The sequence below is a fragment of the Methylomonas subterranea genome (assembly GCF_024505185.1).
In the GTDB taxonomy this organism is placed as follows: domain Bacteria; phylum Pseudomonadota; class Gammaproteobacteria; order Methylococcales; family Methylomonadaceae; genus Methylomonas; species Methylomonas subterranea.
This window is the reverse complement of record NZ_JANIBJ010000017.1, coordinates 1-92918: the sequence shown is the minus strand read 5'-3', so window position 1 is coordinate 92918 and position 92918 is coordinate 1. Positions and strand designations below refer to the sequence as shown.

General features: G+C 55.1%; 79 protein-coding genes. 33 read left to right on the top strand and 46 right to left on the bottom strand.

What is annotated here, in order from left to right; translation table 11 throughout:
* Positions 1 to 45 precede the first annotated feature (45 nt).
* The 3 genes from NP590_RS10810 to NP590_RS10800 form a co-directional block, all read right to left on the bottom strand.
* Complete coding sequence (locus NP590_RS10810; protein WP_256602392.1) at positions 46 to 1227, bottom strand: pyridoxal phosphate-dependent aminotransferase; 1182 nt, start codon at positions 1225 to 1227, stop codon at positions 46 to 48.
* 124 nt (positions 1228 to 1351) lie between these two features.
* Positions 1352 to 2452 carry a M48 family metallopeptidase gene (locus NP590_RS10805; RefSeq protein WP_256602391.1) on the bottom strand — a complete coding sequence of 367 codons (1101 nt, stop codon included), beginning with the start codon at positions 2450 to 2452 and terminating at the stop codon, positions 1352 to 1354.
* A 36-nt stretch (positions 2453 to 2488) separates the two neighbouring features.
* Positions 2489 to 3169: a TIGR00266 family protein gene (locus tag NP590_RS10800; RefSeq protein ID WP_256602390.1), complete on the bottom strand. Its 681-nt coding sequence runs from the start codon at positions 3167 to 3169 to the stop codon at positions 2489 to 2491.
* 500 nt (positions 3170 to 3669) lie between these two features.
* Here NP590_RS10800 and NP590_RS10795 point away from each other — a divergent pair, with 500 nt between their 5' ends.
* From NP590_RS10795 to NP590_RS10785, 3 genes are all read left to right on the top strand, one after another.
* Positions 3670 to 4131, top strand: coding sequence for a response regulator transcription factor (locus NP590_RS10795; RefSeq protein ID WP_256602389.1), 462 nt, complete (start codon positions 3670 to 3672; stop codon positions 4129 to 4131).
* An 81-nt stretch (positions 4132 to 4212) separates the two neighbouring features.
* Complete coding sequence (locus NP590_RS10790) at positions 4213 to 5526, top strand: CBS domain-containing protein (RefSeq protein ID WP_256602388.1); 1314 nt, start codon at positions 4213 to 4215, stop codon at positions 5524 to 5526.
* Between the two features lie 28 nt (positions 5527 to 5554).
* Positions 5555 to 6769, top strand: coding sequence for a methyl-accepting chemotaxis protein (locus NP590_RS10785; protein WP_256602387.1), 1215 nt, complete (start codon positions 5555 to 5557; stop codon positions 6767 to 6769).
* Positions 6770 to 6937: 168 nt separating this feature from the next.
* Here NP590_RS10785 and NP590_RS10780 read toward each other — a convergent pair whose 3' ends face one another.
* Positions 6938 to 8185, bottom strand: a complete 1248-nt coding sequence (locus tag NP590_RS10780) for a hypothetical protein (RefSeq protein ID WP_256602386.1) — start codon at positions 8183 to 8185, stop codon at positions 6938 to 6940.
* 263 nt (positions 8186 to 8448) lie between these two features.
* Between NP590_RS10780 and NP590_RS10775 the strand changes: the two genes are divergently transcribed.
* Positions 8449 to 10656, top strand: a complete 2208-nt coding sequence (locus NP590_RS10775; RefSeq protein ID WP_256602385.1) for a sodium-translocating pyrophosphatase — start codon at positions 8449 to 8451, stop codon at positions 10654 to 10656.
* Between the two features lie 30 nt (positions 10657 to 10686).
* On the opposite strand, the gene NP590_RS10770 is transcribed toward NP590_RS10775, so the two are convergent.
* The 10 genes from NP590_RS10770 to purE all read right to left on the bottom strand — a co-directional run bounded on the left by NP590_RS10770 (position 10687) and on the right by purE (position 21802).
* Entirely contained in the window at positions 10687 to 12579 is a 1893-nt protein-coding gene (locus NP590_RS10770) for a GumC family protein (protein ID WP_256602384.1), read from the bottom strand.
* Between the two features lie 183 nt (positions 12580 to 12762).
* Entirely contained in the window at positions 12763 to 14571 is a 1809-nt protein-coding gene (locus NP590_RS10765) for a V-type ATP synthase subunit A (protein WP_256602383.1), read from the bottom strand.
* Complete coding sequence (locus NP590_RS10760; protein WP_256602382.1) at positions 14568 to 15260, bottom strand: DUF2764 family protein; 693 nt, start codon at positions 15258 to 15260, stop codon at positions 14568 to 14570. Before NP590_RS10760 ends, NP590_RS10765 begins: the two co-directional genes overlap by 4 nt.
* Positions 15257 to 15946, bottom strand: coding sequence for a hypothetical protein (locus tag NP590_RS10755; RefSeq protein ID WP_256602381.1), 690 nt, complete (start codon positions 15944 to 15946; stop codon positions 15257 to 15259). Before NP590_RS10755 ends, NP590_RS10760 begins: the two co-directional genes overlap by 4 nt.
* A gap of 10 nt (positions 15947 to 15956) precedes the next feature.
* Complete coding sequence (locus NP590_RS10750; protein WP_256602380.1) at positions 15957 to 16406, bottom strand: ATP synthase subunit C; 450 nt, start codon at positions 16404 to 16406, stop codon at positions 15957 to 15959.
* The gene (locus NP590_RS10745; RefSeq protein ID WP_256602379.1) at positions 16406 to 18205 is read right to left on the bottom strand and encodes a V-type ATP synthase subunit I; all 1800 of its coding nucleotides are present in this window, start codon (positions 18203 to 18205) and stop codon (positions 16406 to 16408) included. Before NP590_RS10745 ends, NP590_RS10750 begins: the two co-directional genes overlap by 1 nt.
* The gene (locus NP590_RS10740) at positions 18206 to 18808 is read right to left on the bottom strand and encodes a V-type ATP synthase subunit D (RefSeq protein ID WP_256602378.1); all 603 of its coding nucleotides are present in this window, start codon (positions 18806 to 18808) and stop codon (positions 18206 to 18208) included.
* Positions 18789 to 20150: a V-type ATP synthase subunit B gene (locus tag NP590_RS10735; protein ID WP_256602377.1), complete on the bottom strand. Its 1362-nt coding sequence runs from the start codon at positions 20148 to 20150 to the stop codon at positions 18789 to 18791. The genes NP590_RS10740 and NP590_RS10735 overlap by 20 nt, the downstream gene beginning before the upstream one ends.
* A 63-nt stretch (positions 20151 to 20213) precedes the next feature.
* Positions 20214 to 21308: a 5-(carboxyamino)imidazole ribonucleotide synthase gene (locus NP590_RS10730; RefSeq protein ID WP_256602376.1), complete on the bottom strand. Its 1095-nt coding sequence runs from the start codon at positions 21306 to 21308 to the stop codon at positions 20214 to 20216.
* Positions 21305 to 21802: a 5-(carboxyamino)imidazole ribonucleotide mutase gene (gene purE / locus NP590_RS10725; protein WP_256602375.1), complete on the bottom strand. Its 498-nt coding sequence runs from the start codon at positions 21800 to 21802 to the stop codon at positions 21305 to 21307. The genes NP590_RS10730 and purE overlap by 4 nt, the downstream gene beginning before the upstream one ends.
* A 159-nt stretch (positions 21803 to 21961) precedes the next feature.
* Between purE and NP590_RS10720 the strand changes: the two genes are divergently transcribed.
* The 5 genes from NP590_RS10720 (at position 21962) to NP590_RS10700 (ending at position 26332) form a co-directional block, all read left to right on the top strand.
* The gene (locus NP590_RS10720) at positions 21962 to 23218 is read left to right on the top strand and encodes a glutamate-5-semialdehyde dehydrogenase (protein WP_371927293.1); all 1257 of its coding nucleotides are present in this window, start codon (positions 21962 to 21964) and stop codon (positions 23216 to 23218) included.
* Entirely contained in the window at positions 23218 to 23874 is a 657-nt protein-coding gene (gene nadD / locus NP590_RS10715; RefSeq protein WP_256602373.1) for a nicotinate-nucleotide adenylyltransferase, read from the top strand. Before NP590_RS10720 ends, nadD begins: the two co-directional genes overlap by 1 nt.
* On the top strand, positions 23853 to 24194 hold the full coding sequence (gene rsfS, locus NP590_RS10710) for a ribosome silencing factor (RefSeq protein ID WP_256602372.1): 342 nt from the start codon (positions 23853 to 23855) through the stop codon (positions 24192 to 24194). Before nadD ends, rsfS begins: the two co-directional genes overlap by 22 nt.
* 292 nt (positions 24195 to 24486) lie before the next feature.
* A complete protein-coding gene (locus NP590_RS10705) occupies positions 24487 to 25167 on the top strand; it encodes a hypothetical protein (RefSeq protein WP_256602371.1) in 681 nt (226 codons plus the stop codon).
* On the top strand, positions 25145 to 26332 hold the full coding sequence (locus NP590_RS10700) for a flagella assembly protein FlgT middle domain-containing protein (RefSeq protein ID WP_256602370.1): 1188 nt from the start codon (positions 25145 to 25147) through the stop codon (positions 26330 to 26332). The genes NP590_RS10705 and NP590_RS10700 overlap by 23 nt, the downstream gene beginning before the upstream one ends.
* Positions 26333 to 26410: 78 nt before the next feature.
* On the opposite strand, the gene NP590_RS10695 is transcribed toward NP590_RS10700, so the two are convergent.
* Complete coding sequence (locus NP590_RS10695; RefSeq protein WP_256602369.1) at positions 26411 to 27184, bottom strand: ParA family protein; 774 nt, start codon at positions 27182 to 27184, stop codon at positions 26411 to 26413.
* Between the two features lie 58 nt (positions 27185 to 27242).
* Positions 27243 to 27731, bottom strand: a complete 489-nt coding sequence (locus tag NP590_RS10690) for a zinc ribbon-containing protein (RefSeq protein WP_256602368.1) — start codon at positions 27729 to 27731, stop codon at positions 27243 to 27245.
* A gap of 91 nt (positions 27732 to 27822) precedes the next feature.
* Here NP590_RS10690 and leuS point away from each other — a divergent pair, with 91 nt between their 5' ends.
* The 4 genes from leuS to grxD all read left to right on the top strand — a co-directional run bounded on the left by leuS (position 27823) and on the right by grxD (position 32346).
* Positions 27823 to 30411, top strand: a complete 2589-nt coding sequence (gene leuS / locus NP590_RS10685) for a leucine--tRNA ligase (RefSeq protein WP_256602367.1) — start codon at positions 27823 to 27825, stop codon at positions 30409 to 30411.
* A 25-nt stretch (positions 30412 to 30436) separates the two neighbouring features.
* Positions 30437 to 30937: an LPS-assembly lipoprotein LptE gene (locus tag NP590_RS10680; protein ID WP_256602366.1), complete on the top strand. Its 501-nt coding sequence runs from the start codon at positions 30437 to 30439 to the stop codon at positions 30935 to 30937.
* A gap of 8 nt (positions 30938 to 30945) precedes the next feature.
* Positions 30946 to 31965 carry a DNA polymerase III subunit delta gene (gene holA / locus NP590_RS10675; protein WP_256602365.1) on the top strand — a complete coding sequence of 340 codons (1020 nt, stop codon included), beginning with the start codon at positions 30946 to 30948 and terminating at the stop codon, positions 31963 to 31965.
* 72 nt (positions 31966 to 32037) lie between these two features.
* On the top strand, positions 32038 to 32346 hold the full coding sequence (gene grxD / locus NP590_RS10670; RefSeq protein WP_256602364.1) for a Grx4 family monothiol glutaredoxin: 309 nt from the start codon (positions 32038 to 32040) through the stop codon (positions 32344 to 32346).
* A 35-nt stretch (positions 32347 to 32381) separates the two neighbouring features.
* On the opposite strand, the gene rnt is transcribed toward grxD, so the two are convergent.
* Positions 32382 to 33008 (bottom strand): ribonuclease T, encoded by a 627-nt coding sequence (gene rnt / locus NP590_RS10665; RefSeq protein ID WP_256602363.1) that lies wholly within the window; start codon positions 33006 to 33008, stop codon positions 32382 to 32384.
* A gap of 92 nt (positions 33009 to 33100) precedes the next feature.
* Here rnt and NP590_RS10660 point away from each other — a divergent pair, with 92 nt between their 5' ends.
* Both NP590_RS10660 and NP590_RS10655 read left to right on the top strand, forming a co-directional pair.
* Entirely contained in the window at positions 33101 to 33886 is a 786-nt protein-coding gene (locus NP590_RS10660) for an MlaA family lipoprotein (RefSeq protein ID WP_256602362.1), read from the top strand.
* Between the two features lie 149 nt (positions 33887 to 34035).
* Positions 34036 to 34806, top strand: coding sequence for an MlaA family lipoprotein (locus NP590_RS10655; protein ID WP_256602361.1), 771 nt, complete (start codon positions 34036 to 34038; stop codon positions 34804 to 34806).
* Positions 34807 to 34832: 26 nt separating this feature from the next.
* Here NP590_RS10655 and mtaB read toward each other — a convergent pair whose 3' ends face one another.
* The 6 genes from mtaB to NP590_RS10625 all read right to left on the bottom strand — a co-directional run bounded on the left by mtaB (position 34833) and on the right by NP590_RS10625 (position 41041).
* Complete coding sequence (mtaB, locus tag NP590_RS10650; protein ID WP_256602360.1) at positions 34833 to 36119, bottom strand: tRNA (N(6)-L-threonylcarbamoyladenosine(37)-C(2))-methylthiotransferase MtaB; 1287 nt, start codon at positions 36117 to 36119, stop codon at positions 34833 to 34835.
* A 73-nt stretch (positions 36120 to 36192) separates the two neighbouring features.
* On the bottom strand, positions 36193 to 37422 hold the full coding sequence (locus tag NP590_RS10645; protein WP_256602359.1) for a spore maturation protein: 1230 nt from the start codon (positions 37420 to 37422) through the stop codon (positions 36193 to 36195).
* 16 nt (positions 37423 to 37438) lie between these two features.
* Positions 37439 to 38797, bottom strand: a complete 1359-nt coding sequence (gene purB, locus NP590_RS10640; RefSeq protein ID WP_256602358.1) for an adenylosuccinate lyase — start codon at positions 38795 to 38797, stop codon at positions 37439 to 37441.
* Between the two features lie 49 nt (positions 38798 to 38846).
* Positions 38847 to 39491 (bottom strand): GIY-YIG nuclease family protein, encoded by a 645-nt coding sequence (locus tag NP590_RS10635; protein ID WP_256602357.1) that lies wholly within the window; start codon positions 39489 to 39491, stop codon positions 38847 to 38849.
* 3 nt (positions 39492 to 39494) lie between these two features.
* Entirely contained in the window at positions 39495 to 40589 is a 1095-nt protein-coding gene (gene mnmA, locus NP590_RS10630) for a tRNA 2-thiouridine(34) synthase MnmA (protein WP_256602356.1), read from the bottom strand.
* Entirely contained in the window at positions 40586 to 41041 is a 456-nt protein-coding gene (locus NP590_RS10625) for an NUDIX hydrolase (RefSeq protein ID WP_256602355.1), read from the bottom strand. Before NP590_RS10625 ends, mnmA begins: the two co-directional genes overlap by 4 nt.
* A gap of 125 nt (positions 41042 to 41166) precedes the next feature.
* Between NP590_RS10625 and clpS the strand changes: the two genes are divergently transcribed.
* The gene (gene clpS, locus NP590_RS10620; protein ID WP_256602354.1) at positions 41167 to 41490 is read left to right on the top strand and encodes an ATP-dependent Clp protease adapter ClpS; all 324 of its coding nucleotides are present in this window, start codon (positions 41167 to 41169) and stop codon (positions 41488 to 41490) included.
* Between the two features lie 9 nt (positions 41491 to 41499).
* Positions 41500 to 43779, top strand: coding sequence for an ATP-dependent Clp protease ATP-binding subunit ClpA (gene clpA, locus NP590_RS10615; protein ID WP_256602353.1), 2280 nt, complete (start codon positions 41500 to 41502; stop codon positions 43777 to 43779).
* Positions 43780 to 43815: 36 nt separating this feature from the next.
* Here clpA and infA read toward each other — a convergent pair whose 3' ends face one another.
* Complete coding sequence (infA, locus tag NP590_RS10610) at positions 43816 to 44034, bottom strand: translation initiation factor IF-1 (protein ID WP_013819653.1); 219 nt, start codon at positions 44032 to 44034, stop codon at positions 43816 to 43818.
* Between the two features lie 320 nt (positions 44035 to 44354).
* Entirely contained in the window at positions 44355 to 45449 is a 1095-nt protein-coding gene (gene queG / locus NP590_RS10605) for a tRNA epoxyqueuosine(34) reductase QueG (RefSeq protein ID WP_256602393.1), read from the bottom strand.
* A 52-nt stretch (positions 45450 to 45501) separates the two neighbouring features.
* On the opposite strand from queG, the gene NP590_RS10600 reads away from it, so the two are divergent.
* The 7 genes from NP590_RS10600 (at position 45502) to NP590_RS10570 (ending at position 53587) form a co-directional block, all read left to right on the top strand.
* The gene (locus NP590_RS10600) at positions 45502 to 46965 is read left to right on the top strand and encodes an NAD(P)H-hydrate dehydratase (RefSeq protein ID WP_256602352.1); all 1464 of its coding nucleotides are present in this window, start codon (positions 45502 to 45504) and stop codon (positions 46963 to 46965) included.
* Positions 46962 to 47432, top strand: a complete 471-nt coding sequence (gene tsaE / locus NP590_RS10595) for a tRNA (adenosine(37)-N6)-threonylcarbamoyltransferase complex ATPase subunit type 1 TsaE (RefSeq protein ID WP_256602351.1) — start codon at positions 46962 to 46964, stop codon at positions 47430 to 47432. Before NP590_RS10600 ends, tsaE begins: the two co-directional genes overlap by 4 nt.
* 47 nt (positions 47433 to 47479) lie before the next feature.
* Complete coding sequence (locus tag NP590_RS10590) at positions 47480 to 48925, top strand: N-acetylmuramoyl-L-alanine amidase (protein ID WP_256602350.1); 1446 nt, start codon at positions 47480 to 47482, stop codon at positions 48923 to 48925.
* 84 nt (positions 48926 to 49009) lie between these two features.
* Positions 49010 to 50935 carry a DNA mismatch repair endonuclease MutL gene (mutL, locus tag NP590_RS10585; RefSeq protein ID WP_256602349.1) on the top strand — a complete coding sequence of 642 codons (1926 nt, stop codon included), beginning with the start codon at positions 49010 to 49012 and terminating at the stop codon, positions 50933 to 50935.
* The gene (gene miaA / locus NP590_RS10580) at positions 50936 to 51871 is read left to right on the top strand and encodes a tRNA (adenosine(37)-N6)-dimethylallyltransferase MiaA (RefSeq protein ID WP_256602348.1); all 936 of its coding nucleotides are present in this window, start codon (positions 50936 to 50938) and stop codon (positions 51869 to 51871) included.
* On the top strand, positions 51864 to 52460 hold the full coding sequence (locus tag NP590_RS10575; protein ID WP_256602347.1) for a 5-formyltetrahydrofolate cyclo-ligase: 597 nt from the start codon (positions 51864 to 51866) through the stop codon (positions 52458 to 52460). The genes miaA and NP590_RS10575 overlap by 8 nt, the downstream gene beginning before the upstream one ends.
* On the top strand, positions 52457 to 53587 hold the full coding sequence (locus tag NP590_RS10570; RefSeq protein WP_256602346.1) for a type III PLP-dependent enzyme domain-containing protein: 1131 nt from the start codon (positions 52457 to 52459) through the stop codon (positions 53585 to 53587). Before NP590_RS10575 ends, NP590_RS10570 begins: the two co-directional genes overlap by 4 nt.
* A gap of 14 nt (positions 53588 to 53601) precedes the next feature.
* On the opposite strand, the gene NP590_RS10565 is transcribed toward NP590_RS10570, so the two are convergent.
* Both NP590_RS10565 and NP590_RS10560 read right to left on the bottom strand, forming a co-directional pair.
* A complete protein-coding gene (locus NP590_RS10565) occupies positions 53602 to 56175 on the bottom strand; it encodes a sensor domain-containing protein (protein WP_256602345.1) in 2574 nt (857 codons plus the stop codon).
* Between the two features lie 67 nt (positions 56176 to 56242).
* Complete coding sequence (locus tag NP590_RS10560) at positions 56243 to 58114, bottom strand: PAS domain S-box protein (protein WP_256602344.1); 1872 nt, start codon at positions 58112 to 58114, stop codon at positions 56243 to 56245.
* On the opposite strand from NP590_RS10560, the gene NP590_RS10555 reads away from it, so the two are divergent.
* Positions 58108 to 58431: a hypothetical protein gene (locus tag NP590_RS10555; RefSeq protein WP_256602343.1), complete on the top strand. Its 324-nt coding sequence runs from the start codon at positions 58108 to 58110 to the stop codon at positions 58429 to 58431. The genes NP590_RS10560 and NP590_RS10555 overlap by 7 nt on opposite strands.
* A 517-nt stretch (positions 58432 to 58948) precedes the next feature.
* Here NP590_RS10555 and NP590_RS10550 read toward each other — a convergent pair.
* From NP590_RS10550 to rsxA, 18 genes are all read right to left on the bottom strand, one after another.
* A complete protein-coding gene (locus NP590_RS10550; RefSeq protein WP_256602342.1) occupies positions 58949 to 63190 on the bottom strand; it encodes an EAL domain-containing protein in 4242 nt (1413 codons plus the stop codon).
* Complete coding sequence (locus NP590_RS10545; RefSeq protein ID WP_256602341.1) at positions 63183 to 68324, bottom strand: PAS domain S-box protein; 5142 nt, start codon at positions 68322 to 68324, stop codon at positions 63183 to 63185. Before NP590_RS10545 ends, NP590_RS10550 begins: the two co-directional genes overlap by 8 nt.
* 562 nt (positions 68325 to 68886) lie before the next feature.
* Positions 68887 to 69756, bottom strand: a complete 870-nt coding sequence (locus NP590_RS10540) for a hypothetical protein (protein WP_256602340.1) — start codon at positions 69754 to 69756, stop codon at positions 68887 to 68889.
* Positions 69757 to 70376: 620 nt separating this feature from the next.
* A complete protein-coding gene (locus NP590_RS10535; protein WP_256602339.1) occupies positions 70377 to 72128 on the bottom strand; it encodes an ABC transporter ATP-binding protein in 1752 nt (583 codons plus the stop codon).
* Positions 72128 to 73297 carry a glycosyltransferase gene (locus tag NP590_RS10530; RefSeq protein WP_256602338.1) on the bottom strand — a complete coding sequence of 390 codons (1170 nt, stop codon included), beginning with the start codon at positions 73295 to 73297 and terminating at the stop codon, positions 72128 to 72130. Before NP590_RS10530 ends, NP590_RS10535 begins: the two co-directional genes overlap by 1 nt.
* Positions 73294 to 74430, bottom strand: a complete 1137-nt coding sequence (locus tag NP590_RS10525; RefSeq protein ID WP_256602337.1) for a glycosyltransferase family 4 protein — start codon at positions 74428 to 74430, stop codon at positions 73294 to 73296. The genes NP590_RS10530 and NP590_RS10525 overlap by 4 nt, the downstream gene beginning before the upstream one ends.
* Complete coding sequence (locus tag NP590_RS10520; protein ID WP_256602336.1) at positions 74421 to 75479, bottom strand: GDP-mannose 4,6-dehydratase; 1059 nt, start codon at positions 75477 to 75479, stop codon at positions 74421 to 74423. Before NP590_RS10520 ends, NP590_RS10525 begins: the two co-directional genes overlap by 10 nt.
* Before the next feature lie 132 nt (positions 75480 to 75611).
* Positions 75612 to 76592 carry a 5'-nucleotidase gene (locus NP590_RS10515; RefSeq protein ID WP_256602335.1) on the bottom strand — a complete coding sequence of 327 codons (981 nt, stop codon included), beginning with the start codon at positions 76590 to 76592 and terminating at the stop codon, positions 75612 to 75614.
* A 172-nt stretch (positions 76593 to 76764) separates the two neighbouring features.
* Complete coding sequence (locus NP590_RS10510) at positions 76765 to 77472, bottom strand: dinitrogenase iron-molybdenum cofactor biosynthesis protein (protein WP_256602334.1); 708 nt, start codon at positions 77470 to 77472, stop codon at positions 76765 to 76767.
* Positions 77469 to 77789 (bottom strand): rhodanese-like domain-containing protein, encoded by a 321-nt coding sequence (locus NP590_RS10505; RefSeq protein WP_256602333.1) that lies wholly within the window; start codon positions 77787 to 77789, stop codon positions 77469 to 77471. Before NP590_RS10505 ends, NP590_RS10510 begins: the two co-directional genes overlap by 4 nt.
* A 16-nt stretch (positions 77790 to 77805) precedes the next feature.
* Positions 77806 to 78375 (bottom strand): hypothetical protein, encoded by a 570-nt coding sequence (locus NP590_RS10500; protein WP_256602332.1) that lies wholly within the window; start codon positions 78373 to 78375, stop codon positions 77806 to 77808.
* A 27-nt stretch (positions 78376 to 78402) separates the two neighbouring features.
* Positions 78403 to 78684, bottom strand: a complete 282-nt coding sequence (locus tag NP590_RS10495) for an RnfH family protein (protein ID WP_256602331.1) — start codon at positions 78682 to 78684, stop codon at positions 78403 to 78405.
* Positions 78685 to 78696: 12 nt separating this feature from the next.
* A complete protein-coding gene (locus NP590_RS10490; protein WP_256602330.1) occupies positions 78697 to 79410 on the bottom strand; it encodes an electron transport complex subunit E in 714 nt (237 codons plus the stop codon).
* Positions 79411 to 79453: 43 nt separating this feature from the next.
* Positions 79454 to 80194: an electron transport complex subunit RsxG gene (gene rsxG / locus NP590_RS10485; RefSeq protein WP_256602329.1), complete on the bottom strand. Its 741-nt coding sequence runs from the start codon at positions 80192 to 80194 to the stop codon at positions 79454 to 79456.
* A 13-nt stretch (positions 80195 to 80207) separates the two neighbouring features.
* The gene (locus NP590_RS10480) at positions 80208 to 81263 is read right to left on the bottom strand and encodes an RnfABCDGE type electron transport complex subunit D (RefSeq protein ID WP_256602328.1); all 1056 of its coding nucleotides are present in this window, start codon (positions 81261 to 81263) and stop codon (positions 80208 to 80210) included.
* Positions 81260 to 82807 (bottom strand): electron transport complex subunit RsxC, encoded by a 1548-nt coding sequence (gene rsxC, locus NP590_RS10475; protein ID WP_256602327.1) that lies wholly within the window; start codon positions 82805 to 82807, stop codon positions 81260 to 81262. Before rsxC ends, NP590_RS10480 begins: the two co-directional genes overlap by 4 nt.
* A 13-nt stretch (positions 82808 to 82820) precedes the next feature.
* Positions 82821 to 83357 carry an electron transport complex subunit RsxB gene (gene rsxB, locus NP590_RS10470; protein ID WP_256602326.1) on the bottom strand — a complete coding sequence of 179 codons (537 nt, stop codon included), beginning with the start codon at positions 83355 to 83357 and terminating at the stop codon, positions 82821 to 82823.
* A 75-nt stretch (positions 83358 to 83432) separates the two neighbouring features.
* Positions 83433 to 84014 carry an electron transport complex subunit RsxA gene (gene rsxA, locus NP590_RS10465; protein ID WP_256602325.1) on the bottom strand — a complete coding sequence of 194 codons (582 nt, stop codon included), beginning with the start codon at positions 84012 to 84014 and terminating at the stop codon, positions 83433 to 83435.
* 291 nt (positions 84015 to 84305) lie between these two features.
* Here rsxA and nifL point away from each other — a divergent pair, with 291 nt between their 5' ends.
* The 8 genes from nifL to NP590_RS10425 all read left to right on the top strand — a co-directional run bounded on the left by nifL (position 84306) and on the right by NP590_RS10425 (position 90932).
* Positions 84306 to 85943 (top strand): nitrogen fixation negative regulator NifL, encoded by a 1638-nt coding sequence (nifL, locus tag NP590_RS10460; RefSeq protein WP_256602324.1) that lies wholly within the window; start codon positions 84306 to 84308, stop codon positions 85941 to 85943.
* Complete coding sequence (gene nifA, locus NP590_RS10455) at positions 85936 to 87468, top strand: nif-specific transcriptional activator NifA (RefSeq protein WP_256602323.1); 1533 nt, start codon at positions 85936 to 85938, stop codon at positions 87466 to 87468. The genes nifL and nifA overlap by 8 nt, the downstream gene beginning before the upstream one ends.
* Before the next feature lie 313 nt (positions 87469 to 87781).
* The gene (locus tag NP590_RS10450) at positions 87782 to 87922 is read left to right on the top strand and encodes a hypothetical protein (protein WP_256602322.1); all 141 of its coding nucleotides are present in this window, start codon (positions 87782 to 87784) and stop codon (positions 87920 to 87922) included.
* A 290-nt stretch (positions 87923 to 88212) separates the two neighbouring features.
* On the top strand, positions 88213 to 88461 hold the full coding sequence (locus NP590_RS10445; protein ID WP_256602321.1) for an AbrB/MazE/SpoVT family DNA-binding domain-containing protein: 249 nt from the start codon (positions 88213 to 88215) through the stop codon (positions 88459 to 88461).
* A 33-nt stretch (positions 88462 to 88494) separates the two neighbouring features.
* Positions 88495 to 88866 carry a type II toxin-antitoxin system VapC family toxin gene (locus NP590_RS10440; protein ID WP_256602320.1) on the top strand — a complete coding sequence of 124 codons (372 nt, stop codon included), beginning with the start codon at positions 88495 to 88497 and terminating at the stop codon, positions 88864 to 88866.
* Between the two features lie 4 nt (positions 88867 to 88870).
* On the top strand, positions 88871 to 89035 hold the full coding sequence (locus NP590_RS10435) for a hypothetical protein (protein WP_256602319.1): 165 nt from the start codon (positions 88871 to 88873) through the stop codon (positions 89033 to 89035).
* A 100-nt stretch (positions 89036 to 89135) separates the two neighbouring features.
* On the top strand, positions 89136 to 89417 hold the full coding sequence (locus NP590_RS10430; RefSeq protein ID WP_256602318.1) for a hypothetical protein: 282 nt from the start codon (positions 89136 to 89138) through the stop codon (positions 89415 to 89417).
* A 402-nt stretch (positions 89418 to 89819) separates the two neighbouring features.
* On the top strand, positions 89820 to 90932 hold the full coding sequence (locus tag NP590_RS10425) for a tyrosine-type recombinase/integrase (protein WP_256602317.1): 1113 nt from the start codon (positions 89820 to 89822) through the stop codon (positions 90930 to 90932).
* Here the strand turns inward: NP590_RS10425 and NP590_RS10420 are convergent.
* Complete coding sequence (locus NP590_RS10420; protein ID WP_256602316.1) at positions 90924 to 92039, bottom strand: Fic family protein; 1116 nt, start codon at positions 92037 to 92039, stop codon at positions 90924 to 90926. The two genes, NP590_RS10425 and NP590_RS10420, sit on opposite strands and share 9 nt — an antisense overlap.
* Positions 92040 to 92918: the final 879 nt, after the last annotated feature.

Sequence of the window (92918 nt, the reverse complement as noted above, 5' to 3'; positions counted from 1 at the left end):
AGCCCGCCCTTGCTGCCGCCGGGCGGGCTAATTCCGGCCTACGGGCTAAACGGCCTGTTTGATCCGGGCCAGGGCATTTTCCAGATTGGCCATGCTGGTGGCAATGGAAATACGGATGTGGCCCGGGCAGCCGAATGCCGAACCCGGCACCAGCGCCACGCCGGCTTTTTCGATCAAATACTCGGCAAATTGCAAATCGTCGTCTATGCCGTCCAGCCTGTTCAGCAGTTTTTCCACGTTGGGAAATACGTAAAACGTGCCGTCCGTCGGCAGGCAGTCGATGCCGTCTACGCTGTTCAATTCGGCCACCACGAAATCGTGGCGCTTTTTAAATTCCACCATCATGGTATCGATGCAGCTTTGGTCGCCTGTCAAGGCGGTTTCGGCGGCGACTTGCGAAATCGAGGTTGGGTTGGAGGTGCTTTGCGATTGAATGATGCACATGGCTTCGATCAAATCCGCCGGGCCGGCGCAATAGCCGATTCGCCAGCCGGTCATGGAATAAGCCTTGGATACGCCGTTCAGCACGATGGTGCGCGGGTAAAAATCCGGCCGTGCGTTCAGTATGTTGACGAACCCGCCCTTGTTCCACAGGATGTGTTCGTACATATCGTCGGTGGCGATCAGCACGTTTGGATAATCCTGCAACACTTCGCCCAGCGCTTTCAATTCATCCAGGCTATAGGCGGCACCGGTCGGGTTAGACGGGCTGTTGATGACGAACAAGCGGGTTTTGTCGCTAATCGCCGCGCGCAATTGCGCCGGGGTGATCTTGAAATTTTGCGACTGGCCGGCTTCCACGATGACCGGCACGCCGTCGGCCAACAGCACCATATCCGGGTAGGAAACCCAATAGGGCGCGGGAATGATCACCTCATCGCCGGGGTTCAACAGGGCCTGGGCCAGATTGTAAAAACTTTGCTTGCCGCCGCTGGAGACCAAAATCTGCTTCAGCTCATAGTCCAGGCCGTTATCGCTTTTAAACTTTTGCGCGATGGCTTTTTTCAGGCTGGGAATGCCGTCAACCGCGGTGTACTTGGTAAAGCCGTTGTCCAGGGCTTTGACGGCGGAAGCCTTGATGTGGTCGGGCGTGTCGAAATCGGGCTCGCCGGCGCCCAGGCCGATAATGTCCTTGCCGGCCGCGCGCATGGCGGCCGCCCGGGCGGTAATGGCTAAAGTCGGTGACGGTTTGACGGCTTTGACGCGATTGGACAGTGTGATGCTCATGGTTCCTCGGTTGGCTAGGCTGTAAAATTGGCGCGTATTATACGGTAAAAGCGCATAAAACAGCCTGTGCCGTATCAGGATGGGCCGGTATTTTCATGGCAAAACGCCCGCCCGTCACTCCCCTTTATATTGCCTGTTTGACTAGCTCCCAATCCAGATCGAATTGAAAGACTTGTTCCGGCTCGGCCGCGGCGGATACCCGTTTGCTGCGTTCGTCGGTCAACGGGTGGGTTTGGAATAGTTCCGGGATATTGCCGGTCAGCTCGTCGGCTTTTTGGATCTTTTCGAAAAATGCCGCCAGATGCCGTGGCGACAGGCCCGCCGCGGTCATGATTTCGATGGCGCCGTCGTCGGCGCTGCGCTCCTGGTCGCGGTCGAAGGACAGGCTGTCCAGTTGCGCGCTGAGTTCGATCAATTGCGACAATGCCGAAACATCGCCGAACACGATGCCGATCAAAACGCCCATGCCGGCCTGACGCACCAATTTGCGCATGCTGTGGCGCTGCAACACGTGCGTCAACTCGTGGGCCAGCACGCCGGCCACCTGTTCCGGGTTGTCGGCGTTTTCGATCAAACCGGTGGTGACCACCACATAACCGCCGGGGAAGGCGAAGGCGTTGATCATATCGGCATCGACCACCGCCACCTGGTATTCGATATCCGCACCGTCAAACTGGTCTATGCGTTTGATAATGGCGTCGACGGCGTCGGTGACGGTTTTATCGCTGACGGTTTTTTTGCCCACCTGATAGTTTTCGAAGGCCATGGCGCCGATTTTTTGTTCCCATTCATACGGAATCATATCGGCAATCAACGGCGCGGAATAATGCAGCGTGAAGTAAGCGCCGACAAAAAACGCCGCGATCAGTGCCAGATAGACCGGCACCCGGTGTCGTTCGCCCTTTAACCGCCCATGTTGCCTGGCTTGCAATTCGCTGATGTGCTCCCGGGCCGGCGGCGGTATGTTCAGCGACAGCAGTTTATCGAATATCTCCGGTTCCCCGCATAGCAGCGCGTGGCGGCCGTCATGACCCGACCAGCTGATTTGCAGCGTGACGCCGGGGTCACCGATCAACTCCAACACGGTGCCTTGCAAGGCGATGGCGACGCGCTCCCGCTCGCCGAGTTCGAATTCTATCAATCCGTGAGTGGAAACCGAAAACTGCACGGTAAATTTTTCCCTCCCGGCGTAATACAAGCCGTTGAAATGACTCACCAAACTCATAACTCGCCCGCCATGCCCGGTGATGCGTCCGCCGAATTAGCGGGTTGGAATGAATTGACGTACCCAGGAGCCGAAGCCGGGCGAATTGCGGGTTTGAATATACACGTCTCCCGGCCCATGGAAGCGGCACACCAAGCCTTCACCGCTGGTAAAGCTGGAAATCCAGCCCTTGGAGGCTTTTTCGATTTTATAGTTGGCGTTGGCGCTCCAGGCCACCATGTGGCTGTTGTCGATGATGCGGGTTTCGCCCGGTGCCAGGGTCAGTTTTTGAATGCCGCCGTAGGTGCTGATGGCCAGCTTGCCCTTGCCGCTGACCCGCATTACGAAAAAACCTTCGCCGGAAAACAGGCCCTTGGTCAAGTTCTGCGCCTTGGTGGAAACCTGCACCGATTGCTCGGCGGCCAGAAAGCCGTCTTTTTGCAATATGTATTCCTCCGAGCCATCCAGTTCCAGCACGGCGATTTCACCGGGATAAGCCGATGCCATCATCACTTGGCCGGGGCCGCGCGCCGCCGTAACAGTTTGGAAAAACAGCGATTCGCCGGTTAGCAGTTTGCGGGACAAACCGCCCAACAAGCCTCTTTCCATTTTGGAGTCTACATCCAGGGTCTCGCTCATGGTGATCATGGCGCCGGATTCGGCCTTGATGGCTTCGCCCGATTCGAGATTGACCAGCAAAGTCGAAAAAGCGCCCGGATTGGTGATGTCGAATTTCATAAATCGCTCCAGTTAATTGATGGCAAGCGGCAAGTCTAACGGAATTAATTGTTCTATCAACAGGCAAATGCAAATTAAGCGCTAAAAAAGCATGTTTTAAGCTTAACAACCACGTTTTTTAGGCCAAATGCCTGGAAAAACCCTGGAAAAAATTTCAAATTCCATGCGTTCATGGCATCGGGACTCATTCTTTTTCTAGGCCTTCGGCCCTATAGACAAAAAAGGGAAACCACCTAAACTTCCCCCCGGTTTTGTCATGTTAATGGTCACGGAAATTTCCTAAATTGATGCCCGTCGGTTTGCCTTATTTGAAAAGGGTGGTTCTGGTTGTGGACACCGAGTTGTCCACTTACAAGGGAATTCGCCGTATCTGTCTGGATTCGACTACGGAGGTGCATTCATTCAGTTGCCGCAAGGACCTGTTCAGGTGGCTGCGGACAAATCACGCGCAATTGATCCATGGCCACATTGCATGTTGCATGGTTCTGGATACAAAGTTCATGGATATTTGCGACGACGGCTTGCTTGCCGCCACTTGGCTTTGTTGTTCAAAAATTTATATCGGCAGATTGCTCAAGGGTGCAAATCTTTTGCGGCAAATGAATATCGGCTCAACCGAGTTTATCGAAAAGCCTTTTCGGCTGGATGTCATGCAGTCGGCTTTGGAACAGATTTTTTCCCGGCACATTTACCGGGTAGAAATAAGTCGGCAATTCATTAATTTGACGAAAAGAGAACTGGAAACCTGCGAGTGGTTGGTGAAAGGCTGTTCAACGCAGGAAATTTCCCACAGGATGGGAATTGCCATTAAAACCGTTAAAGTGCATAGGGCCAATCTGATGCGTAAAATCAAGGCCAAATCGGTTGCCGAATTGATCAGGGACTATGACGCCTTTACCTCGCTTGCCAATCAAACCCGGTTAATGCCAAGTCCCCAGGTATTCGATGATGTTCTCATTTGAGCCTATAGCCATGAAAATCAATTACCGCCGGTGGTTCGAGCCTAACGGTTTGCCTTGCAATGCAGGCAATGGAAAAAAATCATGACCTTGAGCAAATTTCCACCGGTTGCCTCGATCGCTCAAAAGCAGGTCGCGCTGTCGCATTCGACCATGACGGTTGCCCAGGCCGCCAAACTGATGGTTGAGAAAAATCTCAGCAGTGTAATCGTCGAGAAAGATTGCCAACGCTATATTTTTTCCATCGAAGCCTTATTGGCGCATCTGGCGCGGGACGGCGACAGAAATGCGCTTTTAAGCGATATTTCCCTACCCGTACTGCCGTGCATTCAGCAGAATCAACATGTGCTGGCGGCAATGGAATGTCTCGAAGCTTTCGGTAGAAGATATTTGGGCATTACCGACGGCGATGCCCTCAAGGGAATCCTGACCTATACCGATTTGCTCTCGGCGATTACTCCCACGGTTCTGGTGGAGAAAAAAAAGGTCGGGGAATTAATTTCCAGGTCCGAGCTCATTTCATTTTCGTCCGATTGGATACTTGAAGATATCTTGTGTCATTTCAATGATTTGGAGGATTGCGTCGTCGTTGTCGAAGGCGATGTCGCGGTCGGCATCATTACGACCAAGGACGTGTTCAGGATAATCGCCGGCGGCAAAAATATCTGTATGCCGTTGACTCATTACATGAGCAGTCCGGTGACCACCATTCGGACAACGGCGACTATTTTGGAAGCCCTGACGCAACTTAAAACGCAAAACATCAAACGCTCGGTTGTCGTCAACGAATCTGCCCGGTTGGTAGGGCTTATTACGCAAAGCGAATTGGTGAGGTATGTCTACGGTACCTGGATCAGTCTGACCAAATACCATGGCGGCGAACTGCGCGAGTTGATCGACATGCTCGACCTCGAGCGCGGGGATAAGCGCGGCATTTTCACAGCGGGCGAATTCGTCGGATTGGATGACAAGCAAGGCTTTCAACGGAAATTAAACAACGAGCTGGACAGGATTGGTCGATACCGGTCCGCGCCATTTTCTTGCGCATTGTTCAGTATCTCTATTTGCAAGCAAAACCAGTGCGTTACGCAATCTCAACCCTACTATGAAACCCTGAATAACATAGCGGCGCAATTGCCGAATTGGGTCAGAAAATCCGACGGTGTCGCCCATTGGAACGACGACTCGTTCGCGGCTTTGTTGCCGCATACCGACGTCGCCGGCGCCCGTGTGTTTGCAACGCGCGTTAAGGCCTGTATCGAGAGGTTGGTAAGCGATACCGGTATCGACCTGATGGTAAACATAGCCATCAGACAAATTTCAACCAAGGATCAACTGGACGAATATCTTGTTGATATCGATGACGGCATGAGTTCGGCGGTAGCGGCGCAATGCTGATTTTCGAAAGCGCCTGCTGAGGTAAAACATGAGACGTATCGATACCGCATTGAACTGGCTGCTTATTATTTTGGCCTTGGTTTGCTGGGTCTGGGCATTTGTGGTTGCCGGGATATCGCCGCATATCTATCTGTTATTTGCGTTGCTATCGGTCTCCATAGTGTTCTTTTCCCATCGAGGCCGCGTGAGCTGGAAAATGAATCAACACGCCCGGATGCGCGAGCTTGAGCGGATGATGTCGGAGTATAAGAGCCTATGCGATCGCGCGTTGGAGCATACACAAGACGAATTTTACACATTGCAACGGGATGTATCCAGCGCCCGCCGGATTATGCAGGACTCGGTTAGTAATCTGTCGCAAAGTTTGACAGGATTGGATAGACAGTCCGCCAATCAGCGCCTGGTGTTAAGTGCGCTGATCGATGAAGTCCTGCAAATGACCGGCTCCGAACTCGGCACCACTCAGCAGGCATCAGGCTTGCAACGTTTTTTCGGCGAAACCCGCGGTCTGATCGACGAATTTGTTTGCAAACTCGATGAACTCAAACATTCCAGTAGTTCCATAGCCGTCAGCTTCGAATCGATGCAAGGCAAGATACTGCGCATTGCCGGGTCGTTGGACAGTGTTGCCAAATTGACGCAGCAAACCGATTTACTGGCTTTGAATGCCGCGATTGAGGCGGCGAGGGCCGGCGAGGCCGGACGGGGTTTCGCCGTGGTGGCCGATGAAGTCCGCTCCTTGGCATCGAGAACCCGCATATTCAATGAAGAAATCGGCGCGATGCTGGACGATATTTTGGCGTCGCTGCAAGACGTCGGCAAGCAGATCAATCATGCCACTCAAACCGATCTTAGTTTGGCTGAGCGTTCACGGGAAAATCTATCGGGCCTGGAAAACGAACTGCTGCTGATTACCGACAAGGCGCGCGGCCATTCGTATCAAATTACCGAAATGACGCAACATATCCAGCATTTGACAGCGGAAGGTGTAATCGCCATGCAGTTCGAGGATATCGTGACCCAAATCATGAGCGGACTGACGCTGAAAACCACGCGCATCGGCGAATATTTGTATGAATTCCAGAAGTTACAACAAGATCACGAACAAAAAGACGGTTTGCAACGTTTCCAGCTGCGTATCGAACGCTTGAACTCTTTACTCTCCAATGTTGCTCCACGGCCCCAAACCCTTGGCTTGGCGGCAAGTCAAGTCAATGCGGCGGAGATCGAGTTATTTGACTGAATCGCCAAATACACGGTTGCGCTTTCAAACCATGAGGGGAGCGCTCGGCTGATTGATAGCCCCGATAAGCCGCGGCAGCCGATAAACCGGCCGGCTTGCTTATTGAGGCCAATGCCTTGAATAAATACCGGTTTTTTTCAGCGCTCCATCGGCGGGTGAAAGCCGAATTCAGTCTATGGTCCTGATCCAGCGGCAGCGCTCGTTGACGATGGGGGCCGTCTTGGGGTTGGCGATACCCTTGGCGATCAGGGCTATCACCCGGTCGTCGGTATCGTAGCCGATATGCGCTTCCATCGGATTGGCCAATTCGCCCAACCCGAAGGCATCGTAAATTTTCGCTACGTTGATGTTGACGTTGGTAACGTTGATGCACAGGCGCGAATCCAAATACTTGCTGACGAAATCGTGCGGCAGAGTGTAGCTGAGCAGGTCGTTGGGGTCGTTGAACGCTATGACGTTGGTTTTCAGCAGCATGCGCTCGGCAAACTTATCGCCGCCGGCTTGGCAATAGGCCGCTTCCTGGTTGACGATTTTGGGTATGGCGCGGCCCAGTTGCAACATCGGCAATTGGTTGGACATCATGTAAATGGGTACTTCCTTGTTTTTCAGCACGTTCGAAACCGCCGAGAAGTAAAGCGCGTTGTCGTCATCGGCGTAAATCGAGGCCAAGCGTTGCAAGCCGTCGATGGTGATGCGGCTACCCAGACTGTGCGAAACAAAGGCATAGCTGTCGTTATAAAACGGTGTGACATCCTTGGACGAACAGACTTGCTGCACATCGTCCGGAAGGCTGTTCCAGTCTCCGCTGATCATCCAGCAGAACGATTGGGCAAAAGCCACCAAGATATCCTCGCGTTTTTCGCCCAAATAAATGATGGGGTCTGGGCCGGTGTCGTTGGAAAACTTTTTCAACAAGTCGTTGATCGCCGCGCGGCGGAAGGATTGTTCGCCTGAGTTGTCGTAGGACAAGACTTCCTTATCCTTGGCGGTGATTTCCGACCAGGTCAATTCGTAAAACAGCAACTCCTGGGTTTGATTCTGATCCAGGTAACGGTGAATCCTCAGGTTGCCCAAATTTTCCTTGGGGTTCCTGGGATCGGCCAGCTTGATATTTTTATAAGCCCGGGTGGTGACCGGCAGTTCCAGTTCCTTGGTCAGTTTTTCCAGAAATTCGGTGGCATAGCCTGGCAGGTGGTTGCCGACCCCATGCACCATCAGCACTTTCATTTTGCGTCCCGGCGCTTCCAGTTGCGGCTTTAAGCCGGTGAAATTGTTGCCGGTGACTTCGCACAGACGGGTGTCCTCCGAGTCCTGTCGCTCCAAAATGGCTTCGGTAATGCCTTTGCCTATGCTGGCGCAACTGCTTAACAAAAAGCTGGCGGCGAAAATAACTAATAGTCTGATCATCTGTTGCATAACTTATCGTTTAATGTAAAAAACTTGTGGTTATTCCACTCGAAGTACAGAATCCGAACTTCACGCCCTTGGGTATGTTGCAGAGCGCGGGGCGGGAGGAATCGATATTTGCCGGTTTTCCCCAAATGACTTTGAAGGATGTCATTCTACATGAATAACTACCGGCAACTATCCACGCCTTGTGCCTTTTAATGCAAACATGGCCTAAACTTTCTCCGTACCGTTCGCCGTGAACAACATCAATATTAATTTAGTGAAAGCTTATGGAAAACCCAATATTCTTTTTAGTGCCTTTTGCCGCCCTGACCGCGCTGTTGTTTGCATTCTACTTTTTCAGGCAGATGATGCGGGAAAGCGAAGGGACGGAGACCATGAAAAAAATTGCCTTGTATGTGCGGGAAGGCGCAATGTCCTACCTTAAACAACAATACAAAATCGTCTCGTTGGTCTTTATCGTATTGGCTATGTTGTTTGCGGTCATGGCTTATTTCGGCTTGCAAAACAGCTGGGTGCCTTTTGCCTTTCTGACCGGCGGTTTTTTTTCCGGGCTGGCCGGATTCTTCGGCATGAAAACGGCCACTTATGCTTCCGCCCGCACGGCCCATGCGGCAGCGAATTCCTTGAACCAGGGCCTGCGGATTGCGTTTCGTTCCGGTGCCGTGATGGGCTTGGTGGTGGTTGGTCTGGCGCTGTTGGATATATCGGTCTGGTATTGGGTGCTGGATTATTTTGTCGAGGATATGGAGCCGGGGCATAAGTTGGTCGTTATCACCACCACCATGCTGACTTTCGGTATGGGCGCGTCCACCCAGGCCTTGTTCGCCAGGGTGGGCGGCGGTATTTATACCAAGGCGGCCGACGTGGGAGCGGATTTGGTCGGCAAGGTCGAAGCGGGCATTCCGGAGGACGATCCGCGCAATCCGGCCACCATTGCCGACAATGTGGGCGACAATGTTGGTGACGTGGCCGGCATGGGAGCCGATCTTTACGAATCTTATTGCGGCTCGATTTTGGCAACCGCGGCCTTGGGGGCCTCGGCTTTTCTGTTGCATCCCGCCTTGCAGGAAAAGGCCGTTCTGGCGCCGATGTTGGTTGCCGGGGTCGGGGTGTTTCTGTCCCTGATTGGGATTTTTCTGGTTAAAACCCGTGAAAACGCCGATATGAAGCAGCTGATGGCTGCCTTGAATCGAGGTGTGAATATCAGCTCCCTGCTGACCGCCGCGGCGACTTTCGTCATCCTGTACCTGAGCGGCTTGCCCAACTGGGTTGGCATTTCGTTTGCCGTGGTGACCGGCTTGTTGGCGGGCATCGTCATCGGACAAACCGCCGAGTACTACACCTCGCACTCCTACCGCCCGACGCAAAAAATTGCCGAAAGCGCGGTGACGGGGCCGGCTACCGTAATTATTTCCGGTCTCGGCTTGGGCATGATTTCAACCGCGATCCCGGTGATGACGATTGCCGTCGCCATTACTCTGGCGTATTTGTGCGCCATCCAATTCGATGTGGCGAATATGCTGCTGGCCGGAAATTTGAGCATGGGCCTTTATGGCATAGGGTTTGCCGCTGTCGGCATGTTATCGACCCTGGGCCTGACCCTGGCCACCGATGCTTACGGCCCGATTGCCGATAATGCCGGCGGCAACGCCGAAATGAGCGGTTTGGGCGAGGCAGTGCGCAAACGTACCGACGCGCTGGATGCCTTGGGCAATACCACCGCCGCCACCGGCAAGGGCTTTTCCATCGGCTCGGCGGCGCTGACCGCCCTGGCCTTGCTGGCTTCCTATATCGAGGAAATTAAAATCGGCCTGATACGCTTGGGACATACCACCCTGTCGTTGGCCAATGGCGCAACCATCGACACCCATAGAGCCGGTTTCGAGGATTTCATGAACTACTATCAAGTCAGCTTGATGAATCCCAAGGTATTGATCGGTATGTTCATCGGTTCCATGATGGCCTTCGTGTTTTGCGGCTTGACCATGAATGCGGTGGGGCGGGCCGCGCAAAAAATGGTGGAAGAAGTCAGGCGTCAGTTCCGCGAAATTTCCGGCATCATGGACGGCAGCGGTTTGCCGGATTATGCCCGTTGCGTGGAAATCTCCACCAAGGGCGCCCAGAAAGCCATGCTGTTTCCGTCCTTGCTGGCAATCATCGTTCCGGTGCTGACCGGGGTGGTTTTCGGCGTATCCGGCGTGATGGGTTTGTTGGTGGGTGGTCTGTCCTCGGGATTCGTGCTGGCGATATTCATGGCCAATGCCGGCGGGGCCTGGGACAATGCCAAAAAGTACGTCGAGGAGGGGCATTTGGGCGGCAAGGGCTCCGACGTGCATAAGGCATGCGTGGTCGGCGATACGGTGGGCGATCCGTTTAAAGACACCTCGGGGCCGTCCTTGAACATTCTGATCAAATTGATGAGCATGGTTTCTATCGTGATGGCCGGTTTAACGGTTGCATGGAGCGTGTTCTGAGCACCCGCGCGGCCGAGCCGGCTGTCGGTTTTAGATAAAATACTCCAGGTTGATCGATTCCAGCGGCAGGCCGGATTGCGCCGGCGAAAACCGTCCCAACTCCAATAATTGAGCGGGCGATAACGCTCCCACCACTTTGGTCAAATCCGCCAATTTGATGCCTTGACGGACCAAATACAGCATATACGTGTGGCGCAGGCTTTCTATCGTAACGCTTTCCGGATCTTGCAAGCCGCTGTCCAAGGCCGCGCAGCACAGCAAGGTTTTGATTTCCGCTTCGTTGGGCAAATTTTGTAAGGCGAAATCGCCGCTGAAACAGTCCGCCACCGATTCCGTCATCAATACATTGCGCTGTCCGGGGATCAATATCATCAAAGCCTCGGTATTCAGGCATTCGGGCGTCAAGCTCAGAATTTCCCCTAGCGTCAGACCGTTGAAAAGGAGATAAACCACGGCCTTGATCGAGGGTTCGGCCACCTGGTTCAAGGCCAGCACTTCCGGCCGCTCCAGTTCGCGGAGGCTGTTGTCGACCGGCAAGGCTTTCAAGGGAGCGTGGCCGACTTGGGGCGTGGGGAGTTCGCTTACATCCAGCATCGCCCGCGGTTGATGATGCAAATGGATGCCGCCCAGATTCATCGGCGCGGCGGGCGGAGGTTCCCGGTTCAAATAATCGATGATCAGCAGGGTCAGCAAGGCCAGCGCCAAGCTGCCCGCAAACGCCAATAACGATTCCTGAAGGTAATCCGGCCGGATGGGTTTGTCGGGCAATGACGCCCACTCCACCACATCCACTTGCGGGTATTTTTCCCGTTGTTTGACTTCGATATCGGCCAACCGTTGCTTGGTGTCCTGCTGCAAGGTTTCCAGTTTCAACAACTCCTGTTGTAGAGCCTGATGTTCGGAGAAGCGGGAAGTATAGTCGGCGGCCAGTTGTTTATGGGCCTGCAGTTGCTGCTTGATCTGCAAGACCGCCTCTCTGGCGGCGCTATAATTGTGTTCGGCTTCCTGGCGGGCAAAGTCCTTGCCGACACCGGCTTTCTCGGCAATTTTGGCTTCGATTTCGACTAATTGCTCCCTTACCCGACGCAGATTGGGGTTCAGGTCGATGTAATCCTTGGTGTATTGCGCTTCTATGGCCGCCAATTGTTCCCGCAGTTTTTCCGCTTGCTCCAGCAAGACCGCCATGGCCCGGGTGTCTTCTTCCGGCACCACGACTTCGTTGCGGGAAATCGCGGCCGTAACGGTATCCAGCTTGGCCTTGGCTTTTACTTCGTCATCCAGGGCGCTGTTCAGCGAACTGTTCAGGCCTTGCAAGCGAGCGTGGGCCTCGTTGTCGGCGCTTTCGGTGGATAAAATATTGTGTTGTAGGCGGAATCGCTCGACTTGGTTGCGTTTTTCCGCCACTTGTCTGTCGATGCGGCGTAACTGGTCGTTGATTTCGCCGGTGACTTTATCGGTGTTGTCGGCAATGAAGGCGGCTCGCAGCCGCAGATAGGTTTCTATCCAGGCGTTGACGGAGCGCTGCAGTACTTTCGGTTCGGGCCCTTCGGCCCGCAAGTGCACCAGATTGGTATCGGGCTCCGGCGTTACGGCAAACATCTCCCGCAATTGATCGCTATTCCATTCCCGGTTGTTGGTCAGCATATTTTGCAGGTGTTCCACGGTCTTGTCCAAAATCGCCGGGCTTAACAACAGCTGTTTCTGGATGCTGACATGCTGAATGTCGGCGGCGGGACTGTTTTGATCGATATCGGTGGCGGCCATGGTCAGCACGGTCGCCACGCTTTGATAGATGGCCGGTTGCAAAAATATATAAATTTGCGAAACCAGCATGCAGGGCAGAAAAACCAGCAAAAATACCAGCCAGCGCCTTAAGCGGACCGACCGAACGTATCTCGCGCCGCTCAGTCCTCCCGATGCCATATCATAGTCATGAGCTCGATAATTCATAATAGACCGCCATGGAAGCAAGAAATGGATGGCCGATGCCTGGGAGCATGCGGGCCATTCTAATTCAAAGCAGCCCGGCGCGGGGGGGATTTTACCGATGGCGTGGCGCCGGCGGGCAGCTTGCGGGTCCGGACACGGACCGGATAAACCCGCGCGTCAGATCGCCGATATCAAATGGTTGATTTTGTCCAGCAGTTGTTGGTATTCGTTGGATTGCCAGACCGCATAATTTAAGTTTTTAAATAAACCGGTCAAGCGGGTAAAGTATTCCCGGGCATGGTTTTGGTCGCTAAATTGCAAATCGGCATCAATCAGCCGCATGATCAACATAAAGGTTTCTTTTTGCCGTTGCATCGGCACCGATACGTCGACCTTATCGAAGGCGTCCTGTTGCAAATACACCATGTCCACAAACAAGGCCTCCTGATAGGTGACGAAGTCTTCCATGGTCACGCCTTCCTCGCCGGCCACCTGTATCATTTCGTGCACACTGTTGCCGTGCGCCAAAAGTTGCAGCACGGATTGCACTTGTTTGGTCCAATCCGGTGCCAGTTCCCGCTGATACCAGGGATTTAACTGCTCCAGATAGCGCGACCAGGATAATAATGGATCGACTGCCGGATAGAAGCGCTTGTAGGCGCGGTCGGCGCTCAAGCCCAAAAAGGTTTTCACGGTGCTCAGGGTGGATTGCGTCACCGGTTCCTCGAAATTACCGCCGGCCGGGGACACCGTGCCTATCATCGTCAAACTGCCGGTGTGGCCGTCGGCGTTGGAGACCACCCCAGCCCGTTCGTAAATGCCCTTGATGGATGAGTCCAGATAGGCCGGAAACGCTTCTTCGCCTGGAATTTCCTCCAGTCGGCCGGAGGTTTCCCGCATGGCTTGCGCCCAGCGCGAGGTGGAGTCCGCCAGCAGCAGCACGTTCAAACCCATTTGCCGATAGTATTCGCCCAGGGTAATGCCGGTGTAAATCGAGGCCTCCCTGGCGGCCACCGGCATGGAAGAGGTGTTGCAGATGATGATGGTGCGATCCATCAACGAGCCGCCGGTTGCCGGGTCTATCATTTGCGGAAATTCGCTGATGGTTTCCACTACCTCGCCGGCCCGCTCGCCGCAAGCCACCACGATGACGATATCGACTTCGGAATTTCGGGCAATCAGACTTTGCAGTACCGTTTTGCCGGCGCCGAACGGGCCCGGTATGCAGCCGGTGCCGCCCAAGGCTATCGGAAAGAAGGTATCGATCAAGCGCAAATGAGTTACCAGCGGAGCATTGGGGTATTGGCGCTGGTTGATGTTGTTGCGTAGCATGGCTTGCGACAGGGGATTGCGCACAGGCCAGCGCTGTTTCAGGGTGATGAGTTGTTCCTTACCGCCGGACAGGCGGATTTTCGCCACCGGCTCGTCAACCGTGACGTTACCTTGTTGTATCCAGGTGACTTCCGCTTCGCCGCGGATATCGAAGGGCACCATGATTTTATGTTTGAAGCGGCGTTCTTGCACGCTGCCCAGCGCGGCGCCGGCATACAGTCTGGTGCCGGTCTGCACGCATGGGGTAAAGGCCCATTTGGCGTTGCGGTCCAGCGCCGGTAAATCGACGCCGCGCGGCAAAAAATAACCGAATTGGCTGGCCAATAAATCCAGCGGATTTTGCAGACCGTCATAGACTTGCCCGAGCAGGCCGGGGCCCAATTCCACGGACAACAATTCGCCGCTTTGTTCGACCGGATCGCCCACTCCGACGCCGATGGTGCTTTCGTAAACCTGAGCGTCGGCCCGATTGCCGTATATGCGCAATATTTCGGCTTTCAGGCGTTCCTGGTGTTTGGCTTCGCCGCGACTGGGGACGATGTATACCACCTCATTTTTGGTCAGGGGCCTGTCGCCGCTGGATTCCAGCGAAACGATGTCATCCTGTACCGCGATAATGCGCGCCGTGGCAGTGGTCGTTGCGTATTCGTTCATGCTTTTCCTTCAAATTCCAGCCGTACGTCGGCCATTTCGGCGTTGATTAATTCGTTAAAGCGTAATAGCGCCCGGTCCTTGTCGTAACTGACCCAGCGATTGATCAAATACCAGCGCAGCACATACAACACCACCGCCGGAAAATCGAAATAATGCCCCCGGCTGAGGCGGGCATAGTGTTTCCAGTTCAATTCCAGCATCAACCTGTCCAGTGCCATGGGGTTGTTCTCGGCGATAAATTGTTGGGCCTGTTTGATCCAGGGCAGGCTGTTGCCCAGGCCGAAATCGGCTTTGTGCCAGTAACGGTGAATAAAACGCAAATGGCGGCCAAAGCCGTAAAAGGGATCGGCCGGCGTGATATGTTCGCCGGCATGCCGGCGGCGCAGGGCGGTTAACAAGGTTCTTAATTCCAAGCGCCAAGCGACGATGTCGCGCAGGAAGGCGCTGCGCACCAAGGCCAATTCCCGTTCGCCGGCGTTGATGATGGTGGCGTCATCCCGTTCGGACATTTTCGACCAATGCAACAAACCTTCAATCCGCGCCAAATCCGCCGCGTCTTCCGCGTCGAGCAGGGTCAGACGTTTATCCAGTTGGATTCGGGAAATGACGGGTAGCCGCGAACTGAACAATTCCGCCGGTTGTACCGGCAAACTGGTAAGCAGCAGCGTGTATTTGAATCCCGCCGTCACTTGACGATGCCCTGCAGCAAGGCGCGGAAGCGCGGTTGCAGGTGCGCCAGCAACAGGGCGGCCACGGCTTCGTCGGTAAAGTCTATGTACATGGCGTCATCTTCCAGCCGGATTACCAAGCCGGATTTTAACTCGTCGCCGACTTCGAAATTCACGCCCTTGCGCAGCAGGTCGCCGGCAAGGTCGGCGGCCACATGAGACAGTTCGCCTTGCCGTAACTCTTCCGGGTTTTTACGCAATTCTTCCACGCCGACCACATTTTCCGGCAGTAGAAAAGTCAGTCGATTTTGCCGGTCCAGTCCGGTTTTTTCCCTTACCTGACCGGCCAGCGCCAGTATGAGTTGTTCCATAAAGCTTCGGTCGGCCATTTTTTCGCCGACTACCCGCTGAACTTCCTGGCTAAAGCTGCCTAACAAAGTGTCCCGAAGGCGCAGCAAGGCATCCCGCGCCGCCAGATTCAAGGCGTCGGCGCCGGCGGCATGAATGGCATCCGCTTCGGCGCGGGCCTTTTTCACGATATCGGCGGCTTCCTGTTCGGCTTCGGCAATCAGCCAGGCGGCGCGTTTTTGCGCGTCGGCGACGATGCTTTCGGCTTTTTGCTGGCCGGCGTGTATGGCCTGTTCCCGCAACCGTTCAATGAGTTGTTCGACACCCGAGGAGGCGTATTCAGCTTTTTCCTCATTCATGATGCCATCCTTACACTTTGGGAATGCCGCCGCTAATGACCAGCGCGAAAATAAAGGTAAAGACGGCGAAGCCTTCCACGATGGCGGCGGGCACGATGGATAAACCGAAGATTTCCGGTTTGGCCTTGGCGGCGTGAATGGCGGCCGCGCAACACTGTCCCTGATAGACGGCGCTCAACATCAGGGCAAGGCCCGACAGCACCCCCACCGCAAACAAGCCGGCGGCATTGTCGATATTGACCGGCCGATTCAGGGTAAACATCACCACGATACCGAAAATGACCTGCGAAGACGGCATGGCCGACACGCCGATATAGCGGCCGTAACCGGTTTCGGTATCCAGCATGGCGCCGACCGCGGCCTGACCGCCGATGGAACAGCCGGCTATGCTGCCCATCGCACCCAGGGCCATCGGCGCGTAAATCCCGATCCAACCTAAAATACCCAGTAACTCAGCCATCAATCGACTCCTTTTTTGGAAAATGCTTTAAACGGATAACCTTCATCGGAAACGCTCCAATTATAAAATTCGATAAAATTCAATCGCAGTCCGTGCACCACCCCGCTCAGAATGCACAGCACCAAATTCAGTGAATGCCCGAGTAACAATATCAGAATGCTGAAAAGCAGACCCGGCCCGGGAAATTCGCGCAGCACTTGTTCGGCCAGTTGATTGAAGGTTACGGCCAGGGAAGCGCTGGCCAATCCCAGGGCGAATAAACGCATGTAACTGAGCACATCGCCGAACAACTGGGTGATGCCGATCAGGCTTTTCAAGCCGTCCAGCAGGCGCCAGAACCAGTCGCTCCAGCGGCGGACGCGGCGTTCGCTGCTGAACAGTATCAACAGCGCGGCACCGGTTACCGCCAAGCCCCGGCCCAAACTCGCAAGGAAGGTCACTGGCTGGTCTTGAGCCAGCCACAGACAAAAGCCGCCGCTAACCAAGCCTATCCAACCCAGCGGCGCCAACGCCAAGGTGGAACGGCGCCGTTGCCAGGCCTTGACCAGATTGGCCAGGGTGATATGCATTACGCCGATGGCGATAGTCAGCCGCATCATGCCGTCGAAGTCGTTCAGATCGAACCATTTGAGCCGGCCCAATACACTGTCGTCGCCCGGACCGTAGCCTAAGTAGCTGCCGCACAGCACTCCCCACAGCAAGGAAAGGCCGAGGGTGCATAGTGCCAACATGCGGAAACGGCGGCCCTTGGCGCTAGCGCCAAGGCCGCGCCACTTCCAGGCCAGCAGGCTCATAAATATGGCGGCGTAGCCGGCGTCCGACAAGATGATCGCAAAAAACAGCGAGAAGGAGAAAAATACGATTAGGGACGGATCCCAGCCTTGGTAGCCCGGCGTTTGGTAAAAATTTACCAAATCCTCGCCGCCGGCCAACGTGGGCGGGTTTTCCAGCAGTGTCGGAGGTTTATCCGCCGGGGCCGGATCTTCGGTCAGCAGCGCCAAGCCCGCCGCGTCTGCAAATTGTCGATAATATTCCACTCGTTTTTCCGGCAACCAGGCCTGCAGGGCAAACACACCTAATTCGTCGCGGGTAATCGTTTGGGCATGTTGCAACTCGTCGTGGTCGCGGCTTGCGGCGAAATGCAGCGTCAGCAAGGCGATCCAGCGCGTAAAGGATTCGCGTTGGGCCTGCAAATCTTCCAGGGTCATTGCCAGTTCGTCGGCTTGATCGCGCAAAGTAGACAACGGCAGGGAGCCGGTATGGCTGCGCGGCACCGGCAAGGCAATTTCCGGCGGTTCGTGCTCGGAAATCACGACTACGTAACTGAACAAATTGTTTTGATGCACGGTTTGCCAGACCAAGCCGCAATCCTTCAACTTGCCCAGCATGCGCCTGGGCACGATGTAAAACCAGAAGCATTGATTCGACAGCAGACCGCTTTCCGGCAGGACGAAGTCGCCCCAGGGCTCCAGGTCCTGAATCCGCTTCAGCAATGCGTCGCGGCGATCGCTCAATTCCCGGGTTTTGCTTTTCAGCTTGAGGATTTGTTCCACGATGCGGTCGGCGTTGAAATTTTTATCGTTGCTTACTTGATGCCGCTTGCGCGGACAATCATTCAGATAGCGCAAGGCCTGCAGCAACAGGGTGGCTTGTTTCTCGTCCCGGCTCTCCGGATTGGCCGGCAGGGGTTGCAGCGGGATCAGGTGCAGTTCGCCCAAGCCTTGCAATTGCTCCAGCACCCGCCGCTTGTCCTTTAGCAAGCCGCAAAAGGTTAACTTCTTTAATTTGACGATGGCCATTCAATCTCCCGACGTCGCGCGTAGCTGCTTGGTGATCTTGGCGCGTACCACATCGGCGCGTTCGGCATCCGACAGAAAAATGCGGATCTTGCGAATATTTTGCTGGGTCTTGGGAATCAGAACCTTGTCGAACAGATTGACTTTTTGCGTGACTTTTTTTACCGCCGCATTCAGCAGATGCAGGCGTTGCTGCTCCACGCGCTGTTGCAGTTGCAACTCCAGCATGGTTCGCAAGCGGATGACCACGTGGTCGACCCAGTGCGGTTTCAGATACGGCGAGTAGGGTTTGCCGGTCAATTCAACCCGCTTCAACACCGGCAGAGTGACCCCGACGATGTTTTCCTGATCCAGTTCCACCCGGCTTACCGACACCAGCCGGCTCAAGTCTATATCGCGGTTGGAAATCATCGGCAGCGATTCGCTCACCGCATGCTGGCATTGCGCAATCAGCTGGCGGGTCTGTTCCAGCCGCGACCAACCCTTGGCTTTTTCCATCACCAGTTTTTGCCGCTTCAACTCCAGAGACGGCAAATATTGCTGGTAGCGTTTCAGCTTGCCGGTTTCCTTGTGCAGGGCGGCTTTGTTAAACGACAGCTTCGCCATGACCGGCCTTGGGGAAATATTTGTCGATCAAGACCTGCTTCATCAGCAGTTCATCCTCGGAGAAACATTCGGCCAGGGTTGCCCAGCTTAAATCCAGCGCCTGTTCCAGGGCAATCGAAACGTTGATGTCCATGAAGCGCGCCCTGAACAGCTTGCCGAACTTCAACAGTTTGCGATCATAGTCGGACAGATCGAAGGCCATGGCCTGCTTTTGTTCGGCGTCGTTGGCGGCCGCATAGAAACGGATCATGGTATTCATGATCTGCGCATGGTCTTCCCGGGTTACCTTGCCGATCACATGTTGCTTCAGGCGGGACAGGGAGCCGAACGGGTCCAGCATGCCGTCGTGCAGATAAAACTGGCCCTCGGTGATATAACCGGTGTTGTCCGGTACCGGGTGGGTCACGTCGTTGCCGGGCATGGTGGTGACGCTTAATATGGTTACCGAGCCCGCGCCCTTGTAGTCGCAGGCTTTTTCGTAGCGCTTGGCCAGTTGCGAATACAAATCGCCCATATAGCCGCGGTTGGAAGGTACGTGCTCCATGGAAATGCCCACTTCCTTCATCGCGTCGGCGTAGGCGGTCATATCGGTCATCAGCACTAGAACGCGCTTGCCTTCCTCCACGGCGAAGCGTTCGGCCACCGCCAGCGCCATATCCGGCACCAGCAGGCGTTCGACGATGGGATCGGAGGCCAGATTGCAATACATCACGGTACGGGCAAAAACGCCGGCTAATTCGAATTGGGTTCGAAAATAGTGAAAATCATCGAAAATCAGACCCAGTCCGGCGAAAATCACGATGTCGGCGTCGGCCTGAATGCCGACCCGGGCCAAAAAAGCGTTGTAGGGTTCGCCGGCGATGGAAAAAATGGGGATTTTCTGGCTTTCCACCAGACAATTGAACACATCTATCATCGGCACCTGGGTGCGTATCATCTTGGAAGCCAACACTCGCTTGATCGGGTTGACGGAAGCGCCGGTGATGGTGACCTTGGGGTCGGGAAGCAAATCGGAGCCGCCGTCCATCGGCTCGCCGATGCCGTTGAAGATGCGGCCCAGTATGTTCTCCGAATAGGTTACCTGCTGCGCGTGGCCCAAAAAACGCACGCTGGCGGCGGTCGAGATGCCGCGCGTACCGGAGAAGACTTGCAGGGAAACCTTGCCGCCGTCTATTTTGATCACTTGCGCCAGCGACCGGCTGCCGTTATCGTCCTGGATTTGCGCCAAATCGCCGAAGCGGGTGGTGATATCCCGATATTCCGTTGCACCGCCGACATGGACGGTGATGATGTTACCTACGATGGACAAGATGTTGTAATGTCTAACCATGTGTTCGATCATTCTGAGCTCCCTTTATGCCGGCTCGGCCAACCGGCGGATGTTTCAAGCGGTCGCGGACCGGACTCAGGAATTGTCGATGCGTTGAGCCAGCGCGGACAATTGTTCCAGGGTGCCGGCAAAGACTTCCGCATCGTCGCTTCTGACCGTGGCATGCGCCACCTTGCGGCCCTTGCGCGGCGCCTTGTCGTAAAGATGCAAATGCGCATGCGGAAAGTTTAGCAGTTCTTGCGTATCCGGCGGGCCGCCGATGAAATTGACCATGGCCGCGTTGCCGCGGGTTTGCGTCGATCCGAGGGGCAAGTCCAGAATGGCCCGCAAATGGTTTTCGAACTGGCTGGTTTCGGAGCCTTCGATGCTCCAATGTCCGGAGTTATGCACCCTGGGCGCGAATTCATTGGCCAGCAGTCGTCCATTGACATCGAACAATTCCAAGGCGATGACGCCGACATAGTCGAGTTCTTCCAGCAGGCGGCGGACGTAGTCTTCGGCCATGGCCTGTTCCGCGTCGTCGCGGCAGGCTCTGGCCACCCGTAAAATGCCGCCGCTGTGCTGGTTTTCGGAAAGGGGGTAAAACGCGATGTCGCCCGATGGGCGGCGGGCGGCGATGATGGAAACCTCGCGTTGAAACGGCACAAAGCCTTCGACGATGGAAGGCGCGTCTTGCATGGCATGCCAAGCCGGTTCCAAATCCGCCTCGGACTTTAACACCATCTGACCCTTGCCGTCGTAACCCATGCGGCGGCTTTTCAGTATGGCCGGATAGCCGATGCTTGCCAAGGCCGTCCGCAGATCGCGCGGATTGTCCACGGCGGCGTAGGGCGCCGTGCCTATGCCTATTCGATTGAAAAAATCCTTTTCCAACAAGCGATCCTGGGCGACCGCCAAGGCCTTGGCGGGCGGATAGACCAGGGTGTGACTGGTCAAAAACTCAGCGACATGCGCCGGCACGTTTTCGAATTCGTAGGTGACCACATCGGCTTTTGCCGCCAGTTGCGCCAATAACTCCGGATCGTCGTAAGCACCGTGTAAATGTTCGCTCAAACCGGCGGCGCCGGCATTGGCGTCGGGGTCGAGCACGATGAATTTCAAGCCTAGCGGATAGCCCGCCAAGGCGATCATTCTGGCGAGTTGGCCGCCACCCAAAATGCCGACTTTCATGCCTGCACCTGCCTGGGGTCCGGGTTGGCGGTGACGTTGTCGGTCTGCTGCTGACGATAAACATCCAGGGCGGGGCGGTATTGCGGGTGCTTGTTGCCGACGATGGCGGCGGCCAGCAGGGCGGCATTGATGGCGCCCGCCTTACCGATAGCCAAGGTACCGACCGGGATGCCGGCCGGCATTTGCACGATGGACAACAGCGAATCCATGCCGTTCAGGGCTTTGGATTGCACCGGTACTCCCAACACCGGAATGGCGGTTTTTGCCGCCGTCATGCCGGGCAGATGCGCCGCGCCGCCAGCGCCGGCGATGATGACTTCCAAACCCCTGCTTTCGGCGTTTTCGGCATAGTGAAACAGCTTGTCGGGGGTACGGTGCGCGGAGACTACTTCAACCTCGTGCGGAATGTCGAGATGTTCAAGGGTTTGCGCGGCATGTTGCATGGTCTCCCAATCGGACGTGGAACCCATGATGATGCCTATCAATGCGGTCATGCAAAATCTCCGGTGTTATGCCTTAGTCGAAAACGGCGGCATTATCGCATAAGGCGAATTTTCCTGTCCTGGTGAGTTAGGGGCGCTGCTTGCTTTATCTCTGTGACGGCGGCCGGCTTGCTATAATGCCGACTTTTGAAATGCATCGGATCGTAAATGATGGACATTGAGCAGTATATGCGGCAACTGGGGCAACAAGCCCGCGTGGCCGGACGGGAAACCGGCAAGGCCGATAGCGGTCGCAAAAATCAAGCCTTGTTGGCTATTGCCGAGGCCATTGCCGCCGACAGCGCCAGCTTGGCGGCCGAAAATACCAAGGATTTACATGCCGGCAGGGAAAACGGCTTGGATGCGGCCGCGCTGGACCGGCTGGAACTGACGCCCGGCCGTATCGCGGCCATGGTGGCCGGTCTCGAACAAGTGGCCGCGCTGCCCGATCCGGTCGGCGAAATCAGCAATCTGAGTTATCGTCCCAGCGGTATACAGGTCGGGCAGATGCGGGTGCCGCTGGGCGTTATCGGCATCATTTACGAATCGCGGCCCAATGTTACCGTCGATGCCGCCGCGCTGTGTTTAAAGTCCGGCAATGCCTGCATCTTGCGTGGCGGATCGGAGTCCATACACTCCAATCGCGCTATCGCCGCCTGTATTGCCCGGGGCTTGGATAAGGCCGGCCTGCCGGCCCATGCCGTGCAGGTGGTGGAAACCACGGACCGGGCGGCGGTGGGTGCATTGATCACTATGAAGGAATTCGTCGATGTGATCGTGCCGCGCGGCGGCAAAAGTCTGATAGAACGCATCAGCCACGAAGCTACGATTCCCGTGATCAAGCATCTGGACGGCATCTGCCATGTTTATATAGACGGACAGGCCGATCCCGACAAGGCGGTGGCGATTGCGATGAATGCCAAGACCCATCGCTATGGGGTTTGCAACGCCATGGAAACCTTGTTGGTGGCGGAAAGCATGGCCGGGACCTTGTTACCGGTATTGGCGGCGCAATTCGCGGAAAAAGGCGTGGAATTGCGCGGTTGCCTGAAAACCTGTTCCCTGGTCAAAAACGCGCTGCGGGCCACTGAAGAGGACTGGCGCACCGAGTATCTGGCGCCGATTTTGTCGATAAAAATCGTCGCCGGCATCGACGAAGCGATTGCGCATATCAATAAATACAGTTCCGCCCATACCGAAAGCATCGTCACCGAGGACTACACGCTGGCGCGGCGGTTTTTACGGGAAGTGGATTCCAGTTCGGTGATGGTGAATGCCTCCACCCGTTTTGCCGACGGTTTCGAATACGGCCTGGGTGCGGAAATCGGCATCAGTACCGACAAACTGCATGCGCGCGGTCCGGTCGGTCTGCTGGGTTTGACCTCGTTGAAATACATCGTGCTGGGTGACGGACATATCAGGCAATAATGATAGGAATATACGGCGGCACCTTTAACCCGGTGCATTTCGGCCATTTGCGCACGGCGCTGGAAGTCAGCGAGATGTTCGGATTGCAACAACTCAGGATGATACCCTGCCGCCGGCCGCCGCATCGCGGGCAGCCGGAGGTGGCGGCCGACATGCGCTTGGCGATGTTGGAACTGGCTTGCGCGGATACGCCGGGTTTTTATGCCGACCGCCGCGAACTGGACAGGGAGGGGCCTTCATATATGGTCGATACCCTGGCTTCGCTGCGGATGGAGCATCCCCAAAGCGGTTTGTTGTTGTTTGTCGGCCTGGACGCCTTTGCCGGCTTGACTGCCTGGCACCGCTGGCAAAGCTTGTTCGACTATGCCCATGTCGTGGTGATGACCCGGCCCCAATTCGTTGCGGCCGAGTTGCCGGTATTTTTACGGCAGCGGCTTTGCACCGATAGCGGGCAGTTGCGACAACAACCGGCGGGACTGCTGTTTTTTCAGACCGTCACGGCGTTGGATATTTCCGCAACCCGCATACGCGCGCTGATAGGTGCCGGCCGCAGCCCTAAATTTTTACTGCCGGACGCCGTCATTGGCTATATCCGGCACCATCAACTTTATTTATCCTCAGAACAGGACATTGAATGCAAGCAGAACAACTCCTAAAGCTGGTCGAAACCGAACTTGACGAACGCAAGGCCCATCAAATCGCCATCCTGGATGTGCGGGGCAAGACCAGTATTACCGATTTTATGGTGGTTGCCACCGCTACCTCTACCCGTCATGCCAAATCGCTATGCGATTACGTGATTGAAAAAGTCAAGGAAAACGACCTGCAACCCTTGGGTGTGGAAGGCGAATCAGGCTCGGACTGGGTGTTGGTGGACTTGGGCGATGTGGTGTTGCATGTCATGACCGGGCAGGCGCGCGAGTTTTACCAACTGGAGAAGCTTTGGTCGGTGGCGGGCGATAAAGACAACAAATAGTGATATCGGCGGGTCGAGAGCTGTTTTGTTCAAGAAAAATCCTTGGCTGCCGATGACTGCTTCATACAGGGACGGTCGTAATAGCCCTCCTCTCCTTGCGGGGAGGGTTGGGTGACGGGGGTGAAATTAATAAGCCAGTGTTCTATATACCCTCATCCTAACTTTCTCCCCGAGGGAGAGGGGCTGTTTCGATTTTTACGACACTCCCGGATAGGCGCAAATAATTTTCCGACATCCGAACGCGCCACTCCCACGCGGAGCGGGCGAAGCTAGATTCCAAGGGGGGCTCTCCATGAAACGCTATCCAATTATCCTTGCCGCGCTGCTGGCGGCAAATCTGGCGGGCTGTTCAACTCCGGGCGGCCGCGAACCAGTCGCAAGCCCTAAAGCCCTGGTTGCCGACGGCTACAGCCGCTTCGATGACAGCGGCAAGTTGAACGTGAACCACCGCTGGCTGTCCGCGCGGCAGGTAGCCAAATTGAATGCCTACCGCGGCTTGGCCGATCAATTGTATTACGAGCCGCTGGGCGAAAATAAAACCGTCGGTTCTCAGGTGATCAGTCACGAAGCCTACCGCGTCTATATGGATATTTATCTGCGCTCGGCCCAGTCCACCGATTACCAGACCGTGCAGGACAGTTTGAAAACCACTCTGAAACTCAATTTGACGCCGCGTTTCTATCAATGCATGAGCGGCAATCCGGAGCAAGCCAGGCAATGCATCCAGGAAGACGACAAGTTGGCCTATAGCCGCCTGGGTTACAAAACCGCCTATACCACCAGCGCCAATCTGGCCTGCGCCACTATAGACTGCAGCGATCAGTTCGCGGTGAGCGGTTTTTCCAAGGACCGCAATCCCGTCGATAGCCTATTGCTGAATGTCGGTCTGTACGATCTGGAATGGATGGCCAATACAGCTGCCCGTACCTTGTTCAACAAGCTGTTGATCGATGGGTTCATCAATGCGCTTTAAGCTGGGACTGGCGGGGCTGTTATTGATGCTGATGGCCGCCTGCGGCGGCTCGAACAACGTTAGATCGGAGGCGGAAGCCATCGGTGGTCGGCAGGCTACCGTGCGGGGTAGCGCCGTCATTACCGACGGGGGTATCGATCAAGCCCGGCAAGCGGCGATTGGCGATGCGATTGCCAATGCCTCGCTGCAATTAAAGCGTTCCGGCTCGGAGTCATTGCTGGCCAGCGATATCAAAGTGGTGGATGAATGGCGTGACGGCGATACCTATCATGTGCAGGCGCTGGCGGTGTTGGCGCAACACCAGGCTTGCCGTCAGGCGTCCTACCGAAAAAAAATCGTCGCCACGGGATTTCCGCTCATGAACGCCGATCATATCAGCGGCAGCGAGAGTCAGGATTTGTTCGGCGGCATCCCAAGGGAAATCGGTAACCGTCTGATGGAAAGCGGCGATTTCATCGCTCGCAACCTGACCTCCTCGTCGCTTTACGATAGGCCGGATTTGGCGCCGGAAGTGACGGTTAACGGCGTTGTTTCCAATTCGGTGGTTTTGGACGTGGCCAGACGCCAGAACGCGCAATTGGTATTGGCCGGCGTAATACGGGATTTCAAGCTGGAATCCACCGAATATGTGCGCGGTTCCGGCGTACTGGCGGAACTGAAATCGGTAATGCGCGATTTCATCGCTCGGCGCAGTATCGGCATAGATGTGTACGTCTACGACGGCTTTACCGGCGCGCTGTTGTTTCAGCAGCGTTATACCGACTCCATCATCGGCGACGTGTCGCTGCCGTCCGGTTACACGGTCGGCAGCGAGCGCTTCGGCTCGACCTCGGCCGGGCATAAAATCACCCAAATCATCGCCATGGCCAGCGAGGACATCAGAGATTTGTTCGGTTGTTACCCGTTTGCGGCCCGGATCAGCCATGTGGAGAATAATCGCATCCGCATTGCAGCCGGGGCGCAGGACAAGATCAAGGTCGGCGACCGTTTCAAGGTCTACGCCATGGACACCTTCGCCTCTTCGGCCGGCATGGGCTTTACCGATCCGGTCGGTGTGATGGTGGTCACCGACGTGGGGCCGTCGATGGCGGCCGGCAACCTGGAGTCAGGCGCGCATAATCGCGTGCGGCCGGGCGATTGGGTGCGCAGCGCGGATTTGCCCTGATTCGTCCGTGCCGGCGATGTTCCGACCAAGTTTCGAAGCGTAAAAAAGGCCGGTCTCCGCCGGCCTTTTTTATCGGTTTTACTTGTGGATTTCCAGATGCAGGGCCCGGTACTCCTCGGTCAATTTGTGCGACGGCGCGTAATGCACCAGCGGCTTGGCGTCGGTATGCGATTCCCTGACCTTGACCGAGGTGGATATTTTGGTTTCCAACACCGGCAGGCCTTCCGCAATCAAATCGTCCACCAGCTGCCGGGGCAGATTGGCTTGTTTCTGATATTGATTGACCACCACGCCCTCGACTTCCAGTCTGGGGTTGTGGTCGGCCTTGACTTCGGCGATCGAGCGCATCAGCGTGTATAGTGCTTCGCGGGCGAAAGTGTCGCAATCGAACGGAATCAGGCATTTTTCGGCGGCGATCAACGCGGACAGGCTGTAAAAATTCAGAATGGGCGGGGTGTCGATATAGATGCACTCGAAGCCTTCCAGTTTTTCCAGCGCTTCCTTCAGTTTGTAAATTTTATGGCGGGATTCCAAGCGGCTTTGCAAGCCTTCCAGATCGGGATGCGAGGGCAGCACGAACAGATTCGGAAATGGGGTTTCGTGGATGGCGCTGTCCAGGCCTTCCTTGCCGCCGCCAAACAACTCCAACCCCAAACTGTCTTTGAAAAAGTGGGCGATGGTTTTGTCGGAATCACTTATTTTGGCGCCCAGTAAATATTGGGTCGAGTTGCCTTGTACATCCAGGTCGATTACCAGGGTTTTTTTGCCTTCGACGGCGCTGATCGCCGCCAGATTGCATGTGATGGTGGATTTACCGACACCGCCTTTTTGATTGAAAATCACCCTGCGCATAATCGCCTCGATAGTTTAAAAAATAAAAGCCCGCATTATAAGGTTAAAGCGTGCAATATCAACAACGTGTGAAGGCATCGCCCCCGCAGGCCGGGCATTTTGGGATCATGCTGGTGGATTTGAAGGCTATCTCCTTGCCGCAGGCGTCGCAGACAAAGGTGCCGGGGCTGGCGATTTCGCCGCTTTTATACGGGTGGTATTGCTTGGCTTCCATCTCCAGCGCCGCCAACTTGACCTTGGTTTTGTCGGCGATGTCCAGGAAGGCGTCCAGGGCGAAGTTCTCGATCAGGTCGATATCGAATTTCAGCCATTCGGACAGCGAATTGTTATCGTGCTGTTGCGACGGCGCGGTGGCGACATGTTCCACATCGCGCATCACATAATCGGCGATTTTGTTGATTTCTTCCTGGGTGTGCCCGCCCAAGGCGCTGGTTTTTTCCTTGGCGATTTCCAACGCTTCGGCAACACTGTGCAGGGTGTCGTCCATGGCTTCGTAAAGATGGCCCATCAGGTCGTCGTACGCTTTGATCAGTTTGTTTTCGCCCATGGCTTCTCCCGGTTGTTTTAATGATTTCAGGCTTTGGATTTAAGCGCCCGTAAGGTATTCTAGCGCCTTTTTACACGAAAAGACGAATAGGATGGAAGAGCATTACAAACCGTTGCCGATTGAGCAAAAGGTGCAGGCTGATTGGGAGAAATCCGGCGTATTCACCGCCAAGGAGGATACCGGCAAGGAAAAATACTATTGTTTGTCGATGTTTCCCTATCCCAGCGGCAAATTGCACATGGGTCATGTGCGCAATTACACCATAGGCGACGTAATCAGCCGTTTTCAACGCATGCGGGGTAAGCACGTGCTGCAACCCATGGGCTGGGACGCTTTCGGTCTGCCAGCCGAAAATGCCGCCATGCAGAACAAGGTGCATCCGGCCGACTGGACCTATTCGAATATTGATTACATGCGCGACCAGTTGAAACGGCTGGGTTTCGGTTACGACTGGAGTCGCGAGTTGGCCACTTGCGACCCTGAGTATTATCGCTGGGAGCAATGGTTCTTCCTGCGTTTGCTGGAAAAAGGCCTGGTTTATAAGAAAACCGCGCCGGTCAACTGGTGTCCGCACGATCAAACCGTATTGGCCAACGAGCAGGTTATAGACGGCTGCTGCTGGCGCTGCGATACCCAGGTCGAGAAAAAGGAGATCTCGCAATGGTTTTTGAAAATTACCGCCTATGCCCAGGAACTGCTGGACGATTTGCAGAAACTGCCCGGCTGGCCTGAACAGGTCAGGACCATGCAGGCCAACTGGATAGGTCGATCCGAAGGCGTGGAGATGGACTTTGCCGTCGACGGTTTCGAATCGCCGATTCGCATTTACACCACTCGGCCCGATACGGTGATGGGCGTGACTTATGTTGCGGTCGCCGCCGAACACCCGGTTGCCAAAAAAGCCGCCGAAACCAATGCCGATATTGCCGCGTTTCTGGAATCCTGCAAGCAGATGGAAACCTCGGAAGCGGCCATGGAAACCATGGAAAAGCGCGGTATCGCCTCCGGTTACAACGCGATTCATCCCTTGACCGGCGAACAAGTGCCGGTCTGGATCGCCAACTTCGTCTTGATGAGCTACGGCACCGGCGCGGTAATGTCGGTGCCGGCTCACGACCAGCGCGATTTCGAATTCGCCCACAAATATGGTATCGCCATCAAGACTGTCATCGCATCCGCCGACGGTGCCGACGACAGCGTGGCCGATAAAGCCTTTACCGATAAGGGTGTATTGAAAAATTCCGCCGAATTCGACGGTTTGGATTTCAGACAAGCCTTCGACGCCATCGCCGCCAAGTTGGCCGCATTGGGTAGGGGTGAACGTAAAACCAATTTCAGATTGCGCGACTGGGGCGTATCGCGCCAACGTTACTGGGGCGCGCCGGTGCCGGTGATTTACTGCGACGACTGCGGTACGGTGCCCGTCCCCGACGACCAATTGCCGGTGACGTTGCCGCGCGACGTGGTGCTGGATGGTTCGCAATCGCCATTGGCCGCGCATCCGACCTTCCCGCACACCGCTTGCCCGAAATGCGGCAAGCCGGCCCGCCGCGAAACCGATACCTTCGATACCTTCATGGAGTCGTCCTGGTATTTTGCCCGCTACGCCAGCAACGATTGCCATGGCGCGATGCTGGACCAACGCGCCAATTTTTGGCTGCCGGTCGACCATTACATCGGCGGCATCGAACACGCCATTCTGCATTTGCTGTATGCGCGCTTTTATACCAAATTGTTGCGCGACGAGGGTTTGATCGTCTGCGACGAGCCGTTTAAGAACCTGTTGACCCAGGGCATGGTGGTGGCGGAGACGTTTTACCAAATCGACGAGCACGGTCATAAGCGTTATTACAATCTGACCCAGATCGAAGTCGAGCGCGACGCCAAGGGCAAGATCGTCGGCGCCAAGCTGCTGGAAGACGGTTCGCCTGTCACTGTGGGCGCCATCGAGAAAATGTCCAAATCCAAAAATAACGGCGTCGACCCGCAAGTGCTGATCGACAAATACGGCGCCGATACCGTGCGTTTGTACACCATGTTTACTTCGCCGCCCGATCAATCCCTGGAATGGAACGATGACGGCGTTGAAGGCGCGTTCAGGTTTCTGAAGCGTCTATGGCGGCAAGTTTATCTGCATGTGCAAGCCGGCCTGCCGCAAGCGGCTCCGGACAAATCCGCCTTGAGTGACGGGCAGAAAGCGTTGCGCCGCCAGTTGCACCAAGCCTTGCAGAAAGTCACCGACGACATGGCCCGCCGGCATACCTTCAATACCGCGATTGCCGCCAATATGGAACTGGTCAACGCCTTGAACAAATTCGAGGACGACAGCAACAACGGCCGCGCGCTACGGCAGGAGGTGCTGGAAGCCATCGTGCTGATGCTGGCACCCATTATTCCGCATGCGGCGCAACAATTATGGAACGAGTTGGGTCACGGCGGCGATATCGTACTGGCGGCTTGGCCAACGCTTGATGAAGCGGCGTTGGCCCAGGATGCCATTGAGATGGTGGTGCAGGTAAACGGCAAGTTGAGAGGCAAATTGGCGGTAGCGGCGGGGGCCGGTAAAGAGCAAATCGAAGCCCTGGCCCTGGCCGACGAGAACGTGCAGCGTTATCTAGACGGTAAACCCGTGAAAAAACTGATCGTAGTGCCGCAAAAGCTGGTAAACATCGTTGTCTGATCCGTTAATCAAAAGAACCAAGCTGATGAAAAAAATCCGGAAAATCGTTTTGATCGTTGTCCTGGGTATGTTGACCGCCTGCGGTTATCATTTGCGCGGTACGATTGCCTTGCCGGCCGCCCTGAAAAGCCTGTATTTGTTCGGAGCTTCCGGAGCGCTGCACGCTGAAACCAAGGCGGTTTTGAAGGCTTCGGACGGAAAACTGGCAATCTCGCCAAATGATGCCGGCGTAGTGGTCAAGGTATTAAAGGAAGATTTCCGCCGCCGCGTGTTGTCGGTGGGTTCGACCGGTAAATCCAGCGAAGTGGAACTCAATTATTATCTGAGATTCCAGTTTTACGACAGTAAGGAAAACCCCCTGCAGGAAGAGCAGACCATAGAGATCAGCCGCGAGTTTTTCAACGACCAGACGGCGATTCTGGCCAAGGAAAACGAAGAAAACATGATACAAAGCGAAATCTATAGGCAAGCCGTGCGCATGATGATGGCTAGGGCACAGGCTGCGATAGAAAATCAAAAGCCCTGAACTCGGGCATGCGAGTCAAGCCGGATCAACTGGAAGAAGCGCTACGTCAATCCTTGCGGCCGGTTTATCTGATCACCGGCGACGAGCCCTTGCAAGTCGGCGAGGCCGCCGACGCCGTTCGGGCCGCAGCCAGACGGGCTGAATATACGGTGCGGGAAGTCATCGCCATCGAGCAGGGTAATGAATGGCCGCAATTGGCCGAAGAAGCCGACTCGTTGTCGATTTTCGCCGATAAAAAACTGATCGATTTGCGTCTGCCGTCGGCAAAGCCGGGCCAGGAAGGCAGTAAGGCCTTGACGGCCTACTGCCAACGCTTGCCGGCCGACACGCTTTTGCTGATTACCGCCGGCAAAATCGACGCCGCCGGCCAAAAATCCCAATGGTTTCAGGCTATCGAGCATCTTGGGGCGGTGGTGCAGGTTTGGCCCTTGCAAGGACCCGAATTGCTGGCTTGGTTGCGAAGACGGGCCGAGCGCAAAGGCATGCGCCTTGAACCGGATGCGCTCAAAAGTCTGGCTGGACGTATCGAAGGCAATTTGTTGGCGGCGGCGCAGGAAATCGAAAAGCTGTTCATTCTGTACGGGCAGGCGTCGATAAACAAAGCGGCGATTGATGCCGCCGTTGCCGACAGTTCGCGTTTCGATGTATTCAAGTTGACCGATGCCTTGCTGGCCGGCAAGCGGAACAGGGCCGTTAAAATTCTGAACGGGCTTAAGGCCGAAGGTGTCGCGGCGCCGGTGGTGCTTTGGGCGCTTAGCCGCGAGGCCAGGGTTTTGTTTAATCTTCAAGCGGATTTGGCGCAAGGCGGCCATCGGGATGCCGTTTTCAAGCGGCATCAAATCAGGGACATGCGCCGGCCATTGCTGCAGGAGGCTCTGGGCCGGCTCGCTGTCGGCGACATAGAGTCTTTGCTGCTTCACTGCGCCAAGGCGGATGCGCAGGCCAAGGGGCAGGCGGGAGGAGACGCATGGGAGACTCTATTTCATATCTGTAGCGAATTTTGCCGGTCCTCGACCCCGAGACCGTGAGCGGATTTATTTAACTCGGCGCTTATTCTTGATAAAATCGCTGGGTTATTAATTTTGGATTGAGTAATTCCCATGAGCGTAATCGAAAGAATTGAAGAACAACTGGCCAGTTATCCGGTGGTCTTGTACATGAAGGGCACTCCCGACTTTCCGCAATGTGGCTTTTCCGGCCGTGTGGTGCAGGTGTTACAAGCCTGCAACGCCGATTATCGGGCGATCAATATTTTTGAAGATCCCGAGTTGCGCGATGCCTTAAAAGAATACTCCCACTGGCCGACCTATCCTCAACTGTATGTGAACGGGCAATTGGTGGGCGGTTGCGATATCGTGATGGACTTGTTCAATAAAGGCGAATTGCAAGGCATGGTCGGCGCCGCTTAGAAATTGTCCGCCTAAGCGGTTGCGATGGCAACTGCTTAGGCGGCTTCGAAAGCCAGCAGTTTTTTCCAGCGGTTATAGATAATGCAGAACAACTCCGCAGTCTGTTCGGCGTCGTAAAGCGCGGAATGAGCGCGCTGGTTGTCCCACTCCAGTCCCGCCGCCTCGGCAATTTTGGCTAGCACCGTTTGGCCGAATACCAAGCCACCCAGCGTGGCGGTATCGAAACTGCTGAAGGGATGAAACGGGCTGCGTTTTATTTGGGTTCGGTCAATGGCGGCATTCAGAAAATTGATATCGAATGCCGGATTGTGGCCCACCAATATGGCTCGTTTGCATTCGTTACGCTTTACCGCCGCTCTGATCGGCGCGAACAATTGATTGAGGGCTTCCTTTTCGTCCACGGCCATGCGAAACGGATGATAAGGATCGATGCCGGTGAATTTCAAGGCGGCCTCATCCAGTTCGGAGTTTTTGAACGGGACGATGTTGCAATGGTGTTTTTCGGTGATGCCCAGCCAACCTTCCGAGTCCTGTTCGACGATGACGGCGGCGATTTCCAGCAGCGGATTTTTTTTGGCGTTGAAACCGGCGGTTTCGATATCGACGACAACGGGTAAATAACCTCTAAAGCGGTTGCCGAGCGGGGTGTGGCTGATCTGCATGGGTCTGTTATGGCTGGGTAAGTCGGTTGTATGATATGTTACGTCAGTTTCGGACGGCTATAAACAATAAATCAGGTGATGAGGTAAAACTTATGCGAGGCAAAATAACAAGTGTTTTGGTGGCTGTCGGGGCGCTGGCTTTATCGAGCGGGTGCGCGACCGTGAAAAACCCCGATCCACGGGACCCCTGGGAGAGCTGGAACAGGGGTGTGCAGTCGTTTAACGACGACGTGGACAGTTATGTCATGCAGCCCGTTGCCAAGGGTTATAACTGGGTCATGCCGAATTTTGCCGATCAAGCCGTGACCAACTTTTTTAGTAATCTGGATGACATCGGCGTTTTCACCAATGACTTGTTGCAAGCCAAACTCATGCAATCCGGCATGGACACGGCCCGTTTCCTGGTCAATACCACGGCCGGTGTCGGCGGTTTAATCGATGTCGCCAGCATGATCGATTTACCCAAACATAACGAAGATTTCGATCAAACCCTGGGTGTGTGGGGCGTGCCCACCGGTCCTTACATCGTCTTGCCGTTTTTCGGGCCGAGTTCGCCGCGGGGCGTGGTCGGTTTGGTGGGCGACGCCGCCATGAATCCCATCACATACGCCGGTTTTTATCTTAATCCGGAATGGATAGGCGCGGCGGTGTCGGTGGGCGCCGGCGCTTTAAAAGTCATCGATGCCCGTTCCGATCTGTTGGGGCTGGGCAAAGTGGCGGACGAAGCGGCGGTCGACCGATATCAGTTTTTCCGCGATGCTTATTTGTCCAACCGCAACTATTTGGTCAAGGACGGCAACGTGCCCGAGGACGATGTGCTGAAATTTGAAGAGCTGAAGGACGAGGGTTTCGGGCCGCTAAATACCAATCCGTATTAAGCTCCGCCGCGCATTGTCAACATAAAAAACCGCAATGCCCTTGGCGCGCGGTCTTTTTATTGGGCGCGAGAGTTTTTATGGGATGGCGAATCAAAAGCCGCCGGAGCGAGTAAGTTATACAGATATTCGGGATATGGGAGATAAGGCAGATGCACATCAAAATCACGCTGTTAACCATCCTTGGAACCTTGCTGATGCTGGACGGCTGCGCGTCTGTCCGAGCCACGGATCCGGGAGATCCGTGGGAAGGCTGGAACCGTGGCATGCAATCCTTCAACGACGGTGTGGACGATCGCGTGATGAAGCCGGTGGCCAAGGGATATCGCTGGATAACTCCCGACGTGGTCGATCGCGGCATTTCGAATTTTTTCAGTAATATCGGCGATATTCGCGTCACCCTCAATGACGCCTTGCAAGGTAAATTCGCCCAAAGCGCATTCGACGGTACCCGCTTCTTGTTAAACACTACCTTGGGTCTGGCCGGCTTTATCGATTTGGCCGGCAACGTAGGCTTGCCCAAGCACCAAGAGGACTTCGATCAAACCCTGGGCGTATGGGGCGTGCCGACCGGGCCTTATCTGGTGCTGCCCCTGCTCGGACCCAGTTCGCCGCGCGGCGTGCTGGGTCTGGCGGGCGATGTGGCCATGAATCCCATCAGCTATACCGGCATTTATTTCGCTTCTTCGGCGGTATCGACCGCCGTATCGGGCGGCTTGGGTGCGTTGAATGCGGCGGATTTGCGGGCGGACAACCTGGAAACCGAACGCATTGCCAGCGAAGCGGCGCTGGATCGTTATGCCTTTTTTCGCGGAGCCTATTTTTCGCAACGCAATTATTTGGTCAACGACGGCAATGTACCCGAGGACGACGTGTTGAATCTGTTCGATCACGAAGGCGCGCCACCGGTGCAGCCGTATTGAAGCGGCTTCCGGCGACGGTTGGCGGGTCAATCCAATTGGGCAGCGATGAACTGGCTCTGGGCCGTGTGCAGCCGGGCTGGCAGTATCCGGTTTTCCAGGTTGATCCCGTCGGGCACATTGCAGGCCACCCGCAGATAATTCGGCGTATAGCCGAAATAACGCGTCATGCCATTATCCAGGCCTTCGGTTTGGCCCTCCCATAACACCTCCGCCAAACAACCCAAATTGTCCGCAACGAAATCCTGTCTCATGGTTTCCGCCAGGGCGTGTAGTTGCTGGCTGCGCTGCTTCTTGATTTCCCGACTGACTTGATCCGGCAGTCCCGCCGCCTTGGTGCCTTCGCGCGGCGAATAACTGAAGATATGGATATGGCCGAATCCGAGGTTTTGGATGTATTCGACGCTTTCCCGCCACTCTTCCTCGGTTTCGCCGGGAAAGCCGACGATGATGTCCGTGGTGATATTGAAATGCGGAATCGCGGCTCTGGCTTTCGACACCAGCTCGGCGAATTCGGCCGTCTTGCAACGCCGCGCCATGCGCCGCAATACGCTGTCGCTGCCGCTTTGCAAGGGTAGATGCAAGTGCGGCATCAGGCGTGGGTTTTTGAACAATTCGAAGAAGCCTTCCGGCAGCTCCCACGGCTCCAATGAACCCATGCGTAGGCGTGGAATCTCGGTTTTATTTAAGATTTCCGACACCAGTTCGACCAGATTACTGTTAATGTCGCTGCCATAACCGCCCAGATGTACGCCGGTGATGATGGCTTCTTGAATGCCTTGGGCATGCAAGGCGTTGATTTCGTCTACGACCGCTTGAATGGGCCGGCTGCTTTCCTCGCCGCGGGCGACCGTGACGATGCAAAAAGTGCAGCGGTAGCGGCAGCCGTCCTGAACCTTGACGAAGGCGCGCTGTCTGCCGCGGCTGAACAGTGAGATTTCGCCGGGTTCGGTGGACATGGCCGGCATGCTGTCCAAATTCAATTCTTCTAGGACTTTTTCCACCAGCTGGTTTTTATCTTGGTTGCCGACTATCAAATCCACGCCCATCAATTGCGCGGCTTCTGCTTCATTCAGCGTCGCGTAACAACCGCTGACCACCAGATTGGCTTGCGGGTTGTCGCGGTGGATGCGGCGTATTAGCTGCTTGGATTTTTTAACTGCGTCCTGGGTTACCGCGCAGGAGTTCAAGACGACGAGTTGAGCGTCCTGAATATCGCGCGTAATGCCGTGGCCTCTGGCTTGAAAGGCTTGGGCCCAGGTTTCCAGTTCCGCTTCGTTGAGCCGGCAGCCGAGGGTTTTTAAATGTATCTGCATGTTGTCGTGAAACGTTGAATCGATAACGTGTAGGGTGCATTAGCGTAGCGTAATGCACCGTCCACTTGAAAAATTAACCGAAAAACCAATAAGTCACCAAAATCGCGGAAATAATCCCGCTCAGATCGGCGACGATGCCGCAGGCAGCGGCATGGCGTATCTGCTTGATGTTGACCGCGCCGAAATACACCGCCAACACATAAAACGTGGTCTCGGTGCTGCCTTGCACTACCGATGCTAGCCGGCCTGCGAAAGAATCGGCACCGTGAGTCTGCATGGTATCTATCATCATCGCCCGCGCGCCGCTGCCGCTGAAGGGTTTCATCAATGCGGTGGGCAAGCCGTCGATGAAGCGGTTGTCGATGCCGGCCACATTGACCAATAGCCTGACGCCATCGGTCACCAACTCCAATGCGCCGCTGGCCCGAAACACCCCGAAGGCCACCAGCATCGCCACCAGATAAGGGATGATGCCAATCGCCGTCTGAAAACCTTGCTTGGCGCCGTCTACAAATAGTTCGTAAGCGTTCAGGCGTTTGTAAGCGGCGGCGGCGATGAAAGCTGTTACCAAACTGAACAAAATCACGTGGCTAAGCAAGGCCGATTGTTGCAACATCTCCGCCCGATCCAGGCCGGAAAAATATATCAGAATGCCGGCGATCAAGGCGCTGATGCCACCCAGATAAACCAATACCACCTTGTCCAGCAGATTGATCTTCTGCACTGCGGCGACTGCCAGCAAACCGGTCAGCGTCGATATGTACGTGGCGATCAATATCGGGATGAACACGTCGGTTGGATTGGCCGCGCCCAGTTGCGCCCGGTAGGCGAAGATCGTCACCGGAAACAAGGTCACCGACGAGGTGTTCAATACCAGAAACAAAATCTGCGCATTGCTGGCGCGTTCCGGATGCGGATTCAGGGTCTGCATTTCCTGCATGGCCTTGATGCCCATCGGCGTCGCCGCATTGTCCAGCCCCAGCATGTTGGCGGCGATGTTCATCGTCAGCGCGCCGAGCGCCGGATGATTTTTCGGTATCTCCGGCATCAGCCGGTTGAACAGCGGATTCAGCGCCTTGGTCAACAAGTCGATGAAACCGCTATGCTCGCCGATTTTCATGAGACCTAACCACAAGGCCAGCACGCCGCTCAGCCCCAGCGAAATTTCGAACGCGGTCTTAGCCTGGCTGAACATCGCCGTCATCAACTCGGAAAACACCTGGGTGTCGTCCAACACCAGCAGCTTGAAGGCGGCGGTGGCGAAGGCGCTCAGGAAGAAGAATATCCAGATGAAGTTCAGCAACAACCTGTCCTGGTGTTTAACCGATTTTCTTGGCTAAATCCGCCGCGTAACCGGTATAGCTATGCGGGGTCAGTTTCAGCAATTCGGCTTTGGCTGCCGCAGGAATCTCCAACTTTTCGACGAAAGCGCGCATTACGTCGCCGGTAACGCGCTGGCCGCGGGTCAATTCCTTCAATTTTTCGTAAGGCTTTTCGATGCCGTAGCGGCGCATCACGGTTTGGATAGGCTCGGCCAACACTTCCCAGTTTTGATCCAAATCCTGGTCCAGCAAGGCTGGGTTGATTTCCAGTTTGGAGATGCCTTTCAAGGTCGATTGAATCGCGATGCTGGTGTGAGCAATGCCGACGCCGATGTTGCGCAACACGGTCGAATCGGTCAAGTCGCGCTGCCAACGCGATACCGGCAGTTTGTCGGCCAGAAAACCGAAAATGGCATTGGCCAGGCCTAGATTGCCTTCCGAGTTTTCGAAATCGATCGGATTGACCTTGTGCGGCATGGTCGAGGAGCCGACTTCACCGGCCACGGTTTTTTGCTTGAAATAACCCAGCGAGATATAGCCCCAGACGTCGCGGTCGAAATCCAGCAAGATCGTGTTGAAGCGCGACAGGGCATGGAAAAACTCGGCCATGTAATCGTGCGGTTCGATCTGTATCGTGTAGGGGTTGAAAGTGAGGCCCAGAGACTCGACGAAGTTTTGCGCAAACTGCGCCCAATCGACATCCGGATAAGCAACGCTATGGGCGTTGTAATTGCCGACCGCGCCGTTGATTTTACCCAGCAGTTCGACCTTGGCGAGTTGTTCGCGTTGGCGCTGCATGCGGGCGACGACGTTGGCGAATTCCTTGCCGACCGTGGTCGGCGTCGCCGATTGGCCGTGGGTACGCGACAGCATCGGTTGCTCGGCGCTATCCAAGGCCAATTGTTTGATGGCGTTGATGGTGGCGTCGATCTCGGCCAGCATCAGGTCGCGGCCTTCTTTCAGCATCAGGGCGTAAGACAGGTTGTTGATGTCTTCCGAGGTACAGGCGAAGTGAATGAATTCGTTGACGGCGTGCAGTTCGGCGTTGCCCTTGATTTTGGCTTTCAGAAAATACTCGACCGCCTTGACGTCGTGGTTGGTGGTCTTCTCGATGTCTTTGACGGCTTGGGCATCGGCTTCGGAAAAATCGCTGATGATTTTGTTCAACACATTGGTGGCTTCGGCGGACAAGGCGGGTACTTCGGCGATCTTGGCTTCGGCGGCCAAAGCTTGCAGCCAGCGCACTTCCACTTCGACACGATAACGGATTAGCCCGTATTCACTGAAGATGGGGCGCAGGGCGTCGACTTTATTGGCGTAGCGGCCGTCGATGGGGGAGATGGCGGTGAGGGTCATGGTAATTGCCTATATATTTGAAAAACTAAATTTTTGCTTGAAAGAGTAATCACTCGTCTTCATCGTTGTTGGAGTGAAAATCTTCATAGAGTTCTTTAATGGTTCGACCATTGAAGGTCCAATGTGGTGAAGGTTGTAGAGGGTAATCATCCGGCAAACTTAATAATTTTCTTGTCGCCGCTGTTAGAGAGCAAATTTCTTCGTTGAATAAAACTTTCTTTTCATCGACGACTTCGGCTTGATGTTTCCCATCTTTTGAAATTAGTATTGATCCGTTCAGGATGCCTAATTGATGAAAGTTCATCCTCGGGCGTTTTGCCTGCTTTAAGGTTTGGGCGGATTGTTTATCGGCTTCGGAAATATCGGATTCAATGGTCTGTTCCACCTGAGAGGTAATTTCATCGACTTTCAAAAGCTTCAAAATGGCGATAACTCGCTCTGCTTCTATTTTGAAGAATTCTCTGTTTGGGTTGATGCGGTGCATGCCAAAGGCGAGGTGTAGCGCCTCTTCCACTTCCGTTGCATTTTTGACTTGGCAGGCAAAAGTGCAATCAAACGGTACTGGTACTCCCGTACCGTATAGTTGCTTCATGCGGCTTTCCACTTCGACTTGCGTCGTTTTACCGATCTTCACTAATCCCGGCATGGCGGGATTGGTCAGTACGTAAACAATCTGGCTTTCGTTCTCTGCCATGGTTTAAGCGTTGTATTTGGTTTCTATAATTCCACCACCCAAACAAACTTCCCCCAAATAAAACACCACCGACTGCCCAGGCGTAATCGCCCGTTGGTGTTCGTCGAAGCGGACTTTGACGCGGGTGCCGCCATCCAGCGGTTCGACGACGCAGGTTTGATCCGGTTGGCGGTAGCGGGTTTTAGCGGCGCAGCGGATGGTTTCGGTCAAAGGCTTGCTGCCGCACCAGTCGAGTTGGCCGGCTTCCAATGTGTTGTGCAGCATCAACGGATGATCGTGGCCTTGGCCGACGATCAAGACGTTATTCTCCAGGTCTTTTTCCAGAACGAACCAGGGCTCGTCCGGCGCGTCCTTGACTCCGCCTATGCCTAAACCTTGGCGTTGGCCCAGCGTGTAATACATCAAGCCGTGGTGCTTGCCGATATATTGGCCTTCCGGGGTGCGCATTTCGCCTGGCTGATGCGGCAAGTAGCGTTGCAGGAATTCCTTGAATTTGCGTTCGCCGATGAAGCAAATGCCGGTGCTGTCTTTCTTGCGGCTGTTGGTGAAGCCGGCTTTTTCGGCCATGGCGCGGATATCCGGTTTATGCAGATGGCCGATCGGGAACAGGGTTTTCGACAGCGCTTTCTGGCCCATCGCGTATAAGAAGTAGCTTTGTTCCTTGTTGGGATCCAGGCCTTTTAATAACCGAAATTCACCGTCTTGTTCATCGACGCGGGCGTAGTGGCCGGTGGCGATGTATTCGGCGCCCAGGTCTTCGATCGCGTAGTTCAAAAATGCCCTAAATTTGACATGTTTGTTACAAAGAATGTCGGGATTGGGTGTCCGACCAGCTTTAAACTCCGACAAAAACACTTCAAACACTTCGTCCCAGTATTCGGCGGCAAAGTTGACGGTCTTTAATTCGATGCCCAGCGTGTCGCAAACCTGCTGCGCATCGGCCAAATCTTGCATCGCGGTGCAATATTCGGTGCCGTCGTCTTCCTCCCAGTTTTTCATGAACAAGCCCGTGACTTTGTGGCCTTGTTCTTGCAGCATTAATGCCGTGACGGAAGAATCGACGCCGCCGGACATGCCGACGATGATGTGTTTGCTCATGCCAAGTCTAAGAATGTGTGTAGTAGGGACAGCGGATGCCGATACCCCTTTAAATAATGATCCACGCTGATCAGCACCAAGGGACTGCGTAATTGGTCATGTTTTGCCATTATTTCCGCGCGGTTCAACCAATGGGTCGCTAAAATGCCGACATCCAGGAGCTGCTCGGGCTTATGGTCATGTACGCTGCCGCAGAAACAAAAACGCATGAAACTGGGAGCTTCCGGTGTTTTGCGCCACAGTTGAACGGCCACCAGGGCTTCCGGCTCAAATTGCCAGGCGGTTTCTTCCAGAACTTCGCGCTTGACGGCGCTGATCAGATCTTCGTCCGGTTCGAGATGGCCGGCGGGTTGATTGAACGCAATGCCGTGCTCTGTTGTCTCTTCGACCAGCAAAAAACGCTGGTCTTTTTCGATGACGGCGGCAACGGTAACGTGGGGTTTCCAGACCATGTGTGCGGGTAAAGTCTTATAAGGGGGCGCATTTTACGCGAAATGTTTTTTATGTGGGTAAAGATTGAAATTTGCCAAGTTAGGCGCTATGTTAAAACCCTGAACCAAACAGGCAAACCCGGAACATGACTGATTTCGATCCCATGAGAGACAATGATGGTGACATTGTCGTACAGCAGGCAAAACCGCAGTTGAAAAGACCGCCTCTTTTCAAGGTGCTGTTACTGAACGACGATTTTACTCCGATGGATTTTGTAGTCGAAATTCTCACCGGCTTTTTTAATATGAGTCAGGAGAGAGCCACCCAAGTGATGCTGCAAGTGCATACGCAAGGAGTGGGGGTGTGCGGCACCTACACCAAAGATGTGGCCGAAACCAAGGTACATATTGTTAATGATTATTCCAGGGAGCATCATCATCCGTTGATGTGCACAATGGAAGAAGCGTGAGAGGTAGCCATGCTAAGCAAAGAACTTGAAGTGACATTGAATGCAGCATTTACAAGTGCCCATGCCAAACGACACGAATTCATAACGGTCGAACATTTATTGTTATCCTTACTGGATAACGTCACCACTATACCAATACTGATTGCCTGCGGTTGCAATGTAAACGCCCTGCGCGCCGAGCTGACCCGTTTTATCGACGAAACCATTTCCCTGATTCCGGAAGGCATACAGCGGGAAACCCAGCCCACGCTGGGGTTTCAAAGGGTATTGCAGAGGGCGGTGTTTCATGTGCAGGCGTCCGACAAAAAAGAAGTTACCGGCGCCAATCTGTTTGTAGCTCTGTTCAGCGAACAGGATTCGCATGCGGTTTATCTGTTGAACAGGCAGGATATCACCCGCCTGGATGTGGTGAATTATCTGGCTCACGGGGTTTCCAAAATCGAACAGCAGCAAAAACAAAGCCCCGCCGAAGAGAGTGAAACCGAACGCGGTATCGGCGACGCCACGGCCAGTCCGCTGGAAAAATACGCTACCAATCTGAATGAAGAAGCGATCAAGGGCAATATCGATCCGCTGATCGGGCGCGATTCCGAAGTCGAAAGAACCATACAGGTCTTGTGTCGGCGGCGCAAAAACAACCCCTTGCTGGTTGGGGAAGCCGGGGTTGGTAAAACCGCTATCGCGGAGGGCTTGGCCAAGCGTATCGTCGAAGAGCAAGTGCCGGAGATTTTGCTGAACAATGTGATTTATTCGTTGGATATGGGCGCCCTGGTAGCCGGTACCAAATACCGGGGCGATTTTGAAAAGCGCCTGAAATCACTGGTGGTCCAGCTGAAAAAAGAACCCAATTCCATTTTGTTCATTGACGAAATTCACACCATTATCGGTGCGGGCTCGGCGTCCGGCGGCGTGATGGATGCTTCCAATCTGATCAAGCCGGTGTTGGCCTCGGGTCAACTGCGCTGCATAGGCTCTACCACCTATCAGGAATATCGCGGCATTTTCGAGAAAGACCATGCCCTGGCGCGTCGCTTCCAAAAAATAGACGTCGTAGAGCCTAGCGTGGAAGATGCCGTGCAGATTTTGAAAGGCCTGAAAACCCGTTTCGAAGAGCACCACGGCCTTAAGTATACCCAGGAGGCTCTGCGGGCCGCGGTGGAATTATCCGTGCGATATATCACCGACCGGCACTTGCCCGATAAGGCCATCGATGTCATTGACGAGGCGGGAGCGCGGCAGCGGCTGTTTGTGGAAGGCGAACGCAAGGCCACCATCGACGCGCCGGACATTGAGGAGATTGTCGCCAAAATTGCTAGGGTGCCTGCCCAGTCGGTATCGGCCAGCGACAAGGATAAACTGTCCAATCTGGAGAAAAATTTGAAAATGCTGGTATTCGGACAGGACGAAGCGATTTCCGAGCTGACTTCCGCCATCAAGTTGTCTAGGGCGGGTCTGCGCGACACCACCAAAACCATTGGTTCCTTCCTGTTCGCGGGCCCCACTGGGGTCGGCAAAACCGAAGTGACTCGCCAATTGGCCAAGGTGCTGGGCATAGAGCTGATCCGCTTCGATATGTCCGAATACATGGAGCGCCATACGGTATCTCGCCTGATAGGCGCGCCTCCGGGATATGTGGGTTTTGATCAAGGCGGCTTGCTGACCGAAGCGGTCACCAAGCATCCGCATGCTGTGTTGTTGTTGGACGAGCTGGAGAAAGCCCATCCCGATGTATTCAACCTGCTGTTACAGGTCATGGATCACGGCACCTTGACCGACAACAACGGCCGTAAAGCCGATTTTCGTAACGTGATCCTGATCATGACCACCAATGCCGGGGCAGAGGAGGGCAGTCGGGCGTCGATCGGCTTTACCGAACAGAACCACGCTACCGACAGTATGAAAGTGATAGAACGCGGTTTTTCGCCGGAGTTCAGAAACCGGCTAGACGCCATCGTACAGTTCAAACCCCTGGATATCAGCGTGGTTGGCAGCGTGGTCGATAAGTTTATTTTCGAGCTTGAAGCGGTGCTGGCCGACAAAAACGTCACTTTGACGCTGGAAACGGATGCCCGGATTTGGCTTGCTGAACGGGGTTACGACGAAAAAATGGGCGCAAGACCGATGGCGCGCTTGATTCAGGAAAAAGTCAAAAAACCCTTAGCCGAGGATCTGTTGTTCGGTCGTTTGGTCAACGGTGGACATGTGCGGATTTTTGTCGAAAACGATCAACTGGCGTTTGGTATCGAAGGCAAGCAACTCGTGGTTTCGGAAATGAATCAGATGGTCTAAACGGACAGAGCAATCGCAATCCCGTGTAAAACGGGATCAGCGATTGCGGAATGTGATGCGGCCCTTGGTCAGGTCGTAGGGTGTCATTTCCACCCGGACTTTATCGCCGGTCAGGATGCGGATATAGTGTTTGCGCATTTTGCCGGAAATGTGAGCCGTCACGATGTGGCCGTTTTCCAGTTCAACGCGAAACATGGTATTGGGCAAGGTGTCGATAACCTTTCCATCCATTTCAATCTGATCTTCTTTTGCCATAATTATACCTGCCGTAAAAAAACCGCTATCTTAGCACGAATCCGGCCTGCCATGCCTAAGTTGTGCGGAAATTGGGTGCGATTAAGCTAAGGCGCGCCTCAAGCAGTCAGCCTTGCTTGATTACAATAGCCATTCCGTAGCCGGTTAGCCCGATTCAGTTGTAATCCCCGTATGCGTTCAGAGGTGGCGGTGCGGCTAAACATGAAAACCAAAAACTATCTTCCTGGTGCACACTGAGTTCTGTTTTCAAATGTGTGCCCTAAGATGGAATAAATCATACTTTTTGGCGCGTCACGGTTGATGCTAACATTGTTTGCGCCTCAACCCCTTCGTTCCTCAGCGGTGCTCCGATGCGTATTTAGCCGGCGCAAGGCCCAATCCGCATGTTCCCGCACCCCCTCGTCATCGTGCAGAAGTTTTTGCCGTAATGCGGTTATGCTGTCTTCCGAGGCGATTCCGTTGCCCAGCGCCACGGCGATATTGCGCAGCCAGCGCTTATGGCCGATGCGCCTGATCGCCGAACCTTCGGTTTTCCGCAAGAACTCACTTTCAGTCCAACCGAACAATTCCAGCAGGCTGCTGTGATCCAGCTTGTGACGGGGCTTAAAGTCGGCTTCCGCGCTAAGTTTCGCGAAGCGGTTCCACGGGCAAATCAATTGGCAATCGTCGCAACCGTAGATGCGGTTACCCAACAACGGGCGCAAGTGTTCCGGGATGCTGCCTTGCAGTTCAATGGTCAGATACGATACGCAGCGGCGGGCGTCGACCTGATAGGGCGCCACTATGGCCTGGGTGGGGCAAATATCCAGGCAAGCCGTGCATTGGCCGCAATGGTTGCCGACGGCCGCATCGGCCGGCAAGGGCAGGTCGGTGTAGATTTCTCCCAGAAAGAACCAGGAGCCGGCCTTGCGATTGATCAGGTTGCTGTGTTTGCCTATCCAGCCCAGCCCGGCTTTTTCGGCGATGGCTTTTTCCAGTACCGGCGCGCTGTCGACGAAGGCCCGGTAACCGAACGGGCCGATTTCGGCGGCGATTTTATCGGCCAGTTTTTGCAGTCTGTTGCGCAGCAGTTTGTGGTAGTCGCGGCCCAAGGCATAGCGCGAGACAAAGGCCGTGGCGGGCTGATCCAGCAGCTCGCGGCCGCGCGAGGGATCTTCCGGCAGATAATCCATGCGGGCGCTGACGATGCTGCGGGTGCCGGCTTGCAACAAGGCCGGGCGGCTGCGCTTGAAACCGTGCGCGGCCATGTAATACATGTCGCCGTGCCTGTGCTTGCTCAGCCAATCTTGCAGATGCCGTTCGGCGGCGCTCAAGTCGGTGTCGCTGATACCGATTTGCTGAAAGCCCAAGTCGCCGCCCCAGGCTTTGATTTGCAGGGCAAGTTGTTGGAAATCCGGCGTTTCGATTGGGGGCATGGCGGGCTTGGCATATAATGTCGTGGTCGCGTCTATTTTACACAACAACGCCATGCAAACATCCTCGCCAGCGCTCTATCGCGTAGCCCAAATTCGCGAGGCGGAGCATATCGCCATTCACAATCTGCGGATGCCGGGGCTGCAATTGATGCGTAGCGCCGGCGCGGCCGCCTTTAACGCCCTAAGGCAGCGTTGGCCGGGACAAACCGAAATCACGCTGTTTTGCGGAGCCGGCAACAATGCCGGCGATGGCTATGTATTGGCCAATCTGGCCTTGGCGGCCGGTTTCCGCCTTTCGGTCTACACGCTGATTGACCCCGGTCAACTGAAGGGCGATGCACTGACCGTGTATCGGGAATTTATACAAGCGGGCGGCCGTGTGGCGCGGTTCGCCGGTCGCGCCGATTCGGCGGGCGTTATCGTCGATGCCTTGTTGGGCACCGGCTTGAGCCGGCCGGTCGGCGAGGAATATGCGCAAGCGATCTCGCATATCAATAACACCGGCTGTCCGGTCTTGAGCATCGATGTGCCGTCGGGGCTGCACGCCGATACCGGTTGCGTGTTGGGATGCGCGGTCAAGGCCGATCTCACGGTCACCTTTATAGCCTTGAAGTGCGGGTTGTTTACCGGGGACGCCGCCGATTATCGCGGCGATATCGTCTGTTCGAGCCTGAACGTGCCCGAAACGGTGTTGGCTCAACTTCCGCGCACCGCCATGCTGGCAAGCAAAATACCCTTGAAACGCCGCCGCCGCAACGCGCACAAGGGTAATTTCGGCCATGTGCTGGCGGTTGGCGGGAACCGGGGCTTTAGCGGGGCGATTCGCATGGCGGGCGAGGCGGCACTGTTCAGTGGCGCCGGCTTGGTCAGCCTTGCCAGCCGGGCCCAGCATGTCGATTGGCTGAATATCGGCCGGCCCGAATTGATGTGCCATGCGGTGGAAACCGCCGGCGATCTGCAGCCTTGGTTGGAGCGGGCCGATGTCATCCTCATCGGGCCGGGCTTGGGACAGGATAGTTGGGCGCAAGATATGCTTCGCCAGATCCTGGCAAGCGATAAACCCTGTGTGGCCGATGCCGATGCATTGAATTTATTGGCGCGGCAACCCACCCGCCGGCCGAATTGGATCTTAACCCCGCATCCCGGCGAGGCGGCGCGGCTTTTGGGGTGCAAGACCCACGATATTGGCGCCGACCGCTTTGCTGCGGTCAAAATGTTGCAAAACCGGTATGCCGGCGTCTGCGTGTTGAAAGGGGCGGGCAGCCTGATTGCTGACGCGGGTAACATCATGGTCAATACCACCGGTAATCCGGGCATGGCCGCCGGCGGCATGGGCGATGTGTTGGTCGGCGTCATGGCGGCGCTGCTGGCCCAGGGTCTGTCGTTGACGGATGCCGCAACGCTGGCGGTGCATGTGCATGGCGAAGCGGCCGATTTAATCGCGGCAAGCCAAGGCGAACGCGGCATGCTGGCCAGCGAATTGTTACCTAAAATCAGGGGGCTGTTAAATCCATGAAAATCGAATTGCGGGATAGCGATGAAACGGAATTATTGGGTGCCGCCTTGGCCGGTGTGTTGCCGCAAAAGTGTCTATTGTTTTTGTACGGCGATCTGGGGGCCGGTAAGACCACCTTGATTCGCGGACTGCTGCGGGCCATGGGGCACCGGGGCGCGGTTAGAAGCCCCACTTACGGCTTGGTGGAAGAATACCGCCTGGACGGCCGCGTGGTATTTCATTTCGACTTATATCGCTTGAAAGACCCGGAAGAGCTGGAATGGTTGGGCATCAACGATTACCTGCAACAGCAGGCCCTGGTTTGCGTGGAGTGGCCGCAATTGGGCGCCGGATATCTGCCGGCGGCCGATTTGGAAATCGCGCTGGAGTATCAAAATTCCGGAAGAACGATAGAAATCAACACGCTAGCGGAATCGCTGAAAAATTCCTTGATAATTGACTGGAAAAACAAAGGCCTGCTGCTATAATCTCAGAACGTTTTTAATTTTTGCACGGTCGGCTGCTTATGAGACAGATGGTTATATTTTTCTGGATAATGGGTTTTTTCTTGCCGACCTTGCCCGCTCATGCGGCGGCAAATGTGCTATCGGCTCTGACCTTTCAACCGGGCGGCGTGGTATTCGAATTGAACGCTACGCCGCATTACCGCTATTTCACGCTGAACAATCCCAGTCGCGTGGTGGTGGATTTTGAAAATACCGCCGCCTCCGCCGCCATGCCGCAGCCCCCCGCCGATCATCCGCTGGTGGTGGGAGTGCGTTCGGCCATCCGTAACAAATCCGATTTGCGGGTGGTGATGGAATTAAACGCCGACGCCAAGGCGGTGGCGGTCAGCAACGGTAGCAGCGTGCAGCTGCAATTCTCGGCCAGCGCCAACCCGGCGCCCGCCAGCGTTGCCGCCGCTCGGCCGGCAAAAAAAATTCCGGAAAACAAAGTCGCCAGGGACAAGACCCTCTCGACGGTCAATGCCAAGCCCGTCAGGGCCAAGGGTCGGGATATCGTTATTGCCATAGACGCCGGTCACGGCGGCAAGGATGTGGGCGCGCAAGGCGGCCACGGTACCCAGGAGAAAGACGTGGTTTTGGCGATTGCCAAGCGCCTGGAAAGTTCGGTCAACAGACAACCCGGCATGAAGGCCGTGATGATACGCAATGGCGATTATTTCGTTAAATTGCACGACCGGGTGAAAATCGCCCGCGATGCCAAGGCCGATTTATTCGTTTCCATTCATGCCGATGCCTTTGACGATCCCAGCGCGCACGGCGCTTCCGTTTATACCCTGGCCAACAAGGGGGCTTCCAGCCAGATGGCGCAAACGTTGGCCGATAGCGAGAACGCCGCCGACCGGGCTGGCGGCGCGACGGTCGACGCCCATGACGATGTGTTGGCGTCGGTGCTGATGGATTTATCCAATAAGGCCGCCAAGGAAGCCAGCCAGCATGTGGGTAGCAAGGTTTTGAAAAGCGTGAATTCCGCCGGACACCTTCATCGTAAAAATGTGCAGAAAGCCGGTTTCGTGGTGTTGAGATCACCTATTCCGTCCATTTTGGTGGAAACCGCCTTCATTTCCAATCCGGAAGAAGAGCAACGTTTGAACAGCCGCGCCTATCAGGACAAAATGGCCTCAGCCGTGTTTAACGGCATCGTGGCGCACTTTAAACAGTATGCGCCCGCCAACACCTTGTTCGCGCAACTGCAAAAATCCGGCAAAACCGCTACCCGCGTCGCTGCCCGTGAAACGGTATCCGAACCCGTTGTCGTCAAAGCCAACACGGTGGAGGCCGACAGCGCGATCACCGTCAGCGCGGCAAATACCCGACACGTCATCAGCACCGGCGAAACGCTGTCCGGCATTGCTCAGCGCTATGGCGTTTCCATGCGCGAGTTGCGCCATGCCAACGGCATGGAAGACGGCAACCTCAAGGCCGGTCAAGTGCTGCAGATTCCGCGCAGCAGTTAATTCCAGCGCTCCTCCGGGCTGAATCAATTCACCCGGAGCCCAAGCGATCCGCTAGAATACGCGCTTTTTTCGCGAGCTCGGCCGATGCGGATACACGCCTTACCCACTCAACTGATCAATCAAATTGCCGCCGGCGAAGTGGTCGAGCGGCCGGCGTCCGTGGTAAAGGAATTGGTAGAGAACTGTTTTGACGCCGGCGCCAGCCAGATTCATATCGATGTGGAGCAGGGCGGCATCAAGCAGATCAAAATCCGCGACAACGGCTGTGGCATCGACAAAGACGATTTGGCCTTGGCGCTATCGCGGCATGCCACTAGCAAGATTGCTTCGCTGGAAGATCTTGAACAAGTGTCCAGCATGGGTTTTAGAGGCGAGGCCCTGCCCAGTATCAGTTCGGTGGCGCGTTTGACCCTGATTTCCCGTACCGAGGCCGCCGATTGCGCTTGGGCGGTCAGCGCCGACGGCAGCGAAAGAAACTTCGATCCCCAGCCCGACCCTCACCCGTCCGGTACCACCGTCGATGTGCGGGACCTGTTCTACAATACTCCGGCCCGGCGAAAATTTTTGAAAGCCGAGAAAACCGAATTCGGCCATATCGAAAACCTGATCCAGAAACTGGCTCTGAGCCGCTTCGACGTGGGATTTTTATTACGGCATAACCAGCGCGAGGTATTGAACCTAAAACCGGCCGCCAGCCAAGGCGAACAGGAAAAGCGCATCGCCGCCATCTGCGGTTCGGCCTTCGTCGACCATGCGGTCAAAATCGACTATGCCGCCTCCGGCCTGCGGTTGCATGGCTGGGTGGGCTTGCCGACCTTCTCGCGCGGCCAGCAGGATATGCAGTTTTTCTACGTCAACGGTCGCCTGATCAAGGACAGACTGGTGGCGCACGCAGTGAAACAGGCCTATCAGGATGTGCTGTATCACGGTCGTCATCCGGTGTTCGTGCTGTATTTGGAACTGGACCCGGCCTTGGTGGATGTGAATGCCCATCCCACCAAACTGGAGGTGCGCTTTCGCGAAGGACGCATGGTGCACGATTTCCTGTTTCAGGCCTTGCATCGCAGTCTGGCCGAACAACGGCCGGGACAAGCTCCCGCGCGGCCAATACAAGTCCAAACCCAGCCGGTCGCCGGGCCAAGCTTTGTTGCGGAGCCGCGTCCGACCCCGAGTCAGCAAATTGACTTACCCTTGAGTTTGGCCTATGCGGCCGCGCCTTGCGCAGCGCAACCGTCCGCCGCCAATGAACTCGATGCCGCGGATATGGGCGGGCACGTCTACAAGCCGCAACAATCCACGTCGTATTCCGCGGCCGCGGGCGGCAGGGGCGCAAGGGAAACGAATTTGACGGGGGCGGTTGCCGAGCAAATCAAGGCCTATGCCAAACTGAATCCGCAAGCCGAAGCCGCGCCGGCCGGGCAAGCCATGCCGCCGCTGGGTTTTGCCTTGGCCCACATCCACAACATTTATATTCTGGCCGAAACCGCCGGCGGCATTATCCTGGTCGATGCCCACGCCGCGCACGAGAGGGTTACTTACGAACGCTTGAAACAGCATTACCATAATCGCGCCATCGTCTCGCAACCCTTGCTGTTGCCGATCAAGCTGCGGGTAACGGCGGCCGAAGCGGATCTGGCGGAGCGGGAACACGAGTTTTTTCTTGGCTTGGGATTTGAACTCAACCGGTCCGGCCCTGAAACGGTTGTATTGCGCTCGACCCCAGCCTTGCTGGCCAAGACCGATGTCGATGGATTAGTGCGCGACATCCTGGCCGACATGCTGACCAACGGGTGTAGTCGAAAAGCCGAACAAGCCATCAACAGCATTTTAGCCACCATGGCCTGTCACGGTTCGGTACGGGCCAGACGCAAGCTCAGCATCGAGGAAATGAATGCCTTGTTGCGCGATATGGAACAGACCGAACGCATCGGCCAATGCAATCACGGCCGGCCGACCTGGATTTCGCTTAGCCACCAGGATCTGGACAAGTTTTTCATGCGCGGGCAGTAAATGAACACCGACAAACCTACTGCCATTTTACTGATGGGGCCGACCGCGTCCGGCAAAACAACGCTGTCGGTGGCAATGGCTCAAGCCTTGAACGCGGAAATCATCAGCGTCGATTCCGCCCTGGTTTACAGGGACATGGATATCGGCACCGCCAAGCCGACCTTGGCGGAACGCGGCGGCGTTCCGCACCATTTGATCGACATACTCGACCCCCGCGAGTCTTTTTCCACCGGCCAGTTTCGGAGCCGCGCGCTGCAATTGATGGAAGAGATTACCCGGCGCGGCAAGTTGCCCTTGCTGGTCGGCGGCACCATGTTGTATTTCAACGCCCTGACCCAGGGCTTGGCCGATCTGCCGGAAGCCGATCACGACATCAGGCAACGGCTGGATAGGGATTTATTGGAACTGGGCAAGGAGGCGCTGCATGCCCGTCTGGCGCAAATCGATCCGCAAGCCGCCGCCCGCATACACGTCAACGATCCGCAGCGCATACAGCGGGCCCTGGAAGTCTTTGAAATCAGCGGTCGGCCATTATCGTATTTTTTCGGCGCCGACCCGCAAAGCGAGCAGCCGTTTGCTTACCAAAAACTGATTGTCGCCCCGCAACATAGGCATGCCTTGCACGCCAACATCGCTGCGCGTTTCGACGCCATGCTGGAGCAAGGCTTTCTGGATGAAGTCCGGGCCTTGCGGGCGCGCAGCGATCTGCACGAGGGCTTGCCGGCTATCCGTTGCGTTGGCTACAGGCAGGCCTGGTCGTATTTGAACGGCGAATACGACTTCGAGACCATGCGGGAAAAAGCCGTCATCGCCACCCGCCAACTGGCCAAGCGTCAATTCACCTGGTTGCGCAAGGAAGAAAACGCCCTGCATCTGCATAGCGATGCGGCGGATTTACTGACCAAGGCCCTGGATTATTTTCGCCGGCATGGATAAACCACGGCAACGCCGCCTAGCCCATGCCGCGCGGGATGCGCAAGCCGATAAAGACGCCGTCAGCGCCGAAATTTGCCGCACTGTCATTTCGCAAGCTTGGTATGCCGATGCCGACACCATACTCTGGTATCTGCATTGCCGTTCGGAGGTGCGCACCTTGCCGGCCGTAGCGGCACAACTGGCCGGCGGCAAACGTATCGCGGTGCCGTATTGCACCGTCGACGCGCTGGGCAACAAATGCCTGGGCTTGTGGCATTTGCGGGCACTCGACGAATTGCGGCCCGGTATGTGGAATATCCTGGAACCGCCCAAGGCTCGCTGGCGGGAAGCGGATAAATGCATCAAGCCGGCGGAACTGGATGCGGTCGTCGTACCGGGCGTGGCCTTTGACAGCATGGGTGGGCGCCTGGGCAACGGCGCCGGTTATTACGACAGGTTGTTGTCCGAGGTGAGGGCGGACGCGGTGTTGGCCGGCGTCTGTTATGCGTCGCAAATATTGCCCGCCGTCGAAATGCAAAGCCACGACGTCTACATGAATCTGGTGGTGACGGAATCGAACCTGTTTTCCGGCAAGCGGCGGCTGCCATGATAGCGGTCGATGAGTTGAAGCGCCGGCTTGAACACAGCCCGGCCTTCGTGCTGGATATGTCGCAAGTGCATGCCAATCTGCGCCCCTTGCATCACATCAGGCAAGCCAGCGGTTGCCGGATTTTATATTCCATGAAGGCGCTGCCGTTGGCGGCCTTGCTGAGCGACCTTAGCGACAAGCTGGACGGCTTTTCGGTCAGTTCATTGTTTGAAGCCCGTTTGGCTAGCGCGGTTTCGGGCGGTCGGGGCAGCCTGCATGTGACCACGCCGGGTCTGAGAGCGGACGAATTTGCCGAACTGTCCGCGCTATGCAGTCACATCGGTTTCAATTCCCTCTCGCAATATCAGCGTTTGCATTCATCGACCGACCGTTATTCGGCGGGTTTGCGGGTCAATCCCAAGCTATCCTTCGCCGATGACCGGCGATACGACCCTTGCGGCCCGCATTCGAAACTGGGCGTGGATGTCGGCTTGCTCGGGCAAGCCTTGCCGGAAGGCATTGAAGGCTTGCACCTGCATACCGTGTTCGGCCGGACAGATTTTCAGCCGCTGCAAGCCGTTATTTCAAAATTAAAACCGTTTTTAAGCCGGCAAACCGGCTTGAAATGGCTGAATCTGGGCGGCGGTTATTTGTATCACCGCATTGCCGACCTTACGCCCGTTATTGAAGCCGTACGATATTTGCAAACTCATGTCGCCGAACAGGTATACCTGGAGCCCGGCAAGGCATTGGTGGGAAACGCCGGTTATTTGCTGACCAGCGTGCTGGACCGTTTCGATAGCGACGGTGAAACCGTGTTGGTATTGGATAGCTCGGTCAATCATCACCCGGAAATTTTCGAATACCAGCGCCGGCCGCAGCTGCTGGATGAAGATCCGCAAGGCGGACATAGCGCCATTCTGGCCGGCTCGACCTGTCTGGCCGGCGACGTTTTCGGCCGGTATCGCTTCGCTAAGATTCCGACCGTCGGCGACAGGTTGCTGTTTGCCGATGTCGGCGCCTACAGCCTGATCAAGGCGCAGCGATTCAACGGCTACGCCTTGCCTGCGGTGTATGTTTGCCGAGGCGATCGGTACGAAGCGATCAAGCGGGATGGCTATGCCGACTATGCCCGGCAATGGGCATAGTCGGCAAGAGTCCTCTAGCGGGCAAAAGCCAGAAACTCCGCCTCCGGCATGGGTTTGGCATATAGGTAGCCCTGCACGAATTCGCAGCCCACCGCAGCCAGCAGATCGCGCTGACCCTCTGTTTCCACCCCTTCGGCGATGGTTTTCAATCCCAGTTTGTGCGCCATCACCACGATGGCTTCGGCGATGGCGCGGTCGTTGGGGTCGCTTTCCAGATCGCGCACAAACGAACGGTCTATCTTCAGATAGTCGATGGGGAATTTCTTCAGGTAAGCCATCGCCGAATAGCCGGTGCCGAAATCGTCCAAGGAAACCTGTATGCCGGCGTCTCCGAGACGATTGATGATTTGCAGAATGTCGGGGCGGTCATCCAGCAGCAGGCCTTCGGTGATTTCGATGACGATATGTTCGGGGGGGACGCCGTTGTGCTCCAGATAGGCCAGCCAGGAGATATAAAAATCGCCCTTGATGAATTGGCGCGGCGACAGATTGACACTGATTTGCCGCGCCAAGCGTCCGTCGGCGTTCCAGCGCTTGGCGGTTTGCACCGCTTGGCGGAACACCCAGTCGCCGATGTCGTGGATCAGGCCGTTTTCTTCGGCAATGGAAATGAATTGGTCGGGAGGCACCATGCCGCGCCGGGGGTGACGCCAGCGCAACAGGGCTTCGGCCTTGACAATGGCTCCGCCGGCCACATCGACTATGGGTTGATAGTGGACTTGCAATTGCTCCTTGGCCAGCGCATCGCGCAAGTCGTTGGCGAGCAATAAACGGGTATGCGCCTGCTGTTGCATGGCGGGCGTGAAAAAGCTAAAACCGTTGCGCCCCTGTTCCTTGGCGGCATACATGGCTTGATCGGCACAGCCGACCAAACCGTCGGCGCTGTCGGTATCGAAAGGATAGGCGGCAATGCCTATGCTGGTGGAAACATACACGGTATGCCCATCCAGACAGAAGGGCTTGGTCATGGCATTGACGATGTTTTGGGCGATTCTGCCCAGGTTCGACATGTCGTCCACCCTGGGCAGAATGACGATGAATTCGTCGCCGCCCAGTCTGGCCACGGTATCGGTTTCGCGAATGCCTGAACGTATGCGTTGAGCGGCTTCCACCAATAGCAGGTCGCCGATTTCGTGACCCATGGTGTCGTTGACTTCCTTGAAGCGGTCGAGGTCGATAAACAGCAGGGCCAGACTTTCTCCGCCGCGCTCGGCCTTGGCGATTTCTTCGTGCAAGCGGTCGCGAAACATGCGCCGGTTGGGCAATCCGGTCAAGGTATCGTAGCTGGCTTGGTGTTGCATCTGCTCTTCGATGCGCTTGCGTTCGATGGCGATGGCGCTCAAATGGCTGGCGTAGCGCAGTCTGCCCATGTCTTGTTCGTCCGGTTCGCCGGGCTGGTCGCGGTAAAGGGTGACGACGCCCAGCTGTTGGCCGGCAGAGCCGATGATCGGATCGGACCAACTGGAAATCATGCCGGATTGGCGGGCAAACGAGCGGCAATGCTCGGATTGGGAGGCGAGCCGCATATCTTTTATGATCAAGGGTTCGGCGCGACAGAAAGCAACGCTGCAGCCGCTGTTTTCGTCGTCCACGGCCAGGCCTTGATTCTGCCCTGGGCAGGGGACGGAAAACGACGGTGCTACCCCATCGATCAAACGTTTGCCGCCAGCATCCAATAACAAGATGCGGCATTGGCAACCGGGGCTGGCGGATTCGACGTACAGGGCAATTTGCGTCAGTATTTCGCCCAGGTCGCCGCCCTGCGCCATGCGCTCGAATACCCGGCGACGTTCGACATCCAGCAATTGCTCCCGTCTATGCTTGGTCATATCGAACCCCAAAACCAGCAAACCCCGGACTTCTCCGCCGCTGCTGTATTCCGGCGAAACCCGCACCAGATGGCTGTACAGGGCGCCATGGTCGTTACGCCATTCCAGCGAGATATCCTCCCGCGCGCCGGATGCCAGCACCCGCTTCAGCAAGCTGATGTAGGCATCAATAGTCACATTGGTGGCGCGCCAGAATGCGCTGACATGCGCGCCCAGAATCCGCTCTTCCGGCAGGCCAACGGCGGCCACGAAAGCCGGATTCACGTAAGTGTGGCGCAAGCCGCGATTCAGTCGCAAGACATAGGTCGGCAGGTTTTCGATCAGCGTGCGGAATTCCTGTTCCCGCTCGGCCAGCGCCGATTCCATCTGCTTGCGTTGGCTGATATTGCGTATCATGGCCATGTTGTAGCCCTGGCCGTCGGATTCAATATAATTGGCAACCACCTCGACCGGGAAAATCCGCCCGTCCTTGGTCTGGTGGCGGGTTTCGAAAGTCAGCGAGCCGTGAGTTTGCAGGTCGCGCCAATGCGCGGGCCACACCGCATGCTGATAGTCGGGGTCGATATCCGGGACGCTCAAGCCCAACAGTTCATTCCGGCTGTAACCCAAACTCTGACAGGCATGCGCATTGACGTAATGGATGCGGGCCTGTTCGTCGATTAGGTAAACCGCTTCCTCGACGTGGTCGATGGCATAGTGCAGGCGGGCCAGTTCTTGCTCGCGTCGCTTGCGCTCGGTAATGTCCAGGATGGTACCCACCAGAAACCGTTGTCCGCGCTGATCGCTGCAGCGGGTTTTCTTGACGATGATGTTATGGCAGTTGCCATCAAGGTCGGTATATGTCTCTTCGCTGACATCCTCTTCGCCGCTGGCGAACAGGGCTTCGTCCTTGGCGCGGAATATAGCGACCTCGCGCGCGGAAAAAAAAATCGTAATCGTATTTGCCCAGCAGGGCTTCCATCGGTTGACCGATAAAATCGCAAAAGGCTTGATTCAACCTGACCCAGCGATGCTCGCTGTCCTTAACGAACACCGGGTCGGCAATGGTCTCGATCACCCGGTCCAGGAATTGCCGCGATTCTTGCAGCAGGCGTTCGGACTGTTCGCGTTCCAGTTCGGCCGCCGCGCGGGTCGCCACCAGTTGTAGCAGCGAGGTCACCTCGGCGACGTCGTGCATCGGCTTGCCGTCCATCACGGCAATCAGGCCGACCACCCGTCCGGAGGAATCCAGCAGCGGCAGTCCGGCATAACTTTCGACGCCCATTTCCCGTAACAAGGTATCTTCGGGAAACAATTGCCGCACCCGCTCCGCGTAGCAGCACATTGAGCCTTCCATGACATTGGCGCAAGGCGTACCCGCAAGGTGGTATTGCACATTGGGCAGCACTTCGCCCTTGGCATAGAACGCCACCGCTTCGGCTGTCGACGTGCGCGGTATCAGCCGGTCGATGATCACATAATCCATCGTTAGTGTACGTCCCAGATAGCGCGCCAGCGCAATCAGGAAGGATTCGCCATCGGCCTGCCAACCGCGCTGGGCGATGAATTGCAGCGTGTTCTCCAGATGTTTGCGCTCGGTAATATCCAGCGATGTGCCGATAAAGCGCAATGGTTTGCCGTCGGCATCGTAATAGGGCTGGCCGCGTTCGAGTATGTATTTGACACGGCCGTCCGGAAACAGCAGGCGATGCTCGACCTCATAACCGCTACCGTCGGCGATCGATGCGTTATAGACCCGAACCACGTGCTGCCTGTCCTCGGGATGCACCGTGTCGACAAAGGCCTCGAAGGTAGCCGCGAATTTGGTCTTGTCGATTTCCCAGATGCGAAAGGTCTCGTCCGACCAGGTCAACACATCGTTGACGATGTCCACGTCCCAGCTGCCGATATGGCCGATGCGCTGGGCTTCCTCCAGCGCGACCCTGCTGGATTGCAAGACTTGCTCGATGCGTTTGCGCTCGCTGATGTCGCGCACCACGCTCAGACCGAAGAGCTTGCCGTTGTCTTTGAAGTGGGTGGCATTGATTTCGACCGGAAATATGTGCCCGTCGCTGCCGAGGTGCATGGTTTCGAACATGATCGATTGATTCAGTGGCGCGGACTGTATCTCCCGCAACAATTCGGGCGTGGCCCGCGGGTCGATATCGAGCGGGGTCATGCCCAGCAGTTGTTCGCGACTATAGCCGAGCGAGCGGCAAGCGGCCGCGCTGACATAGCGGAAGCGAAAATCCTCGCTCAGCAGGAAGATGGCGTCGGACGACAGGTCTATGGCGCGCTCCAGCAATTCCAGGCGCTGCTGGGTCTGCTTGCGCTCGGTGATGTCCAGCATCAGGCCGTGCCATACAATACTGCCATCCGGCTCGGGTTCCGGTTCCGGCGCGGACTTGGCTTCCAGCCAGCGTATGCCTTTTTCGGGGTGAACGATGCGGAATTCGAGGTGAAACAAGCCTCTATCCTTTACCGCGCCGGCCAGCGCGGCCTCGATCAGCTCGCGATCGTCCGGGTGCGCCATGGCATGCAAGGGCGCCATGTCTTCGGCTACTTGTTCCGGCTGCAAACCGTAAATGTTTCGGATGCCTCCACTGGCATAGGGGAAACTGAAACGGCCGTCCGGCGACACCTTGAAGGTAAACACGAAGCCCGGCATGTGCGCGGCCATGCGGGAAAAGCGTTGTTCCGGATCTAAGCGAAATGGCATTCGTGCAAGACCAATGTTTCAGACGATCGAAAAGTCATGCGCATTTTTCCAAGCGATTCCCGCAGCCGGGGATTTGGCGCGTGTACGCAAACAGCCGCCTGGTCCGGCGCGGGCGGCAAATTCGCTTTAAAGCACCGGCTTGGCTTACGCATGCGGCGCGCCAAGCGGGCGCGCATAAGAGCCTCGGCGATATGCGCGATTTGAATTTTGCGCCGGTAGAGATAGGCGCGCTTCAGCAAAATACATGGTTCATGGGGGCGGCTTTCGGGCAAAAGAGTATTGCAAGTGAACGAAGGAAGGCTGAGCTGGTGGTCTGACTCGCGCCTTGAGTTTGTACCAACCGGCCCCCCGCTATCCCGCTGCGTCGGAATGGTTGTAGGCAACGGACCGGGCGGAAAAGCCCCGCCGCGCTCTTGCCGTTATAAGGCTTGTTTTCTGTTTCCTCGCCGGCAACCGATGTTTCGCCGGGCATTATAGTTTAGGAAATTGTGGGCGGACAACCGAAAAGCCGCGCTGTTGTAGTTTTCGATTACTCTGAAAGTAAAATATTAGGTTGGGTGCGATTGCTTGCCGGACAGGACGCCGTGAATACGTCCGTGTAGGCTCGACGGCGGCATCCTTGCCGCCAACGCCTGTCCAACAAGCAACCGCGCCTTGGAAGACTGCTTTCATGAGCCGGGGCGATGCACCGGCTTCATGATCGTTACTCTGAAAGTCATGGTAGGAGCGACGCATAGTCGCGATTCGCAAGGTCACCATCGCGACTATGCGTAGATCCTACGAGACTGCCTTTCATTTACCGGAGCGATGCACCAGTTTCATGACCGTTAGGCTTCAAGACTGAATATACGAAGTACCTGTTTGCCTGCGCTCGAGTGATTCGTAATGCAAAAAAGCCTCGCGCACGTCATTACGTAATTCATCATCATCCCAGGGTTTGGTACGGAACTTATATATCTCGCCTTTATTGATCGCTTCGGTAATCGAGTTGAGATCGGCATAGCCGGACAGGATTATGCGCACGGTGCGAGGATGCAGGATTTTGACGCGGGATAAAAATTCCGTTCCGGTCATATTGGGCATGCGCTGATCGGACAGAATCACCATCACGGGCTGATTGGCTAAAATCTCCAGGGCTTCCTCGCCACTTTGAGCCGTGAAAATTTCATAGCCATCCCGTCGCAAAACCCGTTTCAGGGCCGATAAAATATTCGGTTCGTCATCCACCAAAAGTACACTGGGTTTGCGTTCGGCGACCGGCAGACTCAGTTTGCCAGCCGATTGCAATAGCTGCCGAATACCACCGGCTGGAAGGGGGTGGCTGAAATAATAACCCTGCAGCTGGTCGCAGCGCAGGGAACGCAGATAGTTGGCCTGGGCTTCGGTTTCAACGCCTTCGGCAATTACCTTCAAGCCGATACTATGCGCCATGGCGATAGTGGCTTGTACGATGACCGCATCGTTGGGATTGCTGGTAACGCCATCGATAAAGCTTTTATCGATCTTGAGTTTGTCCACGGAAAACTGTTTGAGGTAAGAGAGCGATGAGTAGCCGGTGCCGAAATCATCGATCGATAATTGCACGCCCATATCCTTCAGGCGTTTTAACAGCGCCTGTGTTTCGCTGATATTGGTCATCAGCAGGCTTTCGGTAAGCTCCAACTCGATACAATCGGCGGGCAGGGCGGTTTCTTTCAATAAGTTTTCAGTCAAATCCACCAGGGTACTGGCTTGCATCTGCATGGCCGAGACGTTGACGGCTATCGTTAGGGAGGTGTTGGTGATGCCAGCATTGACCCATTCCTTGGCTTGCAATATGGCTCGCTGTAAAATCCAATTTCCCAGCGGTACTATCAGTCCGGACTCCTCCGCCAGGGCTATAAATTTTCCGGGCGGCAATAAACCTAGTACCGGATGATTCCAGCGTACCAAGGCTTCCAGGCCGATCACCGACCCACTGCCGAGGTCGACTTGCGGTTGGTAATACAGCTCGAATTCATTCCGGTCAATCGCGCGTCGCATATCGTTGGTCAAGGCAATTTCGGACAGCAACAACTCATTCATTTCCCTTTCAAAGAAACGCACGTTCGAGAGCTTGTCGGCCTTGGCTTGATTCAAGGCGATGCCCGCGTGTTGCACCAGCTCGTGGGCAAATACACCGTCCGCCGGATAAAAACCGATGCCGACATTCGCTTCGAGGTGGATTTCGAAATCATTCAGCACAATGGGCTCCAAAATGGCGGCCTGTATGTTTTCGGCAAGTTGCTTGGCCTCCAACATATCGTTGATGCGCGGATGAACAATGTTGAAATTGTCCTTGGCCATGCGGGTGACGATACCTTCGCTACCGGCGGTCTTAACCAGACGATTGGCGATCACTTTCAGCACCTGATCGCCGATTTTGAATCCGTAGCTGTCGTCGACGCGATGAAAGTTTGCGATATCCAGGCACATCACCGCTATTTGATAGTTATTGCGTTCGGCTTCGGCAATCGCCAGGGATAACAGGTCTTCAAAGAAAAACTGATTGGGCAGGCCGGTGACGGCGTCATATCGGGATAGTTGGGTAATGCGCTCCTGCATCTGTCTGGCTTCGGTCAGATCATTGATGATGGCTACAAACAAGGGCGGCCGATCGTCGGTGATTTCGATATGCACCTCGACCGGGTATAGGCTGCCGTTTTTGCGGCGATGCACGGTAGTGAATTCGCAACGATGTTTGCTGCCCTGACGCAGGGGGGCAAGCAGTTTTTCCAGATCCTCTGGATTAATGTCGGGTTTTAGGTCCAGCGGTGTCATCTGCTCCAATTCCCGCATGGAGTAGCCCAGATTATTGCGCGCCCCCAGATTGACATCAATGAAGCGCAGGGTCTCGCTGTCAAAAATGTAGATTTCATTGGTCGAGCGGTCCAGCACCCGGTTAAAACGGGCAATTTTTCGGGCGTTACGTTGCCGCTGCACAATACGCCAGACATCGTTCGAAATCAGTTGTACGGTTTCTATGTCGTGCTCGCTGTAGTCGCTTGCTTTATTGCCTACCCCTGTCAGCATGACGACTTTGCCATTCTCGATGACCGGTACCGAAATCAGCCGGATCAACTCGGAATGGCCTTCGGGCAAACCGCGCTTATCGGGCGCGTTGGCATAATCGTTAAAGATAACCGGCCGGTGTTTTCTCAGGGCTTCGGCCCAGATACCGGCTTGGCTGACCGGATAATGTTTCTGGTGGGTGGCGTGGCAATAATGCTTCAGGGTGTTGCGGGACCATGTCACCAGTTCAATGGTTTCCTCATCGTCATTGACGAAATGTACGAAGGCAATCCGGCTGCCGGTCAAGTTTTCCGCAAATTCCAGTCCGAATTGCATAAAAGCTTCTTCGGTCATTTCTTCGGCGGCCTTGGGTAATTCCAGCAAGGCTTGCGCGCGTCTAGCCAGTTCATTCAATCTTTGTTCATTGATGATGCGTTGCGTAACATCAACCGCAATGCCGTCCCAAAACACACTGCCATCGGCCTGCGTTTGCGGGCTGGACTGGAACGATATCCAGCGCTGGCCGCCGTCGGGCAGGTTAAACAGTACCGTACCCTTGTAATCTTTTAACTCCCGCATACAGGCGGCTTCCGCCTCGAGATATTCCCGGCGCGAATTGGGCTCCATTTGGGCAAATAATAGACTGGCGTCATTCAGCACGTCTATTGGCTTTAAGCCATGTAATTGCTCCACGCCGGCACTGATGTACTCCAAGCCGGCCTGACCGTTGGGATGGAATTTGTAGCGATAGACATAACCATCCGGCAGGTTGTCGCCCATGATACGCAGTTGTTGTTCTCTATCACGCAAGGCTTGTTCGGCGGTCACGCGGCCGGTGACATCGTTGAGCAAGCCGTCGATGGCAGTGACTTCACCTTGTTCATTCCTGTCCAATCTGGAAAATTCCTCTATCCAAATCCAATGTCCGTCGCCGTGCCAGAAACGGTATTGCTGATAATATTCATCAGGGCCCCGCGCAAGGTGTTGCCGAATTTCGGCTTCGACCGCCAGTCTATCTTCCGGCGCAAGCAGATTCAGAAACTTGATGTTGCCCGAACGCAAATCTTCCGGGCGATAGCCCCAATTCGAAATATTCGAACTCACAAAGCTCACCGGCCAGTCGTCGACATTCCGCCATGTGATGGCAACCACGGGGGAGTGGCTGACGATGTCGTTTAAATGCTTTAGCTCGGCATTGTGCAGTTCTAGCAGTTGTTCAAAATGTTGGTTCAACCGGCTGAGTTCCAGATGGGTGCGTACCCGCGCCCGTACTTCATCGATGTCGAAGGGTTTGGTGATGTAATCGGCCGCGCCTATCGAGAAGCCGCGCACCTTGTCCACCGCGCCGTCGACCACGCTGACAAACATCACCGGGATGCGACTGCCCTGGGAGTGGGCCTTGATGCGCCGGCAGACCTCATAACCATCCAGATCGGGCATCAGAATATCCAGCAATATCAGATCCGGCGGGGTGGGGCCCAGCGCCATGTCGATAGCTCTGCGGCCCTTGCTGGTGACCATGATGCGATATTCATCCTTCAAGGCTTCGGCCAGTTCGTGGATGTTTTCCGGCACATCATCCACCAGCAGCAAGGCCGGACGTTCGTCGCGGATCGATACCCGATCTCGCAGCGACAGCAAGGGTTTGCGGCGATAACGGCGCAACTCGAGCTGAGTCAGTATGCGTTGTTTCAGCAGATCCGGATTGATTGGCTTGGTGATGTAATCGGCGGCGCCCAGTTTGATGCCGGCGGCTTCGTCCGCTGTTTCCGACAAGGCGGTGACAAAAATCACCGGAATATCGGCCGTTGCCGGATTGGTCTTCAGCCGATGAAGTACTTCATAGCCATCCATGTCCGGCATTTTTATATCCAGCAACACCAAATCCGGCGAGGGTGTTCGGGTAGCCAGTTCCAAAGCCTTGGCGCCGTTGGTCGCCGCCATCACGGCGTATTCGTCGCGCAGTATGCTCAATAAAGCATGCAGGTTCTCATTGACGTCATCGACTATCAGGATGCGGGATTTTGCGTGATTGGCTTCAGTCATGTTCGTGGTGGTTGATTGAATTTACGTCGGCGAGTAGACGTTGTTGCAATTCAGAAAGCAAGCTCATGGCTTGATCGATATTAAATACTTCCATCTGATCGGCGATCTCATTGACGTCATTCGCCAGTGCGCTGCCGGCCAAGCCCGCGCGCAGTTGGCTGATGATGGTTTCCGCCGCGCCCAGGTCGGTTTCCAACACCTCCAGCAGCAGGGCAACCTTAGCGATTACAGCGTCTTTGGATAGCGGCACCGTTGCGGCGGCTACACTGGTGGGCGCCGCCGCGAGGCTGTCGATGTCGAGCATGACTTGTTGCAACAAGACGTTCAACTGATTTAATTGTTCGGTGCTGGGAGTTTGCTGTTGTTTCAGCTGGTTGTCGATGCCGCTGATACATTGATAGAGCAGGTGAGCGCCAATGTTGCCGGTTACCCCTTTCAGCGAATGGCAATAGGCCTCCGCTTCGGTCAGTTTGTTTTCCCGCAGCAGCCGTTGCAGCTCTGTCACGGTATTGGAATAATGTTCCCGAAAGCGTTTGAGTTGTTTTCGATATGACTCCTCCTTGCCGCCGATACGCTTGATGCCTTGCAGCGCTTGTAAGCTGCTCAGACCGAGCAATTCGGCGGAGTAGGCATTCCGGCCTGCCGGCGCCTGAATTGTGGTAAGACTATTTTGCCGCGCCTCCGCGCCGGCCGGCGGTAGCCATTTTGACAGGCAGGCGAACAGCCTAGTTGGCTCGACGGGTTTGGTGACGTGATCGTTCATGCCGGCCGCCAGACTTTCCTCGGCATCACGGGTCATGGCCAACGCTGTCATGGCGATAATCGGCAGAGTGGCAAAGCGCTCGTTACCGGCGTTTTTGGCCAGTGCGCGAATTTGTCTGGTCGCTTCCAGGCCATCCATTACCGGCATTTGAATATCCATCAACACCGCATCATAGTCTTGCTGTTGCACCATGCTCAAAGCCTCTTCGCCATTGATGGCTTCGTCCACATCGAGATGCATGCTCAGCAGTAATTCGGTGGCAAATTCGCGATTTATGGCGTTATCTTCCACCAACAGTACCCGTACGCCGGCAAAGTCAGGCGGCGCAATCGAATGAGCAATGGCCAGGGTTTTGTCCTGTCTGCCGCTAATACTGCCACGCTCCAATACCGTCAATATTGAATCCAACAGCGACGATGGCGAAACCGGTTTAATCAAAAAACCGTCCACGCCGGCTTGTTGCGCCAGCAACATTACCTCTTCCCGGCCATAAGCCGTTACCATGATCACCTTGGGTTTGGGCGCGATAGCACTATCGGCATGAATGCGGCGGGTGGCTTCGTCGCCGTTCATGCCGGGCATGCGCCAATCCATCAACACCAGATCGAAAGCTTGTTCGGTTGAAGCTTGCAGCAACTGCAAAGCGCTTAAGCCGTCGGCCGCAACGCTGACCTCCAGCTGAAAGTAGCGCAGCATTTCGGCCAGAATTTCCCTCGATACCGCGTTGTCATCGACCACCAACACCCGGATGCCTTTCAATAACGGTCCTGTCTGGGCATATAGCTCGCTTTTATGCATTTCCGCTTGTCTGGCAATCCGCAATTGCAAGGTGCAACAAATCGTCGTGCCCTTACCGGGTTGGGTATCTTCCACCCAAATGCGCCCGCCCATCAGTTCGACCAGATGTTTACTGATGGCCAAGCCCAGGCCCGTACCGCCAAAGCGCCGGGTAGTGGACTGATCGGCTTGGGTAAATTTCTGGAACAGGCGATTCTGTAGCTCATTATCCATGCCTATGCCGGTATCGCGCACCGACATTTGCAGGGTAACGATGCCGTCCTTGTTGCTCAGCATCCTCAGTCCCAGCTCCACTTCGCCGCGTTCGGTGAATTTGATGGCATTGCCGCACAGGTTCAACAAAATCTGTTTCAAACGCAAGGGGTCGCCTTGCAGCATGGAGGGAATCTTGACGTCGTAACGAATCAAAAACTCCACGCCTTTTTGTTCGGCCTGCAGGCCAATCGCATCGGTGAGTTGCTCCAGCACGCCATCCAGGGCAAATTCCGTCGCTTCGAATTCCAGTTTGCCGGCTTCGATTTTGGAAAAATCCAGTATGTCGTTAATGATGCCCAACAGCGAATGCGCGGCGCTCTGGGCTTTGCTGAGATGATTGTGCAGCGCGGCGGGCATCTGGTGTTTTAGCGCCAGGTACAACATGCCCAAAATAGCGTTCATGGGTGTGCGAATTTCATGGCTCATATTGGCTAAAAACTGACTCTTTGCCACGGTGGCCGCTTCCGCCTGCCGACGGGCCAGTTCCAGTTCCCGGGTGCGGGCGGCCACCAGATTTTCCAGATTGTGGCGGTAGGAATCCAGCTCCAGTTCTACTTGTTTTTTTTCGGTGATGTCTTCCTTGATGGCCAGATAATGCGTGATCGTGCCGTCCGGTTGACGTACCGGCGTGATCTGGGCCCATTCAATGTATTCGCTGCCATCCTTGCGGCGATTGATCAACTCGCCGGACCAACTGTCGCCTTGGGTGATTTTCTCCCACATCTGTTCGTAAGTAGCCTGGCTGGTTTGGCCGGATTGCAGAATGCGCGGATTTTGACCGATGGCTTCCTCTCGGCTGTAGCCGGTGACCGCGCTGAAATGTCGGTTGACATACTCGATGTTGGCATCCAGGTTGGTAATGACGATGCTGTTGGGGCTTTGCTCCACCGCCAGCCAAAGCTTGCGTAATTCCGCTTCCGCTTGTTTAAGCTCGGTAATATCGGTAATCACCGCCACCCTGCAAGTGCGCTCGGCAAAGTTGATGTCGTGAGAACGCACGATGATGTCGATCACGCAACCGTTTTTCAGGATATGCCGCCACTCGCCGACGTAGGCATAACCGTGTAAGCCGGCGGCCAAATCGGCGATGGCCTGTTTTTGCTCTTCCGGGTACAGGTCTGTCAGCTTTAACGCAGCGATTTCGTCTTGGCTATAACCATAGAGCGCCGTAAATGCATCATTCACCGCCACCATGGCCAGACTGCCGCGTTCATAAATCAGCATCGGCGCCGGGTTGTGGTCGAACAGATGGCGAAACTGTTGTTCTATCTGTTTGCGCTCGGTGATGTCCGACCAGATCAAGGACAAATATTGATGTCCATCGATCTCAATGACCTTGATGCTGACATGCACGTTACGCAAGGAACCGTTCTTATGCCGGCGTAGGGTGTCGAACTGCGCGAAGCCGAGCGGCATGAAGTCGTTAATCATGTTTCTCATGGTCGCCAGATCGAATTCGCCCTGAATGTCGTTAAGGCGTAAGCAGGCAAATTCCGCGCGGCTGTAACCCAGGCTTTGGCAGGCGGCGTCGTTAAACTCTATGAATTCAAGGCTTTCCGCGTCGATCAGGGTGATGGCATCCGTGGCTTGCGACACAATAGAGCTGAAAATACGTTCGCGGTTTCTGGCGGCTTGTTCCGCCCGGCGGCGTTGCAAAAAACTGCCCAATCGCTCGGCGATGGTATTAAGCAATTGGCGCTCTTCGCGCAAAAACGGCCCTTCCTGTTGCATCGGCCTTGGAGCCAAGTAACAGACGGTGATTTGGCCTGGTGCCAAGCCGTCGATTTCAATCGCCGCGCTTAGCCGATCAAGGTCCGCGGTACTAACAAAATTGTCCGTGCTGAATGACTGGCCGTCCCAGTCAATGCATGCCGCTGTAATATTCGGATAAAACCAGCCGGCGGGCAATAATTCCACCACGGCTTGCATGACGTCCGCCAAAGGCTTTTGCAAATCTTCAGTGGCGTGAAACACCGCATGTAAACATTTTTGCTCTTTGATACGCTCTTCCAGTGCAATCTGGGTTTCACGAAGCTGGGTGATATCGCGAGCCATGCCCAGAACGCCAATCAGTTTGCCGTCGTGGGTATTGACCGGTGTTTTGATGGTTTCATAGAGTGCCTTATGACTGCCGTCGGCATCAGTTAACCATTCCTGATTGATGCGGGCTTTGCCGGCGGTCATGGCGGCAACATCACGCGCGCGGAAGAAATCCGCCTGCTCGCTGCCGACAAAGTCATAATCGGTTTTGCCGACGATTTGCTGTTCCGAGGCACCGTATAAAAGCTCGAAGCTGCGATTACACAGTAAATAAACGCCGTCGGGATTTTTCAACCAGACTTTATCCGGCATGGCGTTCAAAAAAGTACGCAGCAGTTCTTCCTTTTCGCCGAGGATTTCCAGAGCATGTTGCCGCTCGGCAAAATAGCTGGCCAGGGCCATGCCGACCACCGATACGGCTACCATGAAAAACCAGTAGTTGATGTCATGCCGATCGCCCAGATCGTGGTCGAAGAAACCCAGCCGATGTTGCGTGAGGCCATACATGGCTTGCGCGGAGGTGAGCAATAAAATCAAAGTGGTAGCCCGGCTGCCGAGACGTACCGCCGCCCAGCAGATGCACAAGAATACCCAGTAACTTTTGGCGTAAGCCCCCAGGCTATCGTGAAACCAATCCAGGAAAACCAGCTGACCGACCCAAAAATTGATGCCCAGGATCAGCGCGGCCTCGCCAAACTGCTTAGGATTACTCAACTTGCCTGTGCTGTTGCACCAGACCAGAATCAAGGGCGCCATCAGAATAACGCCCAAGGTGTCGCCCATCCACCAATGCAGCAGACTGTTAAAAAAAATGTCCTTGGTAATGGTCCCCATGCCGAGCAAGGTCAGCGAGCCTATAACGGCGGGCAAGCTACAGGCGACCACGCCGCCGAGCGTAATCAGCAGCAAATAATCGCGCAGGGTTTTTAGAGAGCGGTCGAAGCGGGCCGTTCGGCATAACAACCGGGCGCCCAACCAAGCGCCCGCCGTGCTGCCTATCGAAATGATTGCCGCGGCCGCCAGGGGCTTGCCTTGCAGGATATTCAGCAGTAAGGCGCCGGTCAATATCGCCCATGCATAACGCCGACCACCCAATAAGATGGCTGCAAGCGCCAACCCGCTGGCAATGAAAAACACGCTGGCCCTGCCTTCCGGTGCAAAATAGTTCAGCGCCAGTTTTGCCGTCAGCAAGTAAAGCCCGGCGACCAATAACCATTTCAGCCATGCCGCCACCGAACTTTTTAGCCTCATCTCTACCGGCATATATCGCGATAGCATGCTAGTTCCCTTGTAATATTATTGAGCTTATTGGGTGTTGTCGGGCAGTGGTAATGCCGAAGTGGCAATGATAGTCCTTACTCGATATCGGCACATATATTTTCCGAATCGGCAAGCTCTTGACATGAAACGGGCGTATTGAAAATCCGCCTTGGCCGCTGCATTGGAGGGTGCCGTAAAAGCCAATCAGTGCGTGCTTTCCGCCGGGAAAAGGCTAGGTGAGGGTATAAACATGTGTGCGGTTCCGTTTTCTAAGCAGTCCGCGCGGCGGCGGACATTTAGGCCAACTGCAATTTGGCTTTTACCACAAGCTCCGGAGGACGAGGGAACAGAATGGGGAAGTTATTGCGGTCAGAATCCTTACTCTGAAAGTCACGCGGCAACGGCCCAGAAAACTAAGGACATAACGCTGTTGACTTTCATTTGCCGGGGCGATGCCGAGCCTTCATGAACGTTACTCTGAATGTCATGGTGGGAGCGACGCATAGTCGCGATTCACATGGCTATCATCGTTACGAGGCTGCCTTTCATTTGCCGGGGCGATGCGCCGGTTTCATGAGTGTTACTCAAGAAATTTCAGCGCCTTTCCCACGCCAAACCATGCACCGTAAATGGCGCCCAAGGCATGCGATAAACATAAAATATACAACTGGAATTCCAAATAAGGCGGGAGATTTTCCTGTTGCCGATGGTTGTGAATTATATTTTTTAATGCCAAAAATCGGCTACCGGTTATAGCTTTGGCATGGCGGAAGGACCAACTTATTCTTCGGACTAAGGATTTCTCGCACAGAGCGCCCGAAGCCCGGCCATTGCAAAAGTGGTAGAACATTACGCTGGGAAAAGTTCTGTATTGATAATGATCGGCGATCATGTCGGGGTTGTAGACTTTCTCGCCGCGGAGTATTTTGAATGCCTCCCGTTCGAATTCGCCCAATTGATATTTTTTTCCAGCTAATAACTTGCTTCGGTATGCGACGTTAAATATTACCGATTCGTCCGGTGCATTTTGAATCGGATACCATAATTTGCCGCCGGTCATAATAAAGCTGGCAAACGACCAGCTATTGGTGGATTTTTTATTGCTCAGCGGCCCATAAACGCTAGACACAGTTTCCGGAACCGTTTTAAGGCGTTGATATACATACCCCATATAAGCGCTATCCACATGGTTGTGGTCTTCAAAAAGCAAGGTCCACTCGCTATCTTGCGATAATTGGCCGATATGGGCCCTGAGATGGTATACGGATTTGTCCGGGATATGAATCGGCTGGTAATTACCGGTTGCCTGCACGGAATCGATTGACGACGTCGCTAAAACAACTTGAATATCGTCATATTCATTGTTCAGCAGGTTACCGACGGTATCCATCACTTTATCCGGCTGCTCGCAACTGAATATTACAACCTTTAAAAACACCTTATTTTTCATTGAATTCTGTGTGCTGGATAAATTTGGTATGTGGTAATTCAATAACGCCAATTCGCTCTGGCAATGTCGTCAAGCCACACGGCTATATACGTTTGGCGGATCAGGTCTGTTAGGACTCCGTCCTTAATTTATATCACCCTAACGATCATGAAACTGGTGTATCGCCCCGGCAACTGAAAGACAGACTCGTAGCAGCGATGCACAGTCGCGATGATGGCCTTGCGAATCGGGACTATGCGTTGCTCCCAGCATGACTTTCAGAGTAACGCTCATGAAGACTGGGCATCGCCCCGGCAAATGAAAGTAGTGCAGCTGGGCACGGTTCCTCGCCGCACAGGACGCCGTAAATACGTCCGTGTAGGCTCGTCGGCAGCATCCTTGCTGCCGACGCCTGTCCAACAAGCAACCGTACCCGCTCGATTTTTTACTTTCAGAGTAACGCTCATGAAGGCTCGGCATCGCCCCGGCAAATGAAAGTCAACTGCGTTATGTCCTTAGTGTTCTGGGCCGTTGCCGCGTGACTTTCAGAGTAACCGTCCCGGAGAGAGACGGAACAGAATGCGGAAGTTGTTTTGGCCGGAATCCTTACTCCGTAAAACCTTATAAACCGTTATTCCCCGTCAAGGGATTAAGCGGATTTTTCCGTCGATTAATTCGTAAACCCGATCACAATTTGTAAAAGCCGAATGGCGATGAGCGACGATTATAAGCGTAACATCGCCGGCAAGCGCGTGAATGGTGTGTATTACGGCTTGTTCCGTGGCCATGTCGAGCGCGTTGGTGGCTTCGTCGAGAATAATCACATCCGCTTGCTTGTAAAGCGCGCGCGCCAGCCCGAGCCGTTGGCGCTGCCCGCCCGAGAGTTTAATCCCTCGTTCTCCGATGCGGGTTTGGTAGCCTTGCGGCCAAGATTCGATCAGATCGGCGATTTGCGCTTGCCGGGCGGCTTTTCGGACGCGTTGACGCTCGATATCGGGCTTGGACTGGCCGAATGCGATGTTACTCTCAATGTCTGTATCCGCCAGAAAAATCGCTTGCGGCACGTGGGCAATGCGGGCTTGCCAGCTCCGACGGTTGGCGGCGTTGATAATCTGACCGTCTATCATCATGTTGCCTTCAATGGGTTGCAGTAATCCCATGATAATGTCCAGCAGGGTGCTCTTGCCGCTACCGGTTTTTCCGCTAAGCCCGATTCTTTCCCCCTTGCTTATGCTTAAATCGATGTTTTTCAATATCCAGGGTGTTGCCGAATCGTAACGGAACGAAAGTTGATTCAGCGCTATTTCTGTTTGGAAAACTATCGGCGATGACGGCAATACGTCCGAGTCGGGTGAAGGTTTTTCGAGTATTTCGACGATATCTCGCAGGGACTTGCGGCCGATATGTATATTGGCCCATGCGCCGTAACATTGTTGCAGCAGCGGCAATATTCTTTGCGCGGCCAAGCCGAACAGGCCCAATAAGGGAATCGCGGAAGTCGCGCCATTCTGTTGCCGAATCAGAACATAAGCCAATACGGCGATAAAGCACATGCCCAGTGCCTCCATCAGATAACGGGGAAAAGCGCCGATGAATATGTTGTTCGACTGCACTCGCCGCAAAGCGCGATTAATCCGCTGAAATTGTTCGGCATAAACCGGTTGAGACCCGTCGATCAGAATGTCGCGTATGCCGCCCAGACCTTCCTGCACGCTTTTCACCAACCCAGTGGATTCTTTAACCAGGGTTTGGCTGTTATGCAGCAAGTTGGAGCGGGTAAGCCCGGATATCAGCCAGTAACATAAACCGAATCCGCTAAATACCAGCAGCGTGACGGCGCTATTCACCAATATCATCAAGGCCAATATCAGTATCAGCATCACGCCGTGACCGAATAGGCTTAATATCGGCAACAGGATATGGGTGATCACATTGTCGACCTTGCCCGAAACCAGATTGAGCACCGCGCTGCTGTTGCGGCCGACATGAACGTCGTAGGGTTGAAACAGTACCCTACGATAGAGGTTCAAGCCCAAGTCGGCACCGACGGAAAAAGCCAGTCGCGATGTGGCCCATACCCCGAATAAACGCATCCCGCCGCTGATAAGCACGCTGATTCCGAAAACCAAGGTCAGCGTTAGCAGCAACTGATTTGGCAGGAACGTATTCGACAGCTGTAGAAAAGGCTGGAACAGCGGGTGTTGAAAATGTTCTTCGGACAGCGTCAGGGCAAACAGAAACGGCAGGACGGTGCCTATGCTAACGGTTTCCGCTAGCCCGCTCAGCATCAGAGCGACGGCCAGATAAGATAATTTGCGTTGCTTTTCCGCGCTTATGTGGCGCCAGAGGACTCTTAACAGCGCGCGGGTATCGCTAGAGGTTTTTTCGCTCATCAAAGCCCCGGGTCGGTTTGCTTGACGAGGTGGGCCGGGTATTTCCGTTGTTCCAACAGCTGCCGATAGGTTGCCGCGTAGGCTGCTCCCATTTGCTCGCCGGAAAAATACCGTTCGTAACGCTGTCTTGCCGCTGTTCCCATGCGCTGGTTGAGTTCCTCGTCGTCCAGCAAACGGTTTATCGCATCGGCCAACGCGCGCGGGTCGTTTGCGGGTACCGTAAAGCCGGTTTCGTTGCGGGCGTTTACGTAATTAACGCCGGTATCGATGTCGCAGCAAATCAAGGGCTTTCCAAACATCAGCCCCTCAACCAAAACCATGCCGAAGGCTTCGGAGCGCAAATCCGAGGGCAGGACCACTGCTTTTGTTTTGCGCAAAAACGCCACTTTTGCCGCCTGCGTTTGGCTACCGAGGAATATCAGATTATTCAGCCCCAGGCGCCGGGCTTCCGCCATCGTTTCGGATGTTAACTGTCCGCTGCCTATCAAGACGATTTGGCCGTTTACCCATTTTGCGGCGGCCAACAGGTTGCTCAGCCCCTTGTAGCGGCGAAAGGCGCCAATAAACAGCACGAAGGGCTTGTCGGCATCGAACCGCTGGTTATCGAAGGCGGAAAAATCCGCCGATTTGTCGTAAGCCACTTCGCTGATCGCCAACGGAATCACCCGTAATTTGCCCGCCAAGCCGGGGTGCGACAACACGGGACTGGAATCGCGATACTGCGGCGAGGTCGCTACGATGCAATCCATGTTGGCAAGCATTTTCATGGTCAATGGTTTGCACAAGGTTGCCGCCAGGCCCTTGCCGACGATATCCGACTGATAGGTGATCAGCGCGGGTTTTTGCGGCTTCGCGGCCACATGCATCAAGTCGGCAAACGGCCAGGGAAATTGGTAATGAATGATGTCGGCCCACTCCGCCAGCCGGCGGAATTTCGCATAAGCGGCGGGGCCGCCGATATCGCAGGACAGCGGACTCAGCCATGAGCGGCCGCGGATGATGCGTGCTTCTTGCGCCTCGATGATTTCCGGCAAGGGATTGGGCGACAGAGTGAAAATGCGTGATTCCACGCCGAAGGGTTGGGTGGCGAGGGCGATTTGCCGGATGGCCTCCTGCAGGCCGCCGAATTGGTCGGGATAGTAACAACGGTAGACGTGCAGAACCTTCATGCGGTTTTTAGCACTTTTTGGTAGACGGCCACGGTTTCCGCGGCGCACTTTTGCCAACTGAACCGGCCGGCGCGCTCCAGCAAGCGATTGGCGTATTCCGGACCGGGTGATTCAGTATCCGCCGTCAATCCTTCCATGGCTTGCGTCCAGGCCTCCGTGTCTTCGGCCATCAGTTGGATGCCGATATCGCCCACCACTTCCGGCAGCGAGGAGGCCGCCGAAACCACGGGAATCACACCGCAACCCATGGCCTCCAGCGGCGGCAGTCCGAAGCCTTCGTAAATCGACGGATACAGCAAGGCCCGCGCGGCGGCCATGATTTCCAATAATTCCCGCCGCGGCAGATAACCGAGATAACGTACCTGCCCGGCGGCGAGCAGATCGGCAAAACGCCGGCTGAACGGATTATCTCCCCAGCCCGCCATGCCGGCGATCACCAAGGGATAGCGGCGGCGAATCGAGGGCGCCAAATTTCGATAAGCCTGCAATATGGTGCCCAGGTTTTTTCGCGGCTCCAATGTGCCGACCACCAGAAAGTACTGTTTGAAAGTCAGCGCTTGCCGGAGCAGGCTGCCTTGACATTCGGCGGCGTTTCTCGGCCGGCAGTCGTGTTCCAGGCCCAACGGCACGGCGGTCACCTTGTCCGCCGGAAAGGACAGATACTTTATGACTTCCTGGCGGACATATTCCGAATCGGTAAGCAGATGGCAGGCTTGCCGCACCGCGCGATCAAAATAGCGTTCCATTGCTTTAATCCGGATCTTGGGATGGTATTGCGGGTAATGTAGCCAGGAGAAATCATGCACGGTTACGACTGTCGCGCCGTCAAACGGCAGCGCCAGATAATTGGGCTCGTGATAAAGGTCAAAGTCGGCGCTTCGGCCGCCGAAGCCTTGAATTTGTATCAATCTGCTCAGATCGTAGCCGAACGGCATGGCCCTCCTGATCTTGCAGATCAACGAATTCATATTCGGCATCGATGGCGAAGGCGGTAGCCTGGACCATGTGCGACCGGTGTAATAATGAACCTCATGTTCGCGCAACTTGGCCAGTTCCATGGCCAGATGATGAACATATTGCCCTATACCGGTCAGCGGACCCAATAAAGGTGTGGTATTTAAAACTATGCGCATGTTTGACGGGCGGGAATGTCGGAAATGGAGAGGTTCAATTCGGCGGCTAAAATGCTTGTTTGAGCGTCAATCATGTTGCCGAGCATCACGGCCATGCTCGTCTCGGCTTGCCATCCCAGTAAACCGGCGATTTTGCCGGTGTCTGCTTGGGTCCGTCCGGCATCGACCGGCCTCAGCAAGCCGGTATCGGTCTGAACGTGGTTCCGCCAATCCAGGTTCACTGAACGGTAAGCAATTTCGCAGATGGTTTCCAAGTCGCGGCTATGGCCGGTGCCTATCACAAAGTCGTCCGGCGTATCGTGTTGCAATACCTTCCACATGGCCTCGACGTAATCCCTGGCATATCCCCAGTCGCGGGCGGCGGTAAGATTACCCATGTGCAATCGGCCGTCTGAAACCATCGGCATGCCCAGTTCGTTTTTTAGCGGCGATTCGCGCAAGCCAAGCCGTGCGCAGGCCGCGCCGTGGGCGATTTTCTGCAGGGCGAAGTCCTGTGCGCTACGCTCGCTTTCGTGATTGAACAAAATGCCGCAAGCAATGAATTGGCCGTGGCGATTTCTATAATCAGCGGCGGCGGCATGCGCATATATTTTTGCCTCGGCGTAAGGATTTAGCGGATTGAAAGGCGTAGCCTCGTTTTGCGGCTGTCTGGGCGGCTTGCCGAACATTTCCGAAGATGAAGCCTGGAAAATTTTGGCGCCGGGACAAATATCCCGCGCCAAGTCGAATATCGATACGGCGCCCAGGCCATTGACCGCAAAAACCGCCTCGGGAAAGGCCCGCGAGGCGTAGGTGCGCGAGAATGCCGCCAGGTTATAGATTTCATCGGGACGGCTATGCAGCAATGCGGCTTTGATTTGCCCGGGATCGGTCAGGCATGCGCGCATCAGTTCGATGCGACTGTCGAAGGGCACGCAGTGCCGTCCGGGACGCAAATGTCTGGCGATACCGTGCACCCTATAACCCTTGGCCAACAGATTGTGAGCCAGATACCAGCCGTCCTGACCGGTAATTCCGGTTATAAAAGCGCTTTTGCTTGAATTTTGCAAAATAGAGGTACCAGGCGGCGTTAATTTGCCGCGCTATAGGGATGACGGTGCGCAACTTTAAACTGGAATATCTTGCGTATCAATCGGAATGCACGCCTGTTCGGTATGAAGTTCGCACTTTATCCGGCATCTTCATTTTTTATGCAGCGGCGAATCGCTGCTATGCGGGACTTTTCCCGAGGGCACGTACTTTGCCGCTTCTTCCAGGTGCAGGTCTTGATCGTCGAAGAAAATATGCGGCCTGAAGGCCTTCAGCACTTTGGCTTTTTCCAGCCCGCCCAGAAAGAATACTTCATCCACATAGACGCCCCAATGGCGCAGGGTTTTGATTACCCGCATTTCCGCCGGTGCATTCCTGGCGGTGACTATGGCAATTCGCACCGGCGAAAACGCCACGCTGAACGGCAAGCGGTCCTGCAGGCGCGATAGCTTTTTCAGCAAGGCGGCATAAGGTCCTTCCGGCATTGGGACATCCTGGTTTTCGTCTTCGTTGCTATGAAAGCGGCCCAATCCCTCCGCCTTGTAGACGATCTCGCTGCTGTCGTCGAACAGCACGGCATCGCCGTCGAAGGCGATGCGAACCTGGCCCTCGGGGATGTCGCCCAAGTCGACGGGAGGTTTTTTTACGATGGCCGCGGCACAGGTTTTGCCGTCGATGACTTTCTGTGCATCCTTGATATTGGTGGTCAGGAACAGGTCGACATCGAAGGCCTCCAGGTAGTCGACCACCGATTCGCCGCCGGTAAAGGCATGCCGGGAAATGGGTATTTTTCTGTCCCTGATGTTGTTGAACACCCGGATGCCGGTTTCCGGGCTGTTGCGCGACATCACCACCACCTCGATCAAGGGCGGTTCGCCCGCCGGTTGATATCTGTTCAAATCCAACAAGGCTTTTACCAGTGGCATGCCGGTGCCGTCGGTCAATGCATCGTTTTCCCTGGCCTGCATGTATTCGCGATAGTGCTGAATTGCGGATTCTTTATCGTCGGCGAATTGTTCGCGAAATACCGCATCCGCTTCGCTTAAATCGAATAGCGCCGTTGCGGTCACGCCTATCACCAGGGTATCGGATAAATCCAGCGCCACCATGCCTCCTCGGGTCTTTTTGCTCAATGGCCGCCGACTATAACCCGTTATAGGGTGCTGTCAATGTTTTCGGACCGGGCAATGGCGGAAGGGAGGGAAAAGGCTAACGGCGGACAAGACCTTTGGCTGAAACGCCAAACGGTTGGGAGAGGAGGGGCGGTTTTGCCGATAGACAAAACCGCCCAGGGCAAAGCGGGTTTTATTCGTGTGCCACGAAGCGTTTTCTTTCCTCGGCGCCACGGCCCAGGGCCTTGGCCATCCAGGGCGGCGCGGCGTCGAACACGCTTTGGAATTCGGTCAGCTTGTCCACCGCATCGATCACGTCGGGTACCTTGATCGGATAGATGTCGGCGCGGATCACCTTGGCTGCCGCCGGGCCGCCTATGGATTGCACGAACAGCACGTGGCAATCCTCAATCAGAGTGGCGCGGAACAGGTTGCGGTCGTCGGCGTTGTCGGCCTCTATGGTCGAGCGGATGTCGATTAGGCGGCATTCGGTGCGGGACAATTGATACACTAGAAAACGGATGCAGGAACCGAAATGGCCGTTCAGCAGGGCGCCGCTGTTGGAGGCCACCGCCACCCGGATCGATTCCGGCATGTCGCCGTCCTTGTAGGTTTGAATTTCCGGTAGACCTTCGTCTTCGTCTTCCTCGCCCCATAGATAGCGCACGGCCAGTTTGATGTTGGCCAAGCCGATGCCGATGTCTTCGCCGTCTTCCTCGCCGTCCAAACTGCCGATGCCGGTTTTCAGATTGGTGACGGTGATGGATTTGAGCTTTTCATCGTCCAGCGGCGAGCCGACCTTTTCGTGCAAAATGCCGAGCAGTTGCGGGACGTCTACACCGGGCAGGACGCGCGTTGCCAGCGCGATACGTAAGGCCAGTTCTCGCGATAATTGACTCATAAATCACCTGTAGGTTTGTGATGTTCCTTCCAGCCGGCATAACCGCCCGCCAGACTGTAGACTTGTTTGAAGCCGAAATCGCAAAACATTTCCGCCAGATGTTCGCTGGCATGGCCGTAATAGCAATAAATCAGCATATCGCGGGCCTTGTCGCCTTTTTTCAGCAGGCTGTCGCGCAATTGCTCGTGTACATGCATGGCATTTTCGATATGGCCGGCGCGGTAGTCTTTTAAATCCCGGCAATCCAGGATCAAGGGCTTGGCGTCGGCGATCAGTTGCTCCGCGGCATCGGCAGTGACGGTTTTGAACGGCTTCATGATGTTACCCGCCTGTTTAAATCGGGCCGACGGCGGCTTCTTTTTTGACCACGATGGTTTTGTTCAAGGCGTCGGCGAAGCTAAGGCTTTCACCCTTGAATTTATAGCTTTTGGCGCCTTCATAGACCGTGACCACCTTGTCTTCGGCGGATTGGCCCTTCAGATCGGCTTTTTCGATATACAGGGTTTCCATGGTTTCGTTCCAGACCATGCCTTCCTTGTAGGGCAGCAGCCGAAAGGTGACGCCTTCCAGCTCTATCTGCATGGCACTTTCGATGTTTTCCACATAGAACAGGGTCAAGGTGTCGGCTGTCAGGAATTCTTTGTATTTTTCGATGAACACGGGGATGTGTTGCAGTTCATCGAACAAGCCGTTCAGGAAAATGAATTTGTCGCTGCTGGCCAGGATCGCGGTTTGACGCAACAGTAATTCGGGCGGCTTGCGATCGGTGGTGGAACCTTCGCGGAACGAGCCCTGGATCAGTACCAGATCGCCGCGGTAGGCCCATATTCCGGAATCGCTGGTGGCGCCCAGTACGTTGGTAATGAAGGTCAAACCTTGTTTGTCCAAGTTTTCGAGTAGCATGGAGTGTCTCCTGTTTAAAAAATTCGGTTAATCGTCGTCGGCATCCGTATCGATGCGGCGCCGTTGCACCTGCTGCGGGTCGGCGGTGATCTTGCGGTAAATTTCCACCCGGTCGCCTTCCTTCACCAAGGCATCGAGCTTGGCCAACTTGCCGAAGATGCCGACTTTTTGCGTGGCGAGATCGATATGCGGATATTGTTTCAGCACGCCGGACAACTCGATGGCCTGTTGCACGCTGCTGCCGTCCGGTACTTCCAGACGCAGCCACAATTGGCGGTCGGCTTCCGCGTAGCACACTCCTACGTTCATCGGCGGTCTCCCTTAATGGTCTTGTTCGGCAAATTGCAGTTGGTCGATTACCGCGCCGGGCGTTTGCTTTTGCGCGGCTTTTCTATCCAGCAGACGCTTGGCGGCCACCATGAATCCCAGCATGATGAAGCCTCCGGGCGGCAGGGCCATCAATAAAAAGCCCTTGTATTCGGGTATGACGGTCAATTCCATAAATTGGAAGCCTTCGCCCAACAGCACGGAGGCGTTGGCGAACAGGGTGCCGGCGCCGCTGATTTCCCGCGCCGCGCCCAACACCACCATGGCCAGGGTAAAGCCGACCCCCATCATCAGGCCGTCCCACATGGAGGGCATCAAGGCTTGTTTGGAAGCGAAGGCTTCGGCGCGGCCCAGAATCACGCAGTTGGTGACGATCAGCGGAATGAACAGGCCCAGTACCTTGTGTAATTCGTGCATCCAGGCGTTCAGAAACAAATCCACCAGGGTCACCAGGGCGGCGATCAATAACACGAAGATGGGAATGCGAATTTCGGCCGGAATCAAATGGCGGTTAAACGATACCGCCGCATTGGATGCCACCATCACCACCATGGTGGCCAGGCCCATGCCCAGACCGTTGGTGGCGGTGCCGGTCACCGCCAGCAAGGGGCACAAGGCCAGATTTTGGGTCAATACCACGTTGTTGTCCCACAAACCGTCCTTGGCGATTTTGCGGTAAGGTTCCGAGAATAGCGTATTCAGTTTCATGTCTATGTCTCCCCGAGAGAGCCGGTTTATTGCGTCTAAAACGTTATTTTTCAGGGACTGCGGCCGCACCCGACAGTTGAGCCCGATTGGCCCGATAAAAATCCAGGCCGCGCTTGATGGCCTGTACCACTTTGCGCGGGGTGATGGTGGCGCCGGCGAATTGGTCGAATACCCCGCCGTCTTTTTTTACCGCCCATTGCGCCGCCGACAGGTTATCCAGCGATTTGCCGTTGAAAGCCAACACCCACTTGGACTTGGCCAGTTCTATCTTGTCGCCCAGGCCCGGCGTTTCGACATGGGCGATAACCCGCACGCCCAGAATTTCGCCGTCGGCCTTAACCCCCATCACCAGACTGATGGGGCCGGCGTAGCCGTCGGGCGCGATGAACTTGAAACAGACGGCGTTGACGGCGCCGGCTTTTTTGGCGAGATAAACCACGGTCTCGGCCGCGCCGATGTTGTAATCGGCCGAAGGCAGGGTCACGGTGTCCGCCAGCAGATTGTTATCGTATAAATCCTGGGGTACCACGGCTTCCAGGCTGGCCTTCAAGTCTTCCTCCAGGCGTTGCTGAATTTCCCCACGGGTGGCCAGATCGGCAAAACCCAGCAACACGCTGGCCAGCAGCGCGAACACCGCCAACACGCCGGCCTGATAGCTCAATTTCGAACGCCACAGCGCCAGATTGTCCGGCTCGAGGAAAGCCAGCAACTTTTGCCTGGCGCCCGCCGGGTTTTCCGCTTCCGGCGTTGCGGCGGGTTGTTCGTTTAAGGGGTCTGAACTCATGCGATTCTCTCGGCTAGCTGACGTCTATGGGTTTGCCGTTGCGATAACGCCCATAAATGCGCGGGCGGATGTAATGGTCGATCAGCGGGGTGACCGCATTCATCAATAGAATGGCAAAGCCGGTGCCTTCCGGGTAACCGCCCCAACTGCGGATGATGAATATCAGCAAGCCGCAACCGGCGCCGAAAATCATTTGTCCCAGCGGCGTATTGGGCGAGGTCACGTAATCGGTGGCGATGAAAAACGCCACCAGCATCAGCGCGCCGGAATTCAGGTGTGCCCAGGGGCCCAGATAATGCTGGCTGTCGATCAAGTGTCCCAGGCCGGACAGCAGGGCGATGCTGGACAGCAAGGAAACGGGAATGTGCCATTGGATCACGCCTTCCCGCAGCAACCACAGGCCGCCGCCTAAAATCAGCAGCGTGGAGGTTTCGCCCAGGCTGCCGCGTTCCCAGCCGATGAAGGCCAGAATGCCCGAATACTCGTGCAGCAGGCCGGGCAGGGTCAAATGTTGGGAAAAACCGGTTTTTACCGCGCCCAAAGTGGTGGCGCCGGTGATGCCGTCCAAATCGGACAGGCCGGAAAAAGTGATGCTCAGGCTTTCGAGCAGGCCTGGACCCGCCAAAATCGGCTCGACATTCACCCAGGTGGTCATCTCGATAGGAAAGGAAATCAGCAAGGCCACCCTGGCCAGCATGGCCGGGTTGAACAAGTTTTGTCCCAGGCCGCCGTAGACCTGTTTGCCCAAAATGATGGCAATCCCCGCGCCGACCACGCCTATCCACCAGGGGGCCCAGGGCGGCAGGGTCATGACGACCAGCAGGCCGGTCAGAACGGCGGAACCGTCGCGCAAATAGGGTCCGGCGTTCACGCCCTTCAATTTCAGGCACAAGGCTTCGAACAACAACGCGGATAAAATCGTCACCGCGCACAGATACAGGGCGGGCCAGCCGAACAAAAATATGCCCCAGGCCGTGGCCGGCACCAGCGCGACAATCACCTTGCGCATAATGCTGTCGACGCTGCGCACCGCGACGACATGGGGGCCGCTGATGGGTTTGATGCTCATCGGACTTCCTCCGCGGTGGCTATGTCGGTGGGCTCGCTAATGCTTTGTTGGGCCTGTTGCGCCTTTAGTTTGGCCAGTTCCTGCTCGCGAGCCCTGGCCGCGCGCGCTTCCATCACGCGGCGGGCTTCCGCTTCCTGTTCCAGGCGGATGCGTTCCATGCGTTGGTTGCGGTCATCTATCAGGCGCTTGGTTTGCTCGGATTTATGCTCCATCTGCTGCCGCTTGTACAATTCGCCGGACGCGAACTTGAAGTAATGCACCAAGGGAATATTGGACGGGCAAACGTAGGAACAGCTGCCGCAATTGATGCAATCCTTCAGGCCCAAATCGACGGCGGCGTCCAACTGACTGGCGCGGATGCGGCTGGCCATTTCCAGCGGCAGCAGGCCGACCGGGCAGGCCGTCACGCAGGTGGAGCAACGGATGCAGGGCTTGACTTCCGGGATTTCGATGTCCTGTTCCGACAAGGCCAAAATGCCGTTGCAGGCTTTTACCACCGGCACTTCGCTGAGCGGCAGCGCATCGCCCATCATCGGTCCGCCCATGATCAAGCGGGCGACCCGGCTTTTGTCGGCCGCGCAAAAATCCAGCACTTCCGACATCAGGGTGCCGATCAGCACTTCGACGTTTTTGGGTTCCGCCACCGCGCCGCCGGAAACGGTCACCACCCGGCTGATCAGCGGCTGATTCAGGCATACCGCCTTGTAAACCGCGTGAGCGGTGGCGACGTTGTGTATAACCACGCCGATATCGGTGGCGCGGCCGTCGGCCGGAATTTCCCGGCCGGTCAGATAACGCAGCATTTGCCTGTCCCAACCCATGGGATAACGGGTGGGCACCTGCACTACGTTGATATTGGCGAATTCGGCGCAAGCCTCGCGCATGGCGATAAAGGCTTCGGGTTTATTGTCTTCGATACCGACGGTGGCTTCCGGCGCGTGCATGCCGCGCAACATCAGGCGGATGCCGGTGACGATTTCGCCCGCCCGTTCTTGCATCAGACGGTCGTCGCAGGTCAGATAAGGTTCGCATTCGCCGGCATTGATCAACAACATCTGGATTTTGTTCTTGCGGCCCAAATCGAGTTTTACCGCCGACGGAAACACCGCGCCGCCCAGGCCGACCACGCCGGCCGCGCCGACCAGGGCGCAGATTTCCTCAGCCGGCAGAGACAGCGGATCGTCCGGCGCTTGCAACGGCAGCCATTGATCCAGGCCGTCGGTTTCAATGACAATGGTACGGATGGGCAGGGCGGAGGGGTGGGGGGCCGGAAAATCCAGCACGTCCGCTATCGTGCCCGAACTGGGTGCGTGTACCGGGGCGGAAATAGTGCCTTGGCTATAGGCCAGCAGCTGGCCCTTCAGGACTTTTTCGCCGACTTTGACCAGGGGTTCGGCCGGCTTGCCGACGTGTTGCTGTACCGGGATATACAGTTTTTTCGGCAACGGCATATCCGTGGCGATGGGCAGGCCCGAGGTTTCGACCTTGTGTTCCTCGGCATGAACGCCGCCGCGTAGTCTGGGGTTTTCGAATAAAGCCAGCATGCAGGTTCTCCGGTTAAGCCGCGGCCAGGGGTTTAGGCCAGCGCCAATCGCGCAGGGTGACCTCGATCGGATGCATTTGCAGGCATTCGGTGGGGCAGACGTTGACGCATTTTTCGCAGCCTATGCAGGCGTCGGCCACCACGGCGTGAATTTGTTTGGGGGCGCCGACAATGGCGTCGGTGGGGCAGACCTTGAAACAGCGAGTGCAACCGGTGCAGGTGTCTTCGCTGACGCGGGCCACCATGGGTTCGGCATCCTTGGTCTGGCTCAAATCGACTTCCACCCCGAGCAGTTTTGCCAGTTGTTCCACCAGCGAAGTGCCGCCGGGCGGACACAGCGTAAGGGGAGCGGCACCGGAAACCACCGCCTCGGCGGCCGGCCGGCAGCCCGGAAAGCCGCATTGGCCGCATTGCGAACCGGGCATCAGGGCCTCCACGGTTTCGATCAGTGGGTCGGATTCCACCCGCAGATATTTGGCGGCTATGCCGAGGCTCAAGCCCAGGAACAAACCCAATGCGGTCAGGATGACGATGGCAGATAGAATGTACATAGTCCGTCTCTATGGTTCAGAATATGCCGGCGGCGGTGGGGATGTCGCAAATCTTGCGATTCAAGACAGCCCGTTTCATTTGGTATACAGTCCGGCGAAGCCCATGAATGCCAGGGACAGTATGCCGGCGGTGATGAATGCGATCGGCGTGCCCGAAAAAAGAGCCGGTACAGCCATCAACGCCAGGCGTTCACGGAGACCGGCAAATAGCACCATCACCAGGGTAAAACCCATTGCCGCGCCAAAGCCGAACAGCAGGCTTTGCACGAAATTGTAGTGTTCCTGGATGTTAAGCAACGCCACGCCCAGAACCGCGCAATTGGTGGTGATCAAGGGCAGAAAGATGCCCAAGACCTGATAGAGAACAGGGCTGGTTTTATGTATCACCATTTCGGTGAATTGCACCACGGCGGCAATCACCAAGATAAAGCCCAGAACCCGTAAAAATCCGATATCGAAAGGTATCAACAAGCGGTGTTCCAATACCCAGCTGGCGGCGGAGGCCAGAGTCAATACGAAGGTGGTGGCCAGACCCATGCCCAAGGCGGAATCCAGTTTGTTGGAGACGCCCATGAAGGGGCATAAGCCAAGAAACTTTACCAACACCACATTGTTGACTAACGCCGTCCCTAGAATCAGCAGTAAGTATTCGCCCATTGCCTTTTACGCTCAGTTGTTTGTGAACGATTCAGCATCATCTATGCCAACAATCTCTGTGGGGTTAAATGGGCAGATTTAGTGCATTTGCGGTCCGCGGCGCGGCGGATCAGCTGTATCAAACAGCACATCCGCCGAAGCGGGGGCTTGAATTTTGTCGCAAAGACTACAATATCCCGAGAGACACAAGGGTTTTGCCTGGGCGGATTTGTTACAAAGCCCCAAATTAAGAATATTGGCGTTTTATTTGCTAATGTAATGCGTAGTCGGTTCAATCAAGCAGAGTCAGCAATGAACAAAACAACACCGGATTTTCTCCCAGACCAGATCGCGGCCGAGGTGGCCGAGTTGATCGCACCGGGCGTGGGCTCGCTCGAGTCCGGCCAACTGGGTAGGGGAAAGCCGCAAACCGTCCCCCTGTCGCTGTTCGTGGCCTCGGTTGAGCAGGCGCCGATCGCGATTTCCATTACGGATAAAAAAGCCAACATTCTTTATATCAATAATGCCTTCACCCAGGTCACCGGTTATATGGCCGCCGAAATTCTGGGGCAGAACGAATCCAAACTGTCCGATAAATGCACGCCGAGGCAGGTTTACTACGATCTGTGGCATACCATTTCCCGCAAGCAGGTTTGGCATGGGCAACTGGTGAACCGGCGCAAGCTGGGCCAGCGCTATCTGGCCGACTTGACCATCGCGCCCATGCTGGACGAACACGGTGCCATCAGCCATTACATCGGCATGCACCGCGACGTTACCCAGGCGCATTACGCCGAGCAACAGGTCAACAACCAGAAACAATTGATCGAATCGGTGTTAAATGCATCGCCGGTAGCCATGGTGGTGTTGGACAGCGCCAACCGCATCGTGCTGGACAACCAGATGTATAAAATGCTGATCAGCGAATTGGGTTACGCCGAACCGGCCCTGTTTTTTCTGGATGCCCTGCAACAGGACATGGGCGATTTATGGGCCGCCATGAGCAGCCGGCCGCAAGGCTTCAGCAATCGGGAGATCCGGGTCGAGGGCATAGGCCGCCGGGGTACCCGCTGGTTTTCCTGCTCCGGCAACTGGTTTTGCGAAAACGGCACCGACGCGGATAATTTTTTCTCCCGCCAGTCCAGCAACTATCTACTGTTGACCATTAACGACATCAGCCTGCAACGTAGCCAGCAGGAAAAATTGCAAATGCACACCCTGCGGCAGCTGATGTCCGAGGAAGAGCATATCCGCAGTATCCGCGAAACCCTGCTGGGCGCCATGCACCAGATCCGCCAACCATTGAACCAGATTGGTGCGGCCATTCAGATCATGAGCCAACGCAATGACAGCCAAAACCAGTCGTTAAAGGATTTGTTGAGTCAGGTACAAGCCAGGGGCGAGGAAACCCTGGATACCCTGCAACGTTGCGTGCCGGAAATTCCGGAAACCGCCGTGACACCGGTCAATCTCAATCAACTGCTACATGAAACCATGCTGCTATACAGTCAAAAATTTCTGGCCAACGGGGTGGTGGTGGATTGGCTGCCCAATCCGGTGTTGCCGTCCGTACTCGGTTCGGCCAACAAATTACGCATGCTGTTCAAACAATTGATCGATAACGCCGTCAATGCTATGAACCGTGCCGGCTGCAACGAGCGGCTGATCAATATCAGCACCGGCGTCGAGCACGACTGGGTATGGGTGTCAATCGCCGATAGCGGCCCCGGCATTCCGGCCAATCAGCGGCAAAAAGTATTCGAACCTTTTTTCAGCACCCATCAAAACCTGGGCGGCGCCCAGGCCGGCATGGGCCTTGTAATGGCCAGGGAAATCGTCGGCCAGCATGGCGGCATTATCGAAATCGATTCGGATTACACCGACGGTTGCCGTTTCAACATCAGCTTTCCCTGCCAACAGCATTCGTTGGGAGTAAGCATTCATGAATGATCGCGCCACACTGGTCGAGTCGGAACTGGACACGCTGTTTCTGGTAAGCCAGCTGCTGAACAGCACGCATGATTTGCGTAACAAACTCAAGGGCATTTTGGAGATATTGCATAAACGCTCCGGTCTGCACTTCGGCATGATTACGCTGCGGGACCTGGACGACGACAGCATGAGCATTTGCGAAATATACGGCGACGGCATAGACCGCAGCGTGCGCTACCAGCCCGGCGAAGGCTTGGTGGGTGCCATTCTGGATGAAGGCAGCACCATCGTGGTGGAACGCATTGCCGACGAGCCGCGTTTTTTGAGCCGCCTGGGCGTTTATAACCCCGATCTGCCCTTCATCGGTTCGCCGCTGGCGGTCGAACAAGGCGAAGTGGTGGGTATTTTGGCCGCGCAACCTTGCGATTCCAGCTTTCTCGGCGAGCGGGCCCGCTTTCTGGAAATGGTGGCCAATCTGATCGCCCACAGCGTCAATTCGGTGCGGGCCATGGAGCGCAAGCAAACCGAACTGGTCAACGAGCGGGATTTTCTGAAACAGACCCTGGTCAAGAACTACCGCTTCGAAAACATCATCGGCCATTCCGAACCCATGCTGAAAGTGTTCGACATCATTCGCCAGGTGGCGAAATGGCATACCACGGTGCTGATTCGCGGCGAATCCGGTACCGGTAAGGAAGTGGTGGCCAATGCCATCCATTTCAATTCCAACTGTGCCAGCGGACCGTTTTTAAAGCTCAATTGCGCGGCCTTGCCGGATACCCTGCTGGAGTCGGAATTGTTCGGCCACGAAAAAGGCGCCTTCAGTGGCGCCATCGGCCAACGCAAGGGCCGCTTCGAACTGGCCGACAACGGTACCCTGTTCCTGGACGAAGTGGGCGAGATTTCCGCCTCGTTTCAGGCCAAATTGCTGCGGGTGCTGCAGGAAGGCGAATTCGAACGGGTTGGCGGGGTCAGGACCCTGAAAGTCAACGTGCGCATCATCGCCGCCACCAACCGCAATCTGGAAAAAGACGTGGCGGACGGCCTGTTTCGGGAGGATTTGTATTACCGGCTCAATGTAATGCCCATCAACATGCCGCCGCTACGCGACCGCATCGAGGACATTCCGGAATTGGCGGCGTTTTTATTGAACCGGATTTCCAAACAACAAGGCGGCCGGCCGCTGGAACTGAAGGAAAGCGCCTTGCGCATCCTGATGAAACACAGTTGGTCCGGCAACGTACGGGAACTGGAAAACCGCCTGGAACGCGCCGCCATCATGAGCCACGACGGCATCATAGACCGCGACGTCATCATCAGCACCGGCCTGGAAGACGAAATCAGCCTCAACCGCCCGCAACCGTCCGCGCCGATCAGGATGATGGATTTGCATGACGAGGATATGGACGAGCGCGAACGGGTGATAGCCGCGCTGGAACAATGCGGTTGGGTACAGGCCAAGGCCGCCCGCCTGTTGGACATGACGCCACGACAAATCGCCTATCGGATTCAGACCCTGAATATCAGCGTCAAGCAGATCTAGCCTAAGCCGGCCGCCGTTCAATAGATGTCGTCGTAAAAGCCCCTTCGCCTAGGAGCCGTGACTTTGTTACGGCAGGGATGCTAATAACTTTGCGAGCTTTGACTCAAATCATTGAAGGAGTCGACAAATGGCTGATAATAGCCATGTATCAAATAACGCCGGCTGAAATGGAAGCGGCGATGGTTATTAGAATCAAAAGTAGGGTAGAAAAAATTAAGACCTTGATAAGTAGTTATTTATCAAGGTCTTAACTATATGTAATGGCGGAGAGCTAGGGATTCGAACCGGACAGGTCAAAACCAAAACCACATTGATGCTGTTCCGCTGCCGCAACGTAATTGAACAAATCAAGGCCAATTACCAAATCGTCGCCGAGGAAATGCTGCTCTGGGGTTGGTGGGCACTCCGCAGCAAAAAGAATTTCTGGATCACCACGACGCGAAACAGTTGTTGAGCGAAGCCCGCGCAACATCTGATTTGTCACCCCAGGCGCGAGCCAGTTTCCTGGATAACGAGCTAAAACTGCTTAGCCAACTAGACGAAGAATTCCAAAAAAAGTCGCAGAACAGTAATCCAAACACCTGGTCGAATCCCACCAGCGTTTTAGCGCCCCGATGGATAAACAGCAATTCCAGGTAGTCTATCCGGTACTGCCGATGGACTTACTTGGTATTTATATTTTGTTGCCAGAATAGCTATGCACTAGCATACTGAATTAATCGACTATTTATATGAGGAGCCACCATGCAAACCGTCACCGTTTCTGAACAAGGCCAAGTCGTATTGCCACTCGACATACGTAAACAATTAGGCATTACCGCTGGTTCCCAGCTTAATCTGATCTTGGAAAATGCCGGATTAAGAGTCGAAGTCAAAAAACGCATACAACCAACGCGGCCAGAAGATGGCTATGGCCTATTGGTATGTAAACAACCAGGTGAAAGACATCTATCTGAATTTGATGTTGCTCAAGCCATGCGGGATGCCGAATGATCGGAGTCGACACGAATATACTGGCTCGATTTTATGTCGACGATCCAAATGATCCCACAACGCCCAATCGCCCACCGCATCCTGACGGGTTCAGAACAGTTATTCGTACCTTTAACGGTCATTCTGGAATTGGAATGGGTGTTGCGCGCGTTTTATCGCTTTGATGCCAGTGATTTTCGCCGCGTGGTTGAACATTTGCTCGGGCTTACCCATGTCAATGTCGAAGAATGGCCGCGCGTTGCGCAAGCTTTGGCATTACAAGCCGAGGGTCTGGATTTTGCCGATGCCCTCCATCATACGGCCTGCAACCAATGCCAACGTTTTTATAGCTTTGATGATCGCCGTTTTGCGCGCCGTGCCGCTCGCTTACCGTTGACACCACCGGTAATCGTTCCCACGGAATAAATGCATGACGACGGTACAAATGGCTCATTATGTCGAGCAATTGCTGTCCATGCTTATCAAGCAAACGGAAATACCCATAGACGCAATTATCGTCGTTGACGGCACAGGCAAAATCGCTAACGGACAAAAACAGCTAAAAATACGAAACCTGATGCGCATCGCACAATAAGGGGCGTTTAACCCAAATTAACGGATTAATTGAAACATGAACTACCCCAGTATTCGCATCGAAGATACCATCCTGTCGCCCGATATACTCGAAGGCTTGCATGACGACACTATCGGCCAGCGCCTCGCCGATTTTGGCCTCGATAGCGGCCAAAGTCAAAGACGAAGTCGCCCGTGCCTGGGCCGACGCCCAAGATTACTGGCGGATATTTCAGCGCAAACTCGACACTCTAAAAACCGACAGCCCCGCCACCACCCAAACCCGCAACAACAGGATTCTCTGCTGCAACTCATTCAGGCTCTGCCAAAATGATCCGAATGGTTTCGAGCGTCATGAGCAATGTCATCGGCTGAAGTGGCGAATGAACAAAGCCACGCGATAAATAGAATTGTTTGGCTGGTTCAGATAACGCATGCACCAATAGCCCTCTTCCTGTACGCGCCTAAAACCAGAAGCATATTGCGCTGCTATTAGGGGTGGAATTGCCCCTTTACTAGGTCAAAACCAGCATGGGTTGCGGAAATGGGTGAAAATAGACATAAAAAACCGGCGCTATGGCCGGTTTGTATTCGATATAACTTGTTGATATATCAGGAATAATGGCAGAGAGCTAGTCCTTCTAACAAAAGTCCTATATCGTTTTTTGTCGTCCTAAATTCTTGTTAAAAAACGATAAGTTACAAATTTATTGTCCAGCTTGGTTCGATAAAATATACTCCAATCCGATGCCGAAAGTAGGGTAGGAAGTAGGGTAGGAAGTAGGGTAGGATTTATGAGTCGGATTTTGAATAAGCTGAACGCACGCAAGGTTGTGACAATCAAAACTCCCGGTTATCACAGTGATGGTGGTGGTCTTTACCTACAGGTTAGTCCGACACTTTCAAAAAGCTGGATTTTCAAATTTGTCAGGAATAAAAAGGCTACCGAGATTGGTCTGGGTAGTTTTGGCGATATTTCGCTGGAAGCAGCCAGGGAGCAAGCATCTGAGTACCGAAAGCTGCTCAAGCAAGGTCTGAATCCTCTGGTGGAAAAACGGAAAATTGAACGCGAGCTTCATTTGTCCGTCGCCAAGTCAATGACATTTGCAGAATGTGCCTCCGCTTACATTGAAATTAATCGCCATGGCTGGAAAAATCCTAAGCATGCTCAGCAATGGTCGAATACCCTAGAACAGTACGCATCTCCAACCATTGGCAAACTCCCGGTCGCGGAAGTCGATACGGCACTGGTTGTTAAATGTCTTGAAGGAATCTGGACCTCCAAAAATGAAACGGCCAGCAGATTGCGAGGTCGCATCGAAACGGTGCTGGATTGGGCGACTGTAAGCAAATATCGAGAAGGTGAAAATCCAGCTCGATGGCGTGGTCATCTTGACAAGATATTACCTAAACCATCCAAAGTTCAAAATGTCGAACATCACGCCGCATTGCCTTACACGGATATATCGGAATTTATTGTAAAACTAAGAAATCAACAAGGCATCGCCGCGCGATGTCTGGAATTTACGATCCTTACCGCTGCCCGAACCAATGAATCCATTGGCGCAACTTGGGATGAAATAGATGTTATCAGTCAGACGTGGACCATTCCCGTCGAACGGATGAAAGCCAACAAACCTCATCGAGTGCCCTTGTCGCCTCGGGCAATGGCCATGCTGCAACTATTAAAACGCATGGGCCTACCGGAACTGACGGTTCACGGATTTCGATCTAGTTTTAGGGATTGGGCTGCTGAAACAACCCATTATCCCAATGAAGTACTTGAAATGGCATTAGCCCACACGATTAAAAATCAGGCAGAGGCAGCGTATCGCCGAGGCGATTTGATGGAAAAGCGATCTCAGCTCATGGCCGACTGGACTATGTATTGCGAGCAGGGTAATCAGGCTTTAAGGTAGTGTTCCGGTTAAGTTCAAATAGTAGCGCGTATGTTTGCGTTCTCCCGTTCTAAACAATACGCCCTTGGCGACCAGATCCTGCAGATCACGCGTGGCCGTTGCTGAAGGTGCCCCCGTGATGCTGCGATATTTGTCCGCACTCAATCCGCCTGTGAAGCCATCCGGACCTTCCCGAAACATTCTGGCCAAGGCTTTTTCCTGTCGCGGATTCAGTTGCCCACGCACGTGGTCGTAGAGTTTGGTTTTTTGAATTAAGAAATCGATCCATTGATGGGTGTATTCCTGAGCGGCCATTACCAATTCGGCGAAATAAACCAGCCAATCAGTCACGTCGATTTGCTTGTTAGCCATTTCCAAAGCGGTGTAGTACGCATTACGGTGGCGTTCGATGGTAAATGCCAGGGCGATTAATGTCGGTTGCCCCAGACATTGGGCCAATGCCTTTTCGGCAATGGCGCGACCGATGCGACCGTTACCGTCTTCGAACGGATGGATGCTGACAAAATAAGGATGCGCGATCCCCGCGCGCTGTAAGGTCGGCAAGGGCGTGTTTCCATCAGGTGCCGTGCTATTAAACCAATCAATGAACTGATCCATTTCCGGCGTCATTTGGCAGGATGGCGGCGCCTCGAAATGGACCTTGGGCGCATAAATGGGACCTGAGACAATTCGCATCGGGTCGTCGTGAGTTCGATACCGTCCGACATCCTGTAGGTCGCTACGACCGGCCGTAATCCAAGTGTGCCAGCGATACAACTGCTCATGACTTAGTGGGGTAGCAAAATGCTGGTACAAATCGACCATAACCTCCGCGATGCCTTGCTCGGCTGGCGGGACTTTTCGATGATCGGTGACTAAACCGAATTGACGGCAAATCGAAGACTGCAGGCTGTCCCGGTTGAGATATTCGCCTTCAATGGCTGACGTTTTCAAGGCTTCATTGCTGATTAGCTCGATGGTCAAATGCCGCTTGTCGTCTTCAGACAAATGCTTGATCGCGCCGAATGACACACCGGCGCCGAGCAACAAGCGCTTTTCAAAATCATCCAGCTGCGTCGCGTTGTAGGTGAAGCGCGGCCAACCCGCCAGTTGCCAATTCCAGATCATGATTAATACAAAATGATTTTATCGATCATAAATATATCATTTATTGAGCGATAAAGGACCTGTTTAAACATCACGCAGCCTGCATTGCGACTCTGGGAACACCCGAGCACTGTAACTGTTGAAAATGAGATTACTGGTATTACCGGTGTTACCACCCTCTCTGGTGTAGGCTGCAAAGGATATGTCGACGGATTATCCAGTATTACCGGTATTACTCGCAGACGATGTCTATAAATCAGCTTCCAGATCATCCAGATATATCTCTTGTCTAAATCGATTTAATCGATTTTGGCGTCACCCCAGTTTTTAATACCCCGCTTTTCAATGGCGGTTGGTGCGAAAGTCATTCATGTCGTTAAATCTGAATTGTCCAATAAAATCCAACGCCGTCCAGCCTGTATTCATCACTTAAGCAATTGAAATAAAATGAAAAAACCATTTGACAGTCGCTTAATTTCAACCCCAAAATAGCCCCGCACGTAGAACTTTTCGGGACGAAATTTTCATAGACTGCACTTCGGCAGTATAAAAAGCGAAGAAGTACCAGCTATATAGCCCCTAGTGGGGTGGCAGAGGAACGCCGCTGGATGTACTGTGTCCGTTGGGCCTTAGGGTCATGCGTCCACGCTTAAATTTATTTTTGGTGCAGATGGAGTGTTGAAAACGCTCTATCTGGGTCGGCAGGGAAAATGCGCCTTGATGAAAGGCACGGTCGCTGTCGATAGTGAAGCAATTTTAAGATTCATCAACGATCGTCTGCTGATCGCTGATTATTCCAAAGCGCCTTGATGGCGCAAACCAATAGACCGCGCGAGTAGAGTTTCGAAAGGCGGTGTTGCCATTGCGCGTTTGCAGGCGCGCAGAAATTTTGTCTGGAAT

Coding starts and splice junctions, on each gene's coding strand:
- NP590_RS10810 (WP_256602392.1), bottom strand. CDS start 1,227: ATGAGCATCACACTGTCCAATCGCGTCAAAGCCGTCAAACCGTCACCG.
- NP590_RS10805 (WP_256602391.1), bottom strand. CDS start 2,452: ATGAGTTTGGTGAGTCATTTCAACGGCTTGTATTACGCCGGGAGGGAA.
- NP590_RS10800 (WP_256602390.1), bottom strand. CDS start 3,169: ATGAAATTCGACATCACCAATCCGGGCGCTTTTTCGACTTTGCTGGTC.
- NP590_RS10795 (WP_256602389.1), top strand. CDS start 3,670: ATGGATATTTGCGACGACGGCTTGCTTGCCGCCACTTGGCTTTGTTGT.
- NP590_RS10790 (WP_256602388.1), top strand. CDS start 4,213: ATGACCTTGAGCAAATTTCCACCGGTTGCCTCGATCGCTCAAAAGCAG.
- NP590_RS10785 (WP_256602387.1), top strand. CDS start 5,555: ATGAGACGTATCGATACCGCATTGAACTGGCTGCTTATTATTTTGGCC.
- NP590_RS10780 (WP_256602386.1), bottom strand. CDS start 8,185: ATGCAACAGATGATCAGACTATTAGTTATTTTCGCCGCCAGCTTTTTG.
- NP590_RS10775 (WP_256602385.1), top strand. CDS start 8,449: ATGGAAAACCCAATATTCTTTTTAGTGCCTTTTGCCGCCCTGACCGCG.
- NP590_RS10770 (WP_256602384.1), bottom strand. CDS start 12,579: ATGGCATCGGGAGGACTGAGCGGCGCGAGATACGTTCGGTCGGTCCGC.
- NP590_RS10765 (WP_256602383.1), bottom strand. CDS start 14,571: ATGAACGAATACGCAACGACCACTGCCACGGCGCGCATTATCGCGGTA.
- NP590_RS10755 (WP_256602381.1), bottom strand. CDS start 15,946: ATGAATGAGGAAAAAGCTGAATACGCCTCCTCGGGTGTCGAACAACTC.
- NP590_RS10750 (WP_256602380.1), bottom strand. CDS start 16,406: ATGGCTGAGTTACTGGGTATTTTAGGTTGGATCGGGATTTACGCGCCG.
- NP590_RS10745 (WP_256602379.1), bottom strand. CDS start 18,205: ATGGCCATCGTCAAATTAAAGAAGTTAACCTTTTGCGGCTTGCTAAAG.
- NP590_RS10740 (WP_256602378.1), bottom strand. CDS start 18,808: ATGGCGAAGCTGTCGTTTAACAAAGCCGCCCTGCACAAGGAAACCGGC.
- NP590_RS10735 (WP_256602377.1), bottom strand. CDS start 20,150: ATGATCGAACACATGGTTAGACATTACAACATCTTGTCCATCGTAGGT.
- NP590_RS10730 (WP_256602376.1), bottom strand. CDS start 21,308: ATGAAAGTCGGCATTTTGGGTGGCGGCCAACTCGCCAGAATGATCGCC.
- purE (WP_256602375.1), bottom strand. CDS start 21,802: ATGACCGCATTGATAGGCATCATCATGGGTTCCACGTCCGATTGGGAG.
- NP590_RS10720 (WP_371927293.1), top strand. CDS start 21,962: ATGGACATTGAGCAGTATATGCGGCAACTGGGGCAACAAGCCCGCGTG.
- nadD (WP_256602373.1), top strand. CDS start 23,218: ATGATAGGAATATACGGCGGCACCTTTAACCCGGTGCATTTCGGCCAT.
- rsfS (WP_256602372.1), top strand. CDS start 23,853: ATGCAAGCAGAACAACTCCTAAAGCTGGTCGAAACCGAACTTGACGAA.
- NP590_RS10705 (WP_256602371.1), top strand. CDS start 24,487: ATGAAACGCTATCCAATTATCCTTGCCGCGCTGCTGGCGGCAAATCTG.
- NP590_RS10700 (WP_256602370.1), top strand. CDS start 25,145: ATGGGTTCATCAATGCGCTTTAAGCTGGGACTGGCGGGGCTGTTATTG.
- NP590_RS10695 (WP_256602369.1), bottom strand. CDS start 27,184: ATGCGCAGGGTGATTTTCAATCAAAAAGGCGGTGTCGGTAAATCCACC.
- NP590_RS10690 (WP_256602368.1), bottom strand. CDS start 27,731: ATGGGCGAAAACAAACTGATCAAAGCGTACGACGACCTGATGGGCCAT.
- leuS (WP_256602367.1), top strand. CDS start 27,823: ATGGAAGAGCATTACAAACCGTTGCCGATTGAGCAAAAGGTGCAGGCT.
- NP590_RS10680 (WP_256602366.1), top strand. CDS start 30,437: ATGAAAAAAATCCGGAAAATCGTTTTGATCGTTGTCCTGGGTATGTTG.
- holA (WP_256602365.1), top strand. CDS start 30,946: ATGCGAGTCAAGCCGGATCAACTGGAAGAAGCGCTACGTCAATCCTTG.
- grxD (WP_256602364.1), top strand. CDS start 32,038: ATGAGCGTAATCGAAAGAATTGAAGAACAACTGGCCAGTTATCCGGTG.
- rnt (WP_256602363.1), bottom strand. CDS start 33,008: ATGCAGATCAGCCACACCCCGCTCGGCAACCGCTTTAGAGGTTATTTA.
- NP590_RS10660 (WP_256602362.1), top strand. CDS start 33,101: ATGCGAGGCAAAATAACAAGTGTTTTGGTGGCTGTCGGGGCGCTGGCT.
- NP590_RS10655 (WP_256602361.1), top strand. CDS start 34,036: ATGCACATCAAAATCACGCTGTTAACCATCCTTGGAACCTTGCTGATG.
- mtaB (WP_256602360.1), bottom strand. CDS start 36,119: ATGCAGATACATTTAAAAACCCTCGGCTGCCGGCTCAACGAAGCGGAA.
- purB (WP_256602358.1), bottom strand. CDS start 38,797: ATGACCCTCACCGCCATCTCCCCCATCGACGGCCGCTACGCCAATAAA.
- NP590_RS10635 (WP_256602357.1), bottom strand. CDS start 39,491: ATGGCAGAGAACGAAAGCCAGATTGTTTACGTACTGACCAATCCCGCC.
- mnmA (WP_256602356.1), bottom strand. CDS start 40,589: ATGAGCAAACACATCATCGTCGGCATGTCCGGCGGCGTCGATTCTTCC.
- NP590_RS10625 (WP_256602355.1), bottom strand. CDS start 41,041: ATGGTCTGGAAACCCCACGTTACCGTTGCCGCCGTCATCGAAAAAGAC.
- clpS (WP_256602354.1), top strand. CDS start 41,167: ATGACTGATTTCGATCCCATGAGAGACAATGATGGTGACATTGTCGTA.
- clpA (WP_256602353.1), top strand. CDS start 41,500: ATGCTAAGCAAAGAACTTGAAGTGACATTGAATGCAGCATTTACAAGT.
- infA (WP_013819653.1), bottom strand. CDS start 44,034: ATGGCAAAAGAAGATCAGATTGAAATGGATGGAAAGGTTATCGACACC.
- queG (WP_256602393.1), bottom strand. CDS start 45,449: ATGCCCCCAATCGAAACGCCGGATTTCCAACAACTTGCCCTGCAAATC.
- NP590_RS10600 (WP_256602352.1), top strand. CDS start 45,502: ATGCAAACATCCTCGCCAGCGCTCTATCGCGTAGCCCAAATTCGCGAG.
- tsaE (WP_256602351.1), top strand. CDS start 46,962: ATGAAAATCGAATTGCGGGATAGCGATGAAACGGAATTATTGGGTGCC.
- NP590_RS10590 (WP_256602350.1), top strand. CDS start 47,480: ATGGTTATATTTTTCTGGATAATGGGTTTTTTCTTGCCGACCTTGCCC.
- mutL (WP_256602349.1), top strand. CDS start 49,010: ATGCGGATACACGCCTTACCCACTCAACTGATCAATCAAATTGCCGCC.
- miaA (WP_256602348.1), top strand. CDS start 50,936: ATGAACACCGACAAACCTACTGCCATTTTACTGATGGGGCCGACCGCG.
- NP590_RS10575 (WP_256602347.1), top strand. CDS start 51,864: ATGGATAAACCACGGCAACGCCGCCTAGCCCATGCCGCGCGGGATGCG.
- NP590_RS10570 (WP_256602346.1), top strand. CDS start 52,457: ATGATAGCGGTCGATGAGTTGAAGCGCCGGCTTGAACACAGCCCGGCC.
- NP590_RS10555 (WP_256602343.1), top strand. CDS start 58,108: ATGGCATTCGTGCAAGACCAATGTTTCAGACGATCGAAAAGTCATGCG.
- NP590_RS10560 (WP_256602344.1), bottom strand. CDS start 58,114: ATGCCATTTCGCTTAGATCCGGAACAACGCTTTTCCCGCATGGCCGCG.
- NP590_RS10550 (WP_256602342.1), bottom strand. CDS start 63,190: ATGACTGAAGCCAATCACGCAAAATCCCGCATCCTGATAGTCGATGAC.
- NP590_RS10545 (WP_256602341.1), bottom strand. CDS start 68,324: ATGCTATCGCGATATATGCCGGTAGAGATGAGGCTAAAAAGTTCGGTG.
- NP590_RS10540 (WP_256602340.1), bottom strand. CDS start 69,756: ATGAAAAATAAGGTGTTTTTAAAGGTTGTAATATTCAGTTGCGAGCAG.
- NP590_RS10535 (WP_256602339.1), bottom strand. CDS start 72,128: ATGAGCGAAAAAACCTCTAGCGATACCCGCGCGCTGTTAAGAGTCCTC.
- NP590_RS10530 (WP_256602338.1), bottom strand. CDS start 73,297: ATGAAGGTTCTGCACGTCTACCGTTGTTACTATCCCGACCAATTCGGC.
- NP590_RS10525 (WP_256602337.1), bottom strand. CDS start 74,430: ATGCGCATAGTTTTAAATACCACACCTTTATTGGGTCCGCTGACCGGT.
- NP590_RS10510 (WP_256602334.1), bottom strand. CDS start 77,472: ATGAGTCAATTATCGCGAGAACTGGCCTTACGTATCGCGCTGGCAACG.
- NP590_RS10505 (WP_256602333.1), bottom strand. CDS start 77,789: ATGAAGCCGTTCAAAACCGTCACTGCCGATGCCGCGGAGCAACTGATC.
- NP590_RS10500 (WP_256602332.1), bottom strand. CDS start 78,375: ATGCTACTCGAAAACTTGGACAAACAAGGTTTGACCTTCATTACCAAC.
- NP590_RS10495 (WP_256602331.1), bottom strand. CDS start 78,684: ATGAACGTAGGAGTGTGCTACGCGGAAGCCGACCGCCAATTGTGGCTG.
- NP590_RS10490 (WP_256602330.1), bottom strand. CDS start 79,410: ATGAAACTGAATACGCTATTCTCGGAACCTTACCGCAAAATCGCCAAG.
- rsxG (WP_256602329.1), bottom strand. CDS start 80,194: ATGAGTTCAGACCCCTTAAACGAACAACCCGCCGCAACGCCGGAAGCG.
- NP590_RS10480 (WP_256602328.1), bottom strand. CDS start 81,263: ATGAGCATCAAACCCATCAGCGGCCCCCATGTCGTCGCGGTGCGCAGC.
- rsxC (WP_256602327.1), bottom strand. CDS start 82,807: ATGCTGGCTTTATTCGAAAACCCCAGACTACGCGGCGGCGTTCATGCC.
- rsxB (WP_256602326.1), bottom strand. CDS start 83,357: ATGTACATTCTATCTGCCATCGTCATCCTGACCGCATTGGGTTTGTTC.
- rsxA (WP_256602325.1), bottom strand. CDS start 84,014: ATGGGCGAATACTTACTGCTGATTCTAGGGACGGCGTTAGTCAACAAT.
- nifL (WP_256602324.1), top strand. CDS start 84,306: ATGAACAAAACAACACCGGATTTTCTCCCAGACCAGATCGCGGCCGAG.
- nifA (WP_256602323.1), top strand. CDS start 85,936: ATGAATGATCGCGCCACACTGGTCGAGTCGGAACTGGACACGCTGTTT.
- NP590_RS10450 (WP_256602322.1), top strand. CDS start 87,782: ATGCTGTTCCGCTGCCGCAACGTAATTGAACAAATCAAGGCCAATTAC.
- NP590_RS10445 (WP_256602321.1), top strand. CDS start 88,213: ATGCAAACCGTCACCGTTTCTGAACAAGGCCAAGTCGTATTGCCACTC.
- NP590_RS10440 (WP_256602320.1), top strand. CDS start 88,495: ATGTCGACGATCCAAATGATCCCACAACGCCCAATCGCCCACCGCATC.
- NP590_RS10435 (WP_256602319.1), top strand. CDS start 88,871: ATGACGACGGTACAAATGGCTCATTATGTCGAGCAATTGCTGTCCATG.
- NP590_RS10430 (WP_256602318.1), top strand. CDS start 89,136: ATGACGACACTATCGGCCAGCGCCTCGCCGATTTTGGCCTCGATAGCG.
- NP590_RS10420 (WP_256602316.1), bottom strand. CDS start 92,039: ATGATCTGGAATTGGCAACTGGCGGGTTGGCCGCGCTTCACCTACAAC.